Below are 115,343 nucleotides of genomic sequence, written 5' to 3'. Positions count from 1 at the left end.
CCGGGGAATTAGCATCAGGAATTAAAAAACAAGAATTCTGGTTCTGAAAATGGTATGCTCGACAGCGCGTGACGCCCGGCCATAACGGGCGCGTGCGGAAAAACTGTGCAAGAACAGCGCAAGAACAAGCGCAAGAACAGTGGAGACAACAGTGCCAACAACCGTAGCAGGCTTCCCCCTGCGCGCCGGTAGCGTCCGGCCGCACCATGCCATCCTTACTGCCTGCGCTGCCTGCGCCATGGCAGCCGGCGCTGCCGCCCAGGAAACCCCGGTGCCGGAAGGCCCGATCCAGGAAGTGATCGTCACGGCCCAGAAGACCGCGCAGCCGGCATCGAAAACGCCACTGGCACTGTCCGTGCTGGGCGGCGACGAACTGCGCCAGGCCGGCGCCACCAATGCGGTGGCGCTGGCGGAACTGGCGCCCAATGTGCAGATCACCACGGACACGGGAATGCTGCAGGTGGCGATCCGCGGCGTGGTCAGCCTGGACACCACCGAAAAGGGCGATTCGTCGACCGCCTTCAACGTCGACGGTGCCTACGTCGGCCGCAGCGAGGCGCAGCTGGGCAGCTTCCTCGACCTGGAACGCGTCGAAGTGCTGCGCGGCCCGCAAGGCACGCTGTATGGCCGCAACGCCACCGCCGGCGCCATCAACCTGATCACCAACAAGCCGACCGGCAAGCTGGAAGGCCGCGTGGACGTGGAGATCGGCGACTACAACGCCCGCCATGTCGAAGGCGTGATCAACATTCCCGTCAACGCCACGCTGTCGCTGCGCGCGGCGGCGGCGAAGATCAGCCGCGACACCTACCTGAAGCGCGGCCCCAACACCATCGGGCTGGACGACCGTGACGACAACGCGGCGCGGCTGCATGCGCTGTTCACGTTCGCACCCGCCACGTCGTGGCTGCTGACGGCGGAACGCAGCAGGAACGGCGGCAACGGCGCCAGCTCGGTACCGCTGGCGAATTTCTTCAGCGGCACGCCCATCCTGGGCGGCAACAACCTGGCCAATCCCGTGTATGTCGATCGCGGTGCCACCGCGCAAGCGACCGCCGCGGCCCGTTTCGCGGACGCCGGTTCGTACCGGAACAATACGGCGACGTCGCTGCGCTCCGAATTCAAGACCGGGCTGGGCGGAGTGGCCGACCTCACGTACCAGTTCGCCCGGCTGCATGCGCAAGTGGAGCAGCTGAACAATGGCACCTACTTCGGCTTCCCGATGTACAACCCGATCAGCGGCGAATCGACGCAGCGCACGCATGAGGTGCGCTTGGGCGCGCCGGCCGGCGCCGCGCTGAACTGGGTGGCCGGCGTCTATCACTTCACCGAAGACATCTTCCGCGCGTCGACCTACAACACCGTGACGCCGGGCCCGCTGATCTCGCTGCCGTTCTCGCCGACGATCGCCAGCCGCTCGAAAGCCGCGTTCGGCCAGCTGACGTGGCGCGCCGGCGACCGGCTGCGCCTGACGGTGGGCGCGCGCACCACGCGCGACGAAAAGTCCGGCCACGATCCGCTGAGCGGCAGCCTGGCGGGGCCCGGCTACAGCGCGCACGTGGAAAGCGCGAAATCGAACTTCCGGCTGGCGGCCGACTATGACCTGGCACCGGCGGTGATGGTGTATGGCAGCGTGTCGACCGGCTACAAGGCCGGCGGGTTCAACGACACCAGCGGCTCGCCGTACAAGCCGGAAAACATCACGTCCATCGAGGCCGGCATCAAGGGACGCTTCCTGCGCAACCGTCTGCGCCTCAGTGCGGCCGCTTTCCATTACGACTACAAGGACATGCAGCTGACTTCCGTCGTGTGTACCGGCGCGAGCGCCACGGACGGCTGCGGCGTGCTGACCACCAATGCATCGAACGCCGGCATCAAGGGTGTCGAGCTGGAAGGCAGCTGGCATCCGACGCCGGACGACCGCATCAACTTCTCGGTCGCCACCGCCGACGGCAAGTTCAAGGCCTACCGGCCGAACGCCACGGATGACTGGTCCGGCCAGCGGATCGACCGGGCGCCGGCCTACAACGCCACGCTCGGCTACGTGCATACGTTCGCCTTCGACGGCGGCGCCACGCTGCAGGCGCGCATCGGCACGCGGCTCAATGGCGCCTACTTCCTCAGCGATCCCTCGGCCGGCGTGCGCTACCGCCAGCCTTCCTACCGCAAGAGCGATATCGGCGCGACCTGGACGGCGCCGTCGCAGGCATATCACGTGCAGGCCTACGTGCGCAATCTCGAAAACGCCATCACGCTGGACAGCCTGGTACCGGGCGGCTTCGGGATCGGTGCGCCGCGCACCTACGGCCTGCGTGCAGGCATGCAGTTCTGACAGAAAGGTATTCCATGACGATCAGTAAAGTGCTGTTCTCCCGGCGCAGGCCGGCCACTGCTAACAATGCACATGAGCACCCACATGAACACGCACACCCGGGGGGCGTGTCGCGCCGCGACGTGCTGGCCGCACTGCTGGCCGGCGCCACGCTGGCTTCCACGTGGACCGGTTCGGCGGCGGCTGCCGCGCTGAAGGCCGCGGGTGCGGCCGCCACCGCGCGGCCCGCCCTGAGCGCCGGCGAAACCGCCATCCTCGCGGCCGCGGCGCAGGTAATCATTCCCGCCACCGACACGCCGGGCGCGAAGGAAGCGGGCGTGCCGCAGTTCATCGGCGCGCTCGTGGCGGGCTGGATGACGGACGACGAAGCGGCCCTGTTCCGCGCCGGCCTGGCAAGCCTGGACGACAGCGCGCGCCAGCGCTGGCAGCGCGGCTTCGCCGACTGCACGCCGGAGCAGGGCGCAGAGCTGATGCAGGCCCTGCGGGCCGCCAGCCCATACGGCGGGCGCACGTTCTCGCTGGCCGACCGCGTCCTCGACCCGAAAGCGCCGTTCTACCTGCGCCTGCGCGACCTGGCCGTGCTGGGTTACTTCACGTCCGAGGCGGGCAGCAACCAGGAACTGCGCTACCTGCCGGTGCCCGGCAAATTCGAATCGAACGTCGATATCAAGACCTGGCCCTACCAGGTCGTCATCTGAGGACCGCCATGAACAACAAGGGAAACAAAAGCGGGGGCAAGGGCGCGCAGTTCGACGCCATCGTCATCGGCTCCGGCATCACCGGCGGCTGGGCCGCGAAGGAACTGACCGAAAAAGGGTTGAAGGTGCTGGTGCTGGAACGGGGCGCGAAGGTCGAGCACCAGACCGGTTACGTGCACGAATTCACGCCGCCATGGCAGGCGCCCAACGGCGGCTTGCCGGAGCGCGAGCTGTATGCGCGCGACTATGAGATCCAGAGCAAGATCGAGCGGGGTGCGTTCAGCTGGGCCAACCGCCACTACTGGATCAACGACCGCGAAAATCCGTACGAACAGGTCAAGCCGTTCCGCTGGCACCGCACCAACGTGCTGGGCGGGCGGTCGCTGACATGGGGCCGGCAATCGTACCGCTGGGGCAACGACGACTTCCTGGCCAATGCCCGCGACGGCCACGGCAACGACTGGCCGATCCGCTACGCCGACCTGGCACCGTGGTACAGCCACGTGGAAAAATTCATCGGCGTCAGCGGCCAGCCGGAAGGCCTGGAGCACTTCCCCGACGGCGAATACCTGCCGCCGATGGAGATGACGGCGCTGGAGCGGGCCCTCAAGGAACGCATCGAGGCGAAGTGGAAGGAGCGCCGGGTCACCATCGGCCGCGTCGCCAACCTGACGGTCGAGCACAATGGCCGCGGGCAGTGCCAGAACCGCAATATCTGCAACCGCGGCTGCTCGTTCGGCGCCTATTTCAGCTCGCTCAGCTCGACCTTGCCGGCAGCGCAGAAAACCGGCCGGCTGACGATCCGCACCGACAGCGTGGTCGAATCGATCGACGTCGATCCGCGCACGAAACGGGCCACCGGCGTGCGCGTGATCGATGCGAAGAGCGGCGAGCGCATGACGTTCAAGGCGCGCGTGGTGTTCCTTTGCGCTTCCACCTACGGCACGCTGCAGGTGCTGCTGCAGTCGCGCGGCGCGGCCAATCCGAACGGTATCGGCAACCACAGCGACATGCTGGGGCGCTACCTGGTCGACCACCATGGCGTCGCGGCGTTCGGCGAGATCAAGGGTTTCGAAGACCGCAACTACAAGGGCCGCCGTGCCACCGGCATCCTGATTCCCCGTTTCCGCAACCTCGGCCGGCAGGACGACGATGCCGATTTCACGCGCGGCTACGGCTTCCAGGGCGGCGCCATGCGCGACGACTGGACCAATACGGCCGCGCTGACGGACGACTTCGGCGCCGGCATGAAGCACAACATCGCCCGCCCCGGCAAGTGGGTGGCGTTCCTCGGCGCGTTCGGCGAACAGCTGCCCCAGGCGCACAACCGCGTCACGCTGAACGACAGGAAGCCCGGCAACTTCGGCCTGCCGCAACTGAGCTTCGACGTGGCCTATGGCGAGAACGAGCGGAAAATGGCGGTCGATGCGGGAAAACAGGCCGAGCAGATGCTGAAGGCCGCCGGCGCCGAGCGCGTGCAGCTGATCCCGGTGCGCACCATGCCGGGCGTGTCCATCCACGAGATGGGCGGCGCGCGCATGGGGCACAACCCCGCGGACTCGGTGCTCAATGCGCACAACCAGGTGCATGGGGTGGACAACCTGTTCGTCACCGATGGCGCGGCCATGGCGTCGGCGGGGACGGTCAATCCGTCGCTGACGTACATGGCGCTGACGGCGCGCGCGGTCGATTACGCGGTCGCGCAGCTCAAGGCCGGCCGCATCTAGCCGCCGTGCGCGATATCCCATGCACGCCATCGACGGCCATGTCCGGCCACCGAAGCAGGGCCGCAGCCAGCGCTCGTTCGAGCGCATCGTCGAGGCCACCATCGGCCTGCTGCGCGAGCGCCCCTACGAGCAGGTGCGGCTGGCCGAAATCTGCGAACGCTCCGGCGTCTCCACGGGTTCGCTGTACGGGCGTGTCGGCGGCAAGGAAGACCTGCTGCGCGCCGTGCAGCAAGTTTTCCTGGAGCGGCTCGCCCTGCAGTTCGACGCCCATGCGGTGCGCATCGCCCGTGAAACGCATGGGCTGGCGCAGACCGTGCCTGCCGTGGTAACCGCGCTGGGCAAGCTGCTCGGCGAGAACGCCGGCGTGCTGCGCTCGTTCATGCAGGCCAGCGCGGCGGACGCGGCGATCGAGGAGCTCGGCAAGCGGTCGGCGCAGCAAAACCATGCGCGGTTCACGGCGCTGCTGATGCGGCATGCGGCGCAGATCAGGCACCCGCAGCCCGAACGTGCCGTGGCCAGCGGCATGCTGCTGATCTATTCCGCCCAGGCGCGTTCGCTGGGGCTGGACAGCTCCACCGGCGAGCTCGTCGCCAGCGAGTGGGACGCGCTGCTGCAGGACCTGAGCGACATGATGCTGGCATACCTGACGTTCTCGCCAGCCTCGCAACCGACGATCTTTCACCCGACAAATTTATAACCAGAATTCCAATTATTGAAAGGGCAGCAGATGACAACCCCGAAACTACGCTGGGCCTACATGGACCATTGGCGCATCGACACGCCGCAGGGCCAGCTGTCGCAATACACGTCGGTAAAACGTTTCGACGCGTTCCTGAAACAGGTGTCCGCCCTCGGCTTCGAGGCGATCGAGACGTTCGACTTCCACCTCGGCCCGCTGCGCGAGCTGTTCGGGTCGCTGGAGAACGCCCGTGCCTTCATGCAGGAGCGCGGCATCGACCGGGTGCTGAGCCTGTTCCATGCGGTGATGTACGACGAGCGCCAGAGCGCCCCGCACGTGCGGTCCACGCATGACCACATCTTCAACTATGCGCAGCACATCATGCGTTCCAGCGCCGGCCTGGGCGTCGAGAACTTCATCGTCATGCCGGCCGGCCTGTACTACGACGTCGAGCCGGTCACCGACGACAAGCTGCGCGCCTGCGCCGAACTGTGGAACCGCGTCGGCAAGATGACGCTGGAGTACGGCGTGAAGACCTGCTGCCACCACGAGTTCTTCTGCGGCATCCGCTCGGCCGAGCAGCTGCGCAAGTTCTACGAATGGACCGACCCGCGCTACGTGTTCCTGTGCCTGGACACGGCGCAGCACGTGATCGCCGGCGTCGACCCGGTCGACCTGTACCTGTCGCTGCACGAACGCTGCGGCGGCTTCCACATGAAGGACACGAAGCACGTCGACCTGACGGGCGACTACCGCCGCAAGCCCGACGCCGAGGTGATGGCGCCGACCACGCCGCGCTGGTTCCACGAGATGGGTACGCCGGGCGGCCTGGTGGATTTCCCCGCGCTGATGGCGGCGATGAAGGAGTGCGGCTACGAGGGCTGGGTCGGCGTCGAGCACGACAAGGCCGATGTCGGCGGCGGCAACTACCCGGAAAGCACGGCACTGTCGGCCTGGTATATCCAGCATGTGCTGAAAAAAATCTACGCATGAGGTGAATGGATGAACCAGCAGATCAAATGGGGTTATGGGGTCAACCAGTGGAAGGCCGGCTTCACGAGCTTCGCCCGCCTGGAAGAAATCGAGCGGGCGCTGAAGGTCACGGCCGCCTGCGGTTTCGATGCCGTGGAGCTGAATGCGGGGAGCGGGCGCTGGGATCCGATCGGGCGCCCGGAGAACGTCGCGATCAACTACGGTTCGGCGGCGCACTTCCGCCTCAAGCTGAAGGAACTCGGCATCAACCGCGTGCCCAGCACATTCTTCGATCCCACCGTGATGAGTTTCGAGGAACTGCATTTCGGCCTGATGAGCACGCAGCCGGGCGACCGGGACCGCATTGTGGCGCAGGCGCGCATCCATGCGCAGATGCTGGCCGAACTGGGCGGCGAGGTGCTCGTCGTGCGGCCTTTCCCGTCGTTCTGGAAGGAGGGCGCGCTCGACGATGCGCGCATAGCGGCCGCCGCCGCGTGCTGGAACGAGGTCGGCGCGATGGCGGCATCGCTGGGCCTGAAGACGGCGCTGCATGTCGATGCGCTGTCCGCACTGCGCTCGGTCGCGGAACTGGAACGCCTGCTGGAGCTGTGCGACAAAGACCATGTCGGCCTGGCGGTCGACACGGCGGAACTGACCATCGCCGGCCACGACGTGGTGGCGCTGTACCGCCGTTTCCACAGGAGGGTCGTGCACTTCCACTTCAAGGATGCGCTGGCCGTCGACACGCTGGGCGAATACCGGCTGCCGAACGCCGAGCGGGCAATGATCGCGGCGGGCGGCGAGCGCGAAGTACCGCGCTGGTTCGGCGAGATGGGCACCGGCCTGGTGGACTTCCCCGCGCTGCTGGCGGCGATGCGCGAACTGGGCTACGCCGGCTGGGTCGTCGTGGAAAGCGACAAGGGGCCGGAGCCGATCGCATCGGGCATGATGCTCAACGCCTGGTACCGGCAGAACGTGCTGGACCCGGTGCCCGCGCACGCTCATCGCTGACCGGAGCCGCCATGCATCCGCACCCAACTACCGAGGCGGCCGGCGCCGCCGCCGGCAGTGCGGCATCGCCGCGCCAGGCCGGCACGGCGCAGGGCATCGCGCTGATGGCGATCATGGCCATGCCCACGCTGGCGCTGGCCGCGCTGGTACCGGGCCTGCCGCAACTGTTCCAGCAGTTTTCCGCGGTGCCGAACTTCCAGCTGCTGGTGCCGATGATCATCACGATTCCCTCGCTGTGCGTGGCGCTGTTCTCCGGGTTCATGGGCGCCATCGCCGACCGCTGGGGGCGGCGCCGGCTGCTGCTGGTGTCGCTGTTCGCCTTCGCGCTGCTGGGCCTCGCGCCGATGCTGTTCGACAGCCTGCTGCTGATCGTCGCCAGCCGCGTGATCGTGGGGCTGGCCGAAGCGGCCATCCTCACCGTGGGCAATGCGCTGATGGGGGACTATTTCGAGGGCGAGCAGCGGCAGAAGTGGCTGGGCTACCAGAACATGTTCGCGCCGCTGATCGGCTCGGCCATCCTGCTGTCGGGCGGCTTCCTGGCCGGCATGCACTGGCGCTATCCGTTCCTGCTGTACCTGAGCGGCTTCGCCGTGTTCGCGCTGGCGTTCTTCGTGTGCGCGGAGCCCCGCAGGGCCGCAACCGGCGCGGCGCGGCCGGCCGCGACGCCGTTCCCGTGGCGCGTGTCGCTGCTGGTGTGCGGCGTGACGATCCTGTTCGCGCTGGTGTTCTTCGTGCAGGCGGTACAGCACGGGCGCATCTTCGCCGACATGGGCGTGTCCTCGCCGGAACGCATCAGCGTGCTGGCCACCGTCGCCAGCCTGGGCACCGTGCTGGGCGGCTACCTGTTCAAGCGCTGCGCCGGCATGACGGTGACGATGTGGATGGCCGTCGTGCTGGCCTTCTACGGCGTCAGCTACGTCGGCGTGGCCTGGGCGCCCAGCCTGTTCACCGGCCTGCCGCTCGATGCGCTGGGCCAGGTCGGCGGCGGCCTGATGCTGCCGGTGCTCGTTACGTGGGCGCTGCAGCACTACGGCTTCGAACACCGCGGCCGCGGCATGGGCCTGTGGGGCGGGGCGTTCTTCCTGGGCCAGTTCCTCAGCCCGCCATTGCTGACGCTGATCGGCAGCTTCGGCTTCACCTTCCTCGGCAGCGTGGCCGTGGTGGGCGCGCTGTGCGCCGCCGCCGCGCTGGCCATCGCCATCATTCACCTGAAAGAGAAATGACCATGCAACTGGCAGCCTGTATCGAATGGATGTTCGCCGACGCCGGCGCGGACCTGGCCTCGCGCATCCGAGCCGCCGGCGCGGCCGGCGTGACCTCCGTGGAATTCCACCTGTGGCGCGACAAGCCGCTCGACGCGATCGAAGCGGCGCTGCGCGAGGGCGGCGTGCGCCTGCGCAGCTTCTGCGTCGACCCGCGCCGCAGCCTCGCCGATCCCGCCGACCACGATGCCGTGCTGGCGGCCGTGGCCGACGCGATCCCGGTGGCCCGGCGTTTCGACGGCGCGGCGATGATCGTCGCTTCCGGCTTCACCCGGCCCGGCGTGCCGGAGCAGGAGCAGTTCGACGCCGTGGTCGCGGTGCTGAAGCGCGCCGCGGCACTGGCGGAGGAATCGGGCACCATGCTGTGGCTCGAACCCGTGTACATGATCGTCGGCGGCCAGCGCATGTTCGTCGACACGATCGGCCGCGGCCTCGATATCGTCGCCGCCGTCGACAGCCCGGCGCTGCGCCTGCTGGCCGACGCCTACCACTCCGCGCAGACGGGCGAGGCGTTCGGGCCGGCCATCAGGGGGCGCATCGCGCTGGTGGGCCACGTGCAGGTCGCCGATACCGAAGGCCGGCACGAGCCGGGCACCGGGAAGATCGACTGGGGGCAGTTAATGTCGGCCCTGCGCGACGAAGGCTACGGCGGCGAGATCGGGCTGGAATACTTCCCCACGCTGCCCGACGCCGCCTCGCTGGCCGCGGCGCGCAAGGCGCTGGGCCTGGCCGGCTGACACGCAAGTCCAAGCAACGAAAACCGGTGACAGACACCAGTTTCCAGGAAATATTGCAAAAAAACCGGTGACAGACACCAGTTTCCAGGAAATATTGCAAAAAAACCGGAGCCTGTCACCGGTTTCGGCGCGCTGGTGTCGGACACCGGTTCTTCGGTGTCGGACACCGGTTTTCTCCAGCGTGCCGGCAGCACTCATGCAAACACCGGTGTCCGACACCATGAAACCGGTGTCCGACACCAGGGACGCGAACGTCATCGGCGGTGATGAGAGCCTGTCACCGGTCCTGGCATACCTTCATTTTTACCTTCCGCCCCGGCGCACCGCAGGGCGGGGGCGCTTCTTCATAACCGGAGTTCTGGTTATAATCTCTCGCTGTCCCGCCTTCCCTCAACCGTCACCTTCCCGCGACTTCCATGCCACCCATCAGCGCCCATGCCCGCGTGCCCAAGCAGGGCCGCAGCCGCGAATCGTTCGAGCGCATCATCGTTGCCACGATCGAACTGCTGCGCGAACGCGCGTACGACCAGATCACGCTGGCGGAAATCTGCCAGCGCTCCGGCGTTTCCACCGGTTCGCTGTATGGCCGGGTCGACGGCAAGGACGAGCTGCTGCGCGTGGTGCAGGTGCGCTTCCTGGAAAACCTGGCCGAACAGTTCACCGTCGAAGCGGACCGCATCGCCGCCGAGGCGCGCGGCCTTGCGCAGGTGGTGCCGGCCGTTGTGGCGAGCCTCGGCAACCTCCTCAAGGAACACGCCAGCGTGCTGCGCTCGTTCATGCTGCGCGGTTCCACCGATCCCGTGATCGGCGCGGCGGGCAAGAAGGCGGCGTTTGACAATCATGCGATGTTCATCCGCCTGATTCTGGCGTGCCGCGACGAGATCCGCCATGCCCACCCGGAGCGCGCCGTCGAAACGGGCATGCTGCTCATCTATGCCACGCAGGCGCGCTTCCTTGGCCTGGACAGCATCGGCCGCAATGCGTTCGGCAGCAATTCGGCCACGCAGGACGAACTGTCGGACTGGCGGCAACTGCTGGGAGACCTTTCCGACATGCTGCTGGCGTTCCTGCTGTTCAAGCCCGGGCGCTAGCGATCGTCCGGCGGTCTAGACGTCGATGATCTCGATGCATTTTCGCAGGACCGTCAACTTGTCCATGCCTGCCGAGGGACTCCATTCATGGCTGACGAAACCGGTAAAGCCCTGCTCGGCAATGACGCGGGCAACGTGCCGGTAATTCAGTTCCTGCGTGTCGTCGATCTCGTTCCGCCCGGGCACGCCACCCGTATGGAAATGACCGATCCACTGCATATTGGCACGCAGGAAGTTCGTGATGTTTCCGTCCATGAGCTGGGCATGGTACAGGTCGACCAGCAATTTCACGTCTGGCGAGTTCACTTTGCTGACCACGTCCAGTCCCCAGGACAGGTGGTCGAACATGCTGCCGGGCGGAACAGGGGGGCCGCCGCTGTGGCCCGAGTTGATATTCTCGATCGTCAACGTGACGCCGCGCCGTTCCGCCTGTGCGCTGACCCGGCGCAGGAAGGCCAGTGCATTGCGTTTGCCCTCTTCATAGCCGATGGCGGCACGGTCGCCGCAGGTAAGGATGATGTTCGGGATGCCGTGCAGGGCCGCGGCATCGATCCGGTCGCGCAGCGCCGCCTCGAATGCGCCACCCTGGTCCGGCGTGCCGATCGCATTCCAGCCGGGCGGTCCCGCAGGCGCCCTGCCGGGGCGGGATAGCCCGCCGCCATGATCCACGCGCAGCATCGTCATGGTCAGCCCATGCCTTTTCAGCAGGGGCCAGTCGGCGGGGTCGCTGACGAAATCCAGCCCTTTGATTCCCAGTGCGACGGCCATCCTGCAGGTATCGTCGAGATCGGCATTGAAAAGGTGCGGTGTCAGGCCCTGGCGCAGCCTGCCGCGCAGTGGCGGAAAGGACGGGTAGGCGTGTGCCGGTCTTGCCGGCAGAAGCATGGCGGCACCGGACGCGCCGAGGAACGCCAGCAGTTGCCTGCGGTGGGAACTGACTGATTTCATGGTTTGCCTTTTGCAGGGTTATGGAAACGCCGGAGCCGCCTTCGCTGAGCGAGACCGGCCGCCATGCCAAGGAGAGCCTCAATGGCCATGCACCGGCCGCTGTCCCGTGGCCGGCATGACCCTCGCCAGCCGCGTCGTCAGGTACATCGCCATGGCCAGCAGCACCAGCAGTACCGGCAGTGCATGCAGGTAGGCCTCCGCATAGCGCGCGGCCGCGGCGCTGCCGATCCCCGCCGCATGGAAAAACACCCAGCCCGTCAGTGCCACGCCCACCGCGCCGGCAATCTGCTGCACGGCGGTGAACAGGCCGGCCGCCACGCCAGCATCGGCCATCGGCACATCCTGCAGGGTCGCGTTCGACAGCTGCGGCCCGCACAGCCCCATGCCCAGGCCCATGCCGAACTGCGCCAGCAGCAGGGGCACGTAGGCGAGCTGGCCGCCATGCACCGACCATGCCGCCAGCACCAGGCTGGCGCAGGACACGCCAGTGCCGATCAGCATCACGCGCACGCCGAGCCGGCGGAACAGCCAGGGGCCCAGCAGCACGATGCCGCCCATCGCGCCGGCGGCGATCGGTGCGCAGGCGTAGGCCATGTCGGCGGCGCTCATGCCGAGCCCGGTCTGCAGCACGAACGTCATCGCCAGCAGGTGGCCGGGCAGGACCGGATTGATGCACAGCGTGCACAGCAGGCCCATCGCCACCTTGCGGCGCTTCAGCAGTGCCGGGTCGACGAGGGCGTTGCCGCGCGTGGCCTGGCGCCAGCGCAGGTAGCGCACCGTGCCCCAGGCCAGCGGCACGGTGGCGCCCAGCAGCGCCACCAGGCCGGCCGGCCAGCCGCGTGTCGGGCCTTCGATCAGCGGCGCCAGCAGCGCGAACAGCACCAGCACGGACAGCGCGGCGCCGCCCAGGTCGATGCGCCCGGCGTTCACGCCACGGCCCGGCGGCAGCAGCAGCCAGCCGGCGGCCAGGCTGAACAGGCCGATCGGCAGGTTGATCAGGAAGGTCAGCCGCCAGCCCAGGCCGAACCAGTTGGCGTCGATCAGCAGGCCGCCCACGATCGGCCCCAGCGCGGCGGAAAAGCCGCCCAGGAAGCCGAACACGGTGTACACCTTGTAGCGCTGCTCGGGCGGGTACATGACCTGCACCAGCGCCATCACCTGGGGCACCATCAGCGCCGCGCTGACGCCCTGCAGCAGCCGGGCCACCTGCAGCGCCAGCGCATCCGGCGCCAGGCCGCACGCCACGGATGTCAGCGTGAACAGCGCGATCCCGGCCAGGAACATGCGGCGGTAGCCCAGGCTGTCGCCCAGGCGGCCGCCGACGATCAGCAGCACGGCGAACGCCATCGCATAGCCGGCGATGATCCATTCCAGTGCCGCCTTGCTGGCGCCGATGCCCGATTCGATCGACGGTATCGCCACGTTGATGATGGTGGTGTCGAGCAGGTCCATCACGAAGGCCAGCGCGACTGCCACGAGGGCCAGCGTGCGGCGGCGCGGGGTGAATGCCGCGGCGGCGGCAAAAGCGCTGCCCTCCGTGGCGGTAACGGTATCGTTCATTTCTGTATCCAGGTTGTTCAGGCGCCGTTTGCAACGTTTACAACGGCGCCGCGGTTGGTCAAACGGTGGCGGCGATGGCGATGACCTGTTCGCGGATCCAGCGGATCGCCGGGTCGTTGTTGCGGTGCTTGTGCCACTGCAGCATCTGCACCAGCCGCGGGATGCGCGGCGGCGGTTCCCACAGGCGGATCGGCAGCGTGCGCTGCGCCTGCAGCGCGATGCGCCGGTGCACGGTGGCGATGCGGTCGGTGCCGACCACCAGCGAGGGCAGGGCGGTCAGCGTCGGCGCCGTGACTTCGACGCGGCGCTTCACGTCGAAGCTCTCCATGAACCAGCCGTCGAACGTGGCCAGCGGATTGCCCGTCGTGAAGGCGGCCGTGACGTGGCCGCAGGCCAGGTAATCGTCGAACGTCAGGCGGTCGCGCACGCGGCTGTTGCCTTCCCACGTCACGCACAGGTAGTCGTCCTCGAACAGCGCGGCCGACGGATGGTCCTTCGACAGGTATTGCGACGGGATGACGAGGAAATCGGCCTCGCCCCGCTCCAGCAGGTCGGCCGGTTTTTCCTGCTGGTGGCGCAGGTGCACGCGCAGGCCGGGCGCCTCACGGTACAGCGTTTCCAGCAGCGGCGGCACCAGCACCGCCGTGGTGTAGTCGGACACCAGCAGGACCACGTCGCGCGACTCGCTGGCCGGGTCGAACACGGGCTGGGTGGCGATCGTGGTATCGATGCGCATCAGCACTTCGCGCACCGGTTCCACCAGGTCGCGCGCCCGCGGCGTGAGCATCATCTGGCGGCCCGCCGCCACCAGCAGCTCATCGTTGAAATAGGCCCGCAACCGTGCCAGCGCACTGCTGGTGGCCGACTGGCTGAGGAACACCTTTTCGGCCGCATGCGTGATGTTGCGCTCGGTGAGCAGCGCATTGAGGATCACCAGCAGGTTCAGGTCGAGCTTGTTGAAACGCATTGCATCTCCAGTACGCTCCAGTGCGTGGTCGGGTGAAAAAACGCTCCGAATATAGCCAAGAAACCGCCCGGCGACAGGGCCGGAGGGCTATTCAAGTTTTGGATATCAGCTATCCATACAATCCGGTAGCGTGGATAAATTTTTTGATGGGAAAACCCCAAGGAAAGCGATATCATAATTCGAATTCTGATTTTTAACCAGTTCGAACGGCCGCAGAGCCGTACAGGTAGAAACCTACAACCGACGGAGACAAAGATGCAGAACAACGGTCCTCAAGCAGTCCGCCAGGCCGACTGGCGCCAGGGCTGGATCCTGGTTTTTTCAGGCTTCCTGCCCGTGATGGCGATCATCGCGCTCGCCCCCACGCTGCCCACGCTGCTGGCGCATTTCCACGACGTTCCCAATGCCAAGCTGATGGTGCCGCTGCTGATCACGGCCCCCAGCGCCTGCATCGCGCTGTTCGCCCCGGCCGCCGGCGCGATCGCCGACCGCTTCGGCCGCCGCAAGCTGCTGCTGTGGGCGATGGCGTTCTACGGCTGCGGCGGCCTGATGCCGTTCTTCATCGACGACTTCTGGGCCGTGGTGGCGGGGCGCTTCGTGATCGGCATCGGCGAAGCCGGCGTGCTCACCGTCGTCAACACGCTGCTGGCCGACTATTTCGAAGAGCAGGCGCGCCACCGCTGGCTGATGATCCAGGGCGTGGTCGGCTCGATGCTCGGCACGCTGACGATCGCCGGTTCCGGCTTCCTGGCCGCGCAGGGCTGGCAATTCCCGTTCCTCGTGTATGGCGTGGCCATCCCGATCTTCCTGGCCAGCCTGGTCTACCTGTTCGAGCCGGGCACGCGCGGGCCGCGGCAGGCCAGGGCGCCGGGCGCCGCGCCGGCCACGCCGTTCCCCTACAGGGTGGCGCTGATGGTGTGCGGCGTGACGGTGGTGCTGTCGACGATCTACTACGTGCAGGTCATTAACTTCTCGCTGCTCCTCAAGGAGATGGGCGTGGGCGATCCGAAATCGATCGGCCTGTGGATGGCCATTCCCAGCATCGGCGTACCGATCGGCGCGGTGGTGTTCAAGCTGACCACGCGCTACGGCGCCGGCGCGCAGATCTTCCTGGTCTTCCTGTGCTACGCGATCGGCCTGGGCGGCATCGGCATCGCACCCGACTATAAAGTGGCGCTGGCCTTCGCCTTCGTGCAGCAGCTGGCCAACGGCATCATCGTGCCGGCGCTGATCGCCTGGACCCAGAGCAAGTTCTCGTTCGAGCATCGCGGCCAGGGCATGGGCTGGTGGGCCAGTTCCTTCTTCGTCGCCCAGTTCCTGTCGCCGGCCGCCGTGAACGCGATGCGCGGCCTGGTCGGCGACCTGCAGGCCGCGTTCCTGGCCTTCGGCATCGTCGCCGGCGTGTTCGCCATCGGCGCCTGCCTGCTGCGCCTGCGCCGGCCGCCCGCGCCTTCCGGCGCGTTCTCCTAGCGCCTCCCTCCACGGGCCGGAACGCTGCGGCGGACCGGCCGGTTTTCCAGCCCGAATCAACCATGGCCCGACCCGGCCAGGGACTTTTGCATCCCAAAACAAGCGAGGATCATATGAGCAAACCCCACGACATCAAGCGCGGCGTCTCCCTGTACAGCTACCAGTACGAGACGTTCCTGCGCAAGATGACACTCGACGACTGCATCGCCCACGCCGCCAGCCTCGGCGCGCGCGGCATCGAAGTCGTCAGCGAACAATCGTTCAGCGGCTTTCCCGACGTGCCGCAGCAGCAGATCGACGGCTGGTTCGCATCGCTGGAACGGCATGGCGCGTACCCCCAGTGCCACGACATGTTCCTCGACGTGAAGCTCTACAAGGACCGCAGGCTGAACTTCGACGAGATGGTGGCATCGCTGCAGCGCGACCTGCGCTTCGCCAAGCGCCTCGGCTGCCGCAACGTGCGCGTGATCGTCAACACGCCGCCCGAAGTGGTGGTGGCCTGCGTGCCGCTGGCCGAGGAGCTCGACGTGCGCATGGGCATCGAGGTGCATTCGCCGTTCCACTTCGACCACCCGTGGATCCTGCGCTACACGGAGCTCACGCGCGCCACCGGTTCCGACCACGTGGGCTACGTGCCGGACATGGGCATGTACACGAAACACTACCCGCCGGTATTCCGCGACCGCTTCCTGCGCATGGGCGCCACGCCGAAGATCGTCGAACACATCCTCGAAGCCCATGCGGCGCGCGTGCTGGCCGACTACGTGCTGATGGACGTGCGCAAGATGGGCGGCAATGCCGTCGACCTGCAGATGGCCGAGACGCTGCGCCACAACATCTGGAGCAATCCGCGCCGCATGCTCGAATTCATGCCGTGGATCTTCAACATCCACGCCAAGTTCTACGAGATCGACGACAGCGGCCGCGAACCGGCCATCCCTTACGACGAAATCGTCGCGGTGCTGATAGAAGGGGGCTACCAGGGCCACCTGTCCAGCGAATACGAGGGCCAGCGCCATATCGAGGACGCGTTCGAGGTCGATGGCCGCGAACAGGTACGGCGGCAGCAGGAAATGTTCAAGCGCCTGCTTGGCGAAGACTGAAGAATAAGGAGAAAACCATGTACGACCAGCACATCATCTATCCCGGCAGCGTGCGCAACGCGGACGACGGCTCCGGCTGGCAACTGGGCGCGCGCCTGCCGTACTACCGCGGCCAGATCCTGTCGGCCGTCGAGGATATCGCGCTGACCGTGGACGGCGCGAAGGTGCCGCGCGACCAGGTGCGCTTCACGGTGCGCGGCCGCACCTATACGCTCGACGAACTGGAAACCGAGTACGTGGAGCGGTGGGAATTCGGCGAAGTGGCGCAGGTATCGGTACTGCAGCCCGGCGGCCTGCCGGCCGGCGAACACCAGGTGACCGCAGCGGTGCAGCTGCGCATCTCTTACCTGCCATGGAGCCCGGTTACAAGCTGCACGATCGCTGCAAGCATCGGTGCAAGCGTCGGCGCCGCGCAGCCATGACCACCGCGGCCACGGGCGCAGCGGGCTCGTTCGCCGCCGCGCCATCGATGGCCGCGCACTGAAACTGTCCGGCACCGCCACGCAACGGCGGACCGGCAACGTATTCCACTTGACGGGCGCCAGCGCGCCTCACGCATGGCATGAAGCCGTGCGGGCGCGGCTTCGCCCGCGTGCGCCCGCCGCGCATGCCTGTGTATTCACCGTATCGATGCCTGCCATCCAAACAATCACACTGGAAGGCACACCGAAACGGGCAGTCCAGCAACTATCATTTTTCGCACAAACACAGAAACCAACGGCGGATTCCAAGCTGCCGGAAGACCAGGAGACGAAAATGAAACACCCCAAGCTCAGCTCGATCACCCAGGCCCTTTGCGCGGCAGGCTGCCTGTCGCTGGCCGGCGGCGCCGCCGCGCAGGCCGGTGACGCCAGCCAGGAAGCGCGGCCGGACCGCGGCGGCATCGCCGAGGTGATCATCACCGCGCAGAAGGTGGCGCAGCCGGCCAGCAAGACGCCGCTGGCCCTGTCCGTCATCTCCGGCGACGACCTGAAGAACGCCGGCACCAACGACCCCCGTGCGCTGGCCGAGTCGCTGCCCAACGTGGAAATCGCCCAGGAGAGCGGCATGCTGCAGGTCTCGATCCGCGGCGTGACGAGCCTGGACATGACGGAGAAGGGCGACCCGTCGGCCGCGTTCCACGTCGATGGCGCCTACATCCCGCGCTACGAAGCGCAGGCCGCCGCGTTCTTCGACCTGGACCGGATCGAAGTGCTGCGCGGCCCGCAGGGCACGCTGTATGGCCGCAACGCCACCGCCGGCGCGATCAACCTGATCACGAACAAGCCGAGCCGCAAGCTGGAAGGCAAGGTCGGTGTCGAACTGGGCAATTACAGCACGCGCCGCGTCGATGCGATGCTGAACGTGCCGATCGGCGACAACTGGGCGATGCGCGCGGCCATCAACACGAACCGGCACGACACGTACTACAACGCGGGCCCGAACAGGATCGAACTGGAAAGCCAGGACGACAAATCGGCGCGCCTGCACCTGCTGGGCAATTTCGGCAAGGACACCAGCCTGTTGCTGACGGCCGAGAAGAACAAGATCGGCGGCGGCGCCTCGTCGCCGGTGCCGATCACCAACTTCTTCGACGGCGAACTGATCGGCAAGCTGGGCTTCACGCCGGCCGGCCGGGGCAACCACATCAAGGACCCGGTCTATGTCGACCGCGGCAATGACGTGCAGCGCACCAACTTCTGGGAATTCAAGCAGGATGCCGGCTCGCACCGCGACAACGAGGCCACGTCGCTGCGCGGCGAGTTCAAGACGCGCCTGGGCGGCGTCGACCTGACGTACCAGCTGGCGAAGATGTCGCTGAACCTGGACCAGCTGAACAACGGCGTCTACTTCGGCTTCCCGTTCACCACGCTGAACGTGGGCGACAGCGATGCGGTCTCGCATGAGTTCCGCCTCAATTCCACCGGCACCGGGCCGCTGCGCTGGGTGGCCGGCGTCTACAAGTTCGACGAGGACATCTTCCGCCGCGCCGCCTACACCACCTACGTGACGGCGCCGTTCGGCCAGTTCAACATCGTGCTGCCGTTCCTGGCCACGCTGAACAACAAGTCGACGGCGGCGTTCGGGCAGGCCACCTATGCGGTGCGCGGCGATACCCGCGTCATCGTCGGCGTGCGCCGCACCCGCGACCGCAAGTCCGGCTACGATCCGCTGAGCGGCGAAGCGGCGGTGGCGCCGGCCACCGAAAGCTCGAAGGCCTATTCGGAAGACGTCCGCTTCAACAACACCAGCTGGAAGATCGGCCTCGATCACGACCTGCGTTCCAACGTGATGGTGTACGGCAGCGTCTCGACGGGCTACAAGGCCGGCGGCTTCAATGCCGAGCGCGATACCGGCGTGTACCGCCCGGAGACGCTGAAGGCATACGAAGCAGGCATCAAGGGCCGCTTCCTGGAGAACCGCCTGCAGCTGTCCGCCAACGTGTTCCACTATGCGTATGAAGACCAGCAGCTGACGACGACGACCTGCCGCACCAACGATCCGGCCTCGTGCCACTCGTTCACGGCGAACGCGGCCAACTCGGAAGTCGACGGCGCCGAGTTCGAGGGGCAGCTGCGGGTGTTCGGCGACGGCACGCTGCGCGCCAGCCTGGCCTTCACGGATGCGAAATACAAGCAATACCATCCGACCGCGACGATCGATTTTTCCGGCCAGAAGCTGGACCGGGCGCCGACGTCGACGGTCGGCCTGGGCTACACCCACCATTTCGCGGTGGCCAACGGCGGCGAGATCACCGCTTCCGTCAACACCCGGCACTCGACGTCGTACTACATCAGCGACCCGGTCGAAGGCATCCGCTACCGCCAGCCGTCGTACTGGAAGTCCGACGCGTCGATCGGCTATGCCAATCCGGACGGCACCTGGAATGTCCAGCTGTTCGTGAAGAACATCGAAGACACGGTCAAGATCGAAAGCCGCGTGCCGGGTTCGTTCTTCCTCAACGATCCGCGCACCTACGGCGTGCGTGCCGCGTACAACTTCTGACGGACACGCATCGTCCGTCAGTCAGCGTGGGGAACGGCGGGTACGCCCCACGCGTTGTCGTACAGGAGTTCGCCGATGTCGCGCCGGCTGTCCCAGCGCTCCGCCTGCAGCATCGGTTCAGGATAGAACGCATCGACATGCCCGACGCACAGCAGGGCGATGGGGCGGGCTCCTTCCGGCATGCCGCACAGCGCGCGCACATGCTCGGGATCGAACAGCGATACCCAGCCCACGCCGATGCCCTCGGCGCGCGCGGCCAGCCAGAAGTTCTGGATCGCGCACGAGGCCGACGCCAGGTCCATTTCCGGCATTGTGCGGCGGCCGAACACATAACGCTCGCGGCCCTCGACCAGGCCGACGACGAGCAGCTCGCCGCACGCCAGGATTCCCTCGACCTTCAGGCGCATGAACTCGCCGGACCGCTCGCCCAGCGCTTCGGCGGTGAGCGCGCGCTCCGCATCGACGTGGGCGTGCAGTGCACGGCGCAATGCGCCATCCGTGATCCGCAGGAAGCGCCACGGCTGCATGTAGCCGACGCTGGGCGCGGCATGGGCCGCGCCGATGAAGCGCGCCAGTTGCGCGGGATCGATGGGGTCGGGCAGGAAGTGCCGCATGTCGCGGCGCTCGCGGATCGCGCGGTACACCGCGTCGATCTCGTGCTGTTGGTACTGGTGGGGATTCGTCATGGGTCGCCAGGCTGGGCGTGGCCGGTTGCGGCCACGGGCGGACTGTATCATGAGCGGGCACCGGCCACTCACGAAAGGATCCGCCAGATGAATTTCCAGACCCTCGCAGCATTCGGCATTTCCGGGGTCTCCCTGGCGGCCTGCATAGGCTGGCCGGGTGCCAGGATCATCGAGGATACGCTTGGCACCAGCGTCACCGCGGAGGTGATCCGCACGCACTGGATGGCCGGACCGGAGCAGGCGGTGAAAACGGACCTGCCCCGGAAACTGCGCGAAAAATACGGGCCGGACATGGATATCGCCGAGGCGCAAGCAGCAGGCTTTGCATGCGGCGTCGATACCGCCGGTTGCGTGTTCGAAGGGACGATCGTCCGCGAACTGCTGAACCTTCCGGCGGCCAACCGCGCGCGGGCGAAAGAGCGGCTCAGGTTCCGCGTGGTTCTCCACCGCGCACAGCCGATCGACGTGACCGTGGCGGTGGCACACGAGCCGATGCCCTGAGCGGCCGCGCGCTCGGCTCGATCACTTCTTCGCGGCGGACTTCGGCAGCTCGCGCACCTGCGGCTTCTTCTCCGCCTCGGCAATCGCCGACTTGCAATCGGTATCCGGCACCTTGGTGACATTCACCAGCGGCAGCACGGCCGCCAGCGGCGACACGGCGGCCAGCGCGACGGCCGCGCCGGCCTTCATCGCCAGCGGGCCCTTGTACGGTCCCACGTCCGGATCGGCGAACGTGCCCTTCGCATACAGCGGCGTGCGCAGCGAGAAGATCCGGGTGCCCTTGGTTTTCGGGCGCACGTCCAGGTTCAGCTGCTCCTGCGCCAGGTCCACGTAGCCGGTCACGTCGACCACCGCTTCGTCCGTATCGAGCACGAAGCGCTGCACGTTGGCCCGGCCGTTGCGCACCGCCGCTTCGGCGGCCAGGCAGTTCATGTTGATCTGCTTGTCGCCGAACACCTTCACGAAGACCGCGTTGGCCACGTTCAGGCCGGCCAGTTCCAGCACGAACTGGCTGACCGAGCCCTGGGTCACCACGGCATTGAGTTCGCCGTTCGACGTGGCCAGCATCGATGCCACCGTATTGCCCTTGCCGGCCAGCGCCGCGTCGCCGTTGATCTCGCCGAAGCTGCCGCGCATCGATTCCAGTTTCGGGAACAGCTGGTTGATCTTCAGGTGCCGCGCGGCGACGCGGGCCTGCGCGTCGATGGCCTTGTCGCGGCCGTCGAGGGAGATATTGGAAATCACCTGGCCGCCCGCCATGCCGAACTGCAGCGGCGTGAGCTTCAGCACCTTGTCCTTCATGTGCAGGTCGGCCACCAGGTCGCGCAGCGGGATGTCGTTGGTGCGCACGATGCGCTTGCCGGTGAATTTCACGTCGGCATCGAGCGCGCCCCATTTCGACGTGTCGAATTCGCCGACCGGCAGTGCCTTGCCGGCCGCCGGTGCCTTCACCTTGCCGGCCGCTTTCGTGCCGGCGCCGGTGTCGGCGCCCACCGAAGGGCCCAGGTCGGCCAGGCGCAGCTGTTGCGACGTCAACTCGCCGCGCAGCAGCGCACGGGGCTTGCGCTGCGAATAGGACAGCGTGCCGGCGATGTCGCTGGCGCCGACCTTGCCGCTGAATTTCTGGTACGTGAACGTCCACGCGCCGGCGTCGTTCTTTTCGCCCAGCAGCCGGCCGTGGGTTTCGTACGGCGGCGTTACCGGAAGCAGCACGCCGGTCAGCGGATACAGCTCGCGCATGCTCGGTCCGGCCAGCTTCAGCTGCAGGTCCATGCCGGACAGCGATTTCGGATCGCTCAGCGTGCCTTTCACGCTGACCCGATTGCCGCCGAGATCGGCGTTTGCTTCGATCGGGAACGTGATGTCCGAACCGGTCAGCGTCAGCACCGCGCCGGCCTTGCCGCCGCCGGTAACCGGCGCCTTGTTGTACCGGCCGCCCAGCGTGAACGCCAGGCCGTAGGGCTGCGCGCCCGGCGCGGGGGGCGTGGAATTGCCGGAAGTATCGCCACTAAGCGATTTCGCGTCCGCGCGCAGGTCCAGGTTGATGGCTTCGTCCAGGTAGCGCAGCGTGCCGCTGGAGAACGCCAGGCGCTGGATGTCGACTTCCCATTCCGAAGGGCCGTTGTCCTTCAGCGTCCACGAATTGCTGCCGTCCTTGCGCCGCTGCAGCGCCACGTTCGGCTCGGCCAGCCGCAGGTCGGTGATGACGAATTCCTTGCCCAGCAGCGGCAGGATGCGGAAGCCCATGTCGACCCGTTTCGCCGTCGCCATCTGCTGGCCGACGGCACTCCACGCCGGGTTGCTCATGCGGATATTTTCCGCGCTGACATAGGGCCGCGGCACATAGCGGCGCCAGCCCGGCTCGCTGTCGAGGCCGCGGTGGAACTTCACGTCCAGGTTGCCCTGGATGGCGAATTCGCGCCCCGTGGTCTCGGAGACCTTGCGGTTGATGTACGGCCGCAGCATGTTCCAGTCGAACAGCGCGAACAGGATCAGTAATCCCACGATCGCCGCGAGAATGGCGCCCCCGATCTTGAGAGCCCTGGAATTTTTTTTCATAGCACTCGCCCACCTGGTTGTACGGCGCTCCACAGCCGAGACTGCTTTGTGCGCCAGAAAACATAAGGGTACCGCCGTTGCCGTGGCCCGTTTGTTAAACACACAACCATCTGTGCACATCGGCCATGACGGCCTGCCAACTGTGTGCGCCGCAGCCGACAAAATCCCGGCAAAGCGATAGCCAAAGGACATCGATTCGCTGGTTGTGCTGGACACGCTTTCAACATTAAAGCTACTGTTGCTGAAAGGTATTTCCTCTCCAGCGAGCCAGCCATGCGCCACTTATCCATCAAGCAAGCCTTCATTGCAACCTTCTTCCTCACCCTGTTGCTGGCGGCAGCGACGCTATGGGCAATGCTGCGCGTTTCCGACAAACAAGCGTCCGCCACGGCCGCCAGCCAGGCGCGCTACCAGTCCTACCTGCTGGCCGACGAATTGCGGCAGAGTTCCGACGACCTGACCCGGCTGGCCCGTACCTATGTGGTGTCCGGCGATGCGTCGTACGAGAGCCAGTACATGGACATCCTCGCCATCCGCAACGGCGCCAGGCCGCGCCCGGAGAACTACGGGCGCATCTACTGGGACTTCGTGGCCGGCGGCATGCCGGTGCCGCCGTCGTCCGGCCCGGCCGTCTCGCTGCAGGACCTGATGAAACAGGCCGGCTTCACGGAGCAGGAATTCGGCAAGCTGCAGGAAGCGCAGGCGAAATCGGATGGGCTGGTGAAAACCGAAGTGATCGCGATGCACGCCGTGAAAGGCCAGTTCGACGACGGCAAGGGCGGCTTCACGCGCCAGGGCGAGCCGGACCTGGAGATGGCGCGCCGCATCATGCACGATACCGCCTACCACCAGAACAAGGCGCGCATCATGCAGCCGCTGAACGAATTCCTGGCCATGCTCGATGCCCGCACGGCCGCCGCCGTGGCGCAGGCGGAAGGGGAAACGCGTACCGCGTTCGCGATGGCCGTGGTGCTGCTGGCCCTGTCGGTGGGCGGCACCGTGCTGTGCCTGCTGCTGGTGTACCGCTACATCGCGCGCAACCTGGCCAACGCCACCGCGACCGCCGCGCGGATCGCGCAAGGCGACCTGACCGAGGAGATCCGCGTCACCCATGACGACGAGGTGGGCATCCTGATGCGCGCCATCGCGACCATCAACGGCAACCTGGCCGGCATGATCGGCAAGATCCACGCCAGCACCGACGAGATGGCGGTGGCTACCGGCGAGATCGCACGCGGCAACGCCGACCTGTCGGCCCGCACCGAGTCGCAGGCCAGCTCGCTACAGCAGACCGCCAGCTCGATGGAATCGCTGACCCACGCGGTGCAGCGCAATGCCACCGATGCCGGCGAAGCGAACCGGCTGGCGGCCAACGCGTCGGCGATCGCCGCGCAGGGCGGCGACGTGGTGTCGAAGGTGGTCGGCACGATGGGCGCGATCCGCGACAGCTCGACCCGCATCGGCAACATTACCAGCGTGATCGACGGTATCGCCTTCCAGACCAACATCCTGGCGCTCAACGCCGCCGTGGAAGCGGCGCGCGCCGGCGAGCAGGGCCGTGGCTTCGCCGTGGTGGCAAGCGAGGTGCGCAACCTGGCCCAGCGCAGCGCCGCGGCGGCGCGCGAGATCAAGGAACTGATCGGCGATTCGGCCGGGACGGTGGAGCAGGGCGCGCGCATGGCCGACGAGGCGGGCAGGACGATGAGCCAGGTGGTGGAAGCCGTGCGCCAGCTGGAAGGCATCATGGCGGGCATCACCAGCGCCAGCGCCGAGCAGAGCACCGGCATCCAGGAAGTCAACCGCGCCGTCACGATGATGGACGACATCACCCAGCAGAACGCGGCGCTGGTCGAACAGGCCGCGGCCGCCGCGGAAAGCCTGCGCGAACAGGCGGCCGGCCTGTCGCAGGCCGTCGGCAGCTTCCGGCTGCGCGACTACACCGCGCAGGGGCATGTCGCAGCCACCCGTCGCGATCGGCTGCCGGCACACTGACCCCCTCCCGTCCGGCCGTCTCCGTACCGGCCGGGGGCCTTCGTTCAGCGCCCGATGCTGCGCCCGAGGAACTCCAGCATCGCCGCGGCGATCTCGCCGCCGTGGGTCTCGATGGCGAAGTGGCCCGAGTCGACGAAGCGCACCTCGGCCTTGCCGCTGTCGCGCCGGAATGCTTCGGCGCCGGCCGGCAGGAAGAACGGATCGTTCCTGCCCCAGATCGCCAGCGTGGGCGGCTGCCAGCGGCGCAGGAATGCGTGCAGCTGCGGGTAATGCGCGACGTTGCTGCCATAGTCGAGCAGCAGGTCCATCTGCGGCTCGACACCGATGCGTTCGATTGCCGCGTGCGCCAGTTGCCACGTCTCCGGCGCGATCAGCGACGCATCGGCGACCCCTTCCACGTACTGCCACCGCAGCATGTCCAGCGTATTGAAGGCGCGCAGCGCTTCGCGGTTGGCCGCGCTCGGCTCGGCCCAGGCGCGCCGCATCGGCGCCCACCCCTCGCTCAGCCCTTCCTCATACCCGTTGCCGTTCTGGCTGACGATCGCGGTGATCTTTTCCGGGTTGTTCACGGCCAGGCGCCAGCCGACCGGGGCGCCGTAATCGAACACGTAGATGGCGTAGCGTTCCAGCCCCTTGGCGCGGGTAAAGGCATCGATTACCGCGGCCAGGCTGTCGAAGGTCCACGCAAAGCCCGGCTTCACGCTGGTCTGCCCGAAGCCCGGCAGGTCGGGTGCGATCACGCGGTAGCTGCCCGCCAGTTGCGGGATCAGCTCGCGGAACATGTACGACGAGGCGCCGAAGCCGTGCAGCAGCAGCACGACCGGCGCTTCCGGCGCGCCCGCCTCGCGGTAGAACAGGTCGACGCCGTCGATGTCGATCGTGCGGTGGTGGACTTTGGCGGCATCTGCCGTGGCGCTGGCGGTGCGTGCGTTCATGACTTCTCCTCGGTATGCGGATCGGGTGGGTTGGATAACCTGTATAATTTAATTTAAATGGTTATGTGAGCTGGAGTGTGCGCCGCCTTTCGTAACCTGTCAATATGATTTTTAGAGGTTACTTGCATGTCGAACGCGGAACACCCGCCAGCCGAGGCCCCGCTGCTCGCCGACCACCTGGCCCTGGACCTGCTCAACACCGAAGCCCGCGACGATGGCACGGCCGTCGATTTCTGGCACAGCGGCGGCGATGTGCTGCGCTGGCTGGCGCGGCAGGGGATCGTTCCCCCCGCAGGCAGTGCGGAAATCGATCCGGCTGCGTTGCTGGCGCAGGCAGTGGCACTGCGCACGCTGGCGCGCGAACTGATCGGCCGGCGCAGCGCAGGGACGCCGACCGGCCTGGAACGATTGAACGCATACCTGCACACCCACGTCAGCGCGCCGCACCTGGCGCAGGGCGCCGACGGCAAGCCGGTACTGGTGCGTGTGCCGCGCGGCGGCGCGATCGCCGCATTGCTGGGCCCTGTCGCGGAGGCGGTTGCAGACTTGCTGGTGGCGGGCGATTTCGCGCTCGTCAGGCAGTGCGAGCACCCGGACTGCGTGCTGTGGTTCTACGACCGCACCAAGGCGCACAAGCGCCGCTGGTGCAGCATGGCGCTGTGCGGCAACCGCTACAAGGCGGCCCAGTTCAGGAAGAAGGCCGGCCAGGGAACGGCGGCATGAGCACCATCACGCTGGGCCCATTGGTGTTTCCGGTCCACGTGCTGCTGGCGCTGGTGGCCATCCTGCTCGCGACCGGGGTGGCCGACTGGTTCCACCGCCGGCGCGGCGCCGATGCCGGACCGCTGCTGTGGAAAATGATCGTCGCGGGCTTTGTCTGCGCGCGCCTGGTGTTCGTCTTCAAGCATCGCGACATCTATGCCGCGGCGCCGTGGACCGCGTTCGACATCCGCGACGGCGGCTTCGAACCTGCCATCGGCCTGGTCGCCGCGTGCGTGATCGGCGTGGAGCTGGTGCGGCGGCGCGAAGCGTTGCGCCGGCCGCTGCTGGTGTCGGTGCTGGCCGGTCTCGCGGCATGGGGCGGCGGCACGCTGGCGGTGCAATGGCTGGCACCGCCCGATGCGCCGATGCCGAACGTGACGGTGCGCCAGCTGGACGGCAGCGAGATCGCGCTGGCGCGCTTTGCCGGCAAGCCGCTGGTCGTCAACCTGTGGGCCACCTGGTGCCCGCCGTGCCGGCGCGAGATGCCGGTGCTGCACGCCGCGCAGGCCGCCAATGCGGACATCGGCTTCGTCTTCGTCAACCAGCGCGAATCGGCCGATACGGTGCGCCGCTTCCTGGCGGGGCAGGGGCTGCGGCTGCAGAACGTGGTCACCGATCCGGCCGGCCAGCTGGCGGCGGCGACCGGCTCGGCCGCCTACCCGACCACGCTGTTCTACGATGGCGACGGGCGGCTGGTGCTGCGGCACGTGGGCGAACTGTCGCAGGCCACGCTGCGCGACAAGCTGGAACGGATCCGCTGAAGCACGGGCAGCAGCGATGGCCGGCTGCCTCCGCAACAAGTGACCCGTCAGTGCGACGTCACGAGCTTCAGCCCGACGATGCCGCCGCCGATCATGGCAATGCACACCAGCCGCGCGGCGGAAGCGGATTCGCCGAACAGCACGATGCCCGCGATGGCCGTGCCGACGGCGCCGATGCCGGTCCAGATCGCGTACGCGGTGCCCACCGGCAGCGTGCGCAGCGCCCAGGACAGCAGGCCCACGCTGATCGCCATGGCCGCCAGCGTGCCCACGCTGGGCCACAGGCGGCTGAATCCTTCGGTGTATTTCAAGCCGACCGCCCAGCCGATTTCAAACAGTCCCGCAGCCACCAATATCAGCCAAACCATGATTTTCTTCCTCGATGAAAGGCCGAATGCCAGCCAGAGCGGGCATCCTATATAGTAAAAGCCGACGATAAAAGTCAGATACTATTAATTTTATTGACAGGTGGACCAATGGGCTTCGATGCCGACAATATCCGGCTGCTGCTGGCCGCCGTGGACAGGGGCTCGTTTTCGGCCGCCGCGCGGGCGTTGAACCGCGTGCCTTCGGCGGTGAGCATGGCGATCGCCAACCTGGAAGCGGAGCTGGGCGTGCAGTTGTTCGACCGCAGCGGCAGGGAGCCGAAGCCGACCGCCGCCGCGCTGGCGCTGCTGCCGCAGGCACGCCTGCTGGTCGAACAGATGCACCGGCTGGACATGCATGCGCGCGCCCTCACGCAGGGGCTGGAAACGGCGCTGGCGCTGGCCATTGTTCCCGAACTGGGCGCCGCGGCGCCCTGGAGCGACGCGCTGCGCCAGCTGGCCGCGGAGTTCCCGCTGCTGCAGGTGGAAGTGCTGACCGCGCCGCAGCAGGATGCGCTGGCCATGGTGCAAAGCGGGCGCGTGCACCTGGCGCTGGTGTTCGAGCGCTATGGCATGACGGCGGAGGAGAGCTTCCAGGAAATCGGCGAGGAAACGCTGGTTGCCGTGGTGGCGCCCCATCACCCGATGCTGGCCGGCGCGCGCGCCGGCGGCATCCGCGACGAGGACCTGCAATCGCAGCGCCAGGTCGTGGTGGCCGGGCGCGACTCGCAGCAGGTCGACAAGCGCTTCGCCATCTCGGCGATCCAGTGGCGCACCGACAGCCCGTCGGCGGCGCTGAGCCTCGTGGCGGCGGGGCTGGGCTGGGCGTGGCTGCCGTCGGGCTTCGTGCGCGATGCGGTGGCGGGCGGCAGCCTGGTACAGCTGCCGCTGCAGAACCTGACCAACGTGCTGCGGCTGTACGTCGACGTGGTCTGGGCGAGCCAGCGGCCGCTTGGGGTGGCGGCGCGCCGCTTCGTCGAGCTGCTCAACGCCCATCGGGCAGGGCAGGCCTGACCCGGCCGGGACCTCGCCCGGCCCTGGATGTCATCCGCCGGCCGGGCCGCCATGGCGCAGCGTGACGGGCCCCAGCAAGCCCGAGGGGAACAGCGCATCGCCCGCCTGGTAGGGATTGAACGTGGTCCAGGCAATGCGCCGTTCCGCGGGAAGGCCCGCATCCGCGATCAGCCGGTTCGCCCACAGGTTTGTCACCCGGATCTCCACGCGATTGCGGCCCCTGCGCAGGTGGCGGCTGACATCGCACGCGTACGGCGCCATCCACAGCGTTGCCGCTTCCGCGCCGTTGACGAACACGGTGGCCACCACCTCCACCTGGCCGAGATCGAGCCATGCCGTCCCTTGCGGCAGCCGCTGCAGGTCGAACTCCTTGCGGTACACCGCGGTGCCCGAGTAGTGGCGCACGCTGTCCAGCGCGTGCGTGGACCATGAGCCCAGTTCCGGCAGCACCAGCGCGGCGGGGCCGCCCCAGTCGGGATCGAAGCGCACCTGCCACGGCCCGCGCAGCGTGCGGCGCACGGGAACCTCGCCGATCAGCGGCAGGGGCGCCGGCAGTGGCGGCGCCGGCGGTACGGTGGGCGTGCCGAATACCACGAACACCGACGCATGCTGTTCCAGCCGCAGCGGTACCGACATGCCGGCCGGCGTGGTACGCGCACCGGGCAAGGCGAAGCGCCGGCCGCTGGCCGGGTCCCATGCCTGCGGCGCTCCGGCGCCGTCGCGGAACAGCGCTTCCACCGCGACGGGCCGCCCCCGGTGGTTGGCGACGAAATACAGGTCCATGCTGCCCACCTTGCGGTGCACGGCAAGCAGATCCAGCGGGTCGCGTCCGGGCGCATGGAAATCCCGGCCGATGCCCAGCCGCGCCAGGTGGACCGCCGGTTCCTCGCCCCACAGGACGAGGCCGGCGCCGACGCGGCGTTCGCCCCGCGCCGGCTGCGGTGCCGCGCCCCACAGTTCATCGGCGATGCGCAGCAGTTCCACGTCGCCGCCGCCGCCATCGGCGAAGGTGGGCGTGCGCCGTGGCCGCACCGGGCCGATGACGCGCGCGCCGCGGCGCACCAGGTCGAGCACGTGGCGCGCGGCGGCCAGCGTCATCGCGTCGCCGCCGGCCAGCACGAGCACCGGGTAGCGCATGCCACCCGGCATGACGAGGCAGCCGTCGTCGACATCGGCGCGCAGCAGTTCCCCGTCGCCGCATACATCGTAGTCGTGGCCGGGCGGCGGGGCCGGGCGCATGCGCGCGGTGGCGATCTTCAGCGGCGTGTCGCTGCCCAGGTGGTACAGCAGGTCCACCACCGGCCGGCCCAGCCCCAGCAGCCAGCAGGCGCGGCCCAGCATGTGCCAGAACGGCGCGCTTTGCGCCCACCAGGTGTTGTTGCGCTGGTAGGGCAGGAAGAATTTGTCCTCGGTGACGCCGGGCTTGCGCCGCCCTTCATACGGCTGGTGGTTGCCGGCCAGGACCACCATGCGGTTGATGCCGTTCGCTAAAGCGGCATCCGCGAACGGCTTCAGCACGGCGGGGTGGATGTGCGCCGGGCTGCCCGTGAAGGCCTCGGCGGCCGCGAACCGCTTGCCGTACAGGTGCGCCGCGCTGGCCGCTTCGCGGCAATCCATCGTGCCTTCCGGCTGGCTTTCGCCGCCGAACTGGTTGACCCAGAACTCGCCCATCGGGATGTCGACCCGGCCCTTGGCCTGGATATTATCGCCGGGCAGGCAGGTGGCGATGCCGGGCGCCTGCGCGGTAACCGTCATGCCGGCGGCGTGGGCGAGCGCCGTGAAGGTGCCGAAATATTCGTCGCTCATCAGGTCGGCGATCGTGCGGCGCACGTCGAACAGCACGCGGTCCGTCGTTTCCGCGCTGGCCACCGGGATGCCCGCCATCGCGGGCAGGTACCGCAGCAGGTCGTAGCCGCGCCGCTTGCGAAACTGCGCGACGAAATCCGGCGTCCAGTTCTGCGAGCCGTGTTCGGCGCTGTCGATGCCGATGCCCTCGATGCGCGCACCCGGCACGGCGCGCACCGCGGCCAGGATCGGGCCGATGTAGTGCTCGAACTGCACGCGCGTGGCGTGCGCGCTCAGCTTGTCGCATTCGAGTCCCAGCGCGCCCGGGTAGCCATGCTTGGTGCGTGCGCCGGTCGGCGTGTGGCCCAGCCGCAGGATCGTCCAGTCGCCGGGCGGTGCCTGCCAGTCCAGCGAACCGTCCGGCGCCAGGCGCGCCGTCAGGTCCACCACGGCGGCGGGATCGACGATTTCTCCGGGGCCGTAGCGCGGCGTGCGATCGGCCTCGGCAAAGTCCGCCAGGTTGCCGGCCTTGCTTTCCCAGCGGTCCACGCGGGCCGCGCCGCGCAGTACCAGGCCGCCGATCAGCAGGTCGCCGTCGTTGGCCGGGATATTGTGGCCCCAGCCGTGCAGGCGCAGGCGGAAGTGGCGCGCCGTCGTTGCCGCGAAAGATATGGTGAGCCGGTCCCACGATCCATGCTGGTAGCCCATGGCCGGCAGTTCCGCGACCGCCGTCCACCGCTCGCCATCGATGCTCGCTTCCAGCCTGCCGAGGGGAGGATTGCGGCGCATGCCCTGGCCCAGCGCATCGGGCCCCCAGCGGCCGGGCACCTGCGTGGCGATGACGGGCGCCTTGGAATTCTTGCGCTGCGTGAACGTCAGGCTGCGCAGCGTGACCGCGCTCCCGTAATCGAACGCGATCAGCACCGGCTGGCCGTCGGCGCGGGGGCGGATGCGCGCCTTGCGCCGGCCCGCTTCGGCTTCGCCCGCGGCGGGCACGCCGGCGAACAGCGCATCGAGATCGATGTCCGGATCGTTGCTGGTCGTTTTCGGCGCCGGCAGCGGCGCGGCACCGGCCGCGGCGGGCCAGGCAAGGCAGGCCACGTCGCGGTAGTACGCCAGGCCGGTTTCCGGCTGCCGCAGCTTCAGCGGCCGCCGCGTGCCTGCCGTCACGTGCGTTTCGCTGGCCACCAGCCGCTGCATGCCCAGCGCCGGCGTGATCCACGGTCCACCCGCCACGTAGCCGTTGCTCGCATTGATCTCCAGCGCAAGGCCGAGCCGCGCGCATTCGGCGGCGGCAAAGCGCACGCGCGCCAGCCATTCGGGCGACAGGCTCGCCAGCGAATCGGGCGCCGCCTTGAACACCTGCTCGTACAGCACCACGCCGCCGAAGCCGGCCTGGCGATACGCTTCCAGGTCGCCCGTGATGCCTTCGTCGGTGGTCACGGACTCGCCCCAGAACCACCAGATGCGCGGCCGGGCATGCATCGGCGGATCGGTGAAGGGCAGATAGAGATCGTTGCGCCCGGCCGCCGGCGCGGCGCCGGAAATGCGCGGCGCGAGCGTCAATGCCAGCGATGTGCCGGCCGTCGCCAGGAAGGCGCGCCGGGTCCAGAATGTCGGGTTGTCCATGCCTCTCCACCGGAGCGTTGTATGGCGCAGGGCTGCGCCGGATGTCCATAATATATTTAATACCACATGCCTTGCGCAGGGCCGGGTAATTCTCAGCTTCCTGATCGGGAGCCGGCAGGCCATCCAGCCTAACGCCCAGATTGCTTGCAGCTTGCAAGGCGGACGCGTATCCTTGATCCGTCCACGGTTGAGATTCCAATAACTCAACGGGGCGGGACACCGGGGCGGAATACAGGCCACGGATACACGCAGGAGTACGCAGGAGTCACACTGCAGGAGTCACACGAAACAATGGACAGGCCGAAGAGCATTACGCTGGCATCGCGCGCCTTGCGCACGACGCGGGCGACGGCGCTGCCGGTTTTCGCCTGGCCGTTCTTCGGCCTGGTCGTTGCCTGCACGTGCTGGGTGTACCTGATCCAGGTTCTCGACGCGGAGCGCCTGCAGTTCGAGCGCAGCGCCTATGAAGCGGCGGCGCGGGTCGCCGAAAGCCAGGCCACGCAGCTGTCGCGCGACCTGACGATGATCGACCAGATCCTCGTGCTGGTCGGCTCGCACTGGCAGGCCGTCGGCGGCAGGCCCGAGCAGCGCACGCTCGACGAGGTGATCGGGCCGGACAAGGCCATCCTCAACATTGCCGTCTTCAGCCCCGACGGCGCCATGCTGTTCACGAACAGTCCGGCCACCTGGCCGAAGCAGGAGCTCGACAGTGTCCTCCGCCTGCCTTTTTTCGCCGAACAGAAGCGCAATCCCGCGGATACGATGTTCATCGGCCCGCCAAGGAAGGTACCGGGGCTGGAACAGTACTTCATCCGGTTCTCGCGCAAGATCCTCGACGTCAGCGGCAACCTCGCCGGCATCGTCGTCATTGCCTTCGACAGCGAAGAGATGATCGCGCCGTACGACAGCGCCGTGCTCGGCAGGCACGGCTTCGTCACGTCGGTCGGGTTCGACGGCACGGCGAGGGCGTTCCGGGCGGTCGGCGAGCAGCGCAAGCTGCCCCCGTTGCCGTCATCGCTGCGGTTCGCGCTGGATAGCGCGGCCGGCAACATCTATGTCGCGGGCAGGGATTTCGGCGATGCCTTCAGCCGTTTCATCTCATGGAAGCGGGTGGACGGCTACCCGATCGTGGTGGTGGCCGCCGCCGACCAGGCGGACGCGCAGGCCGCCCTGAACGAACGGCGCCTCGCGTCGATCCGCGTCGCCGCCGGGGCCAACCTGGTGCTGATCGTGTTCGTGTTCATCGCCACGATGATGTCGATGCGCTTCCACCGCGAGCGGCGCGAGCTCGAACTGTCCCAGGCTGCCTATCGCAAGGCGACCGAGGGGGGCACGGAGGGGTTTTTCATCTGCAAGCCGGTACACGGCGGCGACAGCGCCATCGCCGATTACTGCGTGGTCGATTGCAACGAGCGGGGCGCCGGCTTCCTCGGCTCGTCGCGCCAGGCGGTTACCGGCGTGAACCTCGGCGAGCTGCGCGGCGGCCTGGCCGCCGCGTCGTTCAAGCCATTGCTGGACACGGCGCTCCGGCAGGGATCGGCCGCCGACGATTTCCAGCTCGATGCCGGCAGGGAGCGCGAGCCGCAGCATCTGCGGGTGGGCGCCGTCGAATCGCAGGGCGTGCTGGCCGTCACGGTGCGCGACGTCACGCTGGAAAAGTCGCACATGGCGGACCTGGAACGGCGCGGCAACGAAGACCTGCTGACCGGCCTGCCCAACCGGGCGTGGATCCGCGGGTACCTGCCGGGCATGCTGGAGCGGGCGGACGGGGCCGGCACGAAAGTGGCCGTGCTGTTCGTCGACCTGGACGGCTTCAAGCTCGTCAACGACACCTTCGGCCACGGCGCCGGCGACGAAGTGCTGCAGCACGTGGCCAAGCGGCTGAAGGTGGCGGTGCGGCCGAACGACCACGTGGTGCGCCTCGGCGGCGACGAGTTCGTCGTCGTGCTCGAACTGGTCGGCAACCAGTCGGAGGCCGAGCACGTGGCCGAACGCATCCTGCATGCGTTCCATGCGCCATTCTCCACGTCGAAGGGCACCGCGTCGGTCGGCACGTCGATCGGCATCAGCCTGTATCCGCTCGATGCCAGGGACATGGAGGCGCTGTACCAGCATGCCGACCTGGCGATGTACCAGGCCAAGACGTCGGGCAAGAACCGCTACCACCTGTTCAACCCGGCGTTCCACGAGGCGATGCACCAGCGTACCCGGCGCGAAAAGGAGCTGCGCGCGGCCATCGCGGAAAACCAGTTCGTGCTGCATTACCAGTCGCGGGTCGACTGCAAGAGCAGCAAGGTGACGAGCCTGGAAGCGCTGGTGCGGTGGAACCACCCCACCGAAGGACTGCTGGGGCCGGACGAATTCATCGGCCTGGCCGAGGAGACGGGGCTGATCCTGAACCTGGGCGAGCTGGTGATCGACCTGGTGTGCGCCCAGATCGCGCAATGGGCGCAGGGCGTGTACGGCCGCGTGCCGGTGTCGATCAACGTGTCGAGCCGGCAGTTCAACGAGCGCGACATCCGCGAAAGCATCGCCGGTGCGCTGGCCCGCCACGGCATCGAAGGGTCGAGCGTGGAGATCGAACTGACCGAGTCGTCGATGGTCGTCGACCCGCGCCGCACGGCCGACAACCTGCAGGCCATCCACGCGCTCGGCGTGAAGCTGCTGGTGGACGATTTCGGCACCGGCTATTCGTCGCTGTCGATGCTGCACAATATGTCGTTCGACGTGCTGAAAGTCGACAAGTCGTTCACCAGCCGCCTGGGCGTGGACGCGAACGGCGAGGTGTTCTTCCGGGCCATCATCACGATGGCCCATTCGCTGGGCATGCGCGTGGTGGCCGAGGGTGTCGAGACGGCCGAACAGGTGCGCATCCTCGAAGCGCTGCAGTGCGACGAATTGCAGGGCTTTTATCTGTTCCGGCCCGTACCGGCGGACGAATTGCCGCAATCCCTGGAGCTGCCGGTCACCGAGCTGGCGGCACGCTGAACGCGGGCACCCCTCGCGGTGCCCTCGCAATCCGATTCTTCGCGATCCCCCGCAGGCCGCGACGTGGCTCCCTGTGCGTCGGAATTCGTCCGGCAGTCCCCTGAAAATGTCGCCATTTGTCAGCAAATGTTTTCGTTTGTATTAGAAATTTATTAATGATGTGTCCGCTGTTGACGGTCGTATATTGCATCGGATTTAATCGGATTCACGCTGCTTTCATGCTCGCCAGATGTCGGCGGGAAAATACCTTTGACCGGAAATTCGGGCGCACCGCGCCCGGTGGAATCGCTACGCCCGCGCAAATGCAAACGAACGCGGCCGCTGGATTCACGCGATCGAAGACGCTTGAATTTTTTCAGCTCGATTTTCAGCTGCAACCGGCCGGCGGACGATGACTGGACATCGTCCCGGCCGTACCGACAACACATCATCAGGAGATGCACCAATGGCTTCAATCATCGGCACGACCGGTAACGACTCGATCACCGGCTACGCCAGCGCGGACAGCCTGTCCGGCCTGGACGGCAACGACACCATCCATGGCCAGGACGGCAGCGATACGGTATCGGGCGGCACCGGCGTGGATGCGCTGTACGGCGACAATGGCAACGACACGCTCAGCGGCGACGGCGGCAACGACCGCGCCGTCGGCGGCCTGGGCGACGACGTCCTGTCCGGCGGCACCGGCAACGATGACCTGTATGGCGAAGCGGGCGCGGACCGGCTCGACGGCGGCGCGGGCAAGGATTACCTGGCCGGTGCCGCCGGGGCCGACGTGTACCTGTTCGGCAAGGGCAGCGGCCAGGATACCGTCTATAACTACGACAGCGATGCGGTCGGCGCGAATGCCGACAAGGTGCTGCTCGGTGCCGGCATCGCCACCACCGGCATCACGCTGCTGCGCTCGTACAACGACCTGGTGCTGAAGATCAACGGGACGGACGACCAGCTGACGGTGCAGGGATATTTCAGCAGCGACGCTACCACCGCTTCGGTGGTGGAGACGATCCAGTTCGCCGACGGCACCATCTGGAACGTGGCGACAGTGAAGAGCAAGGTGCTGGCCGCCACGGCCAGCAACGATACGATCACCGGCTATGCCAGCGCCGACAGCCTGTCCGGCCTGGACGGCAACGATACCGTCCAGGGCAACGGCGGCAACGACACCATGGCGGGCGGCACGGGTGCCGACACCCTGTACGGCGACGATGGCAACGACAGCGTCAACGGTGACGCGGGCAACGACCGTGGCCACGGTGGCGCCGGCGACGACTCTCTGGCCGGCGGCACCGGCGACGACGAACTGTACGGCGACGCCGGCGCGGACCGGTTCGATGGCGGCGCGGGCAAGGACTACCTGTCCGGCGGCGCCGGCGCGGACGTGTACCTGTTCGGCAAGGGCAGCGGCATCGATACCGTCTACAACTACGACGGCGATGCGGTGGGCGCGCTGGCCGACAAGGTGCTGCTCGGCACCGGCATCACCACGGCCGGCGTGACGCTGCAGCGCTACTACAACGACCTGATCCTGAAACTGAACGGCACCAGCGACCGGCTGACGATCCAGGGGTACTTCACCACCGACGCTTCCACCAGCTCGGCGGTGGAAACCATCGAGTTCGCCGACGGCACGGTCTGGAACGTGGCGGCGGTGAAGAGCAAGGTCCTGGCCGGCACGGCCAACTACGATGCGATCACCGGCTACGGCACCGCGGACAGCCTGTCCGGGCTGGACGGCAACGATACCGTCAACGGCAACGGCGGCAATGACACCGTGGCCGGCGGCACCGGCGCCGACACGCTGTACGGCGACGAAGGCAACGACAGCGTGTCCGGCGATGCGGGCAGCGACCGCGCCTGGGGTGGCGCCGGCAATGACTCGCTGGCGGGCGGCAGCGGCGACGACGACCTGTACGGCGAAGCGGGCACCGACCGCCTCGACGGCGGTACCGGCAGGGATTACCTGGCCGGCGGCACGGGGGCGGACGTGTACGTGTTCGGCAAGGGCAGTGGCCAGGATACCGTCTACAACTACGACAGCGATGCGCTGGGCACGGATGCCGACAAGGTACTGCTCGGCAGCGGCATCGCGCCGGCCGGCGTCACGCTGCTGCGCTCGTACAACGACCTGATACTGAACATCAACGGCACGGACGACCAGCTGACCATCCAGGGCTATTTCACCGGCGAGGGCACCACCGCGTCGGCGGTCGAAACGCTCCAGTTCGCCGACGGCACGGTGTGGAATGTGGCCGCCGTCAAGGCCAGGCTGTCGAATCCGCCCGTTCTCCCGTCGAAAACGATCTATGGCACGGCGCTGGGGGAAAACCTGACGGGCGATGCCGGCAACGACTACCTGTACGGCTATGCCGGCAATGACCGCCTCGATGGCGGTGCGGGCAACGATTACCTGGATGGCGGCGCGGGCAACGATACCTACCTGTTCGGCGTGGGCTCGGGCCGGGATACCATCAGTGCTTACGACAGCACGGCAGGCAAGGTGGATGCGATCGTGCTGGGCGCGGGCGTGACGGCCGCGAACCTGACGGTCACGCGCGACAGCTCCACGCTGGTATTGAAGATCAACGGCACGCCCGACGAGCTGCGCGTCAGTAACTACTTCTACAACGACGCGGCGGGCAGCTACCAGCTCGAGCAGATCCGGTTCGCCGACGGGACCACGTGGAACGTGGCGGCGGTCAAGGCAAAGGCGCAGGTGGCCACGGCCGGGAACGACGTGCTGTATGGCTATGCCACGGCGGATGCGCTGGCTGGCCTGGGCGGCAACGACACGCTGTACGGCGCCGCCGGCAACGACACGCTCGATGGCGGCGCGGATGCCGACACCCTGTATGGCGAGGACGGCGACGACAGCCTGGTGGGCGGCGCCCACGACGACCGCGTCGACGGTGGCAACGGCCACGACACGGTTCTGGGCGGCACCGGCAGCGACGCGCTGTATGGCAACGCCGGCAATGACCGGCTCGACGGCGGCGCCGGCAACGACACGCTGGACGGCGGCGCGGGCAACGACGTCTACCTGTTCGGCTGGGGCGCGGGCAACGACACGATCAGCGCCTACGACGCCACGGCCGGCAAGGTCGACGCGATCCAGCTGGGCGCGGGCATCCTGCCGACCAGCGTGACGGCGACGCGCGATGGCTCGTCCCTGGTGCTGAAGCTGAGCGGCACCGGCGAAGAGCTGCGCGTTGCCAGCTACTTCAGCGGCGACGGCACGGGCGGCTACCAGGTAGAGCAAGTCAGGTTCGCCGACGGCACGATCTGGGACGTGGCCACGGTGAAAGCGAAGGTGCGGGCCGGCACGGCCGAGAACGACGTGCTGTCCGGCTATGCCACGGCGGATGCGCTGGCCGGCCTGGGCGGCAGCGACACCCTGTACGGCGCCGCCGGCAACGACACGCTCGATGGCGGCACGGATGCCGACACCCTGTATGGCGAAGACGGCGACGACAGCCTGGTGGGCGGCGCGCACGACGACCGGCTCGACGGCGGCAACGGACACGACACGCTGCTGGGCGGCACCGGCCGCGACGCGCTGAACGGCTACGCCGGCAACGACCGGCTCGACGGCGGCGCCGGCGACGACACGCTGGACGGCGGCACGGGCAACGATGTCTACCTGTTCGGCTGGGGTGCGGGCAACGATACGATCAGTTCCTACGACAGCACGGCAGGCAAGGTGGACGCGATCCAGCTGGCCGCGGGCATCCTGCCGACCAGCGTGACGGCGACGCGCGACGGCTCGACCCTGGTGCTGAAGCTGAGCGGCACCGGCGAAGAGCTGCGCGTTGCCAGCTACTTCAGCGGCGACGGCACGGGCGGCTACCAGGTCGAGCAGGTCAGGTTCGCCGACGGCACGATCTGGGACGTGGCCACGGTGAAGGCAAAGGCGCTGGCCGCCACCGCCGAGAACGACGTGCGCACCGGTTATGCGACGGCCGATACGATATCGGGGCTGGGCGGCGAGGACACGCTGTACGGCGCTTCCGGCAACGACAGGCTGAACGGCGGAGCGGACAACGATACGCTGTACGGCGACGAGGGCGACGACACCATGGATGGCGGCGCGCATGCCGACTACCTGGCCGGCGGCGCGGGCAACGACGTCTACATCGTCGACAACAGCAGCGACCGGGCGATCGAGTACTCCGCCAGCGGCAACGACACGGTGCAGAGCACCGCCAGCTTCGTGCTCGAAGCGAACGTGGAGACCCTGGCGCTGCTCGGCAACGCCGCGATCAACGGCACGGGCAACGCCCAGGCCAACACGATCACCGGCAATGCGGCCGCCAACATCATTGCCGGCGGCGGCGGCGCCGATGCGCTGACGGGCGGGGGCGGCAACGACATCTTCGACTTCAATGCCCTGGCCGACTCGGGCGTGACGGCCGGCACCTGGGACGTGATTGCCGACTTCGTGCGCGGGGCCGACAAGCTCGACCTCGCCACGCTCGACGCCAATACGGCGACGGCGGCGAACGATACGTTCACCGGCTTCATTGCCAGCGGTGCCGCCTTCACCCAGGCCGGCCAGCTGCGCTTCGCGGACGGTGTCCTGTACGGCAACACCAACGCGGACGCCGCGGCGGAGTTCGCGATCAAGCTGACCGGTATCGCGGCGCTCAATGCGGCCGATGTGGTGATGTAACGGCGGCCGTTGCGGCGGGCCGCTTGCGCGGCCGCTCGCCGCGTTCAAACATGCCTTGACTTCGAGTGCGCTCTAACCCGTAGCCTGTGTTCGTGCATGACCCCATGCACCCGCGCGATGGCGCGGCCCCATCACGGCAATCATGGAGGCAACGAGCAATGGCGAACAAGACATCGGCGGTTCCAACGGGTATCTCGGCGGGTATTTCGGCCGGCATTTCGGCCAGCCTGTTACTGGCGGGCGCACTGGCCGATACCTCGGCCCTGGCGGCTGAGCCGGCGGCAGGGCAGGAGACACGGCGCGCGTGCGGCGAAGCCGCCCTGGCAAAGATTACCGGGTCCGAAGGGCGCTCTGTCGTGGAAGGCATCCGGCGCACGTCGCCGGAACTGGGCGACTGGATCGTCGACTTCGCCTATGGCGACGTGTTCTCCCGCCCCGGCGTCTCGCTGTGCACGCGGGAACTGGCGACCGTGGCGGCCCTGACCGCCCTCGGCAATGCCCAGCCGCAGTTGAAGGTGCATGTCGAGGGCGCGCTGAACGTGGGCTGCAAGCCCGACGAGATCGTGGAGATCATCATGCAGATGGCCGTCTACGCCGGGTTTCCCAGCGCTTTGAACGGCATTGCCGCGGCGAGGGAGGTGTTCGAGAAGAAGGGCGTGCAGACTTCCGCGATGAAAGCGGCGGCGGAAGCCGCAGCACCTGCGCCCGGCCCGTAACGCCTGTGCCGACCGTGTCACCTGTATCGCTTGTGCCGCGGCGCCAGTGGCCCTACAGTTGCAGGGCCATCCACCTCTTCCCATCGACATGGAACCACACCTGAGCATCGACGAGGTTGCCCGGCGCACCGGCCTGACGGCGCATACGCTGCGCTACTACGAGCGCATCGGCCTGATCGCCCCGGTCGGCCGCGCCGGCGGCGGCCAGCGGCGCTACGCGGCCGCCGACCTCGCCTGGATCGAATTCCTGCTGCGCCTGCGGACCACGCGCATGCCGATCAATAAAATGCGTGCGTTTGCCCGGCTGCGGGCGGCCGGCGACGCCACCATCCCGGAGCGGCGCGTGCTGCTCGAAGAGCATCTTGCCGACGTGCTTGCGGAGATCGAAGCGATGCGCGGCGCCGCCGGTGTGCTGCAGGAAAAGATCGGGTACTACCGCGCCGCCGAAGGCGAATCGGCGCTGGATGCCGCTTGCCGCGCGTCCGCCCGGACGCGCGCGGCTTAGAACCCAACCTGGTACCGGGCGATGCGCCGACGCCGGACGAACCTGCCATCCGGATTGGCAGCAGGAAGTCCTGAAGCTTCACCGGCGGCAAGGGCGTGGACGTGACGATCGACGTCGCCGGCGGAGATGGCCCGCCTGCAGGTATGGAACTTACCGGGCCTTGGCAAGCTGGCTGGCGTCCGCCGGCCCTTCGATACCTGCGGCCTGGCTGCGTTCACCGCTGACGATACGGTATGCAACACCCGCCAGCGCGGCGCCCAGCAGTGGCGCAATCCAGAACAGCCACAGCTGCGATATCGCCCAACCGCCCACGAATAGCGCCGGCCCGGTGCTGCGTGCGGGATTGACCGATGTGTTGGTCACCGGAATACTAATCAGGTGAATCAAGGTGAGAGCCAGGCCGATGGCAATCGGTGCAAAACCTGTCGGCGCCCGCTCGTCCGTCGCGCCAAGGATGATCATCAGGAAAAAGAACGTCATCACGAACTCGCATACCAGGGCGGCGGTAAGCGAATAGCCGCCAGGGGAATGCTCGCCATAGCCGTTCGAGGCAAAGCCAGCCGAGACGTCGAATCCCGCCTTGCCCGAAGCAATCAGATACAGCACGCCGGCTGCAACGATTGCGCCGGCCACCTGGGCGACGATGTATGGCAGCAGGTCTTTCGCCTTGAAGCGCCCGCCGATCACCAGTCCCACCGAGACGGCAGGATTGAGGTGGCAGCCGGAGACATGGCCGATCGCATAGGCCATCGTGAGAACGGTGAGACCGAAGGCGAGCGACACACCGGCAAAGCCGATGCCCAGTTCCGGGAAGGCAGCTGCCAGGACGGCGCTGCCGCACCCTCCCAGAACAAGCCACATGGTGCCGAAAAACTCGGCGGCGAGACGGTTTGTCAATGGCATTTCAGCTCCGATACAGTTGGTGGATAGCAGGATGAAACTGATCGTTTGTCGAAATCTGTTTGATACGGAAAGTTTCAGCAATAGTGCAGGAGTAGGCAACCTATGTCTATAACAATGACAATTCATTGTCGTACCCGCGCACTGGAGTGCAGCAACGCGGACAGGGCCGTTGCACGCATTTGCGGCAGCGCCATTTTTTCGCTATAATGAGTGCTCACTCATTAATTGCACCCACTGTCCACCATGGCCCGCCCCAAGAGCGAAGAGAAACGCCAGCACCTGCTGCATGCCGCCGCCGAAGCGATCGCGCAGCGCGGCGTCGGTGCGCCGACGGCGATGATTTCCAGCATGGCCGGGGTGGCGGAAGGTACGCTTTTCCGTTACTTCCCGAACAAGGAAGCGCTGTTCAACGAGCTGTATCTGTACCTGTTCGAGAACATGTGCGCTTCGCTTGCCGAAGCACTGGACCTGTCGCAGCCGCTGGCCCAGCGTGCACAGGGGCAGTGGAACGCCTACATCGACTGGGGCATCGCGCATCCAGTCTGGTACAAGGCGATCAACCAGCTTGCCGTGACAGACATCCTGACAGCGCAAACGCGCGAAAAGGAGCTGTCGCTGTTTCCGGACGTGGCGCTGGTGGAAGCAGGCACGAAAGGCGAATTGTTCGGACACCTGAATCCGGACTTCAGCGATGCCGTGTTCCTGGCCATTGCCGCTGCCACGCTGGCATTCGTCGCGCGCGAACCCGCGCGTGCCGAGGAATACAAGCTCAGCGGTTTCAAGGCGTACGCGCGCGTTTTCCTGCCCAATGCATGAAGCTCCACAAAAAATTTCTCCAATAAATGAGTGAGTAGTCGCTAATAAACGATCACCAGTCACCGATAAAAACAGTCACGACCAGTCCAGACGGAATCTCCCATGAAACCAATAACCAGTCACCGGCCTGCCGCCGGCATCCTTTTCCTCGCATGCGCGGCGGCGCTGACCGCCGGCTGCGACTCCGACAAGCAGCAACAGGCCGGCGCGCCGGGCGGCAAGATGCCGCCGCCGCAGGTGGCCGTATATACCGTGAAGCAGGAAGCGCTGCCGGTGGTGACGGAGCTGCCGGGCCGCACGTCCGCGTTCCAGATCGCCGAGGTGCGCCCGCAGGTGGCCGGCATCGTGCAGAAGCGCCTGTTCACCGAAGGCGCCGACGTGAAGGCCGGCACCCAGCTGTACCAGATCGACCCGGCCACGTACCAGGCCACGTTCAGCGCCGCGAAGGCCGCGCTGGCGCGCGCCGAAGCAAACCTGCTGACGGCCGGTCCGAAAGTGAAGCGCTACAGGGAACTGGTGGAGATCGAGGGCGTGAGCCGCCAGGATTACGACGACGCGGTAGCTGCCGAAGCCCAGGCGCGCGCGGATGTGGAATCGGCCAGGGCGCAACTGCAGACGGCCCGCATCAATGTCGAGTACACCAGGGTGCAGGCGCCGATCTCGGGCCGCATCGGCCGCTCGAATGTGACGCCGGGCGCGCTGGTGACGGCCGGCCAGGAAACCGCGCTGACCACCGTGCAGCAGCTGGACCCGATCTATGTCGACGTGACCCAGTCGAGCGAAGACTTGCTGCGCCTGAAGAAATCGCTGGAAGGCGGCGGCGTGAAGAAAGCCGAAGGCAAGGTCACTTTGCGGCTGGCCGACGGTTCGACGTATGCGCAGGCAGGCAAGCTGCAGTTCGCCGACGTGGCAGTGGACCCGGGCACCGGCAACGTCACGCTGCGCGCGCTGTTCCCGAACCCGAAGCATGACCTGCTGCCGGGCATGTTCGTGCGCGCCGTCGTCGAAAACGGCGTGAACGAGCAAGCCATCGCCGTGCCGCAGCAGGGTGTGACGCGCAACCAGAAAGGCGAAGCGACCGCGCTGGTGCTGAACCAGCAGGGCATCGTCGAGCAGCGCGTGATCGCCACCACCGGCACGCTGGGCGACAGGTGGCTGGTGAAATTCGGCCTGGCCGCCGGCGACCGCGTGATCGTCGAGGGCATCCAGAAGGTGAAGCCGGGCGCGCCGGCCGTCGCCGCCGCCAATCCCGCGGCGCCTGCCACCGCCGCCAACAAGCCGGCCGCGGTGCAATAAGGAGTACATCACATGGCAAGATTTTTCATCGATCGCCCCATCTTCGCGTGGGTGATCGCCATCGTCATCATGCTGGCCGGCGTGCTCGCGATCCGCGGGCTGCCGATCGCGCAGTACCCGAGCATCGCGCCGCCGACGATCCAGATTGCCGGTGCCTACCCTGGTGCGTCCGCGAAAACCGTGGAAGATGCCGTGACCCAGGTCATCGAGCAGAAGATGAAGGGCATCGACGGCCTGCGCTACATGTCGTCGAATTCCGATACCACGGGCGCCGTCAGCATCACGCTCACGTTCGCCAACGGCACCGATCCCGACATTGCCCAGGTGCAGGTGCAGAACAAGCTGCAGCTGGCCACGCCGCTGCTGCCCGCCGAGGTGACGCAGCAGGGCCTGGTGGTCTCGAAGGCCACCGTGAACTTCCTGCTGGTGCTGGGCTTCGTATCCGAGGACGGCAGCATGAACAATGCCGACATCGACGACTACGTGGCATCGAGCGTGCTCGAACCGCTGTCGCGCGTGCAGGGCGTGGGCGAGATCACCCACTTCGGTTCGCAGTACGCGATGCGCATCTGGCTCGACCCGGCGAAGCTGACCAGCTACCAGCTGACCCCGAGCGACGTGATCGCGGCCGTGCAGGCGCAGAACGCCGAAGTCTCGGCCGGTGAACTGGGCGGCGCGCCGTCCGTGCCCGGCCAGCAGCTGAATGCCACGATCACCGCGCAAAGCCGCCTGCAGACCGCCGAACAGTTCGGCGCGATCCTGCTGAAGACGCAGGCGAGCGGCGCCACCGTGCACCTGCGCGACGTGGCAACGATGGAACTGGGCAGCGAGAACTACAACAGCGTGGTGCGCTTCAACGGCAAGCCGGCCGCCGGCCTGGCGATCAAGCTGGCCACCGGCGCCAATGCGCTCGATACCGCCGAAGCCGTGAAGGCGCGGGTCGACGAGATGGGCAAGCTGTTCCCGCAAGGGATGAAGGCGGTGGTTGCCTTCGACACCACGCCGTTCGTCAAGCTGTCCATCGAGGAAGTGGTGAAGACGCTGGTCGAAGCGGTGGTGCTGGTGTTCCTGGTGATGTACCTGTTCCTGCAGAACTTCCGCGCCACGCTGATTCCGACGATGGCGGTGCCGGTGGTGCTGCTGGGTACCTTCGCCGTGCTGTCGGCGCTGGGTTACTCGATCAATACGCTGACGATGTTCGCCATGGTCCTGGCCATCGGCCTGCTGGTCGACGATGCGATCGTGGTGGTGGAAAACGTCGAGCGCGTGATGACGGAAGAGGGCCTGTCGCCGAAGGAGGCGACCAAGAAATCGATGGGCCAGATCACCGGAGCGCTGGTCGGCATCGCACTGGTGCTGTCCGCCGTGTTCGTGCCGATGGCGTTCTTCGGCGGTTCCACCGGCGTCATCTATCGCCAGTTCTCGATCACGATCGTGTCGTCGATGGTGCTGTCGGTGATCGTCGCGATGGTGTTCACGCCGGCGCTGTGCGCCACGTTCCTGAAACCGGTGGAGAAGGGCCATCACCTGACCAACCGCGGCTTCTTCGGCTGGTTCAACCGCAGCTTCGAAAAGAGCACGAACAAATACCAGGGCGTGGTCGCCACGATGATCCGCCGCCGCGTGCCGTCGCTGCTGCTGTACGGCGCGCTGCTGGCGGTGCTGGCGGTGGTGTTCATGCGCCTGCCGACGTCGTTCCTGCCGGAAGAAGACCAGGGCGTGCTGTTCACGCAGGTGCAGCTGCCGTCCGGCGCCACGCAGGAGCGCACCCTGAAAACCATCCAGGAAGTCGAGAAGCATTTCCTCGTCAACGAGAAGAACAATGTCGAATCCGTGTTCTCCGTGGCGGGCTTCTCGTTCGGCGGCAATGGCCAGAACAACGGCATGGCCTTCGTCAAGCTGAAGGACTGGGCCGAACGGCCGGGCGACGAAAACACCGGCGCCGCCGTGGCGGGCCGCGCGATGGGCGCGCTGCTGCAGTTGCGCGATGCGATGGTGTTCACGTTCTCGCCGCCGGCGGTCATGGAGCTGGGCAATGCGGGCGGTTTCGACCTGCACCTGACCGACACCGCCGGCATCGGCCACAAGGCCCTGATGGCGGCGCGCGACCAGCTGCTCGGCATGGCCGCGCAGAATCCGAAGGTGGTTGGTGTGCGTCCTAACGGACAGGAAGACACGCCGCAGTACAAGATCACCATCGATCACCAGAAGGCCACCGCGCTGGGGCTGACGGTGGCCGACGTGAACCGCGTGCTGTCGGTGGGCTGGGGTTCGTCGTACGTGAACGACTTCGTCGACCGCGGCCGCGTGAAGAAGGTCTACATGCAGGGCACCGCCGAATCGCGCATGCTGCCGGAAGACCTGGACAAGTGGTTCGTGCGTAACGCGAGCGGCGAAATGGTGCCGTTCTCCGCCTTCGCCAGCGGCGAGTGGATCTATGCTTCGCCGCGCCTGGAGCGCTACAACGGCATCTCGTCGATGAACATCCAGGGCAGCCCGGCACCGGGCGTGAGCTCGGGCGTGGCGATGGCCGAGATGGAAAAGATGATTGCCCAGCTGCCGCCGGGCGTCGGCTACGAATGGACCGGCCTGTCGATCGAGGAACGCGACTCCGGCGCGCAAACGCCGATGCTGTACTCGATCTCGATCCTGATCGTGTTCCTGTGCCTGGCCGCGCTGTATGAAAGCTGGTCGGTGCCGTTCTCGGTGCTGCTGATCATCCCGCTGGGCATCATCGGCACCGTGATCGCGACATGGGGCTTCCACTTGGCTAACGACGTGTACTTCCAGGTCGGCCTGCTGACCGTGGTGGGCCTGTCGGCAAAGAACGCGATCCTGATTGTGGAATTCGCCAAGGAGTTGCAGGAATCGGGCATGGCGCTGCGCGAGGCCACGCTGGAAGCCGTGAAGATCCGCCTGCGCCCGATCCTGATGACGTCGATCGCCTTCGGCCTGGGCGTACTGCCGCTGGCGATCGCAAGCGGTGCGGGTTCCGGCAGCCAGAACGCGATCGGCATCGGCGTTCTGGGCGGCATGCTGTCGGCGACGTTCCTCGGCATCTTCTTCGTGCCGGTGTTCTTCGTGCTGGTGCGCAGCATGTTTACGCCGAAAGACGTGAAAAATCCGGAACCGCCCGCAAGTACCATTGCCAATGAAACGAACTGACATGAACAAGACTTTGATGACCCTGGCCGCGGCGGCACTGCTGTCCGGCTGCAGCCTGGCACCCGTGTATGAACGCCCCGCGGCGCCCGTGGCACCCGACTGGCCGCAAGGCGAAGCGTACCGCCCGGCCGAGCAGGCCGGCGCCAACGCGGCGCACGATATCGCCTGGCGCGATTTCATCGCCGACGAGCAGCTGGAAAAGCTGGTCGAGCTGGCGCTGGCCAATAACCGCGACCTGCGCGTGTCGATCCTCAACATCGAAGCCGCGCGCGCCCAGTACGGCGTGCGGCGCGCCGACCGCGTGCCGGGCCTGAACGCCAGCGTGGGCCAGACGGCCCAGCGCGTGCCGGACAACCTGTCCGCCACCGGCGACGGCTACATCACGCGCCAGTACACGGCAGGCCTGGGCATCCCGGCCTTCGAGCTGGACTTCTTCGGCCGGGTGAAAAACCTGTCCGAAGCGGCGCTGCAGCAATACCTGGGCACCGAAGAGGCGCGCCGTTCGCAGCAGATCAGCCTGGTGGCCGAAGTGGCCAACGCCTGGCTGACGCTGGCGGCCGACCAGGAGCGCCTGCGCCTGGCGCAGGACACGCTGAAGAGCCAGCAGATCAGTTATGAGCTCAGCAAGCGCCGCTTCGAAGCAGGAGCCACGTCCGGCCTGGACATGTACGAAGCGCAGACCAGCGTGGAAACGGCGCGCAGCGACGTGGCCGTGTACACCGCCCAGGTGGCGGCCGACCAGAACGCGCTGGCCTTGCTGGCCGGCGCGCCGGTGCCTGCCGGGCTGCTGCCGGGCACGCTACAACCGGGCACGCTGCAACCGGTCACCCAGCTGGCGGACCTGCCGGCAGGCCTGCCTTCGGACGTGCTGCAGCGCCGGCCGGACGTGCTGGCTGCCGAGCGCACGCTGCAGGCGAACAACGCCAACATCGGCGTGGCCCGGGCCGCGTTCTTCCCGAGTATCTCGCTGACGGCATCGGCCGGCGCGATGAGTTCGGACCTGTCGAACCTGTTCAAGGCGGGCGCCGGCACGTGGTCGTTCATGCCGCAACTGAACCTGCCGATCTTCGCGGGCGGCCGCAACCAGGCCAACCTCGACCTGGCGAAAGCCAACCGCGACATCGCCGTGGCGCAGTATGAAAAGGCGATCCAGTCGGCGTTCCGCGAAGTGTCGGACGCGCTGGCCCAGCGGGGCACGCTGGACGAGCGCGTGGCATCGCAGGCGGCGCTGGTGGAAGCTTCCGGCAAGAGCTACCGGATCCACGAGCAGCGTTACCAGAAGGGCGCGGAGTCGTACCTGAACGCGCTGGTCTCGCAGCGCAACCTGTACGTGGCGCAGCAGACGTATATCAGCGCGCGGCTGGCGAAGGCCAGCAACCAGGTGACGCTCTATAAAGTGCTGGGCGGCGGCTGGCAGTAAAGCCCGCACTCCGCCGGCGGCTTGGTACCCAGTAACGGCGGATCAGCTGGTGTCGGACACCCGAAGCGGTGTCGGACACCGGTTTTCAGCTTGCGATGAATGATGCCCGTCAGTTGCTTGCCGGGATCTGGAATAGAGGGAACGAGCAGATGAACGAACGATCGATCAATGCAGGCGAAGCGGTATCGCGCGACGTGGAAGTAACCGGCGCGGCCGGTCCGCTGCCGGCCCGGCTCCACATGGCCGGCCCGGCGGCGGGAAAGCGCGACACGCTGGTGGTGTTCTTCCATGGCGGCGGCTTCGTCGGCGGCTCGGTCGCGGAAGCCGACGAATTCCTGCGCCAGCTGGTCGGCACCGATCCCGGGCAGGTGGCGCTGTCCGCCGGCTACACGCTGGCCTGCCAGCAACCGTTCCCCGCCGCGGTGGAGGATGCCCACGCGATACTGCTGTGGGCAAAGAAGAACAAGGCGAAGCTGGCGTGGAACGGCAAGCGGCTCATCGTGGCCGGCATCGAGGCGGGGGCCAACCTGGCCGCGGTGGTGTCGCTGGTAGCGCGCGACCGTGGCGGACCGGCGCTGGCCGGCCAGGTGCTGATCATGCCGATGCTCGACCCGGGCCTGTCCACCTGTTCGATGCGCACGATGCCGGCCTGCGTGGACAAGGCCGCCGTCGTCGACGACGTTGCCCGTACCTGCGCGGAAGGCTACCGCGCCTACCTGCCGAACGCCGCCGACCGCACGCACCCGTATGCGTCGCCGCTGCAGTCGTCGCGGCTGAAGAACCTGCCGCCGGCGCTGATCCTGTCGGCGGACGACGATCCCCTTCGGGACGAAGCCGAACAATACGGCGCCCGGCTGATCGGCGCCGGCATTCCCACGGCGGTGAAACGCCTGCCGCCGCCGCCGCTCGAAGAACCGGGCGGCCGCGCCGACTGCGTCTGCACGTTCGCGCTGGAAGAGATCGCCGCGTTCATCGAATTGCAGCATTGAGACCCTGCCCGATCCCCGATCCCTCGTAAGTGCGCGGTACCCGCGCCCGGTTCCTGCCGCCTGCTCCGACGCCTGCTTATAGGCCGCCTTGACCGTACAGCAGCACGGTCCTGATGCATCCGCGGCCACACCGTCCGATAATGGTCGTCACGTTCAGAAACGCATCGCCAGCTTCAGCAGCACGCTGCGGCTGAACACGCTTCGCCCTGGATACGCGGCAAATTCGGGGTGGGAACGATGCAGCAGGTTGCGCCCGACCAGCGCCACGTCGATGTTCGGGCGCGGGCTCCACGTCCATTGGCCATCGAGCTCGTAATACGATGGCACGGCCGGAGCCGGCAGCGCTCCCACGTAGCGCAGCGTCAGGTCCAGCGCGCTGTCGTCGGTCAGGTCGTGCGAGGTGCGCAGCAGCCAGTTGCGCTTCGGGTCGTTGGTGGACAGACCGCTGCTGGCGCTGGCGTCCTGGCTGCCCGGCAGCAGGGTGGTGCGCACGCGCTGCAGCACCAGGCCGGCATTGATCCGCCAGGTCGGCGTGGCCTGCCATTGGCCCCACATTTCGATGCCCCGCGTGGTGCCTTCGCTCCGGTTCTCGAACGCGAGCAGCGACGTCGCCGCTGGACCGGTTTGCGGCTCGAGGGTGCGCAACCTGTCGTAGCGGCTGTAGAACGCCGTCGCCGACCAGGAGAGCGTGGCAACGGGTTGCGCGCGGTAGCCCAGTTCGATGACGCGGGCTACCTCGGACTGGAAGTCCGGACCGCCGCCAATCACATGGACCATACGCCCGCCGGCATTCATCGGTGCGCTCGGCGAATGCAGGTCGCGGTCGAAGCGCGACGGCGCGCGCACGGTGCGGGCCACGCTGCTCCAGACCAGCTGGTCGAGGCCCGGCGTCCACGCCAGGCGCAGGCTGGGCAGGTATTCGGCGCCCGTGTAGATGTTGTGCTCGACCTTTGCGCCGGCGGTCAGTTTCAGCGACGGCGTCACGGCGTATTCATCCTGCACGAACAGGTTCGACCAGCGCAGGTTCAGGTCGCCGGGCAGGAAGCCGAGTCCCTGCGAATTCGCCACCCTGTCCCAGCTCTGGCGGAAACCGCCGCCCCATGTCAGCAGATTGCGCTCGCCGAGGCGCACGTCGTGCTGGGCCTCCAGGTCCAGCGTGGACAGGCGCTCGACGAAGGCTCCCGGCTGGTCGCGCTCGGTGTGATCGACGATGACCTGCAGGCGCAGGTTGGCGTCGGGCGACAGCTTGCGTGTCACCCGGCCCAGCAGGTTGCCGCCCGAGATCTGCACAGGCAGGGCGAATGCCTGGCCCAGCTTGCCCTGGTAGGCGTCGCCGGACACGGTCACCACGCTGTCGTGCAGGCGCCAGTCGGCACGAAAGCCCGCCTGGCTGCGGTGCATGCCCGTATTGGTATCGAGTCCGGTTTCAGTAAAGGTATTGTTCAGCTGCCGGTATTTTCCGTACACGCGATAGGTGCCGCCGTTGGCCAGCGTGCCGCCATAGCGCAGCGAGGCGTGCTTGTCGTGCTCGCCGCCGGCGGCGGAAAATTGCCCGCCCTGGGTGTCCGCCGACGAACGCGTGATGACGTTGATGACACCGTTGACCGCATTCGCACCCCAGATCGTGGCACCGGGCCCGCTGATCACTTCGATGCGTTCGATGTCTTCCATCACCACGTCCTGGGCATCCCAGAACACGCCGGAGAACAGCGGGCTGTAGATGCTGCGGCCGTCGATCAGCACCAGCAGTTTGTTCTCGAACGGGGTATTGAAGCCGCGCGCGGTGACGGCCCAGTTGCGCGCATCGACCTGGGCCACCTGAAGGTTGGGCGCCAGCCGCAGCGCCTCCGGCAGCGACTGCGCGCCGCTGCGCCGGATGTCGCCACCGCTGATGATGAAGACGGAGGCCGCTGTATTGCTGAGCCGTTCCTCCTGCCGCGACACGGATGTGACGACGACATCGCTGAGCTGTTCGAGCGACATGTCGGCGAAGCGGTTGCCATCCGACTCCATGGCGTAGGCTGGCGCCGCACCCACGATCGCTGCGACAAGTCCTGCGCGTGAAAAGCTGGCTCTTCTGGTCATGACGTCCCTGCGGTTGCCGTCTTCTCCGCCACCTGCCACCAAGGCGGCGACAGTCCGAAAAACACGGGCTGATGCGCGTGTAACGAAATTATAGAGCACCCGACACATTTGCCATCCGATATTTTGCTTGTGCGCAACACCATCGGGATGTCATACCAGCGAAAAGGGTCTTGACGGTACGCAAGAGGGTCACTACAATCATGCCTCTTTCAGGGAGGTTAGCTCAGGGGTAGAGCACTGCATTCACACTGCAGGGGTCGCAAGTTCGAAACTTGCACTTCCCACCAGGATTCGTAGTAATAGAAAAGGCCTGCAACGTTGCGTTGCGGGCCTTTTTTGCGTGATGGGTGCGGGGCATGCCGCGTCTTGGGACGATCAATGATCCACGCGGATCGCCTGTTCTTTCTTATCTGCGTACATGGCATTGTCCGCAGCCTGGATCCAGCGTTGCCAGCTGGATCGACTTGATTTCCTGTTCGATCATTTCGCCCAGGTCTTGAAGAAGCTGACGGTCCTCTTCATCCAGCTCCCTCGGCTTTGTGTCGGATCGCACGCATGGCGGGACGGATCTGCGATTCGACAAACATAAAAGGCCTGCAACGTGTGTTACAGACCTTGTGGGCTGACCTCAGGCACGCGCGGAAAGCGGGCCGCAATGCCATGGCGGCCATCAGCGTGCAACTGGAAAAGTTTTCCCGCTCAGTTCCACCCGCCGGCATTGAGCCGGTAATCCAGCTGGCGAGGTTGGGCGATTTCGGCCTGCTTGCGCAGTGCCAGCATGGCGCGCGCCTGGGCCGCGGACAGCAGCGTGCGGACGGTGGCAGCGATAACGTGTTTCATGATGGACTCCCGGATAACGATTGCAGTGGGGATCGCAACGCGACCCGATGCTACCGTTATATAGGCGAGCCACCCGGAATTCCAATTCTCAAATGCAATACCAGATATACCGATCGTGAATGCTAGTCGAGCTGTCTCCCCAGCCAGCTGCGTATCCCGTCCAGGGAACGAAACTCCGTGACGGAGCGGCAGGCGATGCCGGGGTGGCGGGCCTGCAACATGCGCGACAGCGCGGCGCCCGGGCCCAGTTCCAGCGCGACGGTGGCGCCGGCTTCCGCGCAGGCGTCCATGCAGTCCTGCCAGCGGATCGGTTCGGCGATCTGGCGCGACAGGTCGCCCACGGCGCGCGTGGCGTCCCATGCCGGTTCGGCGCAAATGCCGGACAGAACAGGGAAGGCGGGTGTGCTCCAGTACTGGCGTGCCAGCAGCGCGGCGAATGGCGCGACGGCGCCCGCCAGCAGTGGCGTGTGCGACGCCACTTCGACCGGCAGCACGGTAGCCCGGCCGCCGGCCGCCACGGCCGCCTCGGCCAGGGCGTCGCGTTGCGCGGCGGGGCCGCCGGCCACCAGCGTGTCTTCGCCGGTGACGATGGCGGCATGAAAGCCAAAGCGCTGCAAGAGGGCGGCGGTACTGCCGTCGGGCATGGCGGAGAGTGCCACCATGGCCTGGGGCACGCCGTTCGACACGCATGCATCCATCAACGTTGCACGCTCGAGCGCCAGTTGCACGGCAGCGGTGGGCGCCAGCGCGCCCGCGACGGCATGGGCCGACAGCTCGCCGATGCTGTAGCCGGCGACCAGCGCCGGCTGTGGCAGCGAATCGGCGAGCGCCGTCCACATCGCCAGCGTCGCGGCGACGATCGACGGCTGCGCGATCCGGTTGGCGAAACGCGCGCTACCCTCGACGGCCGCCTGCAGCGGTTCGGCCAGCAACGGGTCGCCGAACCATGCGTCGAGCAGGCGGCCGGCGGCGGGATCGGTGCGTGCCATGTCGAACATGGCGGGGTGCTGGGCGCCCTGGCCCGGACACAGCACGACGAGCCCCGTCGCCATGTCAGTCGTACCCGCCGCGGGCCGCCTGGGTCATGCAGGCCTCATGCACGAAGCAGACGGCGCCGAGCAGGTCGGCCGCGCCGCCGGGCGACAAGCGCGAGGCGACGAAGCTGCGATGGCACGCCAGTGCGCGCGCTTCCCAGTCCGGCGCGGCGGTGCCGCCACGGGCGACGAAGGCGCGCGCCTGGCGCCGCACCGCCAGCGCGCCGTCCGGACCGCCGCGATGATAGACGTTGGTGTCGCTGACATGCGCCATCAGGGCAAACAGCGCATCGACCCGCGCGCACCGCGTGCCGCGGCCGGCGGCCAGCGTCCGGCGCAAGGCGGGCAGGCCGACGGCAAACACGGAAGGAAAGCCGCGCGCGCCTTCCTCGCGTGCGCCGCTGGCGGCATAGCGCAGCAGTGCCGCCGTGCCATGCGAGGGTGTGGCCAGGTCGGCGCTGTGGGCCCCCAGTGCCGGGCCCCAGTGCCGCAGCAGCGCGCCCTGGATCGCGGCCGGTGCCAGCGCATTGCCGCTCGCCCGGCAACGCCCGATGGCGGCGCACAGCAGGCCGAGGCAGAAGATGGCGCCGCGGTGGGTGTTGATCCCGCCGGTGGCGCGCAGCATGCGCGCCTCGGCCTCGATGCCCAGGCGTTTCAGTTCATGGAAGGGCGCATCGGCGATGCCCGCTTCGGCGATGCGCAGAAAATAGCGGCGCAGCGCGAACAGGCTGCGCACGAAGGTGGCTGCCGTCATGTCCTCGTGGCTGCCGTTGTCGACCAGCGAGACCAGGCCGGGCTTCGGATACAGGGCCAGTTCCGCATACAGGCTGCGCACGGCCAGGCGCGCCACCCATTGGCAAAACGCGCGGTCCGTGGCAACGCCGAAGGCCGGCGGCATGCGGGCAGGGAGCAGCAGCGCCCCGTTCAGCTCAGGCATGGCGCATCCTCCAGCGTCGCCAGCAGGTCGTCCGGTACCGCCAGTGCCACGCGCTCCAGGCTTTTCGCCAGCACGCGCGTGCCTGGCGTGGTGTCGAGCACCATGCGCAGCTCCTTCCATGCCACTGCGCGCCCATCGGGAAACACCACTTCGCCGTCGAGCGGCAGCAGCGCCGCATGCCGGGCCACCAGCGCCAGGCCGGCCGCCAGCTGCTCGCGGTCCAGGGGACGCAGCAGCAGGTCGATGTCCGAAGCCGGCGTCACATAGCGCTGCCCCGTGATAGCGGCCAGGGCCACCGAGCCGTACACGGCCAGGTCGAGTCCTGCGTCGGCGGCCTCGCGCGACAGTGCCGCCAGCGCCGTGCGCCAGCCGTCGGGCACCGCGCCGAGGGCGCCCGCGAGCGGCAGGGCAGGGGTGTGGCGGACGATCTCGGCCACGTCGACCCGGCTGCCGATACGTACCTTGCGGCCATCGCCGGGGCGCGGGGGCAGGGCGAAGCCGATGGCCACTTCTTCCGGTGCCGGATCGGCCTCCGCGCGCCGTACCACGGCGGGCCAGCCGGCGCCGCGCCATGCGTCCAAGGCTGTGATCAGCTCCTGCTCCGCCTCCGGCGCCATGCCGGCGCGCACCTGCCGCCAGCCCTGAGCCGTCAGCCACACGAGATCATGCCGGGCGAGCATGGCCACCCGTCCTGACTGCCTCGGCGACGGGCTGCGCCAGCAGGCGGCCGCCCCGGTCCTGGCCCAGCGCCATGCGGCCATCGGCCGGGTCGGTGCCGGCCAGCGCCTCGACCAGCCGGTTGGCCAGGTCGTCCGCCCAGATGGCGTGCAGGCCGCCCATGCGCAGGTAGTTCTCCGGCCCCGGCGCGAACACCGGGTTGTCGCGCGCCAGCTCGGTCAGCCGCTCTTCCGGTACCTTGGTGATGCGTGCCATGGCCGGCAATCCCATCACGCGGATGGTGGCCTGCGGCAGCGCGTAGCAGGCGCTGGCGATCAGGCCGCTGGTGATGAAGCCGCCGGACAGGGCCTGGTCGTACACCAGGCCGATCACGGCGTGGCCGCGCCGCCGCGCCAGGTCGACGCACTTGCCCAGGTGGGCCATGTAGCTGTTGATGCCCAACATCTCGTCGCGGTGGCGCAGGCGCTGGCCCTGCGTGTCGACCAGGATCAGGATCGGCCGGCCGGGATGCCGCTGCACCGTCCGCAGGATCGCCTGGGCCTGGGCCAGCGCGATCTCGATGCCGATCGGGACGTGCTCGGTGGTGCCGATCACGGCCACGGTCCTGCCGTCCACCTGGCCGGTGCCGGACAGGAAATTGTCGTGTTCGGCGATGTCGTGCCCGCCGGGGAACAGCTGGGTTGCCAGGGTTTGCCAGGTCATCGTGGTCCTCCCGCGCGGTGCGGTGCCGCCAGTTGCATGAAAGCGTCCGTGTCGAGCATCGGCACGCCGGCCGGATCCGGTACGCCCAGCTGCCGCCACACGTCGACCGGGTCGGGCAGCCCGGCGGTGTCGCGCAGGCGGCGCGCCAGCAGGTCCTGTTCTTCCAGCAGGCCTTCCAGGCTCAGGCTGGCGCTGCCGGCGCGGATCTCCGCGATGGCCTGCAGCGCGGCGGCGCGGAAGGCGGCGGTGTCGTCCGGCACCAGCACCTGGCAGTCGCCCAGCAGGTAGCGATGCTTGCCGCCGGTGGTGCGCCACACCAGCGCGCGGTCGCGCGAGTCGAACTCCTCCACGCCATTGGCGGTCTCGATCACTTCCGGGCCGGACATCGCCAGCCGGCCTTCTTCCGACATGATCACCGTGTTGGCGCAGCGCGCCGAGATGCCCATGCCGCCGAAGCAGCCGTTGGCGCCGCCCACCAGGGCCACCACGGGGATATTCGCGGCGCGCGCATCGAGCATGGCGCGCATCACTTCCGATACCGCGATCAGGCCGGCATTGGCCTCGTGCAGGCGCACGCCGCCCGATTCGAGCAGCAGCAGCACCGCGTGGGCCTGCTCGTCGATGGCACGGCGCAGCATGCCGACCAGCTTGGCGCCGTGCACCTCGCCGACCGAGCCGCCCATGAAGCCGCCTTCCTGGGCCGCGCCAAACACCACGTGGCCGCCCAGCAGGCCGCGCCCGACCACGACGCCGTCGTCGAACGACACGGGCGCGTCGAGCTGCGCCAGGTGGGGGCTGACGATGCGTGCCGAGGGCGGCAGGAATTCCTCGAAGCTGCCCGCATCGAAGATGGCGGGAATGCGCTGGCGCGCGGTCAGTTCCAGGTAGCTGCTCATGGCGTGCCTCCTGCCACCGATTGCGCCGCCTGGTCCAGCCGCAGGCTGACCACGGCCGGCGTGGCGCCCATGTCGTTGATGCAGATGCGCGCGTCGGCCAGGCTCCAGCGTTCGTGGAAGTCCGTCATCACGGCCTGCCACGTCGCGCCGAAGCCGACGGCCGCGGTGCGCACCTCGATTTCACAGGCGCCGGCCAGCGTCGCCGGCTCGATCAGCACTTCGAGATTGCCCGAGCCGACCACGCCGACCAGCTGGGCCGCGCCGGCCAGCGGGCGGGTGCCCTGTTCGAACCTGAATTGAAGGGTTTCCATGGTGTGTCCTTACCAGTTCCTGAAACGTTTCGGCGGATCGTACAGGCCGCCCGACGCGCGCACCAGGTCTTTCATGTTCCTGGCTGCCAGCAGGTCGCGCGTTGCCAGGCGCTTGTCGATGCCCAGGTCTTCCGGGCGGCGGATGATGCCGCGGTCGCGCAGGTTCTCCACCATGCGCTTGTCGCGGCCCAGGCCCACCGGCGTATAGCCGGCCACGCCGCGGATGGCCTGCTCGCGTTCCTCGTCGCCACGGCACAGCAGCAGGTTGGCGATGCCTTCCTCGGTCAGGATGTGCGTGACGTCGTCGCCGTAGATCATCACCGGCGGTATCGCCATGCCGGCCTGCTCGGCCAGCTGCCAGGCGTCGAGCCGCTCGACGAAGGCCGGTGCCATGTGCTCGCGGAAGGTCTCCACCATCTGCACCACGAGCTTCTGCCCGCGCGGGATCGTGTTGCGGCCGGCGCGGGCCTGTTCGCCTGCCTTCAGCCAGGCCGCGCTGGGGTGCCGGCGCCCGCGCGCGTCGGCACCCATGTTCGGCGCGCCGCCGAAGCCGGCGATGCGGCCCAGCGTCGCCGTGGACGAGTTGCCCTGCAGGTCGATCTGCAGCGTGGAGCCGATGAACATGTCGCAGGCGTAGTGACCGGCAGCCTGGGAGAAGGCGCGGTTGCTGCGCATCGAGCCGTCGGGACCGGTGAAGAACACGTCGGGCCGGGCCCGGATGTAGTTTTCCATGCCCAGTTCGGAGCCGAACGAATGCACCGATTCGACGAAGCCCGCCTCGATCGCCGGAATCAGCGCCGGGTGGGGATTGAGCGCCCAGTGGCGGGCGATCCTGCCTTTCAGCCCCAGGCTGGCCGCATACGTCGGCAGCAGCAGTTCGATGGCGGCGGTGTCGAAGCCGATGCCGTGGTTCAGGCGCTCGACGTCGTATTCGGCATAGATGCCCTTGATGGCCATCATCGCCATCAGCACCTGGATCTCGGAAATCAGCGCCGGGTCGCGTGTAAACAACGGCTCGATGTAGTAGGGCGTCGGCGACTGCACCACGTAGCCGACCCAGTCGGCGGGAATGTCCACGCGCGGCAGCTTGTCGACGATGCGGTTGACCTGGGCGATCACGATGCCGCTCTTGAAGGCGGTGGCCTCGGCGATGGCCGGCGTATCCTCGGTATTCGGCCCCGTGTACAGGTTGCCTTCGCGGTCGGCCATCTCGGCCGCCACCAGCGCCACCCGCGGCGTCAGGTCGACGAAGTAGCGTGCGAACAGTTCCAGGTAGGTGTGGATGGCGCCGATATTGAGCTTGCCCGACTGCGCCAGCCGGGCCAGGCGGCCGGCCTGCGGTCCCGAGAACGAGAAGTCCAGGCGGGCGCCGATGCCCTTCTCGAACACGTCGAGATGTTCCGGCAGCGACAGCACCGACAGCAGCATGTGCAGGTTGTTGACGCGCGCCGGATCGAGCCTGGCCAGCGCCTTGCCGAGGAAATCGGCCTGCTTCTGGTTGTTCCCTTCCAGGCAGACCCGGTCGCCGGGCTCCAGCACCTGGTGCAGCAGCTCGGCGATATGCGATGCCGCGACGATCTTGCCGTCCAGCGCATCGCCCAGTGCGGCGCCGGCGCGCGCCAGGCGGGCGTCGCGATTGCGTTGCTGGGTAGTCCAGCGGCCTTCAGGTGAATTCATGGATTATCCTTAATGTGGTGGTCGCGGCAGCGGTGGTCACAGCACCACGAACAGCAGCCAGACCACGACCGGTGCGACCAGCGTGACGATACCGCCATAGATCATCAGCTGGCGCAGGAATACGTCGCGGTCGATGTGCTGGGCGCTGGCCAGCACCAGCGCGCCGTTGGTCGAGAACGGGCTGACGTCGACGATGGTGGACGCCACCGCCATGGCGGCGATGAAGCCGATCGGATCGACGCCGGTGCCGGCCTGCAGGAACGGCACGGCCAGCGGAATCAGCGATCCCAGCACGGCCGTCGACGACGCGAACGCCGACACGATGGCGCCGACGAACAGCAGCAGCAGCGCCACCACCAGCGGCGAGGTCAGGCTGGCGACGCTGTCGCCGACCCAGGTAATGGTGCCCATCTTCTGCATCACGCCCACATAGGTGCTCACGCCGACGATCAGCATGATCTCCGGCCACGATACCTGGCCGATGGCGCGTTTCTGTACCTGCGGCGACATCAGCGAGATCAGCAGGCCGATCGAGATGGCGACAAAGCCGATATCGAGCTTGTACAGCAGCGTCAGCACGGCCAGCGCGACCAGCCCGGCCACGGTGACGATCTGCTGGATGGTCGCGCCTTCGTTCAGCGCCACGCCGGCGGCCGCGCCGGCACCCGCACCACCTGGTGTGCCGATCGCGCCGACGGCCGCGCTGGAGCGCTCCCGCGTCAGCCGTTCCTCGCTGGCCGCCTCGTTCTCGGCATCGCCGTAGATCTGCGGACCCTGCGCCGCCACCGCGACGGTTGCGCCGAACGGCCCGATGGGGTCGCTGCGGCCGGCTGCCGCCTTGGGCACCTGCTGGCGCATCAGCTTCATGCCGCCGAACACGAAGAACAGTAGCAGCGAGACGGCGAAGTTGAAGCCCAGGCTGACGAACGCGGTGGTCAATTCCGAGATCGGCAGCCCCGCTTCGTTGACGACTTTATTGGTGATGCCGCCGTAGATGCTGATCGGCGAGAAGCCGCCGCCCTGGGCGCCGTGGATCACCATCAGGCCCATCATCAGCGGATTGATGTGGTACTTGGCGGCGAAGCCCAGCGCGATCGGCGCGATGATCGCCACCGCCGCTGGACTGACGGCGCCGACCGAGGTGAGCAGGGCCGTGACGGCGAACATCACCCACGGAATGGCGGCGATGCGCCCGCCGACCGCGCGCACGGCAAGCCGCACCAGCCAGTCGATGGTGCCGTTGTTCTGGGCCTGGGCGAACAGGAACGTGATGCCGACGAGGGTGAGGAACAGTTCGGCCGGAAAACCGGCCATGATGCCCTTGGCCTGCATGCCGGCGACCAGCGTACCGACCAGGAAGGCACCGACAAAGGCGATGACGCCCATGTTGATGGGCAGCGCGGTGGCGATGACGAACATCAGCGCCAGCACGCAAATGGCAATCAGGTGAGTGGACACGGCATTACTCCTGGGCTTGCGGTGCCGGCTGCGGCCGGACCGCGGGTGATACGTCTCCATGCATTCCCCGGCCGGCAAAGCTGTGGCGCGGACATGCTCTTTTTATATCGTGTAGTCCAAGGTAACGCGGAATGGCGCCCGGATCAATTACTGCCGCAGGCCGATGTTTACTCTGAGCGGAAATATCGCCGGTCGCCTGCCAGCGTAAAGAGGCGGATTTTATTCTGCAATCATGTCAGAATGCCTACATGGATAATTCCCCAGCATTCCGACCCCTGTTTGCCGGCGAGGGCGTGGTTCGCGCTTTGCTGCGCGCCCGTGACTGGAGCGACTTCCCCTTCGGCGCTCCTGAAGCGTGGCCTGCCGAGATCCGCCGTACCATCGACATGGTGCTGGACGCGCCCGCGCCGATCAGCTTCTACTGGGGCCCGGACTGCCTGTACTTCTACAACGACGCATACCTCCAGGTCCTCGGCGACAAGCATCCAGCCGCGCTGGCCAGCCCGTTCTGGGGCAGCTGGGAAGAGCTGCGCGAGGGCTTCACCCCGATCCTGGCCGAAGCACTGGCCGGCAGGGCATGCAACCTGAGCGACATACGGTTCACCGTGGTGCGCGACGGCGTGCCCGAGACGGCCTACTTCAGCTATGCGCTGTTCCCGGTCTTCGATGCCGCCGGCAACGTCGCCGGCATCCTCAATCCCGCAGCCGACACCACCGCCACCTTCATTTCAAACCGCCGCCGCGAATTCCAGCTGCGGCTCGGCGACCTGCTGCGCGCGCTGACCGATCCCGCCGAAGTGGTCGCCGAAGCCAGCGCGCTGCTCGGCGAATACCTCGGGGTGGGGCGCGTGGCGTACCTGACGGTCGACGACGGGGGCGCGGCCGGCAGTGTCGGGCGGGACTGGACCAACGGCAGCCTGCCATCTGTGGCCGGCACCGCGGTGAACCTGGACGATTTCGGCATCTTCGCGGCCGAGGGGGCGCGGGCGGGCCGGCCGCTGATCGTCGGCGATGCCTCGACCGACAAGCGTTGCGCACCTTATGCGCACGCCTACGCGGCCCTCGGCGTGCGCGCCGTGCTGGCGATACCGCTGCTGAAGAACGGCCGCCTGCGCGTGATCCTCAATGCCCACGACGCGGCACCGCACCGCTGGACGAAGGCGCAGGTCGGCATGGCCGAGGACATGCTGGAGCGTACCTGGGCCGCCGTGGAGACCGCCTCGGCGCAGGCCGCACTGCGCCGCGAGCGCGACGAGAGCGAATACATCTTCGATAACATGGCCGAAGGCTTCGCGCTGCTCGATCCCGACTGGCGCATCGTGCGGATGAACGCGGAAGGCCTGCGGCTGACGCACCAGACCACGGCGGGTGTCATCGGGCGCAGCCACTGGGAGCTGTGGCCGGACCTGCTGGGAACGCCGGTCGAGGCGCTGTACCGGCAGGTCAGGGATCAGCGCACGTCCGGCACCATCGACATTCCCTATACACTGCCGGGCGGCGATGTCTGGATGGAAGTGCGTGCCTATCCGGCCCTCGAAGGCGGCCTGGCGCTGTTCTTCCGCGACGTTTCCGCCCGCAAGCAGGCCGAGACGCAGCTGCGCGAGGCGGACCGCCGCAAGGACGAGTTCCTGGCCATGCTGGCCCATGAGCTGCGCAACCCGCTGGCGCCCATCAGCGCCGCGGCCGACCTGCTGCAGCTGGGCAAGGTCGACGAGGCGCGGGTCCGGCAGACCAGCCAGATCATCGGCCGGCAGGTACGCCACATGACCAGCCTGGTGGACGACCTGCTCGACGTGTCGCGGGTCACGCGTGGCCTTGCCGAACTCGACATGCAGGGCCTGGACCTGCACCGGATCGTGACCGACGCCATCGAACAGGTCACGCCGCTGATCCGCATGCGCGGCCACCACCTGGCACTGGAACTCACGCCGGCGGCACCGCTGGTGATGGGCGACCGGAACAGGCTCGTGCAAGTGTTTGCCAACCTGCTCAACAATGCCGCCAAGTACACGCCCGAAGGCGGCCACATCGGCCTGCGCACCGAGGTGCGCCCCGGCAACGTGCTGTTCCACGTGACCGATACCGGTATCGGCATGGCACCCGAACTCGCGGCGCGGGCGTTCGACCTGTTCTCGCAGGCCGAGCGCTCCTCCGACCGCTCGCTGGGCGGTCTCGGGCTCGGGCTGGCGCTGGTGAAAAGCCTGGTGCAGCTGCATGGCGGCACGGTCACCTGCGCCAGTGGCGGCCTGGGGCAGGGCAGCAGGTTTACCGTTTGCCTGCCGCGTCTGGCCGCGCAGGAAGACGATGGCGCGGGCGTGCTGGCCGTGGAGCCGGCGCTGCACGATGGCGGCGGTCCACTGCGCATCATGGTGGTCGACGATAACGTGGATGCGGCGTCGATCCTGGCGCTGCTGCTCGAATCGGCGGGACACCAGGTCGTCGTCGAATACGATGCACGCGATGCATTAGCATTGAGCACCGCCGGAAGCTGGGACGTGTTCCTGCTCGATATCGGCCTGCCGGGAATGGACGGGAACGAACTGGCCCAGCGCCTGCGCGCGCAAACGGGAACGGCGGGAGCGACCCTCATCGCCGTCACCGGATATGGCCAGGAGAGCGACCGCGCGCAGACGGCCGCCGCGGGCTTCGACCATCACCTCGTGAAACCGGTCGACATCGACGAACTGTTCGCGATCCTGGCCACGGTCACCCGGGCAGGTGCCTGAATGTCCACCCGTTACAACGTGGCCTTCGTGACAGGTTGCCGGCCTACAAATAGTCACTTTTACCTTGTGAAATGCGCGTACACTGAGGCACAGCCGTTCCTGCGAGCGGCACCGCGGGCAACAAGCCCCGCCGGCGCCGTTCAGCGGCCGTGCCCGGCCCCGATGCGGCCAGCCGCATCCTGCATTCGTCGATGTAGTCGTCGATCTGGTTGTCGATGTAGTTGTCGATCTGGTCGTCGATCTAGTCGTCGATCTGGTCGTCGATCTGGTCGTCCATGCAGTCGTCCATTTTCGCCGGTCATCCGGTGGTCCTTCCATTCAAAGGGGTACAACATGCGTTGCAGTCATCTGGTGGCCAGCCGGAGGACGCCGTGAGCAGGTCCATGCTGGGGCTGTTCGCGGTGGCCGCCGCGGTGGCGTGGTTCCTGTGGCCGCAGAACGCCGCGTCCGACCAGCAGGCATCCAGCCATGCCACGAGCGTGATCAAGGTCGCCGAAACGCGCCCGAGGTAACGGCCGGCCGGCACCGCGTCCAGGGTGCCGGCCGGTCACGCGCATCGCGCCGGCCGCAGGAAAGCCGCTTCGAAGGCACCTGCCTCCAGCGCCTTGCCGTAGTAATACCCCTGTCCCTGCGCGCAGCCGGCCAGCGACAGGAACCCCGCTTCCAGCTCCGTTTCGATGCCTTCCGCCACGGTGGGCAGTTGCAGGCTGCCGGCCAGCGCGATCACCGCGTGCAGCAAGGCTTGCCTGCGCGGCACGGCATGGTCGATGCCGTGGACGAAGCTGCGGTCGACCTTCAGCACGTCGATCGGCAGCTCGGCAAGGTAGCCGAGGCTCGAATAGCCGGTGCCGAAATCGTCGATGGCCAGCGACAGGCCGAGGTTCTTCAGGCGCCGCAGGATGCTGATCGCGCTGTCCATGTCCTGCATCAGCGCCGATTCCGTCAGTTCCAGCTGCAGGCTCGCCGGATCCAGCCGCGCGTCGGCGATGTGCCGTTCGACATGATCGGCAAAGCCGGCATGGCGCAGTTCGCGCGCGGAAACATTGATGGCGATCGCGCCGGGAGCGAAGCCGCCGGCCTGCCATGCGCCGGCCTGGCGGACCGCCTCGGCCAGCACCCACCTGCCCAGCGGCACGATCAGTCCCGATTCCTCGGCACTGCGGATGAACCTGTCCGGCGTGACCCAGCCCCATTCCGGATGATGCCAGCGCAGCAGGGCTTCGCAGCCGCACAGGCCGCCATCGGACAGGCGGATCTTCGGCTGGTAGAACAGTACGAATTCGGCCGCGGCCAGCCCGGAGCGCACGCCGTCCTCCAGCTGCTTGCGCCGGACCGCGCTGGCCAGCATGGCCGGCATGAAGAAGCGGTAGCCGTTGCGGCCGGCGACCTTCGCCGCATGTAGTGCGGTGTCGGCGTGGTGCAGCAGGGCCTCGCCGGTGCTGCCGTGCTCGGGGAACATGGCGATGCCGATACTGCAGCCGATATCCGCCTTGGCCGATTCCAGCTCGTACGGCGGCGCCACGGCGGCAAGGATCCGTTCGGCGGCGCGCGTGGCGTCCGCGCGGCCGGCGCCGGGCGCCATCAGCACCACGAACTCGTCGCCACCCTGGCGGCTGACCAGATCGTCCGCGCGGAAGCAGCCGCGCAGCCGCGCCGCGACGGCCACCAGCAGGGCGTCGCCGGCGGCGTGGCCCATCGTGTCGTTGACCGACTTGAACTTGTCCAGGTCCAGGAACATCACCGCCAGCGGCACGTCGCCGTCCTGGGCGTCGCGCAGGATGCGCTTGAGGTGCCGCTGCGCCGCGAACCGGTTCGGCAGGCCCGTCAGGGAATCGTGCCATGCCAGGTAGTCGACCTGGGTCCGCAGCTGGTGGGCATCCGTGATGTCGTGGAAAACCATGATGCCGCCGCCGACCGCGCCGGCGGCATCGAGGATCGGCGCGGTGGAATCCTCGATGACGATTTCCGTGCCGTCGCTGCGTGCCAGGATCGCGCCCTTGGGAAGGCGCCGGATTTCGCCTGAGCGCAGCGTTTCCAGCAGCGGATGGGGGATCGGCGCGAGCGACGCGGCATCGTGCAGGCTCATCAGTTCCGTGATCGGCATGCCGATCGCCCGGTCTGGCGCCATCAGGGTGAGCCGCGCGGCCGCCGCGTTGACGTAGCGGACAATGCCGGCGCTATCCGTACCGACGACGGCATCGGCGATGGCTTCGAGCATGGCGCCGCGCTCGCCGCTGCCGGCCGTGGCCAGCCGCACCCGGCGCGCCGCGCTGACGATGCAGCCGAACATCTCGCACAGCAGGCCGGCCGGCGCGGTCTCCAGCACAATCCGGGCAACGACGGGGGCGGCGGCGGAGCCGTCGGGAACGGGGGCGTGTCCGGCATCCACGGTAGCCGTGTCGCACAGCAGGATCACCGGCGTGGCCCCGTAATGCAGCGCGATGGCCGCCGTCAGCGGGCCATCGCCCCGGCTGCGCTGCCCCAGCAGGTTCAGCAGGATGAGGTCGGGGCCGGGCGGGCGCGCGACGCGCAGTGCCTCGGCGAGGCTGCCGGCATAGATGAAGGACATGCCGGGTCCGGGGCCACCGGGACGGTCATGCTCACAGCCGAGCGGCTCGAGCAGTTCCCGGTCGTGCAGATGGGAAGTGACGACGAGAATCAGCATGTCCATCGATCTTCCTTTCCGCGGCGCGGAGCATTCCACTACCTTGGACTACCTTAGCACATGCAAGCCGACGGTGCCGTGGCCAGGTACGGCAATCGTCCGCCCCGGTCGCGCCGCGCATTCTGTCGTAATGGGAAGTGATTTCTCGCTATCGCGCGCTCCTCGCCCGATACATATCGCTATGGTGCCGAAGAGAATATCGTGGGTGGCATCTCCCTGGAGAACATGATGAAACCTAAAAGCAACCCGACAGGCCATCCGGCAGGCAACCCGACAGGCAACCCGACAGGCAACCCGACAGGCAACCCGACAGTCCCGGCCCGGCCGCATGCGTCGCTGCCGGGCCGGCTGGCCGACGTGATCGACGCCAGCTTTGCCGAAGAGTCGGCGGATGTGCATTGCCTGGACCGGCTGGCGGCCGATGCCGAGCGCTCCGCGCAGGTCGTCGACGATGGCATGAACGCCACCGAGGCCAGCGAGGACCGGCATGCGGCGGCGGAAGCGAACGCGATGCGCTAGTGGCGTTGGCCGTCAGTCCCGGGCCGCCCGGTCCCCGGGCGGCAGGTAGGGCGCGATGGCGGGTACCGCCCGCTTCAGCTCGTTCCCGACCATCGCCCCGAACAGCGCCGAGCCCTTCGGCCCCAGATGCGTCCAGTCGAACTTGCTCTTGACCTTCTTCCCGTCCGGCGACGGCGGTGGCGCCGGCGCCTCGGCCAGCGTATCCGCTTCGGCCTGGCCCATGGCCTGCACCGCGGCGGCGCTGTCCGTATTCAGGTCGATTACCGCAACGTTTTCCGCCGCCGCGGCCCGGCGCGTCGCCGCGGCCCACGGCGCCAGCGTGTCGCGCAGGTAGGCGCCCTTGAATGTGCGGCGCGTGAGCGGCGTCACCAGCACCGGCACGCCGCCCAGCGCGCGCACATCGGCGGCATAGCGCGCCATGTTGGCCGGGAACTCGGCGACCAGGTCCGTCGCGTGGCGCTTGCCCGGCTGGTCGTTGTGCCCGAACTGCACCAGCACGTACCGGGCGGCGAATTTTCCACCCTCGTTGCCACCGCTCTTGCCACCGCTCTTGCCACTGATCTTGCCATCGTCTTGCAGCAGCTCCAGCACCTTGTCCCAGCGCCCCTCGGCGCGAAAACTTTTCGAGCTGCGCCCGTTCGCACCCAGGTTCACGCAATCCACTTCCGGCGAAAAGCGGGCGCATAGCGCGTCGCCGTAGCCGTTATTGCTGGCGACGGTGGAGTCGCCGACGAGGATCACGCGGACCGGGGGCAGGGGGGCGGCACCGGCACTGGCCGACAGTGCCAGTGCCGCCAGTATCGACAGGCGCCGCATCGTCAGCCTGCCAGTTTCCGGTTGACGACCTGCCCGGCGATCGTCACGTTCTTCAGCACCACGTCTTTCGCGTTGTGCAGGTAGACCGGCTCCTTGCCGTTGCGCGGCGTACCGAAGTCGCAATCGCTGATCGTCACGTTCGACACCGGCAAGACCGGCGTGCCCGCCGGCCCGTTGAAGCTCGATGCCACCGGGCCGAGGATCAGCACCGCCTGCCAGCACGAAAACGCGCCGTCGGCCATCTTCGCGTTCCCGGCGCGCAGGTTCGAGATGTGGATGTCCGATACCGCCGGCGGCCGGGTGCGCACGCCATCGTCGCCGGCAGCGTAGTTGCAGTCGATGGTGACGATGGCGCCGCTGCCCGTCGCCAGCCCCTTGAAGGCATTGTTCGCGTCCGGCGGCGCCGCCTTGCGGGCGCGCGCGTCCACGCCGTTCGGCACGGTTACGTCGCGCACATACAGGTGGCGCAGGAAGCCGCCACGGTTCATGTTGGTCTTCAGGCGGATGGCGCTGCGCAGCGGGTCGGTGGCCCAGTGCGCGTTGCGGAACTCGATGCGCTGCGCGTACACGTGTTCGATGCCGCCCGCCATCTCGCTGCCCAAGGTCACGCCGCCATGGCCGCTGTTCATCACGCAGTCCTGGATCACCACGTTGCGCGTGGGGCCCAGCTGCGTGTCGCGGTTCTTGCCCGACTTGATCGCGATGCAGTCGTCGCCGGTGTTGAAGGTGCTGTGCTCCACCAGCACGGTGTCGCAGGATTCGGGATCGAAGCCGTCGTTGTTCGGCCCCGTGCTTTCCATGTTGACCTTGCTGAAGCGCAGGTTGCGGCAGTTCACCGGGTGGTGCAGCCAGAACGGCGACGCCACCACGTGGTAGTTCTCCAGCAGCACGTCGGAACAGCCGATCAGTTCGATCATGCACGGGCGCAGGTAATGGCCGGTGCCGAAGATGCGCTTCGATACCGGCACGCCGGCCTCGGACAGCGCGGGCAGGTAGCGCGTGTCGCCGTTCCAGCGGGGATGCGTGCCCTGGATCAGCGCGCGCTGCCCGGCCGGCAGTTCCGGCGCCACCGTCTCCAGCGGCAGGTTCAGCGGATTGACGCTGCCGGCATTGACCTTGCCTTCCTTGCGGTCGATCCAGTCCCACCATGGGCCTTCGCCGGCATCGACGTGCACGCCGGCCTGGCCATTGAGCACGCTGGTCCAGTCCTCGCCCGTCAGCGCGATGTTGGCCTGGTTGCAGGCGTAGACCAGTGGCGAGTAGTTCAGCACGTCGTTGCCCTGCCAGCGCGACAGCACCAGCTTGCCGGCCTTGCCGCAGTCGATGTCGCCGTACTTCGCGTAATCGGCCGGGTCGGCGCTGAAGTAGACCTGCGCGTTGGCCGCCAGGTGCACGTGCACGTTGGAGCGCAGCACGATCGGGCCCTTGCAGTACCAGTTGCCGGCCGGGATCAGCACGCGGCCGCCGCCGGCCTTGCTGGCCGCGGCGATGGCGGCGGCGATGGCCGGATAGCAGTCGGGGGAGCCCGGGGCGGGCGTCTTCACGTCCAGGATCTCGGTGCGCCAGACGGACTTCGCCGGCACCAGGGCGCTGCTCTTCGCACCGAACGCGGTGATCGGGAAGTCCTCGTTGCGGAAGAGCAGGGGGCGCGAGCAGCGCTCGACGATGCCTTGCGCGCGCTGCCAGGGATCGGCTGCGGTGGCGGCAGCGGCAGCAGCGGTGAAGTGCATGCCGCCGGCAGCCAGCAGGGCGCCGGCCGCGGAGGTGCCGCGCAGGAAGCGGCGGCGGGAGGTACCCGTCGTATGGCTGAAAATTTCCGTCATCTGGTCCATCCAGTCAAGGCAGTTTGTTGAATCCCTCGGCCTTCACGACCCAGCTGCCGTCGGTCGGGAAGCCCGGTGTCGTGCGCGTGGCGCCATCCCAGCCGCCGGCCATCAGCGCCACCGCCGCCAGCAGCGAGCCGTTGCCGGGCAGGTAGACCGGCAGCCGCTTGTTCGGGTTGTGGCCGGCCTTCGTGTAGCCGTTGTTCGGGCCGTCCGATTTCAGCAGCACGCCCACCGCCAGGTCGGGCGCGTCCAGCCGCGCGGCCGTCATCGCGATCATCGGGTAATCCCAGCCCCAGATCTTGGTCTGCCAGTCCCAGCTCGCCAGCACCGCGTCGAGCGTGCTGCGCATGACCTTGCGGTCCACGCCGTCGCCCGGCAGCTGGCCCAGCGCCATCAGGAACGACGGGTGGTCGTGGCGGCTGTCGACATTGTCCCAGGTGTCCGGGTTCGATTCGATCGCCACGTACTTGCCGTCCTTCTGGGGCAGCTTCGACAGCCTGGTGCGCCGCTCCTCCCAGCCGGCGTCGCGCGGCATGCCGAGCCGTTCGCGCCACTGCTGGGCGATCTCCAGGCCGCGCGCCCAGTAGCTCAGCTCATAGGTCGGATTCATGCTGGTGGCCTGGTCGTAGATCTCCTGGGCGATCCACAGCGGCGGGCCGAGCACGTAGCGCTGGCCCTTGTCGTCCCAGTTGAGCATCGATGCCATGCCGTCGGCCGTGTCGAACACCAGTTCGCGGTAGCGCTCCAGGGTTTCCTTCGTCGGGTTGGCGCGGTACAGCAGCTCGGCCAGGTGGATCGGGTGCGGCTGGTTCCAGATGATCAGCGGGTTGCCGCCCGGGCTTTCGCGGCCCCCCGGCCCGGTCATCTTCATCCAGCGCGCGCCTTTCAGGCCCCGTTCGGCCGCCACGGCGCGGGCCACCGGCAAGGTGCGCTGGAACCACGTCAGCGTGCGTGCCGTGAACTCGGGGCGGCCCCACAGCGTGAAGTGAGCGGTGTGCCACCACACCATCTCGGTGTGGTGCTTGCCATACCAGGTGGACGTCGTCAGTCCGCTTTCCGACGCCGGCATCTCGTCGCCCAGCTGGATCGCGGTCAGGTATTGCGACAGCACGACGCGCCGTTCCAGCTCGGCCGCGCGCGGATCGGTGCTGCCCTGGAAGTCGATGGCGGCGCCGCTGCGCCAGAAGCGGTCCCAGTGTGCGCGGCTGGCCGCGAACACGCCGGCCACGTCCTGCGCGGCCGGCGTGCCGTCCTTTGCGAACGACACCGTCAGTTCCAGCGTTTCGCCCGATTGCGGAGCGATCTCGAACACGTGGGCAGCCGGCTGCGTGATCGTCAACGGCGCGGCACTGGCCACCGTCATCGCGTAGCGGGCGGTGTCGCGCGTGTGCTCCACCAACAGCGTGCGGCCGCTCCGTTCCAGCACCTTCGACACGTGGCCGTCCGGCTGCGACCAGTCGAGCGGCGGGTTATGGTGGGCGCCCGGCCTGTAGCCATAGGGGAGGGCGATGCGCACCGCCACGCGCTTGCCTGCCAGCAGCGGCGAACGGATGCGCAGCGCGAGCGTGTCGCTGCCGGGGCTGACGGTGCTGCTCACGCTGACCGGCTGGCCCAGCAGCTGCACGCGGCTGTCCAGCCGGCCCTGCCACATGTCCAGGCGCTGGTCGACCTGCGTCACGTCGGCCGGCACGATGGTGCGCGCACCGGCGCCGGTCATGACAAAACCGATCTGCGGCAGCGGGTGGATGTGCGGGTTCTCGCGCAGCCACTGGCCGGCGGGAATCTTCGTGTTCATCGGGTAGCCCACGGTGCGGCCCCAGGCCGTGTACTCGCGGTTCACGTCCGACAGCTTGTAGCCCTGCGGATTGGCGTGCTCGTGCCAGGACCAGCGCGCGCCCGTCTCGGTCGGCGTGCCGTGGGTGTGGTAATGGTCCGGCAGCGTCTGCAGCCCGGTCACGTCGGCCGTGAACGCGAAGCGGCCGTTGCCCACGCTGAGCGGCGACATCGGGTCGATGGCCGTCAGCTGCGGATTGTGGCGCGCAACGACGGCCTGGCGGTCGATCGGCGCCGCGTGCGCGCCCGCCATGACCGCCAGCAGGGGCACGCAGGCAAGGTAAAGTCGTTTCGTCATCGCTGGTTCAGCCTTCTTTTTTCGCTGGATCGCGGACCACGAAGGTGCCCGCCGGCAGCCCGTTCACACGGCTGTCCTTGCCCACTTCCACCGGCGCCTCGGCGGGGATGGCCAGCTTCGTGTTGGTGAAGCGCCAGTCCCGCGCTTCGCGGATGTAGCCGCCGCTCTTCGCCTCGATGTCGATGCCGTCGAACACGAAGCGCTGCAGCGGCGCCTCGGCGATGCCGGCCACCTCGAACGCGCTTCTCGCGCCCGTGGCCTTGATGTTCCAGATCTTCACGTCGCGGAAGTGCGCCAGGCCCTTGTCCTTCGGCACCGGCGTGGCCATCACCTTCCAGTGCGCCGGCACGTTCTTCTCGCCGGCGGGAATGGCGGCGTAGCTGTAGTTCGGATTCCAGTTCATGTTGATGCGCATGACGATCGGCGTGCCCTTCATCGTGATGTCGTGCAGGCGCAGGTTCTCGCCGAAGCCGCCGCGCGTGTGGGCGGACTTGAACAGGATGCCGACCGGCGTGTTCTCGTCGAACGTCATGTTGTAGGCTTCGATATTGCGGAACCCGCCCGAGGTCTCGCTGCCGAACGTGATGCCGCCCTTCGAGGCGCGCACGATGACGTCGCGGATCACCACGTCCTCGGTCGGCCGGTTGACGCGCAGGCCATCGGCGTCGCGGCCCGCCTTCAGCACCACCGCGTCGTCGTTGACGGAAATGTCCGCATTCGCCACCAGTACCTTGCGCGACGAATCGATGTCGATACCGTCCGTCGACGGACCCTTGCCGTCCTCGTTGTTGCGGATGGTCACGCCATCGACCGTCACGTCGGACGAGTAGCACACGTGCACCGTCCAGAAGCCGGCGCGGCGCATCAGCAGGCCGCCGCCCACTGTCACGCCGGTCGAATCGAATACCTGCACCAGGCGCGGCCGGCGCGCGTCGTAGTCGGACGCCCAGCGCAGGCCGCGCGGCTGGTAATCCTTGCGCAGCGCCCAGTAGTAATCCCAGAACGGCTTGCCGTCGCCATCGATCGTGCCTTCGCCAACGATGGCGGCCTTTTCCTGCCGGTACACATTGACCAGCGCCGCCGGCCACGTCATCTCGATGCCGGCGATCCGGGTCGGCATCATCGGGTAATCGTCGATGTTGCGCGAACCGAGCAGGGTCACGCCCTTGTCGATTTTCAGTGTCACGCCGGATTTCACGAAGACCGAGCCGGTCAGGTAAGTCCCGGCCGGGAAGACCACCGTGCCGGCATCCTTGGCGGCCGCGTCGATGGTCTTCTGGATCGCGGCGGTATTCATCGTCACGCCGTCGCCCTTGCCGCCGTAGTCGCGCACGTTGAAGTCGGCCGCGAAGCCTTGGGCCGCGGCGAGCAGGAGGGAGGCGGCGAGTAGGGAGAGTCGCATGGATGATCCTGTCCGTTCAGTAAAAATGGTGTCCTGCACCGCAGTACTTAATAAATAACGGACCTTAGTGTAGCGATGTTTCCCTGGTCTGCAAGCCATCCGCGCACTTGCTCAAGAAGGTGACCAATTGGGCGGCCATTCAGTGACGGATGCGGCGGCGCGCGGTTTTTGCCAGCGGTGCGGGTTCCGCGGCTATAATTTATTGAATACCAAGTTCGAGACCCCATGGCCCGACCACCCCTCGTCTTCAAGCGCAGCACGAACGTGCTGCTCCAGCACATTGCCGACCACGTGGCGATCGGCGAACCGCTGCCGACCGAGCAGCACATGGCCGAACTGGTCGAGGGCAGCCGCACCGCGGTGCGCAGCGTGCTCGCGCACCTGCACGCCCAGGGCCTGATCGGCGACCTGAAGGAACGCCGGCTGCTGCGCAAGCCGCGGCGCAAGGATTATTTCGATATCGCCGAATTGCAGCCGGGCTCGGACCGCATCCGCGAAGTGCTGATGGAGCGCATCTACCAGCGCGACATGCCGCCGGGCGCCGAGTTCTCGGAGGCCGAGCTGGCCCGCGCTTCGGGCACCGGCACCATCAGCGTGCGCGAATTCCTGATCGAGTTTTCCCGGTCCGGCCTGATCGAGAAGAAGCCGCGCGGCGGCTGGCGCCTGTGCGCATTCGACCGCTCGTTCGCGATGGAGCTGGCCGACGTGCGGCAGATGTTCGAGTTCGCCGCGATCGACCAGTTCGCACAACTGCCGCCGGACGATGCCGCCTTCACGCAGCTGGCCGACCTGATCGCCCGCCACGAGCAGCTGGGCTCCGTGATGCCGGCCCGGCACAAGGATTTCCCCGCCCTGGACCGCGACTTCCACACCTTCCTCATCGGCCTGCTGCACAACCGCTTCGCGAAGAGCCTGTACGACGTGGTGTCGCTGGTATTCCACTACCACTACCAGTGGGACAAGGACGAGGAACTGGCCCGCAACCAGTACGCGGCGCACGAGCACCTGGACATCCTGCGCGCACTGGCGCGGCACGATTTCTCCGGCGCCCGCGAAGCGATGCGCATCCACCTGAACTCGTCGCGCAGCACGTTGCTGCAGGGCATACGGGCCAGGGAACAGAAGGCGCGTCCGGCGTAAGGCCGTTCAGTCAGCGCCGTCCGATGCAGTCAGCGGCAGCAGCGTTCTGGTGTCGGACACCGGTTTCAAGGTGTCGGACACCGGTTTTCTTGCGTGGAGATCGTGGTTCGTCTCCGAAAACCAGTGTCCGACACCAAGGGACCGGTGTCCGACACTGAAACGCTCACCACCGGGACAGTCCCCTCAGGAGGGACAGTCCCCTCAGGAGGGACAGTCCCCTCAGGAGGGACAGTCCCCCGGGTTTTTACAACAGTTCGCGAGAACGATAACGAGACAAGGCACCCATGACCGACTTCGACCAGCGCCGCCGTACCCTCTGCATGCAACTTCTCGGCGGCCTCGCCGGGGCCGCCCTCGGCGGTTCCGCGTGGGCCCGGCCGTCCGTGGACGATACCGGCAAAGTGTTCCGGCTCGATGGCGCCGGCGTCACCTATGCCTTCGGTGTCAACACGGATGGACAGTTGCAGACGCTGTACTGGGGCAGTGCGCTGGCGCCGGACGACAGGCTGGCGGCGCCGGTGCCGGTGCCGGAAAACTCGTCCAACGAAATGCCCGTCGTGCTCACGCCGTTCGAATTCCCCGGCTTCGGCGGCGGGCTGACCGTGGAGCCGGCGCTGAAGGTGACGTTCCCCGACGGCGTGCGCGATCTCGTGCTGCGCCACGTCGATCACCGGGTGGACGGCGACCGGATCGTGATCCGGCTGAAGGACGTCAGCCGCGCGGTGCACGTCACGCTGACGTATGCGATGGACGCGGCGACCGGCATCCTGGCCCGTTCGGCCGTGGTGGAAAACCGCACGCCGGGCTGGATCCAGGTCGACCAGCTGGCCGCCGCCAGCGTCAACCTGCCGTACGCGGACGATTACCGCATGTCCTACCTCACCGGGCGCTGGGCCGGCGAGTTCGCGTTGCAGACGCGCCCGATCGTGCCCGGCTCCATCGTCATCGAGAGCCGCAAGGGCGCCACGTCGCACCAGGCCAATCCGTGGCTCGCGATCAGCCGCGGCGCGACGGAGGAGGAATCCGGCCCCGTGTGGTTCGGCGCGCTGGGCTGGAGCGGCTCGTGGCGCATCCACGTCGACATGGACGGGCTGGGCGGCCTGCGCACCACCGCGGGCTACAACCCGTTCGACTTCGCCTACCGACTGAAACCGGGGGAAAGCCTGGCCTCGCCCGTCTTCCACGCCGGCTTTTCCAGCGAAGGCTTCGGCGGCGCATCGCGCGTGTTCCACCGCTACCAGCGCAGCAATATCCTGCCGGTCCCACCCGGCGCATCGGCACCGCGCCTGCGGCCCGTGCTCTACAACTCGTGGGAAGCCACGCTGTTCGCCGTCGACGAAGCGGGGCAGACGGCACTGGCGGAAAAGGCCGCCAGCATCGGCGTCGAGCGCTTCGTGATGGACGACGGCTGGTTCGGCGCGCGCAGCAGCGACAAGGCCGGCCTGGGCGACTGGGTCGTCAACAGGAAAAAATTCCCGAACGGACTGGCGCCGCTGATCAAGCGCGTCAACGCGCTCGGCATGGAGTTCGGCCTGTGGGTGGAGCCGGAAATGGTCAATCCGGACAGCGACCTGTATCGCGCCCACCCGGACTGGGTGATCCACTTCCAGGGCAGGCCGCGCTCGGAGGCACGCAACCAGCTGGTGCTGAACCTGGCCCGCAAGGATGTGTACGAGCACCTGCTGAAGATGCTGGACCGCCTGCTCGCCGACCACGCGATCGGCTTCCTCAAGTGGGACCACAACCGCGCCTGGTCGGAGCCGGGCTGGCCGGAAGTGGCGGCGGCCGACCAGCAGCGCCTGTACGTGGCCTACGTCGACAACCTGTACAAGCTGCTGGCCGAACTGCGCCGGCGCCACCCGAAGGTGGAAATCGAATCGTGCGCCAGCGGCGGCGGGCGCGTCGACCTGGGCATCATGGCGCTGACCGACCAGGTGTGGACGTCCGACAATACCGATCCGTTCGACCGCCTGCTGATCCAGGATGGCTTCAGCCGCGCCTACACGCCGGCGATCATGATGGCCTGGGTGACCGATGCGCCGAACTTCGTCAACCGGCGCGTCACGTCGCTGGAATACCGCTTCCTGTCGGCCATGCAGGGCGGCCTGGGCATCGGCGCCAACCTGAATCACTGGAAGGCCGAAGACTTTGCGCTGGCCAAGCGGCTGGTCGCCGGGTACAAGGCCATCCGCAAGACGGTCCAGCAGGGCGACCTGTACCGCCTCGTCTCGCCGCAGGGCGGCTCGAACCGCTCGGCGACGCTGTCGGTGGCGCAGGACGGCCGCCAGGCCGTGCTCTTCGCGTTCCTGCATTCGAGCGGCCTGCGCGAGGCCCAGCCGCGCATCCAGCTGCGCGGGCTCGATCCGAAGAAGGAGTATGCATTGCGGGCGATCGCCGGCAAGGCGGTGCCGCGGACGCCGCAGCGCGCCAGCGGCGCCTACTGGATGGGGCATGGGCTGGTGGTGGAGATGGTCGGCGACTTCCAGGCGGCGGCGTTCGTGCTGGAGGGCTGAAGGCTTTTTACTGCAGGTTTTCCGTTGCGGCAGCGGGATCCGCTCGATAAAATGCAGGGTCGTTATGAATAAAACAACTTGCCGATTGAAAGTCGATGCAGTTGCAAGCGGCAGGCCCTTCATGTACCTACTATCGAAAGTAAGCAGATGAAAAAGATATCCAGTCTGACGCTGGCGGCTTTCCTGGCACTTTCCTTCGGCGGCGCGCAGGCCACGTCGTCCAGCACCGTACGCGGCGGACCGCTGAGTTACCAGGTCATCGATTATCGCGACGACGGCATCGCCGCCGGCTATACGCTTCATAACAGTTACCTGACCACCAGCACAGGTACGGGAACGGCAGTCAGGGATACCGAAGATACCGTCAATGCACCATCCTATTCGTCGGTCGCCTCGCCGTATATCAGTGGCAGTGCCGCGATCGACACGAGCGGTGCGTTCTCGCTGGACCTGAGCACCAACAACGCATACGGACAGTTGATCGAGTGGACCAGCTCCTCGTCATGGGTGGATTTCGTGCAGTCGATCACGCTGGCGCCGCACACCGGTGTCATCGTGACGGGCCACTTCGACTTCGACCTGACGCAGGCGGCCCAGCCCAGGCCGGACGGCAGGCTCCTCAACACGGAATTCGAATTCTGGACACAGCGCTGGAGCCCACCGATCAATTGGGGTGACCTCGACTATCACGTCTGGAATTCGATGTCGCCGGGTACCGAGGAAGGCGGCTTCGACTTCACGATCCGCCTCGGCAATTTCACTGACGCCTACCAGACCGGTAACCTGGAGTTGACCGCGCAGCTGATCACCGATTTCCAGAGGCCCACTTACGAGCCACTCCTCCCGACGCTGGTCCCGGAACCCGCTACCTGGCTCCTGTTCGCCGCAGGTGTACCGGTAGCCGCCCTGTTTGCCCGCCGCCGGCGGGCGTAAGACAGCCGGGCCGGCTGCCCGATAGCCACCTTGGTTCCGGTTCAGCGCGAACCGGAACCTTGCTGCGCTGTCTTTGTCTTTGCATCGCCGCCTTCCGTCATTCCACGGGCGCAGCCATGTCATTGCCGTGCCTTCAGTCGAACAGCGTCAACCCGTCATATGGCGCGACACGCAGCGATGCCAGCCGCGATTCGAGGCTGCCGGCGTGGATCTCCAGCTTGTGCCCATCGGGATCGAGGAAGTACAGCGAATCGCCTTCGCTGCTGTTCTGCTGCCATTGCATGACGCCGCGGGCTTCCAGTGCCGCGGCACGGGCTGCGAACTGCGCCGCTTCGACCGTGAAGGCGATGTGCGTGTATTCGGGCAGCGGCCCTTGCCGGCAATGCCGGTCCAGCGACAGGCAAAGCCATAGTCCGTCGATGGAGAGATAGGCGCCCCGTGCCCATCTTGCGCGAGGCCGGAAGCCCAAGGTATCCACGTAGAAGGAAAACGATGCGTCCAGGTCGGACACGGATAGCGTGATGTGGTTCAACGAGGAGATCATTGGCGGTGGATGCAGGACCGGGAAGCATATTGTAGCGATGCAGAGTCTCGTGATGTCTCTTGATGCATGCAGTCACGCGCACGATTCTCAGCCGATTGATCGGCCGGCGGCAGTTTTGCCGACCGTGAGCTGATAGAGTTCACGCAGTCCCAACGATGCTTCCCGCCTTCGCATGATAATAATCGCTGCCAGATCGTTCGTCCTCGGCCTGTTCGCCGCCATCGCCTGCACCGCCGCCGCCCAGGAAGACCGCGGCTACAAGGTGTACCAGTTCCCCGCCAACAGAATCCCCGTCATCGACGGCAAGGCCGACGACTGGCGCGATTTTCCGGATGCGTGGAGCGTCGGCACCGACCAGTTGCGCGACGATTCGGGGAAGGGCCGCAAGGTCGATCCGAAAAGCCTCGACATCAAGGTGCGCGTGGCGTGGGTGGCGGGCCTGAACCGGCTGTACTTCCTCTACGAGGCGTGGGACGACCATTGGGACTTCGCCGATCCCGGCCTGCACAACGACACGTTCGAGATCGTCGTCGATGGCGATCTTTCCGGCGGGCCGCTGATCGACACGCTGCACCCGAACCAGTCGCTGCCCTGGCCGCAGCGCTATTTCGCGTACCACGGCGTGCACGCGCAGAACTATCACATCTTCACGCCGGCGGACGGCAAGGACTGGGCGCTGCTGTGGGGGCCGCAGGCATGGCTGAAGAAGCTGCCGTATTCGAACATCGCGTATTCGTACGATGCCAGGCCGGGCCAGCCCGGCAAGCTGACCGCCGAGTTCTGGATCACGCCGTTCGACTACGCCGGTGCCGATCCGGCCCGCGCCGTGGAAACGCAACTAACCGAAAACGCGAAGATCGGGCTGACCTGGGCCGTGATCGACTATGACGGTGCCGGCGAAGGCGGGCAGAAGGCGTTCTGGAATCTGTCGGCGCATCGCAAGATGTATGGCAATTCGAGCCTGGGCACCGTGTTCACGCTGATGCCGCTGGAGGCAAAGTACCGCAAATCGTTCGAGGCCCGCTGGTCGTTCGCGGTGACCGACATGGCGCGGCGCAGCGTCACGTTCCGGGACGAGAGCGTGGGGCCCGTCACGCGATGGCACTGGGACTTCGGCGATGGCGCCACGTCCGGCGAACGGCATCCGGTGCACCGCTACCGGGAGGCCGGGAAGTATCTGGTGGTGCTGACGGTGGAGGGGCCGCAGGGGACGTCGAGGATGGCGAAGCTGTGGGACGTGGCGGTGGAGTGACATCGCCCCGGCACGCGCTGGAGCGCTGCGGAACTTCTTACCGCTGAGCTGGTCCAAGCAAGGCATGTTTCAGCCAACCTGCCGCGAAAGGACGAACCGTGGACAAGACCAATGACAGTACCAATGACAGTACCAATGATAGTGCCGACGACAGCGCCAACGACAGCGCCAACGGCCACCCGGCCGCCGATCAATCCGGAGCCACGACTGGCGCCGCAACTGGAGCCATACCTGGAGCCATACCTGGAGCCAAGCCTGGTTCCGTGCACGGATTCAGGGTCCGGCCCAAGCCCATGTTCAAGCCCCGGCGCGTTCCCAAGACCAGGTTGACTTTCCGGCGCAAGTTGCGCGACTGCGAGGCAGCGGAACACCAGATGTGCAAGGCCATCGCCGCCCTCGGCACGCTGGCCGGCGTCGACGTCGGCATGGGGAGCGGCCCGGCGGACATGGACGACTTGCTGATCCTGGCCGCACACCAGTGCAATTTCGACGATGCCGAATTCATGGACGGACCGTGCTGCTTCGAATTCGTCAGGAATGTCGTCGATGCCGACATCCTCAAGCTGCAGGCCGACGCGGTGGCGCAAGGCCTGGCCAGCTACATCCGCCAGCACGGCGACGACGCGTCGATCGCTGCCGCCGGCCGGCAGCTTGCGCTGGTCGACGGCGCTTTCTCATGGTTGAAGAAATCGGTGGCGGGCAGGTGAGGCTACCCGGCATGCACCGCGCGGCGCGCGTCAGCCGCGCCGGGCGGCTTCGATCGCGGCGATGTCGATCTTGCGCATCCCCATCATCGCCTGGAAGGCACGCTGCGCCGCCGCCCGGTCGGAACCGGTGAAAGCATCGGTCAGCACGCGCGGCGTGATCTGCCAGGACAGACCCCATTGATCCTTGCACCAGCCGCACTGGCTTTCCTGGCCGCCGTTGCCGACGATCGCATTCCACAGGCGGTCGGTTTCTTCCTGGTCGTCGGTGGCGATCTGGAACGAGAACGCTTCGCTGTGCTTGAAATCCGGCCCGCCGTTCAGGCCGAGGCAGGGAAGGCCGGCCACCGTGAATTCGACGGTCAGCACGTCGCCTTCCTTGCCGGCGGGGTAGTCGCCCGGCGCCCGGTGCACGGCGCCCACCGCGCTGTCCGGGAAGGTCGCCGCATAAAACTGCGCGGCGTCCAGTGCCGTACCGTCGAACCAGAGACAGATGGTGTTCTTCGCAACCATGGCGTTCCTCCAATCGTTTGGTGAGCGGACAGCTTAGACCACGCCGGCCGCCCGGTCCACCCCGATCGGATGCCCACCGGGAGGCGTGGAGCGCTACAGGTGGTGAATCTGCAGCGGCGGCGTGTCCCAGTTGTCGTTCCTGCCGTCGAGGTAGGTGATGGGAGCATTGGCCAGCTCCTCGGCGGTGGCGTCGTCCAGGCACGCGACATTCACGGCAACGAACTCGCCCCACCGTGGCGAATGGCCGTTGACGAAGGGCCGCACGCCGCAATGCCGGCAAAACAGGTGCTGGTCCCGCTTCGTGTGAAACCGGTATTCCGTAAGCGCGGCCGCGCCGGCAAGCAGCCTGAAAGCATGCGGCTGGACGATGGCCGGCCAGAAGCGCGCCTTCGCGCAGATCGAACAGTTGCAGCGCAGCGTGCCCTGGCCCAGGTCGATGTCGGCCTCGAAACGGACCACGCCGCAATGGCAGCTGCCGTGGTAGGTTTTCATTGCTGAACTCCCGCAGCATCGGCTTCCCCAGGCTTCAGGTGACGCGCGCAAGCCATCCTCACGTATTCGACGTCCCTGTCGCCATACTGCTTGACCAGGGTCCCGGCGACATCGAAACCATGCCTCTCATAGAATCGCCGGGCCATGGCGTTCGATTTCGCCACGTTCAGCATCAGGTCGGGAGAGTGGTCGAGAACGCGGCGCAACAAGGCTGTGCCGACGCCCGTTCCGCGCGCATCGCTCCGTACGAACAGCGCTCGCAACTGCGTCTCATGCAGCGCGGCGAAGCCGACGACGTCCGTGTTTTCAAACACGAATACGGTCGACTCTTCGAACGCGGCCCTGAGCACGGGGTCCTGGTCCAGCGGCGTGATGTCGAAGCTGCCGTCCTCGAACTGCAGCTCCGCACGTCTGGCGTCCGCGTAAATGCGGCAGACGGCCGGGAAGTCGCTGCTGGCGTAACGTCGCACGGTCATCGCTGTTCCCGGGGAGGCAGTTGCAGCCTGCAGGTATCGCCGGTATCCGGTTTCGTCATGTTCCCGCCACCCGTGCATCCCCATCCTTGCCCGCGAAGTGCTGCCTGAGCGGATCGCTGAACATCAGGTAGACGATCCAGGCGCACAGCGCGACTTCGACGGTCGTCAGGAACAGCGCAGGTCCGGCCAGCGTGTCCCAGTCGGTGATCGGCGGCAACCAGGTGATCATGCATACCGTATAGAAGATGCGTGCCCAGTTGCGTCCCTTCAGCAGCAGGAGGTTGATCCAGGCGGCGAAGATGAACAGCAGCGCGGCGAAAGCCACCACGAGTTCCCACACGGGCGATTCGAGCCCGCTGACTTCCGGCGACACCAGGACATCGACGATGCTGAGCGCGAAGGCGGCCCAGATCAGGAAGCGGAAGCGTGCAAAGGCCGTGTCGAAGAGGGCCGTATCGGTGGTAGTCATCTTGCGTCGTGATGGAGAGGGGAAATGCGAGCGGCCATCCGCCGGACCGTGCCGCGTACGGGCGGTCCGGCAGGTGTTGCCAGGACAGCAGAGCATAGCAAATTGCAAATCTGCAAAACTCACCCTTTGTCACGGTATGCAAATTTTTCGCACGGCGACGGCCCGGAGGTCCCGGGCCTAACGCGTGGTCATCCATCCACGGGAACCGTTACAGTGTCGGCTTGTACCTGTTGAGTGACGGGGAGTAACGTGGAAGACCTGACCGGCATTACCGACAACCCGCAGCCGCGGCGCCTGCTGCTGGCCACGGACATGACCGCGCGCTGCGATCGCGCGCTGGACCGCGCCAGGCAGCTGGCCCTCGAGTGGCGCGCCGATCTCACCGTGCTGGTGGTGCAGGAGGGGCCGGGCACGCCCGAGGAAGTCTCGGCGTGGCTCGACGGCGGCAGCATCGGCCACGCGTTCGCGCCGGCCGCGCGCGCCGAACTCGCCGAGGAATTCGCCGGTACCGGCCTGGAGCCGGCGCTGCAGGTGCTGGAAGGCGACGTGACCGACGGCATCCTTGGTGCCGCCGCCACGTTCGCCGATGCGCTCGTCGTCATCGGCGCCTCGACCAATGCGCGCGTGCAGCATCTCATCCTCGGTTCCACCGCGGCGCGCCTGGCGCAGGAACTCGCGCACCCGCTGCTCGTGGTGCGGCAGCGCACCCGCGGCAGCTATGGCCGCATCCTGGTGGCGAACGACTTTTCGGATGCGTCGCGCCGTGCGCTCGGCACGGCCCTGCGCCTGTTCCCGGGCCGCCCGGTGACGCTGCTGCACGTACTGCAGGACGGCGCGAACGCCCCGGCCGGCGCACTGCGCGAAGCGCAGGAAAAATGCGAACGCTTCCTGGAAGGCTGCGCGCTGGAGGCCGGCGTGCGACAACGCATCCGCGCGGTGGTGGGCCACGGCCTGGTTACCGAAGCGATCACGCGCCATGTCGTGGAGGAGGCGGCGGGACTGGTGGTGCTGGGCGTGCACCGGCAGTCGGCCGTGGCGCGTGTATTCATGGGCAGCACCAGCGAAGACCTGATGCAGCAGGTGCCATGCGATACGCTGCTGGTGCGGGCGCCGGAAGGCGGTGACGATGGCTGACCGGCTTGCGCGGGCGGACCAACGCCCGCCCGGCGGGAGCTGACGATGCTCCTGCTGCTGCTCCTGCTGCCGTTCGGCGCGGCCCTGGTCACCGCCTGCATGCCAAGCGGCTCGCGCGACCGTCCCGCCGCCGTGGCGGGCGTCGCCAGCCTGGTGGCGCTGGTGCTTGCGGCCAGCCAGTTCGGCGCCATCGCCGACGGTGCCGTGCCGACAATGCGTTTTGCCTGGCTGCCCGCGTTCGGACTCGAGATCATCCTGCGCATGGATGGCCTGGCCTGGGTGTTCACCGTGCTGGTGCTGGGCATCGGCCTGCTCGTGCTGCTGTATGCGCGCTACTACCTGTCGCGGCGCGATCCGGCGCACCGCTTTTATGCCTGCGTGATGGCGTTCATGGGCGCGATGCTGGGCGTGGTCCTGTCCGGCAACCTGATCCAGCTGGTGGTGTTCTGGGAATTGACGAGCGCCACCTCGTTCCTGCTGATCGGCTACTGGCAGGAGCGCAACGACGCGCGGCGCGGCGCCCGCATGGCGTTCACCGTGACGACCGCCGGCGGCCTGTGCCTGCTGGCCGGCGTGCTGCTGCTGGGCCATATCGCCGGCAGCTACGAGCTGGAAAAGGTGCTGGCGGCCGGTAACACGATCCGCGCGCACGGCTGGTACGTGCCGGCCCTGGTGCTGGTCGCACTGGGCGCGCTGACGAAGAGCGCGCAGTTCCCCTTCCACTTCTGGCTGCCGCATGCGATGGCGGCACCGACGCCCGTGTCGAGCTACCTGCACTCGGCCACGATGGTCAAGGCCGGGATCTTCCTGCTGATCCGGCTGTGGCCCGCGCTGGCCGGCACGGAGGAGTGGACATGGATCCTCGGCAGCGCCGGCGTGTGTACGCTGCTGCTGGGCTCCTGGTTCGCCATCTTCCAGTGGGACATGAAGGGACTGCTGGCGTATTCGACGATCAGCCACCTCGGCCTGATCACGGTGCTGCTCAGCATCGGCACGCCCCTGTCGGTGGTTGCCGCCGTCTTCCACACGATGAACCACGCGGTGTTCAAGGCTTCGCTGTTCATGGCCGTCGGCATCGTCGACCATGAAACCGGCACGCGCGACATGCGGCTGCTGCGCGGCCTGCGGCAGGCGATGCCGCATACCGCCGCGCTGGCGGTGGTGGCCAGCGCCGCCATGGCCGGGGTGCCGCTGATGAACGGTTTCCTGTCCAAGGAAATGTTCTTTGCCGAGACGATGATCGTCGGCGGCAGCGACAACTGGTGGATGTCGGTGGCCGCCGTCATGATGGGCCTGTTCAGCGTGGTGTATTCGCTGCGCTTCATCAGCGTGTTCTTCGGCCCGCCGGCGCAGGGCCTGCCGTTCGAACCGCACGAGCCGGACCGGTGGATGCGTGCGCCCATCGAGCTGCTGGTGCTGCTGTGCATCGCCGTCGGCGTGATGCCGGAACGGGTGGTCGGCGACATCCTCGCGGTGGCGGCGCGCTCGGTGCTGGGCCCCACGGTGCCCGACTACGATCTCGCCATCTGGCATGGCGTCAACCTGCCGCTGCTGATGAGCCTCGTGGCGCTGGGCGGCGGCGTCGCCGTCTACCTGCTGCTGCGCAAGCGCTTCGGGCTGGCCGAACGCGACCGCGTACCGGTGCTGCACCGCCTGAAAGGCGCGCAACTGTACGAGAACGTGATGCTGGCGTTGTCCCAGGGCGCGGCGCGGCTGGTGGGCCTGGCCGGAACGCGCCGCCTGCAGCCCCAGCTGCGCGTGCTGCTGATCGCTTTCGTGGCCGTGCCGCTGCTGCTGGCCTGGCCGATGGACGACTTGCCGCTGCCGGCGCCCGGCACCGCCGATCCGCTGCTGTCGCTGCTCTGGCTGATCGGCGCCGGCTGTGCGCTGGCCGCCGCCTGGCAGGCCAAGTATCACCGGCTGGCGGCGCTGGCGCTGGTGGGCGGCACTGGACTGGTGACGAGCGTGACGTTCCTGTGGCTGTCGGCGCCCGACCTGGCGCTGACCCAGCTGATGGTGGAAACCGTGACCACCGTGCTGATCCTGCTCGGCCTGCGCTGGCTGCCGCCGCGCCGCCAGCCGGCCCACCTGGCCGGCAGTGCGCCGCGCAGTACGCAATGGCGGCGCGCGCGCGACGCAGCCGTCGCCGTGACCGGTGGCCTGGCGCTCGCCGCGGTCAGCTACGCGGTGCTGACCCGGCCCGGCGTGCCGAGCATCCGCGACTTCTTCGTGCTGCGCGCGTTGCCCGAAGGCGGCGGCGCCAACGTCGTCAACGTGCTGCTGGTCGACTTCCGGGGCTTCGACACGATGGGCGAGATCACCGTGCTGTCGGCGGTGGCGCTGACGGTATATGCGCTGCTGCGCCGCTTCCGTCCGGCGCCGGAAAGCATCGCCATCCCGATGCAGCAGGCCAGCGACGTCGATCCGGCGATCGCCCAGAAACCGGCGCGGCAGGCGGGCGACGGCTACCTGATGGTGCAGGCGGTCTACCTGCGCTTCCTGCTGCCGGTGATGGGTGTGATCGCCGTCTATTTCTTCATGCGCGGCCACAACCTGCCGGGCGGCGGCTTCGTGGCCGGCCTGATCTTCGCCACCACGCTGATCGTGCAGTACATGGTGGCCGGCACCGACTGGGTGGAGTCGCGGCTGCGCCTGCGGCCGCACCGCTGGATCGGCTGGGGCCTGGTGTGCGCGTGCGGCACCGGGCTGGGCGCGTGGCTGTTCGGCTATCCGTTCCTGACCAGCCATACCGCGCACGTCGCACTGCCGCTGCTGGGCGAGCTGCACGTGCCGTCGGCCTTCCTGTTCGACATGGGTGTGTTCCTCGTGGTGGTCGGCACCACCATGCTGATCCTGGTGGCGCTGGCCCACCAGTCGCTGCGCAGCCGCCGCGCGCCGCACGAGGCGGCGCGCAGTGCCGGCGTTTCCACCGCGGCCAGCGCCATTCCGCCACCCAAGGAGATCCAGTAATGGAAACCGTACTTGCCCTCGGCATCGGCATCGTCTTCGGCGCGGGCATCTGGCTGGTGCTGCGGCCGCGCACCTTCCAGGTGCTGATCGGGCTGATGCTGATGTCGTATGCCGTCAACCTGTTCATCTTCGCGATGGGGCGCCTGGCCGTCGACCGGCCGCCGCTGACGCCGGCCGGTGCCGGCGTCAGCGCCGCGAATTTGCCCGCTTCCTTGCCCGCTCCTTTGCCCGACCCCGCGGCGCTGGCCGACCCGGTGCCCCAGGCGCTGGTGCTGACGGCGATCGTGATCGGCTTCGCCACCACCGCGCTGTACCTGGTGGTGATGATCGGCGCGCGCGGCCTGGCCGGCACCGACCATGTCGACGGCGAGGAGCCGGACGAATGAGCGTGGCCTGGACCCAGCACCTGGTCGTGGTGCCGATCGTGCTGCCGCTGCTGTGCGGCGCCGCGCTGGCGCCGCTCACGCAGGGCTGGCACCGGCTCAAGTTTGCCGTGGCCTATGGCTGCGTGCTGGCACTGCTGGCCAACGCGCTGGCGCTGGCGGCGCTGGCCGATGGCGGCTGGCCCGATGGCATCGGCGTCTACCTGGCCGCCAACTGGGCGGCGCCGTTCGGCATCGCGCTGGTGGCCGACCGGCTGTCGGCCTGCATGCTGGTACTGGCGGCGGTGCTGGCGCTGGCCGCGCTGCATTACGCCCAGCCGCGCTGGAGCCGCATCGGCGTGCATTTCCATTCGCTGTTCCAGTTCCTGCTGATGGGGATCAACGGCGCGTTCCTGACGCACGACCTGTTCAACCTGTTCGTGTTCTTCGAAGTGATGCTGGCCGCGTCGTACGGGCTGGTGCTGCACGGGTATAACGTGGAACGGCTGCGCGCCAGCCTGCAGTACATCGCCGTGAACCTGGTCGCCGCGCTGTTCTTCCTGGTCGGCACGGCGCTGGTCTATGCCACCACCGGCACGCTGAACATGGCCGACATCGCCGGGCGGGTGGCGGCGCTGGCCGCCACCGACATCGGCCTGCTGAAGACCGGCGTGGCCGTGCTGGCGCTGGCGTTCCTCGTCAAGGCGGCCATGTGGCCGCTGGGCTTCTGGCTGCCCACCACGTATGCGGCGGCGTCGCCGCCGGTTGCCGTGATGCTGGTGCTGATGACCAAGGTGGGGGCGTACGTGATCCTGCGCATCTGGCTGCTCGCGTTCGGCGAAGGCGCCGGCGCGGCGGCGCGCTATGGCTACGATGCGCTGCTGTGGGGCGGCATGGCAACGCTGGTGTTCGGCGCCGCCGGCATGCTGGCTACCGACACGGCCGGGCGGATGGCGGGCTACGCGGCGATCGTGTCGTCCGGCACGCTGCTGGCCGTGATCGGCTACGGGCAGCCGTCGCTCGTCACGGCCGGGCTGTTCTATTTCATCGCTTCCACGATCGCGATTGCCGCGTTCGTGCTGCTGATCGAACTGGTCGACCGCATCCGCACGCCCGGCGCGGCGATGCTGGCGCTGACGGCCGAGGCGTTCGCCGTCGAGGACACGCCCGCCGAGCCGAAGGGCCGGGGCGTGCCGGCGGCGATGGCCTTCCTGTCGCTGGCGTTCGCGGCCTGCGCGCTGACCATCGCCGGGCTGCCGCCGCTGTCCGGCTTCGTCGCCAAGTTCGGCATGTTCCACGCGCTGATCAACCCCGGCCCCGATGCGCCGGCGATCGGCGCCACCGGCTGGACGCTGATGGCGCTGGTGTTCGTCTCCGGCCTGGTTGCCATCGTCTCGCTGATGCGCTTCGGCGTGCGCACGTTCTGGGCCGCGGAAACGGTGGGGCAGCCGACGCTGCATGCCGCGGAAGTGGTGCCGGTGGCGGCACTGCTGCTGGTGTCGGCGGTGCTGACCTTGCAGGCGCAGCCGGTGTTCGACTACCTGGCGCGCGCCGGCGACGGCATCCACCAGCCCAGGCTGTACATCGACCGCGTACTGGGCACGTTGCCTGTGCCGGCGCCGGTCCGTTCATCCGCACCCGCCGCGGAGGCGCCATGACCCGCTGGCTGCCGTTTCCCATCGTGTCGCTGGCGCTGTGCGCGCTGTGGCTGCTGCTCAACCAGGCGCTCGACCCGGCCAACGTGCTGTTCGGCGCGGCGCTCGGCGTCGCGGTGCCGCTGCTGACGCGGCGGCTGCAGCCGCTGGGCTACCCGCGGCTGCGCAAGCCGGCGGTGTTCGCCCGGCTGATCGCGATGGCGGCGGTGGAGATCGTCCGCTCGTGCTTCGGCGTATGCCGCGTCATCCTGTTCAAGGATTACGCCCGCGTGAACTCGCAGTTCATCCGCGTGCCGCTGGCGATGCGCGATCCCTACGGGCTGGCGATGCTGTCCTGCCTGATCAACATGACGCCCGGCACGGTGTGGGTGGAAATCCTGCCGGAGCGGCACGAACTGGCGCTGCACGTGTTCGACCTGAACGACGAAGCGTGGTGGGTTGACACGATCAGGACCCGCTACGAGCAGCCGCTGATGCAGATCTTTGACACGGAGAACGACGATGGAAACCCTGCTTGAACTGGCGATCGCCTACGCGCTGATCTGCGTGCTGGTGGCGATGGTGCTGTGCGCCATCCGGCTGCTGGCCGGTCCCGCCGCGCACGACCGCGTGCTGGCGCTCGACACGCTGTGGATGTGCGGCATGCTGCTGGCGATCGTGCTGGGCATCCGTTTCGGCACGCAGGTGTACTTCGAGGTGGCGATCCTGATCGCACTGGTGGGCTTCGTGTCGACCATCGCCATGGCCAAGTTCCTGATGCGCGGGGAGATCATCGAATGAGCGGCATCGAACACCTGCCCGGATGGGCTGCGTTGCCGGTGGCGCTGCTGCTGGTGCTGGGCGCCACCATCATCCTGATCGGCGCCCTCGGCCTGCTGCGCCTGCGCACTTTCTACCAGCGCATGCACGGTCCCGCCATCACCGTCACGCTGGGGGCGGGCTGCCTGCTGCTGGCGTCGATGCTGTATTTCACCGTGGCGCAATCGCGGCTGGTGATCCACGAGATCATCATCTCCGTGTTCCTGCTGCTGACGGCGCCCGTGGTGGCGATGACGATCATGCGCGCCGCCGTCTATCGCGACCTGCGCGCCAGAAAGCGGGAGTCGGGCGTGACGGCGGGGGAGGTGTACATCCTTTCCGACAGCGGCAAGGAAGTCCCGCCGGAGCCGCGCTAGCTCCTCCCGGCACGTGCGCGGTGTCGCTTTCATCGGCGGGGTGCAGTCCTACGTGAGCACAGGCAATCGGCGCTGCCATCCCGGCCGGGGGCACGGTAGAGTCATAAAAAACATGCAGGAGACCCAACATCAACCACGGAGTCTTCAATGATACAAACTTTCTGCGAACAATGGACGCGCCTGGCGTTCCTGCCCCTTAACCTGCACAGCGCCACGAACGATCCGGTCACCCGGCCGGATCCGGTCACTCAACCGGGCGTATCCGGCAACATATCCGGCACGGACGGCAACTCAACCGGCAATGCATCCGGCAACGCATCCGCCACTCCGGCCGGCAGCCTGTCCGCCGCTTTGTCCGGCAAGCCCCGCTTCATCAGCCGCACCTTCGACTCCGGCCACGGATCGCTGGCCTACAAGCTGTACGTGCCCGCCAGCTTCACCGGCCATGAGCCGACGCTGGTGGTGATGCTGCACGGCTACGGCCAGAGTGCCGAGGATTTCGCCAACGGTACCGACATGAACCGGCATGCGGAGGAAGCGGGCTGCCTGGTCATGTATCCCGAACAAACCTGCTTCGGCATGGTGGGCGGCTGCTGGAACTGGTTCGACAGGGCCCACCAGCAGCGCGACCATGGCGATGCCGCGCTGATCGCCGGCGCCACGCGGGAAGTCGCCGCGGAATTCCTCGTACCGTCGGGTAAGGTCTTCGTTGCCGGGTTGTCCGCCGGTGCCGCGATGGCCGTGGTGCTGGGGTGTACGTACCCCGACCTTTATTCGGCGGTCGGCTGCCATTCCGGCCTGCCGCACGGCTGTGCGGGCGATACCGCCAGCGCGATGCAGGCCATGCGCAACGGCGCCACGATCGAGGATGCCGCCGTGCTCACGCAAAACGCCGTGCCGGTGATCGTCTTCCACGGCGATAACGACCAGACCGTCCACAGCACCAACGGCCGCACCGTCATCGAGCATTCGCTGAGCGCTGTGCGCCTGAACGATGCTGCGCGGCCGCAGGTGGTGGAGGAAAGCGGCGTTGCCCGGGACCGCGGCTATACCAGGGTGGTCCACCGCGGCGCCGATGGCGCGATACTCGCCGAGCACTGGGTCATCCACGGCGCGGGTCACGCCTGGTCCGGCGGCAGCCTGCGCGGCAGCTATGCCGACGACAAGGGGCCGTCGGCCAGCGGCGAGATGCTGCGCTTCTTCCGCGACGTGCAATACCCGGTGGCGGCTTAGGTAAGCGCCAAGCCCGATGCGCCCGAGCAACGCCCGCGCGGTTCGGCGTGCTGCTGCCTCATGCGCCGCCGCTGTCGTGCGGCTGCGCCACGGGCGTGGCGCATTGCACGGCGCGCTTGACGAACGGACGGCAATCGACCGGAATGTCGATCGTGAAGGTAGTGCCGGTTTCCTCCGCGCTGTCGACCGAGACGCTGCCGCCGTGCGCTTCGGCGACGTCGCGCACGAAGGGCAGGCCGATACCCCATCCCACCGTGCCCGGGCCGCCATAGCGGAACAGGTAGCCGAAGATGCGTTCGCGCTGCTCCGCCGGAATGGCCGGCCCGCGGTTATGGACCGACAGCGACAGCCGGCCACGGCCCGTTGCGATGTCGATCCGGACCTCGCCGGCAGCGCCGTACTTCACGGCGTTCGAGACGAGGTTTTCCAGCGCCCGGCGCATGGCCGGGGCGCACCAGTGACCGCCGGCACTGTCGCCGGAAACCGTGAACGGGCCGCCGCCGTGCTCGCCGAATTGCCGGGCGACGTCCTGCGCCAGCTCGCGCATGTCGAAGGGCGACAGCACCAGCGGCGGCAATTCCTCGCGCAGCACCGTCAGCGCATCGAGCAGTTCGCCCATCATCGATTCGAGCCGCGCGGCATGGCGCAGGATCTTGTCGGCGGAACGTTTTGCCACATCGATGTCCTTGCTGTGGGCGATCAGCTGCGCGCCGGTGGCGATGACCGACAGCGGGGCGCGCATGTCGTGCGACAGCGCGGCCGCCATGCGCCGCCGCAGCGCCTCATGCGTGGCGGCGAACTCGCGCAGCGATTCGCAAGCGGCGATCTCGATGGACCGGCTGATCGCGGCCCACACGTCCGGCGTCCAGCGGATGCCATGCGCCTGGGCAACGTCGCGGATGGCATCGCGGAACAGCTGGTATTCGCGCAGTACCTCGTCGGGGCCGAAGCACGTCAGGCGCGCACGCTCGCTGCCGTGCGACATGGCCGCCGTAGTGTGCTGCGTGGCGGTCGCCCTGGCCCGGCCGGGGCTGACCGCCTCGGCGAGGTTATCGTAGAGACTGGGCAGGTTGTCCGTCAGTGCCGGACCGAGCAGCTCTGCCGCGCCCTTGATCTGTGCCCGGACGCTGGCTTCCCAATGGTCGAACACGGCGTCGCGTATCGACAACAGTTCCATTGCTCCAGCGGACAAGCCGCTGCCATTGCCGTTCCCATCGTCATCGTCATCGTCATCCCGGTCTGTAGCCAGATTCATCGCGCGCGCCCGTGTTCGGCCTGTTGGGCCGTGATCGACCGGCGCTTTTTCTCGCCGGCAGGTTGGTAGCGAATATTAACCTGAAATCACTGACGAGCGGTGTCCGGGCGCTGGGAGCCTGGGGCCGGCGTGGCGACGGCGGGGAAGTGCAGCGTGAACCGGGTGCGCGCCGCATCGGTGTGCACGGCCGCCGAGCCGCCGTGCAGCGCCATGATGGCGCGCACGATCGACAGGCCAAGGCCCGTCGATCCCCCGGCATGGTTCCGCGCGGCGTCGGCCCGGTAGAACCGCTCGAACAGGTAGGGCAGGTGTTCCGGCCCGATCGGCGTGCCGGTGTTTTCGACGCTCAGCGCGGTCGATCCGCCGTCCGCCTCCGCCCGCAGGTGGATCGTGCTGCCCGCGTCGGCGTGCCGTACCGCGTTCGACAGCAGGTTGGCCAGCGCGCGCCGCAGCAGGGCCGGATCGGCCAGCACCTCGCCGCCGCCCGCGCATGCCAGCCGCAGCCCGCGCTCCTCGGCCATCCCTTCGAAGAAGCCGGCCACCTTCGACAGTTCGTCCAGCGCCTGCAACGGCCGGCTGGCGGGTGCCACTTCGTCCTGCTCGGCGCGGGCCAGGAACAGCATGCTCTCGATCATCCGCGCCAGCCGCTCCAGTTCCTCGATGTTCGATGCGACCAGGGACTCGTACTCCGCGGCGCTGCGCGGCTGGGCCAGCATGACCTGGCTCTGTCCGAGCAGGTTGGCGACCGGCGTGCGGAATTCGTGCGCCAGGTCGGCGGAAAACCCCGACAGCCGCGCATAGCCTTCCTGCAAGCGCGCCAGCATCGCGTTCAGCGCGCCGATCAGGGGCTGCAGCTCCGACGGTGCGCCGGCTGCCGCGATCCGGCGGTCCAGGGTGCCGGGCCGCACCAGTGCCGCGTGCTCGGCCAGCACCCGCAGGGGCCGCAGCCCGCGATGCAGCATCCATGCCCCGCACAGTGCCGCCACCAGTGCGGCGATGGCCGCGGCGCCGGCGATGCGGCGGCGGTATTCGGCGAACATGGCCGTGCGGTCCGCATAGACGCGGGCGACGATGACCGTGACGGTGGAAGCGCCTCGCCCTGTGCCGGTGCCGCTGCCCAGCCGGGCGGTGCCGGCCACCACCCGGCCCGGGTCGCCCCGGCGGCTGGTCCAGCTCGCGATGGCGGCGCGGTCCGGCGCAGGTGACGCGGCGGCGGGCGGTACCGGATAGCGCTCGCCGGCGGCGTTGATGTCGGCCAGCACGGTACCGTCCGCACCCACGAAGCGCACCAGCGAATTCTCCTGGCCGCTCATAGTGTCGCGGAACAGGTCGGGCTGGGTGCGCAGCAGGGCGGGCGCGCCGGGGCGGCCGAGCAGCAGCTGGATCTGCCGCAGCTTGCCCAGCAGCGCGATATCGTCGCGCCGTTCGATCTCAGCCACGAACGACAGGTACAGCCAGGTGCCGAGTCCCGCCGCGGCCAGCGCGGCGACCAGCACGAACGTGGCGGTCACGCGCGCCGCCAGCGAATCGCGCAGCCGGGCCATCACGGGGCGGCCGCCGGTTCCACCTCGCAGACATAGCCCATGCCGCGCCGCGTGTGGATGAGTTTTTGCGGGAACGGGTCGTCGATCTTGCGCCGCAGCCGGCGCACGGCGGCGTCGATCACATTGGTGTCGCTGTCGAAGTTCATGTCCCACACCTGCGAGGCGATCAGGGCGCGCGACAGCACCTGGCCCTCGCGCCGCGCCAGCAGGTGCAGCAGGGCGAATTCCTGGGCCGTCAGCACGACCGGCGTGCCGTCGCGGCGCACCCGGCGCCGGATCACGTCGATCTCCAGGCCGCCGATGCGGATCAGTTCTTCCTCGCGCACCGGGCCGCGCCGCAGCAGCGTGCGGATGCGCGCCACCAGCTCCACGAAGGCGAACGGCTTGACCAGGTAGTCGTCGGCGCCCAGTTCCAGGCCGCGCACGCGGTCATGCACTTCGTCGCGCGCGGTCAGGAACAGCACCGGGATCTGCTCGGTCGCCGGTGCGCCGCGCAGCGTTTCGAGAACCTGCCAGCCATCCATGCCGGGCAACATCACATCGAGCACGACGAGGTCGATGCCGCCTTCGGCGGCGATGGCCAGGCCGTCGCGCCCGTTGCGCGCGAGCCGTACGGCGAAGCCGGATTCGGCCAGGCCGCGCTGCAGGTAGTCGCCGGTCTTCGGCTCGTCTTCGATTACCAGGATGGTCATGGCGTCGCGCGCAAAGCGTCCATTGTATGCCCGCGCGGCCGCGCGCTGGATGACGAAATTGTCATCTTGCCGTCACGCGGGCGTGGCCGGCCGCGCGCCACAATGGCGCCTCGAATCGACCGAAAGGAACCCACGGTGAAACCGACCGCTCCATTATCCGCCTTGCTTGCCCTGCTGGCCGCGCTGGCCGCCTTGCCCGCCACCGCCCAGGTGCGCCAGCAGGCCGACCTCACACTGGACACCGCCAACCGCCTGGTGGCCGGCGCCCTCGACGCCTGCCGGCGCCAGGATCGCGCAATCGTCGCCGCGGTACTGGACCGCGGCGGCAACCTGCTGGCGCTGCAGCGCACCGAATCGGTCGGCCCGCACAACATCGAGGCGAGCCGGCGCAAGGCCTACACGGCGCTGTCGACCCGCACCGCCACGCTGGATCTCGCCCGCGGTGCCGCGGCCAATGCGGACGCCCGCAACCTTGCCACGCTGCCCGAGCTGCTGCTGCTCGGCGGCGGCGTGCCGGTCGCCGCGGCAGGGCAGGTGGTCGGCGCGATCGGCGTCGCCGGCGGCGGCGGCGCGGCCAACGACCATGCCTGCGCGCTGGCGGCGATCCGCGCCATCCCGGGGCTCGACCAGCCCGCTAATTGAACTCAACCAGACAGGAAAAAATCCATGAACTTCATCAAGCACACCATCCTTGCCTGCACGCTGGCCACGGCCTCCTTGGTTGCCTCTGCCGCGCCGAACCCGCTCAGCGTCCACGTGCTCGACCTGCAAAGCGGCCAGCCGACAGCCGGCGTGCGCGTCACGCTGGAGCAGCGCGCGGGAGAGGGCTGGCGCGCGCTCGCCGCCGGCGTCACCAATGCGCAGGGCCGTATTCCCGCCCTGTACCCGGAAGACAAGGCGATGGCGCCGGGCGATTACCGGATCGTGTTTGAAACGGGCGAGCATTACGCACGGCTGAAGCAGGACACCTTCTTCCCCCGCATCCCGGTGGAATTCCGGGTGGGCACGGGCGCGCAGCACTACCATGTACCGTTGCTGCTGAGCCCTTTCGGTTATTCGACGTATCGCGGCAACTGACGACGGCCGGCACGGGTACCGCCCGTGCGCCGGGCGATCGCAGGCTTTCCTATACTCGCCGTTCGCCATGAACGTCGAGAAAACGGAGCCCGCCAATGCTGAAATCGCCCTGGATGAAATGGAGTGTCGTGCTGGGAGTCGCCCTGGGCGGATTCTTCGACGGGATCCTGCTGCACCAGGTGCTGCAGTGGCATCACCTATTGAGCCTGGTGCCCGGCATGGACGACCTGCGGCTGCAGGTGATGTGGGACGGCTACTTCCACGTGCTGATGTACGCGATCGCGCTGGCCGGCCTGTGGGGGATGTGGCGCGCCCACCGCCGCGGCATTGCCGCGCCCGGTGCGACGGCGCTGGCAGGCGCCGTGCTGCTGGGATTCGGCGCCTGGAACCTGTTCGACATCGGCCTGGCGCACTGGCTGCTGCAGATCCACCGCGTGCGCCTCGATACACCCGACCCGCTGCTGTGGGACCTGCTGTGGCTGGCCGCGTTCGGACTGCTGCCGCTGGCGCTCGGATGGTGGCTGCGCGGCCGTCCGTCGCTACCGGGCAGCGCGGCCGCCGCGCTTCTGGTGTTCGGGATCGGCACCGCCCTGGCCGGCGGCTGGGCCTTGCGCGAGCCGCCGGGCCAGGGTTTCACGGCCGTCGTGTTCGCGCCCGGCACCACGCCGGCCCAGGTATTCGATGCGCTCGACGCCAGCGACGCGCGCCTGGTCTGGACCGATCGGCCGATGGGCGTGGTGCTGGTGGCGGTACCGAAGGAAAAGCGCTGGCGCTTCTACCGCCACGGCGCCGTGCTGGTCAGCGGGACCGGCGTGCCGGCCGGGTGCATCGGCTGGAGCAAGGTGTGACCGTCCCGGCGATCAGGAAAGCTTCGGGCGCCTGGCGTCGGGCCACCTGGGCATCGTCACGGTGAACGTCGTGCCGTCGGCCTCGTTGGAGGCCACGTCGATCCGCCCGCCATGCGCGTGGGCGATCTCGCGCGCGATGAACAGGCCGATGCCGAGGCTGGTGCGTTCGGTATAGTCGGTGCCGACGCTGGCGCGGATACGTACCAGCGGATCGAAAATGCTGGCGATCTTGTCCGGCGGGATAACCGGTCCCCGGTTGTTGACGACCACGGACACGCTGTCGCCGGCGGTAATGCGGACATTGACCGGACCTTCCGCACTGCCGTGCTGGAGCGCATTGCCGATCAGGTTGGACAGCATCTGGGCGATGCGGCCGTCATCGAAGAAGGCGTCGATCGTGCGCGGCTCGCTCAGTTCGATGTGCCGGTCCGGGTGGCAGGTGCGCAACTCGTTGACCACCTGGCCGCAGACGGCCGCCAGGTCGCCCTGCCTGCCGCGGATCGGGATGCCGGGGCCCAGGTGCGTGCGCGTGAAGTCGATCAGGTCGTTGATCAGGCTGCTCATGCGCTTGGCGCTGTTGAACATGCGCGTGGCCACCAGTACATGCTTGGGCGGCATGTCGGCGGCCTGCAGCAGGAAGCTGGAACCGGTGATCAGGGTGCCGAGCGGGTTGCGCAGGTCATGGCCGAGGATGGCCAGGAACATGTTCTGCGACTGCTTCACCAGGCGCTCGTACCGGGCCACCGACTCGGCAAGCGCCTGGTCGACCGCCTCGTTGAAACGGGTCATGTCCGTCATCGCCGTGTGCGGACTGGCATCCTCGTCGGCCGCCCACAGGGCCAGCACGCTGGCGCGCAATGCACGGTACTCGGATACCAGCTGCACGACGGTATAGCCGGACAGCAGGCGCGCCTCGGCATGGACCTCGGCCGCCGTATCGCCGTCGCCGCGCGCGCCCTGGCCGATGGCCTTCGCGGCGCTTTCCTCGTGCGACTGTTTCGTGTCGAGGTCGTCCGCAAATACGAGCAGCATCTGGCGCGCATGGTCGCGCAGGTCGGTGTCGCTCATGGTCAGCGCGGGCGGCTCGATGGTGCGCGCGAAATCTTCCCATGCCTGCAGGATACGTTCCATATTGTCGCGAATAAAACTCGCGAGGGGGGAATTCTTCATAATGGTCGAGCCTATGTTATTTCCGGCTTTGCAACAGCCGCATCGCTCAGGGGCCGATAATATCAGCTGCCTGTCTGGTTGCGTGCCGAAAAGACCCGCTGAAACAGGCCGGGTAGGCTCGTGAAAATAAATCCGAAATAATTAGGCGTTTCCCCGAATGTGCTGTATCTTTTGTCTGGCACTACATCAAGTCGTTGTTATTGTTGGTCTTTCTCTCCCGCCTTGCCATTTGTCCCTGGGTCCTCGACTCGAATCATCTGGCGGTCCTGTTTGATTTCCTCCGTTATCCCTCTTGGTCGACCGTGCATTCCGGGCGTCTTTGCCCATGCAATATTTAAAGGACTGAATAAATGACTACTCAAACCGGCACCGTAAAATGGTTCAATGACGCCAAGGGCTTCGGCTTCATTACGCCTGACGCAGGCGGCGGCGATCTGTTTGCCCATTTCCAGGATATTCAATCGGAAGGTTTCAAGAGCCTGTCCGAAAACCAGCGCGTATCGTTCGAACGCTCGACTGGTCCCAAAGGCGAAAAAGCCGGCAATATCCGCGCGATCTGACCGGCCGGCCTGCTTGACAGGCTGCCCAGGCTGACCCGCCAGGCTGCATGCCGGCCCGCACCACGCAGATAGCGTGGGCGGCGCCACGGCGTGCACCACGCAAGACAAAAGCCCACCCGCAGCTTGCCTGCCGGTGGGCTTTTGCATGGGCATCGCCGATTCACTGCGTCGTCATTCACTGCATCGTCATTCACTGCATCGTCATCGCGCCGGCAGACTGCGCCGGCATCTGCATCAGCGCGTTCTTCATTTCCGCCGCTTCGTGGGCAGGGGTGCGGCCGAAGAAGCGCTTGAATTCGCGGCTGAACTGCGAGCTGCTTTCGTAACCCACGCGATGGCAGGCGGTCGCCGCGTTCAGGCCGTCCTGCACCATCAGCAGCCGCGCCTTGTGCAGGCGCGTCGTCTTCAGGTACTGGATCGGCGTGGTCTGCGTGACCGCCTTGAAGTGCGCATGGAATGCCGCCACGCTCATGCCGGCTTCGCTGGCCAGCGTGCCCACGTCGATCGGGCGGTCGTAGTTCGCATGGATGCGCCGCAGCGCCTTGCCGATCTTGCCGAAGTGGCTTTGCTGCGTCAGCGCGGCGTGGATGGCGCCGCCCTGCGGGCCGATCAGCGCCCGGTACACCAGCTCGCGCACGATGGCCGGGCCGAGGATGGCGGTGTCGGTCTCGGACTGCAGCGCCTCCAGCAGCCGCAGCAGCGTGTCGCTCATCGCATCGTCGAGCGGCGTCGACACGATGCCGACCGGCTGCGCGGCGCGCTGCCGATGTTTCTGCTCCAGCGCCAGCACCAGTTCGGCCGCCACCTTCAGGTCGATGGGCACGGAGACCGCCAGCATCGGTTCCGCGGGACTGGCCTCGGTCTCGGATTCGAACGGCAGCGGCACCGACAGCACCAGGTAGTGGTGGGCATCGTAGACATAGGCGGTGTCGAACAGGAAGCCGCGCTTGCGGCCCTGGCACACGATGACGATGCAGGGCTCGTACATGACCGGCGTGCGCGGGATGCCGCCGTTGGCGCGCATGAATTTCAGGCCGGGCAGGGCCGACAGGGTATAGCCTTCGTGCGGCGCCAGCCGCTCCAGCAGGCCGACGATGCGGCGTTGACGCGAGTCGTTCATGGGTGGAGTCACGGTGCATCCAGGGACGGAACGGGATTGGAGAATCAGGCAACCGGCAAATATTAATGGATATTTTCCGGCCGTGTGCGAACGACGATACTGCCTCCATCGCAACCAGTCACGGAGAACACCATGAACGCAGCAGAACGGAAAGTCGTCCTGATCACCGGTGCCAGCAGCGGCATCGGCGAAGCCACCGCCACCCATCTCGCCGCGCGCGGCATGCACGTGATCCTGGGCGCGCGCCGCACCGAACGCCTCGAGGAACTGGCCGCCCGCATCACGGCCGAAGGCGGGTCGGCGGCGGTGCGCAGGCTCGACGTGACCAGCCTGGAGAGCATGCGGGAATTCGTCGATTTCGCCCTCGGCCTGCATGGCCGCGTGGACGTCATCGTCAACAATGCCGGCGTGATGCCGCTGTCGAAACTGGAAGCCCTGAAGATCGACGAGTGGAATCGCATGATCGACGTGAACGTGCGCGGCGTATTGCACGGCATTGCCGCCACGCTGCCCGTGATGCAGCGGCAGAAGAGCGGGCAGATCATCAACCTGGCCTCGATCGGCGCCTATACCGTCAGCCCGACCGCCGCCGTGTATTGCGCCACCAAGTTCGCCGTCGCGGCGATTTCGGAAGGGCTGCGCCAGGAAGTGGGCGGCGACATCCGCGTCACCGTCGTCTCGCCCGGCGTGGTCGAATCGGAACTGGCCGAGTCGATCTCCGACCCGGGCGGCCGCGAGGAAATGCGCGGCTTCCGCAAGATCGCCATCAAGCCGGACGCGATCGCCCGCACCATCCACTTCGCGATCGAGCAGCCGGCCGACGTGGATGTCAGCGAGATCATCGTGCGGCCGACGGCCAGCCCGTATTGACGGAGGGCCGCGAGGGGGGAGGGTCTGGAAGTGCCAGGGAGTGTCCGGGAGCGTCCGGCTGTGCTGAAGAGCAGCCGGCCTTCCGCTACACTGCCATTGTTCCAGCCCGCACTCGGCCCACCCTCAGTCCACATAGCGATCCAACATGGCGAACCCGCAGACCCATTCCCCGCAATTCGACCCCGAAGCAAGCCGCGACGAGCAGGTGCCGGCCATCGCGGCCTCGATCGAACAGCGCCGGCACCAGATCTTCCCGGTGCTGGCCGAGCATGAAGTGAAGCGCCTGATGCGCTTCGGTACCGTACGCACCTATGCCGACGGCGTGCGCATCCTGGAGGCGGGCTTCACGCCGTTCGGCATGGTGCTGGTGCTGTCCGGCCGCATGGCGGTGTACCGCTACGACGGGCTGGGCAACTCGGCCCTCGTCGTCGAACACGGCCCGGGCGAGTTCACGGCGGAGGTGTCGCAGCTGGCGGGCCGGCCGTCGCTGGTCAACGTGACGGCTGCCGGCACGGTGGAAGCGCTCGTCATTCCCGCCGAGCAGTTGCGCGCCATGGTGATCGCGGAGGCGGAGCTGGGCGAGCGCATCGTGCGCGCGCTGATCCTGCGCCGCGTAAACCTGATCGAATCCGGTTCCGGCGGCCCGGTGCTGGTCGGACCGCCCGGCCACCCGAACGTGTTCCACCTGCAAAGCTTCCTGACGGCGAACGGCCACCCGCACACGGTCCTGGAACCGGGCGAGGACGATAACGCCAGGGCGCTGTGCGAGCATTACCAGCCCACTGCCGACGAATGGCCGCTGGTGGTCTGCCCGGACGGCAGCGTGAAGAAGAATCCGACGTTTGCCGACATGGGCCGCTGCCTGGGCATGCTGCCGGAGCTCCCGGCGGACAAGGTGTGGGACGTGATCGTGGTCGGTGCCGGGCCCGCCGGGCTGGCGACCGCCGTGTATGCGGCCTCCGAGGGCCTGTCCGTGCTGGCGCTGGAGCAGCGCGCATTCGGCGGCCAGGCCGCGGCCAGCGCGCGCATCGAGAACTACCTGGGCTTCCCCACCGGGATATCGGGCGGCGCGCTGGCCGGCCGCGCCTACGTGCAGGCGATGAAATTCGGCGTCGAGGTGGCCATTCCGATGAGCGCCGCGCGGCTGGCTTGCGATGCCTCTCCCCTGGCGATCGAGCTCGATGACGGCCGGCGGGTACTGGGCCGTACCGTCGTGCTGTCCTGCGGTGCCCGTTACAGGCGGCCTTCACTGGCCAATATCAAGCAGTTCGAAGGCCGCGGCATCTATTACTGGGCCTCGCGCATCGAGGCCAATCTGTGTGCCGGCGCCGAAGTGATCCTGGTCGGCGGCGGCAATTCGGCGGGGCAGGCGGCGGTGTTCCTGTCCGCCCATGCCGCCAAGGTCCACATGCTGGTGCGCGGCGACGGCCTGAAAGCCACCATGTCCACCTACCTGATCGAGCGCATCCGCGCCACGCCGAACATCGAACTGCACCCGCACACCGAGATCGTGGCGCTGGAGGGCGACGACGAAGGCTTGCAGGCGGTTCGCTGGCGTAACAGCCGCACGCTCGGCGAGAAGGAGTGCGCCGTCTGCAGGGTATTCCTGTTCATCGGCGCCGAGCCGAACACGGACTGGCTGGGCGACTGCGGCGTGGAGGTCGATGCGCAGGGCTTCATCCGCACCGGCGACGCGGTCACCGCGCCTGCCGAAGCGCCACGCTCGGCGCTGGAGACCAGCGTGCCCGGCGTGTTCGCGATCGGCGATGTGCGGGCCGGGTCGACGAAGCGGGTGGCTGCCGGCGTGGGCGAGGGGGCCCAGGTGGTGTCGCAGATCCACGAGTACCTGGCCGGCGTGCCGGCGGCAGGCCAGCGCACCGCCGGCCGCGCCACCCGGTAGCGCACGGGCAACTGTCCCGATGCCGGCATTGCTCATGAAGTGCTGCCGGCCTCCGGGAAATGCGTCGCCACGAACAGCGTCACCGCGGCGCGCACCAGCTTTTCCTGCTGCTCGGGCGAGACCTGGTCCGCCGTGTAGCCGGCGATCAGGTAGAAGTGGCCCAGCACGCACAGGTTGATGAACTGGATCGCGGCCAGCGTGGGGTCGTCGAACTTGCCGTGGCCGCGCCGCTTGAGCTCCTCCAGGCAGGCCCTGACCGGCTCGCGGAAACGGTCGCCTTCCTCCTTCATCATCTCCGCAAGCCCCTCCACGCGGCTCATTTCCGCCACCACCAGCCGGATGAGTTTCAGGTTGTCCGGCTTGAAGAAGAACGCGGCGATGCCCAGTCCCAGCCGGTACAGCACCTGTTCGGGATGCTGCGTGACATCGACGTGGAAGCGTTGCCCGTAGTCGGGCGAGCGCGCTTTTATCAGTGCCTTGAACAGTTCCTGCTTGGTGCCGAAGCGCCGGTACAGCGTCAGTTTCGAGCAGCCCGCGGCGGTCGCGATGCCTTCCATGCTGGCGCCTTCGATGCCCCTGGCGAGGAACTCGACGCGGGCCGCCTCGTGGATCCTGGCGAGAAGCTGTTCGGCGGCATCGCGGGTGGGACGCCCGGCGGCGGCAACGGGTGGGGAAGGCATGTGGCAGGCAACTGGAATCGATGGTGTGCGATTGTCGCATCATCGGCGCCCTTTGTGCGGCGCACCGCCCGGAAGGACGTAGTCTTGCAAAAACGTCATAAGCAATGGCGTTTTAATTCCTTTACGCCCACCCGACCGCCAAATTAATGTAACGGCACCGTTACATTAATTTGAAGGCTAACATGACCCGCAACACCCGTCTGGCCAGGAGTGCCCTGGTCCTGGCGCTGATGTCCGCGTTCGGCCCCGCGTTCGGGGCGGAAGAGCCGGTGCCCGCGCCGGCCGACGCTCCTGCCGACGCACCTGCCGACGCACCTGCCAATACCCTTGCCGATGCTCCTGCGGATGCCCCGCCGCGGGCGGAAGGCGAGCCGCCGATGGTGGAAGTGACCGTCACCGCGCGGCGCCGCACCGAACGCGCGCAGGAAGTGCCGGCGCCGATGTCCGTCGTGCGCGGCGACGACCTGAAGGCCAGCCTGATCTCGCAGGTGCAGGACCTGCAGCAGGCGCTGCCCAGTACCAATGCGGCGTTCTCGCAGCCGCGCGTGTCCAGCGTGGCGGTGCGCGGCATCGGCAGCAATCCCGCCAACGAAGGCCTGGAAGGCAGCGTGGGCCTGGTCGTCGACAACGTCTACCAGGGCCGCCCCGGCATGCTGGCGATCGACCTCGTCGACCTGGAACAGGTGGAGCTGCTGCGCGGCCCGCAGGGCACGCTGTTCGGCAAGAACACCACGGCCGGCGTGCTCAATCTCACCACGAGGAAGCCGACGTTCGCGCCGGAGCACAGTATCGAGCTGTCCGGCGGCCAGCGCGGCTATTACCAGGCGCTGGCGTCGCTGTCCGGGCCATTGAGCACGACGCTGGCCGGACGGCTGTCGGTGTCGAAGACGCACGACGACGGCTGGCTGCGCAACCGCCATGACGGCCGGCGCTACAACAGCGTGGACCGCGAGGGCATCCGCGGCCAGCTGCTGTACCGGCCGGACGCGTCGTTCGACCTGCGGCTCATCGCCGACTACCATCGCGAAGACGATACGCAGGGCACGCTGGTTCCCTACGGCTTCGGCCCCGCCGCACCGGGCAAGCTGGACTGGCAGGCCGCCGCGGCCGCCGCCCTGGGCCTGCCCGCGGGCAGCCGGCCGATCGACACCGATCCGCGCAGCCACCAGGTGGACTTCGACAGCGCGCAGCGCATGACCGCCTACCTGGGCGGCGTGTCGGCCGAAGCGAACTGGCGCCTGGCCAGCGGCTTCCAGGTCACGTCGGTCACCGCATCGCGCTTCTGGACGTTCCGGCCCCGTAACGACAACGACCTGACCCCCGCGCCCGGCCTGACCGACGGCGGCTTCAGCGTGAAGCACCGGCAGTTCTCGCAGGAGCTCAGGCTGGCGTCGCCCTCCGGCGGCAGGTTCGACTATGTGCTGGGTGCCTATTACTACCACCAGAACATCGGCGACGATTTCACCACCGCGATGGGGCCGAAGGCGGACATCCTGGTGCTGAACAATACCGCCGGCCTGGGCATCGTCGACAACACCTTCGGCAGGTCGCACGGCCAGGGCACCACCGACAGCTACGCGCTGTTCGGGCAGGGCAACTGGCACGTGAACGACCGCCTCGATGTGACGGTTGGACTGCGCGGCACGCATGAAAGCAAGGATGGGCGGGTCTACCGGGAAGCACTGGCCGGCGGCCGGGCGCTGTCCACGTATCCCGCCGCCGCGCGGGCCGTCGTTGCCGCCACGCGCGGTGCCATCGGCGGCGCGTACGACTCCGGCGACCTGCACGTGTCGGGCAACGCGCCATCGGGACTGGCCACCGCCAGCTACAAGGTCACGCCGGCGCTGCTGGCCTATGCCACGCTGTCGCACGGCGAGAAGTCGGGCGGCATCAGCATCAGCGGGGTCGGTTCGGCGCCCACGCTGGGGGCGCAGTCGCTGAAGATCGAACCCGAGAAAGCGGACAACCTCGAACTGGGCGTCAAGAGCGGCTGGTGGAACAACCGCCTGCTGGTGAACGTCAACTACTTCCGCACGCGCATCCAGGACTACCAGACCAATGCCTTCGTGCAGGGCCCGGTGACGAAGGTGCTGATTCTCACCAATGCCGGCGACGTGCAGAGCGATGGCGTGGAATTCGACGTGAAGGCGCGACCCGCGCGCGGCCTGAGCCTCACGTTCACCGGTTCGTACAACGATGCGCACTACACCCGCTTCGCCGACGCGCCGGCGGCGGCCGAGCTGGCGGCCACCGGCGCGACCAGGGCGGACCTGGCCGGCCGGCCGGTGGTCGGCGCGCCGAAGTGGATCCTCAATCCCGGCGGGCGCTACGAATGGCGGCTCGGCGACGACGTGCGCCAGTACCTGATTGCCAATTTCGCGTGGCGCTCGCGGGCGGAAGGCTATATCGACAACTCGAGGTTCGCCCGCATCGGCGCCTACGGGCTGCTGAACGTGGCGACCGGCTGGCGCTTCGGCGCGGGCGACCGGCAGTGGGACGTGTCGCTGTGGGCCCGCAATGCGCTGGACAGGCGCTACTTCCTCGCCGCGCAGGCCAGCCAGCTGACGGGTGGCGGCGGTTACTCCGCCGCGGCAGGCGCGCCGCGCACCGTGGGCGCCACCGGCCGCCTGGAATTCTGACTGACTAAGACACTGGAAAAACATGAGTAAAGACGAGAACACAGGCATGGGCACAGGCATGAGCACGGGTATGAGCTTAAGCGCCCGCCATGGCCTGCTGGCGGCCGGCGCGCTGGCCACGGTCCTGGCGCCGCTGGCCGATGCCGCCACGCCGCGCCCTGAGCCGGCCCAGCCACTCGCCGGCACGGGGGCGAATGCGGCCGGCAAGGCCGCGCCGAACGTCATCTGGATCCTGCTCGACGACGTGGGCTATGGCGCCGCTTCCGCGTTCGGCGGCCTGGTCGAGACGCCCAACCTGGACGCGCTGGCCGCGCAGGGCCTGCGCTACACGAATTTCCACACCACCGCGATCAGCTCGCCCACCCGTGCCGCGCTGCTGACAGGGCGCAACCACCACAGCGTGGAGATGGGCCTGTTCCCCGAAACCGCCACCGAGCGGCCCGGCTATACCGCCCGCATCCCGGCCAGCAAGGGCACCGCGGCCGAGATCCTGCGCGCGAACGGCTATGGCACCTTTGCGGTCGGCAAGTGGCACCTCACGCCGGTGGAAGAGGCGGGGCCGTCCGGTCCGTTCGAGCGCTGGCCCACCGGCAAGGGCTTCGGCCAGTACTACGGCTTCCTGTACGGCAGCACGGACCAGTGGCATCCGAACCTGGTCGAGGGCACCCGGCCGGTCGACGACGAGCCACGGGGCCGGCACCTGAACGAACTGCTGACGGACAAGGCGATCCATTACATCGACCGGCACAGGATCGACGATCCCGCGCGTCCGTTTTTCCTGTATTTCGCGCCGGGCGCCATGCATTCGCCGCACCAGGTGGCGCAGCAATGGATCGACAAGTACAAGGGCCGCTTCGACGCGGGCTGGGACCGTTACCGCGAGCAGGTGTTCGCCAACCAGCAACGGCTCGGCGTGGTGCCGCGCGATGCCGTGCTGCCGCCGCGCGATGCGTCCGTCAAGGCATGGGACGGGTTGAGCGCCGACGAGAAGCGGCTGTACGCACGCTACTTCGAAACATTCGCCGGCTTCCTCAGCTACACGGACGCGGAGATCGGCCGTCTGGTCGCGCACCTGAAGGAGACGGGCCAGTTCGACGACACCATCATCGCCGTGATGATCGGCGATAACGGCGCCAGCAAGGAAGGTTCCGGGCACGGCTCCCTGAACGGGCTGGGCGTGGTGCTGAACCCGGAGGCGGGCATATCCCGCGCGCTGTCCGCCATCGACCGGATCGGCGGCGAATACTCGAAGCCGAACTACCCGCTGGGCTGGGCCCAGGCGACCAACGTGCCGTTCAAGCGCTGGAAGCAGGATGCCAACTCGGAAGGGGGCACGCGCAACCCGATGATCCTGTCGTATCCGGCCGGGATCCGCGACAAGGGAGGCATCCGCGGCCAGTATGCGCACGTGATCGACATGCTGCCGACCACGCTGGAACTGGCGCGCCAGCCGGCTCCGGAACGCATTGGCGGCGTGCGGCAGGAAGGTTTCGAAGGCACCAGCCTGGCCTATTCGGTCGCCGATGCGAAGGCGCCGTCACGGCACGTTACGCAGTATTACGAGATCAACGGCAGCCGCGCGATCTACCACGACGGCTGGAAGGCGGCCACGCTGCACAAGGCCGGCACGCCGTTCGAGAGCGACGTGTGGGAACTGTACAACCTGGCCGAAGACCCGACCGAAGCGCGCGACCTGGCCGCCCGCCATCCGGACAAGCTGAAGGAGCTGCAGGCCCTGTTCGAGCGCGAAGCGAAGAAGTACAACGTGTTCCCGCTGAAGGATACGCTGTACCAGGAATACGCCCGCAACCGCAGCTACTGGCGCGGGCAGCAGGTCGTCGAACTGGCGCCGGACGTTGGCCGCATCAATGCTCAGACGGCGCCGCCGATCAACGGGCCTTACTACCGGCTCACCGTCCCCGTGGAGCTTCCGGAGCAGGGCGCAGAGGGCGTGCTGGTATCGAGCGGCGGCCGTTTCGGCGGTTCCAGCATCTTCGTGCAGGACGGCAGGCTGCACTACGCGCAGACCAACGGCGCCCAGCCGGCGCTGGTGTCGTCGAACCGGGTGCTGAGGCGCGGCAAGTCGCAGGTGACCGTCGAGTTCGATCCCGCCGCCAGCGGCGGCGCGCAGGTAAGGCTCTACCAGGATGGCGAACTGCTGGGGGAGGGCGCGGTGCCGGTGCGTAACGGCTTCGCCTACCTGCCGTTCGGCGAGAGTTTCGACCTGGGCCAGGACCCGCACACCCCCGTCAGCGAACGCTACAAGGTGCCGTTCCGCTTCACGGGCACGCTGGGCAAGGTGACGATCGACTATCGCCGGCGCGCGGCGCCACCGCCCGCCGCCAATTTCAACGCCGCACAACAAGGAAAATCATGAGTACCGATTCGCACACGAGCGCCCGGCATGGGCTGCTGGCCGCCGGCGCGCTGGCCACCGCATTGACACCGCTGGCCGATGCCGCCACCCCGCGCCCCGCGCCGGCGCAGCCAGCCGGCGGCAAGGCGGCGAACGGGCCAGGCAAGGCGCCCAACGTCATCTGGATCCTGCTCGACGACGTGGGCTATGGCGCCGCTTCCGCGTTCGGCGGCCTGGTCGAGACGCCGAACATCGACGCGCTGGCCGCGCAAGGCCTGCGCTACACGAACTTCCACACCACGGCGATCAGCTCGCCCACCCGCGCCGCGCTGCTGACGGGGCGCAACCACCACAGCGTGGAGATGGGGCTGTTCCCCGAAACCGCCGTCGAGCGGCCCGGCTATACCGCCCGCATCCCGGCCAGCAAGGGCACCGCGGCCGAGATCCTGCGCGCCAACGGCTACAGCACCTTCGCCGTCGGCAAATGGCACCTGGCGCCGATCAGCGAGTCCGGCCCCGCGGGTCCGTTCGCCCGCTGGCCTACCGGCAAGGGCTTCGACCGGTACTACGGTTTCCTGTCCGGCGAAACGGACCAGTGGTACCCGCAGCTGGTCGAGGGCACGAAGCCGCTCGACGACGATCCGCAAGGCCGCCACCTGAACGAGCTGCTGACCGACAAGGCGATCCAGTACGTGACGCGCCAGAAGCTCGACAACCCCACGCGGCCGTTCTTCCTGTACTTCGCGCCGGGCGCCACCCATGCGCCGCACCAGGTGGCGCGCGAATGGATCGACAAGTACAAGGGCCGCTTCGACGCGGGCTGGGACAGTTACCGCGAACAGGTGTTCGCCAACCAGAAGAAGCTGGGCGTGATCCCGCCGGACACGGTGCTGCCGCCGCGCGATGCGTCCGTCAAGGCATGGGACGGGCTGAGTGCCGACGAGAAGCGGCTGTACGTGCGCTACTTCGAAACCTTCGCCGGCTTCCTCAGCTACACCGACGCGGAAATCGGCCGCCTGGTCGAGCACCTGAAGAAGACCGGCCAGTTCGACGACACGATCATCGCCGTCGTCATCGGCGACAACGGCGCCAGCAAGGAAGGCAGCGAGCATGGCACGACCAACGGCCTTGGCGTGGTGCTTTATCCGGAAGCCGACATCGGCCGCGAGCTGGCCAACATCGACAGGATCGGCACCGCCTATGCGAACGCGAACTATCCGCTGGGCTGGGCGCAGGCCAGCAATGCGCCGTTCAAGCGCTGGAAGCAGGACGCCAACTCGGAAGGGGGCACGCGCAACCCGATGATCCTGTCGTATCCGAAGGGGATCCGGGACAAGGGCGGCATCCGCAACCAGTATGCGCACGTGATCGACGTGCTGCCGACGACGCTGGAACTGGCGCGCCAGCGCGCACCGGCGCGGATCGGCGGCGTGAAGCAGGATGCCTTCGAGGGGACCAGCCTGGCGTATTCGGTCGCCGACGCGAAGGCGCCGTCGCGGCACGTCACCCAGTACTATGAAATCAATGGCTCCCGGGCGATCTACCACGACGGCTGGAAGGCCGCCACGCTGCACCGGCCCGGCACGCCGTTCGAGAACGATGTGTGGGAGCTGTATCACGTGGCGCAGGACCCGACCGAAACGCGCGACGTGGCCGCGCAGTATCCGGACAGGCTGAAGGCGCTGCAGGCGCTGTTCGAGAGCGAAGGGAACAGGTACAAGGTATTCCCGCTGAAGGACACGCTGTACAAGGATTTCGCCCGCAACCGCGGCGCCTACCAGGGCCGGGACGTGGTCGAGCTGGAACCGGACGTCGGCCACATGTTCTCGCTGACCGCACCGACCGTGAACGGCCCCTACTACCGGCTGACCGTGGCCGTGGACATCCCGGCGGCAGGCGCCGACGGCGTGCTGGTGGCCAATGGCGGACGCTTCGGCGGTTCCAGTATTTTCCTCCAGGACGGCAGGCTGCATTACGCACAGACCAATGGCGTGCAGCCGGCTGTCGTATCGTCCGATGCCGCCGTCAAGCCCGGCAAGTCGCAGCTGACGGTGGAATTCCGCCCGGAGGCTGGTACCAACCCGCCGAACGGCGCGCAGGTCACGCTGTTCCAGGATGGCACGCCGCTCGGCAGGGGACGCGTGCCGCTGCGGGCGGGCGTTGCCTACTTCTCGTATGACGAAGGGTTCGACCTGGGCCGCGACCTGCAGACACCCGTCAGCGAACGCTACAAGGCGCCGTTCGCGTTCACCGGCACGCTGGGCAAGGTGACGATCGACTACCGCAAGCCGGCAGTGGAGAGCGCCGCGCGATGACGATGCAGACACCCGGCCTGCACCTGATGGCCAAGCCCACCGGGCCGTTGTGCAACCTCGATTGCAGCTACTGCTTCTACCTGGAGAAGGAGCAGCTGTACCCGGAGCGCCAGCGCTTCCTGATGAACGACGAGGTGCTGCGCGCCTACGTGGCGCAAAGCATCGCCGGCGAATCGGGCCCCGAGGTGCTGTTCACGTGGCAGGGCGGCGAGCCGATGCTGCGCGGCCTGCGCTTCTTCCGGCAGGCGGTGGCGCTGCAGCGCGAAATGGCCGGCGGCAAGACCATCCGCAACGCACTGCAGACCAACGGCACGCTGCTCGACGACGAATGGTGCGCATTCCTGGCCGAAGCCGGCTTCACGGTCGGCATCAGCCTGGACGGGCCGCGCGCGCTGCACGACCGCGATCGCGTCGACAAGGCGGGGCGCGGCACGTTCGACGCCGTCATGCGCGGCATCGCGCTGCTGAAACGGTACCGCATCGACTTCAACGTGCTGGTCACCGTGACGGCCGAAGTGGCGAAGCATCCGCTGGCGGTCTATCGCTTCCTGAAGGAGCAGGGCGTACGGCACATCCAGTTCAACCCCGTCGTCGAACGCATGCCGGCGGCGGACGAGCATGCGGTGAAGCTGACGTTCGCGAAGCCGGGACTGGCCAGCGTCTCCACGCCGAAGCTGGCGCTGGCGCCGCAAACGGTGAACCCCGGCGACTATGGCGATTTCCTCGTCGGCGTGTTCGACGAATGGATACGGCACGATGTCGGCCAGGTCTACGTGATGAACTTCGAATGGGCGCTGGCCTCGTGGCTGGGATTGCCGTCGACGGTTTGCCTGTTCGCGGAAAACTGCGGCCGCGCGCTGATCGTCGAACACGATGGCGACGTGTACTCGTGCGACCACTTCATGTATCCGGAACACCGGCTGGGCAATATCCGGCAGGCCGGCGTGGCGGAGCTGGCGGCCTCGCCGCAGCAGGTGGCGTTCGGCCAGGCGAAATCGGCGTCGCTGCCGGCGTTCTGCCGGCAATGCCCGTACCTGTTCGCCTGCCACGGCGAATGCCCGAAGAACCGCTTCGCCACCGCGCCGGACGGGGCACCCGGCTTGAATTACCTGTGCCCCGCGTATAAAAAATACTTCCGGCACATTACGCAGTACATGAACGCGATGGCGAAGCTGATCGGGGCCGGGCAACCCGCGGCGCTGGTCATGGAGGCGTTCAAGGGGCCGCTGGCGGTGCGGGTCGATCCGGCGCCGGCCTGACCGTGCCCGCAGCGCGGCTTTCCAGTGCTTTTAGTGCTTGGAGGCGGGTATCCGTTACCGACGCGGATAACGTTCTGCCGGGCGCTGTGCCGGAGGCATGACCTGTCCGGGCTCGCGGTCTAAACCGGCCTAAACCGATCTAAATACGGCCAGAATGGTCTAAAAGGGTCGCGAACCTACACTGCGTGCGGAGTTTTAGATCGAAATCGACTTTTCCCGGCCAGGGAGAGACCGGATTAGACTCTCCGGCTTGTAAATTCGAGACCGTTTTAGACCGATCCGCTTTTCGTTAGACCGTTTTCGCGGCAGGCCTCTTGTCAGGTCAGCCGCTTGCCCGCCGCGCACGCCTGCATCAGCTGCTCCAGCCGCTTGCTGCGCGTTTCCTCCCGCTTCGCGTTCGTGATCCAGTGCAGGATGGTCTTGCGGTAGCCGGGCGGCGCCGCCTGGAAGTACTCCCACGCTGCCGCATCCTGCTGGAAGCGTTCTCGTTCGGCATCGGCCAGCTCCGGCACATCGCTGCGCTCGTGGGCGTAGATACCGGACTTGGCCTCGACGCGCAGCGCGAAGGCCGTTTCTCCCGCCGGTGTCATCTTTCCCTCGGCGCGCAGCTTGTCCATCTTGGCGATGTTCACCACGCTCCAGATCGAGGATGCCTTGCGCGGTGTGAAGCGGATCGAATAGCTAACGTCGTCGATGCCTGTACGGCGACCGTCGATCCAGCCGAAGCACAGCGCTTCGTCGACCGACTCCGACCAGCTCATGCAGGGCTGGCCCGAAGCGACCTTGTGGAAGCCGACCAGCAGCTCGGTGGCGCTGGCGGCGTGCGTTGCTAGCCAGGCGCGGAAGGCCTGGGCATCGGGGAAGAAGAGGGGAGTCATGACGGCCATTATGCATTCTGATAGCGCGTTAAGGATGTAGCGGCATGAACTGTCATGTGGATTCCGTCGAACATGACTCGGGACACACCGGCCCCAGCTGCGCGTCGCGCGCATACAACGGCAACATTGGCCGACGCACAACAAAGTGCCTGAATGTTAGCTTGAGCCAGCGCAAAGTGTTAAATCAGCATTGATTCTTTTTTGCCGTACGTCAATAATTTCGTCTCATCGGTACATTCCCTCGCCCCTGCAGTGTCCCGTCGCCGTTTTGCCATCCAGGCAACCTCGTTACTCATCTCTTTTTGTGATTATCATGATCGATCAAACGTTCGACGACGCCCAGCCCGTAAACCTCTCCATTGCCGCCGCAGCGGGGCGCACCGAAATTGTATTTATTGAAGATAACGTCCCGGACCTGCCATCGGTCCTGGCTGGGCTGCGCCCCGGCATTGAATTCGTCGTGCTCGACAGCAAGGCGAACGGCCTGGAACAGATCGCCGCCCACCTGCAAGGGCGCAGCGGCATCGACGCCGTGCACATCGTTTCGCACGGCAGCGAAGGCATCGCCCAACTGGGTACGGCAAGCCTGAGCAATGCCAGCGTCGCCACCCACGCCGGCGCGCTGGACGCGCTCGGCGCGGCGCTGTCGGACGACGGCGATATCCTGTTCTACGGCTGCGATACCGGCGCGGGGGAAACGGGCCAGGCGCTGCTGCAGTCGCTGTCGACGCTGACCCGCGCCGACGTGGCCGCGTCGAACGACGCCACCGGCGCCGCCGCACTGGGCGGCGACTGGCTGCTGGAGTCCCAGGTGGGCACCATCGGCAGCGTCAACCCGTTCGCGGGCGCCTTCGCCGATGCCTACGCCGGCGTGTTTTCCGGCACCTACGGCGATTCGGTGGTAACCACCGGTAATTTCATGATCGCCGCGGCCCGTCCCGGCCAGTCCGGCACGCTGTGGGTCAACGATGGCGGCGTCGCCAACTACCCGTGGGCCGGCAGCGGCGCGGGGCGCGAACTGTCGTTCATGATCAATAAATCTGCCTACCCGGCTACTTACGCCGACGGCCTGCGCGGCCGCTTCGAATACGATACCGGCGATGGCCACTGGCACACGCTGCTGGTGGAGTACCAGGACACCACGGTACAGCCGATGGTCACCCAGGACAACGGCGGCACGCCCGCGCCCTATGGCGCAACGATCCGCTACGTCGACGAGCGTCCGAACGACGCTACCGTGCAGGAAATGCACATCCGCTTCTGGAACCCCGTCAGCAACGACGGCTTCACCAGCTCCAGCTTCAAGGTTGCCGGCGATCTTGCGCCGACCGGTATCGGCGCAAATACCCTGAACCTGTGGAGCAGCACCGCCCCCGGCGACAATGTCGCGACCCTGAAGGCGATCGACACCGGCACCACTGCGGGCGGCCTGTACGAACTGGTCGGCCAGTCGGAAGCGGACCTCTTCGCGCTGAACGGCAACATGCTGGTGAAGGGCAGCGGCCAGCTGGCCGCCGGCCAGACCGCCACCGTCACGCTGCGCTATTACGACGCCTTCGGCCGCAATCCGGACGGCACGCCGATCCCAGGCCAGGGCGTGGAGCAGATGCTGACCTTCACGGGCCGCGCCAACCCGTCCGGCTTCGGCACGGAAGTGCACGTCAACGCGACCACCGGCGGCACGCAGTACACGCCGCAGGTGGCCACTCAGCCCGACGGCAGCCACATGATCACCTGGTCCTCGGCCTCGACCGTCATGGCGCAGAAATTCGACGCGGCCGGCGCCAAGGTCGGCGCGGAGTTCACCATCTCGTCCGGCGCCAGTCCTTCGGCCGTCGTGGCCCTGGACAACGGCCGCTATGCGGTCGCCTATGTGCAGAACAGCGACAACGTGAACTTCCGCATCGTTGCCGCCGACGGGACGGTCGGCGCCGCGATCAGTGGTCCTTCCAACGCAGCGAACTATCAATGGTATCCCGTCATGACGAAGCTGGACAACGGCGGCTTCGCACTCGCCTGGTCCAACAGCGATAACAGCTGGGACATCATGTCGCGCGAATTCGACGCCGATGGCGTGGCAGTGCCGGGCAGCGAATCCATCGTCCACACTACCTCCGAGGGCCGGCAATGGAGCGCCAGCATCGGCACGCTCAGCAACGGAAACTACGTGGTGACCTGGGAAGCCAAGGACCAGGGCATGGACAACTCCGGCTCGGTGATGCTGCGCGTGATGGGAGCGAGCGGCCCGGTGGGCGGCATCGTCACGGTGGCCGAGAATATCGCGCCATCGACCTATGCCAAGGTGGCCGGGCTGACGGGCGGCGGCTTCGTGGTGGTCTACGAGGCCGAGGGCACGACCGAGGGGGGCGTGACGGACGGTGTCTACGTGCACAACGTCTATGCGCGCATCTACGATAATGCCGGCAATGTGGCCAGTCCGGCCTTCCTGGTCAATGGCGACGTGATCGGCAACCAGCTGCAGGCCGCGGTCACCGGCCTGAACGACGGCGGCTTCGCCATCGCATGGACTTCGGACACCGACCCGGAAAGCAATTGGGACGTGTTCGGCCGTACCTACGACGCCGACGGCACGCCGCGCCAGGACTACGACATGCTCGTCAACGAGAGCGGCCGTGGCAACTACCAGAACCAGGTCCTCATCGCCCCGCACGGCGGCAGCGGCTTCGTCGCCACCTGGGCCGACGCCAATGCGGACGGCGTCGATAACCTCGGCGTCATCACGCGCATCGTCGACCCGGCCAGCGCCAACCACAGCCCGGTGCTGGCCGGCGACGCGGCCCTCGATCCGATCCTGGAGGACGTCGTCAGCCTGGACGTCGAAGATGTCTCCGACTTGAATAATCCGCCACCCAACTGGGGCATGGACATGGCCGAACTGATCGACGACTCCGGCTTCAGCGATGCCGACGGCGACGTCTTCATCGGCGTGGCCATCAGCGGCAACGCGGCCGACCCGCTCACCGAAGGACGCTGGCAATATTCGAACGACCAGGAAACGCAGTTCTGGAAGGACATCGGTGCGGTCTCGGCGTCGTCCGCGCTGCTGCTGCCGGTCGGCTCGACCACCACCTACATCCGTTTCGTGCCTGCCGCCGACTTCAAGGGAACCCCGGGCGGACTGACCGTGCATGCCATCGACGAGACCGGTGTCACGCTGCCATATTCCCTGTGGGACGGCAACACTGAAACCGGCCAGCGCCTGGACCTCACCGCCCTCGACGGCACCTCGCCGGTGTCCAACGGCGTCACCTGGGGCGCCCAGGTCGCCTCCGTCAACGATGCGCCGGTGATCGCCAACCTGGGCAGCGCCGACAACCAGCAGGTCGCCGCCTCGGCGGGCGCGGTGCATGTGGACCTGGGCACGGCCGCTGTCGTGACCGACGTCGACAGCGCCGACTTCGTGGGCGGCGCCCTGTCCGTCGTGCTGGGCGGGCGCCAGGCGGGCGATGTCTTCGCCATCGAGACCGGTGGCGCGGTCGGCCTGTCGGCCGGGATGACGGCCGGCAGCGTCGTCACGGTGGACAATGTCTCCATCGGCACCATCGGCCAGGCGGACGGCAATGAGAAGGATCTCGTCGTGCTGTTCAACAGCGGCGCCAACGCAGCGGCGCTCACCAAGCTGATCCATGCGCTGACCTTCGACGCGGGCCCCACCGCTGGCAATCGCCACGTCAACGTGTTCGTCGGCGACGGCGACGGCGGCAACTCAACCTCGAGCGCGGCGACCGCGGTGTTCACGGTGACGGTCAACCCGACTGTCACCATCGGCACCGACCGCGCGGTGTTCACGGCCGGCGAGCACGCCAACCTGACGTTCACGTTCAGCGACGTGCCGAGCGGCTTCGTCGAGGGCGACATCAGCGTCAGCGGTGGCACGCTGGGCGATTTCACGGTCACCGCCAACCCGAAGGTGTACACCGCGACCTTTACGCCGAACGCCGGGGTAAACACCCTGGCCGGCAGCGTTTCCATCGACGCCGGCAAGTTCACCGATGCCGCCAACAATAGCGGCCTGGCTTCCAACCTGCTGTCGTTTACCGGCGATACCGCCGCCCCTGTCGTGCTTGATGCCAACCTGTCGATCACCGGCGGCACCGGCACCGGCGGCGCATTCAAGATCGGTGATGTGCTTTCGGCCACCTGGAACAATGGCGCCAGTGGCGACAACAACCTCGACCTGGCGGGCGTAACGTTCGACCTCAGCCAGTTCGGCGGCAGCGCAACCGCCGCCGCCACCCAGGTCAATGGGGTCTGGACCGCCACACACGCGATCACGGCCGGCGCCATCGATGCCGCCGGCCGCAACGCCAGCGTGCGCGCCGAAGACACGGCCGGCAACGCCACCGTACGCGCGGACAGCGGCAATGCGGTGCTCGACAACGTGGCGCCGGGCG

The 115,343-nt window shown here is 67.5% G+C and carries 92 protein-coding genes and 1 tRNA gene (1 of these 93 only partly in view); 56 read left to right on the top strand and 37 right to left on the bottom strand.

From position 1 onward, the window contains the following. From FHS02_RS13875 to FHS02_RS13830, 10 genes are all read left to right on the top strand, one after another. Window positions 1-12, top strand: the final stretch of a protein-coding gene (locus FHS02_RS13875) for an NADPH-dependent FMN reductase (RefSeq protein ID WP_137316989.1). The gene continues 594 nt to the left of window position 1, outside the view; only the last 12 of its 606 coding nucleotides appear in the window; the start codon falls outside the window, past its left edge; it ends in the stop codon at window positions 10-12. Between the two features lie 139 nt (window positions 13-151). After that, window positions 152-2,332 carry a TonB-dependent receptor gene (locus tag FHS02_RS13870; RefSeq protein ID WP_229422433.1) on the top strand — a complete coding sequence of 727 codons (2,181 nt, stop codon included), beginning with the start codon at window positions 152-154 and terminating at the stop codon, window positions 2,330-2,332. A 14-nt stretch (window positions 2,333-2,346) separates the two neighbouring features. After that, window positions 2,347-3,030 (top strand): gluconate 2-dehydrogenase subunit 3 family protein, encoded by a 684-nt coding sequence (locus tag FHS02_RS13865; protein ID WP_137316990.1) that lies wholly within the window; start codon window positions 2,347-2,349, stop codon window positions 3,028-3,030. Window positions 3,031-3,038: 8 nt separating this feature from the next. Continuing rightward, the gene (locus FHS02_RS13860; protein ID WP_137316991.1) at window positions 3,039-4,757 is read left to right on the top strand and encodes an FAD-dependent oxidoreductase; all 1,719 of its coding nucleotides are present in this window, start codon (window positions 3,039-3,041) and stop codon (window positions 4,755-4,757) included. A 19-nt stretch (window positions 4,758-4,776) separates the two neighbouring features. Further along, window positions 4,777-5,454: a TetR/AcrR family transcriptional regulator gene (locus tag FHS02_RS13855; RefSeq protein WP_137316992.1), complete on the top strand. Its 678-nt coding sequence runs from the start codon at window positions 4,777-4,779 to the stop codon at window positions 5,452-5,454. Between the two features lie 30 nt (window positions 5,455-5,484). Further along, a complete protein-coding gene (locus FHS02_RS13850; protein WP_229422434.1) occupies window positions 5,485-6,429 on the top strand; it encodes a sugar phosphate isomerase/epimerase family protein in 945 nt (314 codons plus the stop codon). A 9-nt stretch (window positions 6,430-6,438) separates the two neighbouring features. Further along, a complete protein-coding gene (locus FHS02_RS13845) occupies window positions 6,439-7,419 on the top strand; it encodes a sugar phosphate isomerase/epimerase family protein (protein ID WP_137316993.1) in 981 nt (326 codons plus the stop codon). A gap of 11 nt (window positions 7,420-7,430) precedes the next feature. Beyond that, window positions 7,431-8,642 carry an MFS transporter gene (locus tag FHS02_RS13840; RefSeq protein WP_137316994.1) on the top strand — a complete coding sequence of 404 codons (1,212 nt, stop codon included), beginning with the start codon at window positions 7,431-7,433 and terminating at the stop codon, window positions 8,640-8,642. Then, window positions 8,639-9,418 carry a TIM barrel protein gene (locus FHS02_RS13835; protein WP_217496871.1) on the top strand — a complete coding sequence of 260 codons (780 nt, stop codon included), beginning with the start codon at window positions 8,639-8,641 and terminating at the stop codon, window positions 9,416-9,418. The genes FHS02_RS13840 and FHS02_RS13835 overlap by 4 nt, the downstream gene beginning before the upstream one ends. A 416-nt stretch (window positions 9,419-9,834) precedes the next feature. Beyond that, window positions 9,835-10,509, top strand: a complete 675-nt coding sequence (locus FHS02_RS13830; protein WP_137316995.1) for a TetR/AcrR family transcriptional regulator — start codon at window positions 9,835-9,837, stop codon at window positions 10,507-10,509. Between the two features lie 15 nt (window positions 10,510-10,524). Here FHS02_RS13830 and FHS02_RS13825 read toward each other — a convergent pair whose 3' ends face one another. The 3 genes from FHS02_RS13825 to FHS02_RS13815 form a co-directional block, all read right to left on the bottom strand. Continuing rightward, window positions 10,525-11,457 (bottom strand): TIM barrel protein, encoded by a 933-nt coding sequence (locus tag FHS02_RS13825; protein ID WP_137316996.1) that lies wholly within the window; start codon window positions 11,455-11,457, stop codon window positions 10,525-10,527. A gap of 78 nt (window positions 11,458-11,535) precedes the next feature. After that, the gene (locus FHS02_RS13820; RefSeq protein ID WP_137316997.1) at window positions 11,536-13,017 is read right to left on the bottom strand and encodes an MFS transporter; all 1,482 of its coding nucleotides are present in this window, start codon (window positions 13,015-13,017) and stop codon (window positions 11,536-11,538) included. A 58-nt stretch (window positions 13,018-13,075) separates the two neighbouring features. Then, complete coding sequence (locus FHS02_RS13815; RefSeq protein ID WP_137316998.1) at window positions 13,076-13,984, bottom strand: LysR family transcriptional regulator; 909 nt, start codon at window positions 13,982-13,984, stop codon at window positions 13,076-13,078. Between the two features lie 255 nt (window positions 13,985-14,239). Between FHS02_RS13815 and FHS02_RS13810 the strand changes: the two genes are divergently transcribed. The 4 genes from FHS02_RS13810 to FHS02_RS13795 all read left to right on the top strand — a co-directional run bounded on the left by FHS02_RS13810 (window position 14,240) and on the right by FHS02_RS13795 (window position 19,542). Continuing rightward, window positions 14,240-15,454 carry an MFS transporter gene (locus FHS02_RS13810; RefSeq protein WP_137316999.1) on the top strand — a complete coding sequence of 405 codons (1,215 nt, stop codon included), beginning with the start codon at window positions 14,240-14,242 and terminating at the stop codon, window positions 15,452-15,454. A 113-nt stretch (window positions 15,455-15,567) separates the two neighbouring features. Next, window positions 15,568-16,557 (top strand): sugar phosphate isomerase/epimerase family protein, encoded by a 990-nt coding sequence (locus tag FHS02_RS13805; RefSeq protein ID WP_137317000.1) that lies wholly within the window; start codon window positions 15,568-15,570, stop codon window positions 16,555-16,557. A gap of 17 nt (window positions 16,558-16,574) precedes the next feature. Next, the gene (locus FHS02_RS13800; RefSeq protein WP_137317001.1) at window positions 16,575-16,979 is read left to right on the top strand and encodes a C-glycoside deglycosidase beta subunit domain-containing protein; all 405 of its coding nucleotides are present in this window, start codon (window positions 16,575-16,577) and stop codon (window positions 16,977-16,979) included. Window positions 16,980-17,313: 334 nt separating this feature from the next. Beyond that, window positions 17,314-19,542 carry a TonB-dependent receptor gene (locus FHS02_RS13795; RefSeq protein WP_137317002.1) on the top strand — a complete coding sequence of 743 codons (2,229 nt, stop codon included), beginning with the start codon at window positions 17,314-17,316 and terminating at the stop codon, window positions 19,540-19,542. A 17-nt stretch (window positions 19,543-19,559) separates the two neighbouring features. Here FHS02_RS13795 and bluB read toward each other — a convergent pair whose 3' ends face one another. After that, complete coding sequence (bluB, locus tag FHS02_RS13790; protein ID WP_137317003.1) at window positions 19,560-20,228, bottom strand: 5,6-dimethylbenzimidazole synthase; 669 nt, start codon at window positions 20,226-20,228, stop codon at window positions 19,560-19,562. 87 nt (window positions 20,229-20,315) lie between these two features. On the opposite strand from bluB, the gene FHS02_RS13785 reads away from it, so the two are divergent. Beyond that, a complete protein-coding gene (locus FHS02_RS13785) occupies window positions 20,316-20,729 on the top strand; it encodes a hypothetical protein (RefSeq protein WP_137317004.1) in 414 nt (137 codons plus the stop codon). A 21-nt stretch (window positions 20,730-20,750) separates the two neighbouring features. Here the strand turns inward: FHS02_RS13785 and FHS02_RS13780 are convergent, their stop codons facing one another. Continuing rightward, the gene (locus tag FHS02_RS13780; RefSeq protein WP_137317005.1) at window positions 20,751-22,787 is read right to left on the bottom strand and encodes an AsmA family protein; all 2,037 of its coding nucleotides are present in this window, start codon (window positions 22,785-22,787) and stop codon (window positions 20,751-20,753) included. Between the two features lie 273 nt (window positions 22,788-23,060). Here FHS02_RS13780 and FHS02_RS13775 point away from each other — a divergent pair, with 273 nt between their 5' ends. Beyond that, complete coding sequence (locus FHS02_RS13775; RefSeq protein WP_137317006.1) at window positions 23,061-24,779, top strand: methyl-accepting chemotaxis protein; 1,719 nt, start codon at window positions 23,061-23,063, stop codon at window positions 24,777-24,779. Between the two features lie 44 nt (window positions 24,780-24,823). Here FHS02_RS13775 and FHS02_RS13770 read toward each other — a convergent pair whose 3' ends face one another. Further along, window positions 24,824-25,714, bottom strand: coding sequence for an alpha/beta fold hydrolase (locus FHS02_RS13770; protein WP_137317007.1), 891 nt, complete (start codon window positions 25,712-25,714; stop codon window positions 24,824-24,826). A gap of 126 nt (window positions 25,715-25,840) precedes the next feature. Between FHS02_RS13770 and FHS02_RS13765 the strand changes: the two genes are divergently transcribed. Then, the gene (locus FHS02_RS13765; protein WP_137317008.1) at window positions 25,841-26,437 is read left to right on the top strand and encodes a CGNR zinc finger domain-containing protein; all 597 of its coding nucleotides are present in this window, start codon (window positions 25,841-25,843) and stop codon (window positions 26,435-26,437) included. Continuing rightward, complete coding sequence (locus tag FHS02_RS13760) at window positions 26,434-27,237, top strand: TlpA disulfide reductase family protein (protein ID WP_137317009.1); 804 nt, start codon at window positions 26,434-26,436, stop codon at window positions 27,235-27,237. The genes FHS02_RS13765 and FHS02_RS13760 overlap by 4 nt, the downstream gene beginning before the upstream one ends. Before the next feature lie 47 nt (window positions 27,238-27,284). On the opposite strand, the gene sugE is transcribed toward FHS02_RS13760, so the two are convergent. Next, entirely contained in the window at window positions 27,285-27,605 is a 321-nt protein-coding gene (sugE, locus tag FHS02_RS13755; RefSeq protein WP_137317010.1) for a quaternary ammonium compound efflux SMR transporter SugE, read from the bottom strand. Between the two features lie 108 nt (window positions 27,606-27,713). Here sugE and FHS02_RS13750 point away from each other — a divergent pair, with 108 nt between their 5' ends. Then, window positions 27,714-28,616 carry a LysR family transcriptional regulator gene (locus tag FHS02_RS13750; RefSeq protein ID WP_137317011.1) on the top strand — a complete coding sequence of 301 codons (903 nt, stop codon included), beginning with the start codon at window positions 27,714-27,716 and terminating at the stop codon, window positions 28,614-28,616. Between the two features lie 30 nt (window positions 28,617-28,646). Here the strand turns inward: FHS02_RS13750 and FHS02_RS13745 are convergent, their stop codons facing one another. Next, a complete protein-coding gene (locus FHS02_RS13745; protein ID WP_175424947.1) occupies window positions 28,647-32,030 on the bottom strand; it encodes a glycosyl hydrolase in 3,384 nt (1,127 codons plus the stop codon). 291 nt (window positions 32,031-32,321) lie between these two features. Here FHS02_RS13745 and FHS02_RS13740 point away from each other — a divergent pair, with 291 nt between their 5' ends. Further along, window positions 32,322-35,018: a bifunctional diguanylate cyclase/phosphodiesterase gene (locus FHS02_RS13740; RefSeq protein WP_137317013.1), complete on the top strand. Its 2,697-nt coding sequence runs from the start codon at window positions 32,322-32,324 to the stop codon at window positions 35,016-35,018. A 152-nt stretch (window positions 35,019-35,170) separates the two neighbouring features. Here FHS02_RS13740 and FHS02_RS13735 read toward each other — a convergent pair whose 3' ends face one another. Further along, complete coding sequence (locus tag FHS02_RS13735; protein ID WP_175424948.1) at window positions 35,171-35,461, bottom strand: hypothetical protein; 291 nt, start codon at window positions 35,459-35,461, stop codon at window positions 35,171-35,173. A gap of 2 nt (window positions 35,462-35,463) precedes the next feature. On the opposite strand from FHS02_RS13735, the gene FHS02_RS13730 reads away from it, so the two are divergent. From FHS02_RS13730 to FHS02_RS13720, 3 genes are all read left to right on the top strand, one after another. Beyond that, window positions 35,464-39,687: a beta strand repeat-containing protein gene (locus tag FHS02_RS13730; protein WP_175424949.1), complete on the top strand. Its 4,224-nt coding sequence runs from the start codon at window positions 35,464-35,466 to the stop codon at window positions 39,685-39,687. Between the two features lie 158 nt (window positions 39,688-39,845). Beyond that, on the top strand, window positions 39,846-40,403 hold the full coding sequence (locus FHS02_RS13725; RefSeq protein ID WP_137317015.1) for a carboxymuconolactone decarboxylase family protein: 558 nt from the start codon (window positions 39,846-39,848) through the stop codon (window positions 40,401-40,403). 88 nt (window positions 40,404-40,491) lie between these two features. Next, complete coding sequence (locus tag FHS02_RS13720) at window positions 40,492-40,908, top strand: MerR family transcriptional regulator (RefSeq protein ID WP_137317016.1); 417 nt, start codon at window positions 40,492-40,494, stop codon at window positions 40,906-40,908. Window positions 40,909-41,058: 150 nt separating this feature from the next. Here the strand turns inward: FHS02_RS13720 and aqpZ are convergent, their stop codons facing one another. Further along, window positions 41,059-41,811 carry an aquaporin Z gene (aqpZ, locus tag FHS02_RS13715; RefSeq protein WP_137317017.1) on the bottom strand — a complete coding sequence of 251 codons (753 nt, stop codon included), beginning with the start codon at window positions 41,809-41,811 and terminating at the stop codon, window positions 41,059-41,061. A 225-nt stretch (window positions 41,812-42,036) separates the two neighbouring features. On the opposite strand from aqpZ, the gene FHS02_RS13710 reads away from it, so the two are divergent. The 5 genes from FHS02_RS13710 to FHS02_RS13690 all read left to right on the top strand — a co-directional run bounded on the left by FHS02_RS13710 (window position 42,037) and on the right by FHS02_RS13690 (window position 49,497). Beyond that, on the top strand, window positions 42,037-42,627 hold the full coding sequence (locus FHS02_RS13710; protein ID WP_221403850.1) for a TetR/AcrR family transcriptional regulator: 591 nt from the start codon (window positions 42,037-42,039) through the stop codon (window positions 42,625-42,627). 102 nt (window positions 42,628-42,729) lie between these two features. Next, entirely contained in the window at window positions 42,730-43,923 is a 1,194-nt protein-coding gene (locus FHS02_RS13705) for an efflux RND transporter periplasmic adaptor subunit (RefSeq protein WP_137317019.1), read from the top strand. A 12-nt stretch (window positions 43,924-43,935) separates the two neighbouring features. After that, window positions 43,936-47,088, top strand: coding sequence for an efflux RND transporter permease subunit (locus tag FHS02_RS13700; protein WP_137317020.1), 3,153 nt, complete (start codon window positions 43,936-43,938; stop codon window positions 47,086-47,088). 1 nt (window position 47,089) lies between these two features. After that, window positions 47,090-48,508, top strand: coding sequence for an efflux transporter outer membrane subunit (locus FHS02_RS13695; RefSeq protein ID WP_137317021.1), 1,419 nt, complete (start codon window positions 47,090-47,092; stop codon window positions 48,506-48,508). Between the two features lie 149 nt (window positions 48,509-48,657). Further along, window positions 48,658-49,497, top strand: coding sequence for an alpha/beta hydrolase (locus FHS02_RS13690; RefSeq protein ID WP_137317022.1), 840 nt, complete (start codon window positions 48,658-48,660; stop codon window positions 49,495-49,497). Between the two features lie 153 nt (window positions 49,498-49,650). On the opposite strand, the gene FHS02_RS13685 is transcribed toward FHS02_RS13690, so the two are convergent. Further along, window positions 49,651-51,582: a TOL_0244 family TonB-dependent receptor gene (locus FHS02_RS13685; RefSeq protein ID WP_175424950.1), complete on the bottom strand. Its 1,932-nt coding sequence runs from the start codon at window positions 51,580-51,582 to the stop codon at window positions 49,651-49,653. A gap of 212 nt (window positions 51,583-51,794) precedes the next feature. Here FHS02_RS13685 and FHS02_RS13680 point away from each other — a divergent pair. Then, window positions 51,795-51,869, top strand: a tRNA-Val gene (locus FHS02_RS13680). A gap of 412 nt (window positions 51,870-52,281) precedes the next feature. Here FHS02_RS13680 and FHS02_RS13675 read toward each other — a convergent pair. From FHS02_RS13675 to FHS02_RS13635, 9 genes are all read right to left on the bottom strand, one after another. After that, window positions 52,282-52,422, bottom strand: a complete 141-nt coding sequence (locus tag FHS02_RS13675; RefSeq protein ID WP_175424951.1) for a hypothetical protein — start codon at window positions 52,420-52,422, stop codon at window positions 52,282-52,284. Between the two features lie 122 nt (window positions 52,423-52,544). Beyond that, on the bottom strand, window positions 52,545-53,474 hold the full coding sequence (locus tag FHS02_RS13670) for an ACP S-malonyltransferase (protein WP_137317024.1): 930 nt from the start codon (window positions 53,472-53,474) through the stop codon (window positions 52,545-52,547). Window position 53,475: 1 nt separating this feature from the next. Next, the gene (gene mdcB, locus FHS02_RS13665; protein WP_137317025.1) at window positions 53,476-54,393 is read right to left on the bottom strand and encodes a triphosphoribosyl-dephospho-CoA synthase MdcB; all 918 of its coding nucleotides are present in this window, start codon (window positions 54,391-54,393) and stop codon (window positions 53,476-53,478) included. After that, window positions 54,381-55,073 (bottom strand): malonate decarboxylase holo-[acyl-carrier-protein] synthase, encoded by a 693-nt coding sequence (gene mdcG, locus FHS02_RS13660; RefSeq protein ID WP_137317026.1) that lies wholly within the window; start codon window positions 55,071-55,073, stop codon window positions 54,381-54,383. The genes mdcB and mdcG overlap by 13 nt, the downstream gene beginning before the upstream one ends. Further along, window positions 55,057-55,773 carry a biotin-independent malonate decarboxylase subunit gamma gene (locus FHS02_RS13655; RefSeq protein WP_137317027.1) on the bottom strand — a complete coding sequence of 239 codons (717 nt, stop codon included), beginning with the start codon at window positions 55,771-55,773 and terminating at the stop codon, window positions 55,057-55,059. The genes mdcG and FHS02_RS13655 overlap by 17 nt, the downstream gene beginning before the upstream one ends. After that, window positions 55,770-56,669 (bottom strand): biotin-independent malonate decarboxylase subunit beta, encoded by a 900-nt coding sequence (locus FHS02_RS13650; RefSeq protein WP_137317028.1) that lies wholly within the window; start codon window positions 56,667-56,669, stop codon window positions 55,770-55,772. The genes FHS02_RS13655 and FHS02_RS13650 overlap by 4 nt, the downstream gene beginning before the upstream one ends. Continuing rightward, window positions 56,666-56,980: a malonate decarboxylase acyl carrier protein gene (gene mdcC, locus FHS02_RS13645; protein WP_137317029.1), complete on the bottom strand. Its 315-nt coding sequence runs from the start codon at window positions 56,978-56,980 to the stop codon at window positions 56,666-56,668. The genes FHS02_RS13650 and mdcC overlap by 4 nt, the downstream gene beginning before the upstream one ends. A 9-nt stretch (window positions 56,981-56,989) precedes the next feature. Continuing rightward, on the bottom strand, window positions 56,990-58,657 hold the full coding sequence (gene mdcA / locus FHS02_RS13640) for a malonate decarboxylase subunit alpha (RefSeq protein WP_137317030.1): 1,668 nt from the start codon (window positions 58,655-58,657) through the stop codon (window positions 56,990-56,992). Window positions 58,658-58,693: 36 nt separating this feature from the next. Further along, window positions 58,694-60,115: an SLC13 family permease gene (locus FHS02_RS13635; RefSeq protein WP_137317031.1), complete on the bottom strand. Its 1,422-nt coding sequence runs from the start codon at window positions 60,113-60,115 to the stop codon at window positions 58,694-58,696. A 248-nt stretch (window positions 60,116-60,363) separates the two neighbouring features. On the opposite strand from FHS02_RS13635, the gene FHS02_RS13630 reads away from it, so the two are divergent. Continuing rightward, a complete protein-coding gene (locus tag FHS02_RS13630; protein WP_175424952.1) occupies window positions 60,364-62,841 on the top strand; it encodes an ATP-binding protein in 2,478 nt (825 codons plus the stop codon). Window positions 62,842-63,212: 371 nt separating this feature from the next. Beyond that, window positions 63,213-63,353, top strand: a complete 141-nt coding sequence (locus FHS02_RS13625; RefSeq protein ID WP_175424953.1) for a hypothetical protein — start codon at window positions 63,213-63,215, stop codon at window positions 63,351-63,353. Window positions 63,354-63,388: 35 nt separating this feature from the next. Here the strand turns inward: FHS02_RS13625 and FHS02_RS13620 are convergent, their stop codons facing one another. Further along, window positions 63,389-65,512 (bottom strand): putative bifunctional diguanylate cyclase/phosphodiesterase, encoded by a 2,124-nt coding sequence (locus FHS02_RS13620; RefSeq protein ID WP_137317032.1) that lies wholly within the window; start codon window positions 65,510-65,512, stop codon window positions 63,389-63,391. A 219-nt stretch (window positions 65,513-65,731) separates the two neighbouring features. Between FHS02_RS13620 and FHS02_RS13615 the strand changes: the two genes are divergently transcribed. After that, on the top strand, window positions 65,732-66,025 hold the full coding sequence (locus tag FHS02_RS13615; protein WP_137317033.1) for a hypothetical protein: 294 nt from the start codon (window positions 65,732-65,734) through the stop codon (window positions 66,023-66,025). A gap of 12 nt (window positions 66,026-66,037) precedes the next feature. Here the strand turns inward: FHS02_RS13615 and FHS02_RS13610 are convergent, their stop codons facing one another. From FHS02_RS13610 to FHS02_RS13595, 4 genes are read right to left on the bottom strand one after another with little or no spacing between them, the layout of a single operon-like run. Then, window positions 66,038-66,841: a rhamnogalacturonan acetylesterase gene (locus FHS02_RS13610; RefSeq protein WP_137317034.1), complete on the bottom strand. Its 804-nt coding sequence runs from the start codon at window positions 66,839-66,841 to the stop codon at window positions 66,038-66,040. Between the two features lie 2 nt (window positions 66,842-66,843). Next, window positions 66,844-68,664 carry a glycoside hydrolase family 28 protein gene (locus FHS02_RS13605; protein ID WP_137317035.1) on the bottom strand — a complete coding sequence of 607 codons (1,821 nt, stop codon included), beginning with the start codon at window positions 68,662-68,664 and terminating at the stop codon, window positions 66,844-66,846. A 13-nt stretch (window positions 68,665-68,677) separates the two neighbouring features. Continuing rightward, entirely contained in the window at window positions 68,678-70,798 is a 2,121-nt protein-coding gene (locus FHS02_RS13600) for a glycoside hydrolase family 65 protein (protein WP_137317036.1), read from the bottom strand. Window positions 70,799-70,805: 7 nt separating this feature from the next. Next, complete coding sequence (locus tag FHS02_RS13595) at window positions 70,806-72,200, bottom strand: glycoside hydrolase family 28 protein (RefSeq protein WP_137317037.1); 1,395 nt, start codon at window positions 72,198-72,200, stop codon at window positions 70,806-70,808. Between the two features lie 225 nt (window positions 72,201-72,425). Here FHS02_RS13595 and FHS02_RS13590 point away from each other — a divergent pair, with 225 nt between their 5' ends. The 3 genes from FHS02_RS13590 to FHS02_RS13580 all read left to right on the top strand — a co-directional run bounded on the left by FHS02_RS13590 (window position 72,426) and on the right by FHS02_RS13580 (window position 76,786). Continuing rightward, a complete protein-coding gene (locus FHS02_RS13590) occupies window positions 72,426-73,340 on the top strand; it encodes a GntR family transcriptional regulator (RefSeq protein ID WP_137317038.1) in 915 nt (304 codons plus the stop codon). A gap of 284 nt (window positions 73,341-73,624) precedes the next feature. After that, window positions 73,625-75,853 (top strand): alpha-galactosidase, encoded by a 2,229-nt coding sequence (locus tag FHS02_RS13585; protein WP_137317039.1) that lies wholly within the window; start codon window positions 73,625-73,627, stop codon window positions 75,851-75,853. Between the two features lie 147 nt (window positions 75,854-76,000). Beyond that, window positions 76,001-76,786, top strand: coding sequence for a PEP-CTERM sorting domain-containing protein (locus tag FHS02_RS13580; protein WP_137317040.1), 786 nt, complete (start codon window positions 76,001-76,003; stop codon window positions 76,784-76,786). Window positions 76,787-76,919: 133 nt separating this feature from the next. Here the strand turns inward: FHS02_RS13580 and fos are convergent, their stop codons facing one another. Next, window positions 76,920-77,330: a fosfomycin resistance glutathione transferase gene (gene fos, locus FHS02_RS13575; RefSeq protein ID WP_137317041.1), complete on the bottom strand. Its 411-nt coding sequence runs from the start codon at window positions 77,328-77,330 to the stop codon at window positions 76,920-76,922. A gap of 172 nt (window positions 77,331-77,502) precedes the next feature. Between fos and FHS02_RS13570 the strand changes: the two genes are divergently transcribed. Continuing rightward, complete coding sequence (locus tag FHS02_RS13570; RefSeq protein WP_137317042.1) at window positions 77,503-78,582, top strand: PKD domain-containing protein; 1,080 nt, start codon at window positions 77,503-77,505, stop codon at window positions 78,580-78,582. Window positions 78,583-78,875: 293 nt separating this feature from the next. After that, window positions 78,876-79,289, top strand: coding sequence for a hypothetical protein (locus FHS02_RS13565; RefSeq protein WP_221403848.1), 414 nt, complete (start codon window positions 78,876-78,878; stop codon window positions 79,287-79,289). A 30-nt stretch (window positions 79,290-79,319) separates the two neighbouring features. On the opposite strand, the gene FHS02_RS13560 is transcribed toward FHS02_RS13565, so the two are convergent. The 4 genes from FHS02_RS13560 to FHS02_RS13545 all read right to left on the bottom strand — a co-directional run bounded on the left by FHS02_RS13560 (window position 79,320) and on the right by FHS02_RS13545 (window position 81,236). Continuing rightward, window positions 79,320-79,799, bottom strand: a complete 480-nt coding sequence (locus FHS02_RS13560; protein ID WP_137317044.1) for a VOC family protein — start codon at window positions 79,797-79,799, stop codon at window positions 79,320-79,322. Window positions 79,800-79,892: 93 nt separating this feature from the next. Continuing rightward, window positions 79,893-80,291 carry a GFA family protein gene (locus tag FHS02_RS13555; protein WP_137317045.1) on the bottom strand — a complete coding sequence of 133 codons (399 nt, stop codon included), beginning with the start codon at window positions 80,289-80,291 and terminating at the stop codon, window positions 79,893-79,895. Next, window positions 80,288-80,767, bottom strand: coding sequence for a GNAT family N-acetyltransferase (locus FHS02_RS13550; protein WP_175424954.1), 480 nt, complete (start codon window positions 80,765-80,767; stop codon window positions 80,288-80,290). Before FHS02_RS13550 ends, FHS02_RS13555 begins: the two co-directional genes overlap by 4 nt. Before the next feature lie 55 nt (window positions 80,768-80,822). Next, window positions 80,823-81,236: a hypothetical protein gene (locus FHS02_RS13545; RefSeq protein ID WP_137317047.1), complete on the bottom strand. Its 414-nt coding sequence runs from the start codon at window positions 81,234-81,236 to the stop codon at window positions 80,823-80,825. Window positions 81,237-81,485: 249 nt separating this feature from the next. On the opposite strand from FHS02_RS13545, the gene FHS02_RS13540 reads away from it, so the two are divergent. The 8 genes from FHS02_RS13540 to FHS02_RS13505 all read left to right on the top strand — a co-directional run bounded on the left by FHS02_RS13540 (window position 81,486) and on the right by FHS02_RS13505 (window position 89,765). Beyond that, on the top strand, window positions 81,486-82,370 hold the full coding sequence (locus FHS02_RS13540) for a universal stress protein (protein ID WP_137317048.1): 885 nt from the start codon (window positions 81,486-81,488) through the stop codon (window positions 82,368-82,370). Between the two features lie 45 nt (window positions 82,371-82,415). Beyond that, the gene (locus FHS02_RS13535) at window positions 82,416-85,340 is read left to right on the top strand and encodes a monovalent cation/H+ antiporter subunit A (RefSeq protein WP_137317049.1); all 2,925 of its coding nucleotides are present in this window, start codon (window positions 82,416-82,418) and stop codon (window positions 85,338-85,340) included. After that, the gene (locus tag FHS02_RS13530) at window positions 85,340-85,726 is read left to right on the top strand and encodes a Na+/H+ antiporter subunit C (RefSeq protein ID WP_137317050.1); all 387 of its coding nucleotides are present in this window, start codon (window positions 85,340-85,342) and stop codon (window positions 85,724-85,726) included. Before FHS02_RS13535 ends, FHS02_RS13530 begins: the two co-directional genes overlap by 1 nt. Next, a complete protein-coding gene (locus FHS02_RS13525) occupies window positions 85,723-87,360 on the top strand; it encodes a monovalent cation/H+ antiporter subunit D (RefSeq protein ID WP_137317051.1) in 1,638 nt (545 codons plus the stop codon). Before FHS02_RS13530 ends, FHS02_RS13525 begins: the two co-directional genes overlap by 4 nt. Next, entirely contained in the window at window positions 87,357-87,875 is a 519-nt protein-coding gene (locus FHS02_RS13520) for a Na+/H+ antiporter subunit E (RefSeq protein ID WP_137317052.1), read from the top strand. Before FHS02_RS13525 ends, FHS02_RS13520 begins: the two co-directional genes overlap by 4 nt. After that, window positions 87,859-88,137, top strand: coding sequence for a K+/H+ antiporter subunit F (locus tag FHS02_RS13515; protein WP_137317053.1), 279 nt, complete (start codon window positions 87,859-87,861; stop codon window positions 88,135-88,137). The genes FHS02_RS13520 and FHS02_RS13515 overlap by 17 nt, the downstream gene beginning before the upstream one ends. Next, window positions 88,134-88,532 (top strand): monovalent cation/H(+) antiporter subunit G, encoded by a 399-nt coding sequence (gene mnhG / locus FHS02_RS13510; protein WP_137317054.1) that lies wholly within the window; start codon window positions 88,134-88,136, stop codon window positions 88,530-88,532. Before FHS02_RS13515 ends, mnhG begins: the two co-directional genes overlap by 4 nt. A gap of 147 nt (window positions 88,533-88,679) precedes the next feature. Beyond that, window positions 88,680-89,765 (top strand): extracellular catalytic domain type 1 short-chain-length polyhydroxyalkanoate depolymerase, encoded by a 1,086-nt coding sequence (locus FHS02_RS13505; protein WP_137317055.1) that lies wholly within the window; start codon window positions 88,680-88,682, stop codon window positions 89,763-89,765. A gap of 58 nt (window positions 89,766-89,823) precedes the next feature. Here the strand turns inward: FHS02_RS13505 and FHS02_RS13500 are convergent, their stop codons facing one another. The 3 genes from FHS02_RS13500 to FHS02_RS13490 form a co-directional block, all read right to left on the bottom strand. Beyond that, on the bottom strand, window positions 89,824-91,020 hold the full coding sequence (locus FHS02_RS13500) for a sensor histidine kinase (protein WP_137317056.1): 1,197 nt from the start codon (window positions 91,018-91,020) through the stop codon (window positions 89,824-89,826). Window positions 91,021-91,106: 86 nt separating this feature from the next. Further along, on the bottom strand, window positions 91,107-92,564 hold the full coding sequence (locus tag FHS02_RS13495; protein ID WP_137317783.1) for a heavy metal sensor histidine kinase: 1,458 nt from the start codon (window positions 92,562-92,564) through the stop codon (window positions 91,107-91,109). Beyond that, window positions 92,564-93,256, bottom strand: a complete 693-nt coding sequence (locus FHS02_RS13490; protein ID WP_137317057.1) for a heavy metal response regulator transcription factor — start codon at window positions 93,254-93,256, stop codon at window positions 92,564-92,566. Before FHS02_RS13490 ends, FHS02_RS13495 begins: the two co-directional genes overlap by 1 nt. 135 nt (window positions 93,257-93,391) lie before the next feature. Between FHS02_RS13490 and FHS02_RS13485 the strand changes: the two genes are divergently transcribed. From FHS02_RS13485 to FHS02_RS13475, 3 genes are all read left to right on the top strand, one after another. Further along, a complete protein-coding gene (locus tag FHS02_RS13485) occupies window positions 93,392-93,898 on the top strand; it encodes a GlcG/HbpS family heme-binding protein (RefSeq protein ID WP_229422436.1) in 507 nt (168 codons plus the stop codon). A gap of 24 nt (window positions 93,899-93,922) precedes the next feature. Next, window positions 93,923-94,333 carry a hydroxyisourate hydrolase gene (gene uraH / locus FHS02_RS13480; protein ID WP_137317059.1) on the top strand — a complete coding sequence of 137 codons (411 nt, stop codon included), beginning with the start codon at window positions 93,923-93,925 and terminating at the stop codon, window positions 94,331-94,333. Between the two features lie 95 nt (window positions 94,334-94,428). Further along, on the top strand, window positions 94,429-95,181 hold the full coding sequence (locus FHS02_RS13475; protein ID WP_137317060.1) for a DUF2243 domain-containing protein: 753 nt from the start codon (window positions 94,429-94,431) through the stop codon (window positions 95,179-95,181). A 12-nt stretch (window positions 95,182-95,193) separates the two neighbouring features. On the opposite strand, the gene FHS02_RS13470 is transcribed toward FHS02_RS13475, so the two are convergent. Further along, window positions 95,194-96,312: a sensor histidine kinase gene (locus FHS02_RS13470; protein ID WP_229422437.1), complete on the bottom strand. Its 1,119-nt coding sequence runs from the start codon at window positions 96,310-96,312 to the stop codon at window positions 95,194-95,196. Window positions 96,313-96,701: 389 nt separating this feature from the next. On the opposite strand from FHS02_RS13470, the gene FHS02_RS13465 reads away from it, so the two are divergent. Further along, window positions 96,702-96,911: a cold-shock protein gene (locus tag FHS02_RS13465; RefSeq protein WP_137317062.1), complete on the top strand. Its 210-nt coding sequence runs from the start codon at window positions 96,702-96,704 to the stop codon at window positions 96,909-96,911. Window positions 96,912-97,101: 190 nt separating this feature from the next. On the opposite strand, the gene FHS02_RS13460 is transcribed toward FHS02_RS13465, so the two are convergent. Then, window positions 97,102-98,031 carry an AraC family transcriptional regulator gene (locus FHS02_RS13460; RefSeq protein WP_137317784.1) on the bottom strand — a complete coding sequence of 310 codons (930 nt, stop codon included), beginning with the start codon at window positions 98,029-98,031 and terminating at the stop codon, window positions 97,102-97,104. 132 nt (window positions 98,032-98,163) lie between these two features. On the opposite strand from FHS02_RS13460, the gene FHS02_RS13455 reads away from it, so the two are divergent. Beyond that, entirely contained in the window at window positions 98,164-98,901 is a 738-nt protein-coding gene (locus FHS02_RS13455) for an SDR family oxidoreductase (RefSeq protein ID WP_137317063.1), read from the top strand. A gap of 145 nt (window positions 98,902-99,046) precedes the next feature. Next, on the top strand, window positions 99,047-100,801 hold the full coding sequence (locus FHS02_RS13450) for an FAD-dependent oxidoreductase (RefSeq protein WP_137317064.1): 1,755 nt from the start codon (window positions 99,047-99,049) through the stop codon (window positions 100,799-100,801). A gap of 32 nt (window positions 100,802-100,833) precedes the next feature. Here the strand turns inward: FHS02_RS13450 and FHS02_RS13445 are convergent, their stop codons facing one another. Continuing rightward, complete coding sequence (locus FHS02_RS13445) at window positions 100,834-101,481, bottom strand: TetR/AcrR family transcriptional regulator (protein WP_137317065.1); 648 nt, start codon at window positions 101,479-101,481, stop codon at window positions 100,834-100,836. Between the two features lie 182 nt (window positions 101,482-101,663). On the opposite strand from FHS02_RS13445, the gene FHS02_RS13440 reads away from it, so the two are divergent. The 4 genes from FHS02_RS13440 to FHS02_RS13425 all read left to right on the top strand — a co-directional run bounded on the left by FHS02_RS13440 (window position 101,664) and on the right by FHS02_RS13425 (window position 110,050). Beyond that, a complete protein-coding gene (locus tag FHS02_RS13440) occupies window positions 101,664-104,120 on the top strand; it encodes a TonB-dependent receptor (RefSeq protein ID WP_175424955.1) in 2,457 nt (818 codons plus the stop codon). 70 nt (window positions 104,121-104,190) lie between these two features. Beyond that, window positions 104,191-106,497, top strand: coding sequence for an arylsulfatase (locus FHS02_RS13435; protein WP_137317068.1), 2,307 nt, complete (start codon window positions 104,191-104,193; stop codon window positions 106,495-106,497). Then, window positions 106,494-108,791, top strand: coding sequence for an arylsulfatase (locus tag FHS02_RS13430; RefSeq protein WP_137317069.1), 2,298 nt, complete (start codon window positions 106,494-106,496; stop codon window positions 108,789-108,791). Before FHS02_RS13435 ends, FHS02_RS13430 begins: the two co-directional genes overlap by 4 nt. Beyond that, window positions 108,788-110,050 carry an anaerobic sulfatase maturase gene (locus FHS02_RS13425; protein WP_137317070.1) on the top strand — a complete coding sequence of 421 codons (1,263 nt, stop codon included), beginning with the start codon at window positions 108,788-108,790 and terminating at the stop codon, window positions 110,048-110,050. The genes FHS02_RS13430 and FHS02_RS13425 overlap by 4 nt, the downstream gene beginning before the upstream one ends. A gap of 317 nt (window positions 110,051-110,367) precedes the next feature. Here FHS02_RS13425 and FHS02_RS13420 read toward each other — a convergent pair whose 3' ends face one another. After that, entirely contained in the window at window positions 110,368-110,928 is a 561-nt protein-coding gene (locus FHS02_RS13420; protein ID WP_137317071.1) for a YdeI/OmpD-associated family protein, read from the bottom strand. A 313-nt stretch (window positions 110,929-111,241) separates the two neighbouring features. On the opposite strand from FHS02_RS13420, the gene FHS02_RS13415 reads away from it, so the two are divergent. Further along, window positions 111,242-115,343 (top strand): DUF4347 domain-containing protein (locus tag FHS02_RS13415; protein WP_183444257.1); only part of this gene is annotated, 4,102 nt, incomplete at its 3' end.

Source organism: Pseudoduganella umbonata (assembly GCF_014192225.1).
Classification (GTDB): Bacteria; Pseudomonadota; Gammaproteobacteria; order Burkholderiales; family Burkholderiaceae_D; genus Rugamonas; species Rugamonas umbonata.
Note: the sequence above shows the minus strand (reverse complement) of the source record. Positions and strands in the feature narration are given on the sequence as shown.

Bases quoted from the DNA above. Each gene is read 5' to 3' on its own strand.
- FHS02_RS13695 (WP_137317021.1), top strand. From the start codon at position 47,090: ATGAACAAGACTTTGATGACCCTGGCCGCGGCGGCACTGCTGTCCGGC.
- bluB (WP_137317003.1), bottom strand. From the start codon at position 20,228: ATGACGAATCCCCACCAGTACCAACAGCACGAGATCGACGCGGTGTAC.
- FHS02_RS13560 (WP_137317044.1), bottom strand. From the start codon at position 79,799: ATGGTTGCGAAGAACACCATCTGTCTCTGGTTCGACGGTACGGCACTG.
- FHS02_RS13605 (WP_137317035.1), bottom strand. From the start codon at position 68,664: ATGACGGAAATTTTCAGCCATACGACGGGTACCTCCCGCCGCCGCTTC.
- FHS02_RS13515 (WP_137317053.1), top strand. From the start codon at position 87,859: ATGGAAACCCTGCTTGAACTGGCGATCGCCTACGCGCTGATCTGCGTG.
- FHS02_RS13730 (WP_175424949.1), top strand. From the start codon at position 35,464: ATGGCTTCAATCATCGGCACGACCGGTAACGACTCGATCACCGGCTAC.
- FHS02_RS13570 (WP_137317042.1), top strand. From the start codon at position 77,503: ATGATAATAATCGCTGCCAGATCGTTCGTCCTCGGCCTGTTCGCCGCC.
- FHS02_RS13815 (WP_137316998.1), bottom strand. From the start codon at position 13,984: ATGCGTTTCAACAAGCTCGACCTGAACCTGCTGGTGATCCTCAATGCG.
- FHS02_RS13550 (WP_175424954.1), bottom strand. From the start codon at position 80,767: ATGACCGTGCGACGTTACGCCAGCAGCGACTTCCCGGCCGTCTGCCGC.
- fos (WP_137317041.1), bottom strand. From the start codon at position 77,330: ATGATCTCCTCGTTGAACCACATCACGCTATCCGTGTCCGACCTGGAC.
- FHS02_RS13690 (WP_137317022.1), top strand. From the start codon at position 48,658: ATGAACGAACGATCGATCAATGCAGGCGAAGCGGTATCGCGCGACGTG.
- FHS02_RS13555 (WP_137317045.1), bottom strand. From the start codon at position 80,291: ATGAAAACCTACCACGGCAGCTGCCATTGCGGCGTGGTCCGTTTCGAG.
- FHS02_RS13600 (WP_137317036.1), bottom strand. From the start codon at position 70,798: ATGACGAAACGACTTTACCTTGCCTGCGTGCCCCTGCTGGCGGTCATG.
- FHS02_RS13580 (WP_137317040.1), top strand. From the start codon at position 76,001: ATGAAAAAGATATCCAGTCTGACGCTGGCGGCTTTCCTGGCACTTTCC.
- FHS02_RS13800 (WP_137317001.1), top strand. From the start codon at position 16,575: ATGTACGACCAGCACATCATCTATCCCGGCAGCGTGCGCAACGCGGAC.
- FHS02_RS13655 (WP_137317027.1), bottom strand. From the start codon at position 55,773: ATGACCTGGCAAACCCTGGCAACCCAGCTGTTCCCCGGCGGGCACGAC.
- FHS02_RS13745 (WP_175424947.1), bottom strand. From the start codon at position 32,030: ATGGACAACCCGACATTCTGGACCCGGCGCGCCTTCCTGGCGACGGCC.
- FHS02_RS13850 (WP_229422434.1), top strand. From the start codon at position 5,485: ATGACAACCCCGAAACTACGCTGGGCCTACATGGACCATTGGCGCATC.
- FHS02_RS13475 (WP_137317060.1), top strand. From the start codon at position 94,429: ATGCTGAAATCGCCCTGGATGAAATGGAGTGTCGTGCTGGGAGTCGCC.
- FHS02_RS13805 (WP_137317000.1), top strand. From the start codon at position 15,568: ATGAGCAAACCCCACGACATCAAGCGCGGCGTCTCCCTGTACAGCTAC.
- aqpZ (WP_137317017.1), bottom strand. From the start codon at position 41,811: ATGCCATTGACAAACCGTCTCGCCGCCGAGTTTTTCGGCACCATGTGG.
- FHS02_RS13865 (WP_137316990.1), top strand. From the start codon at position 2,347: ATGACGATCAGTAAAGTGCTGTTCTCCCGGCGCAGGCCGGCCACTGCT.
- FHS02_RS13630 (WP_175424952.1), top strand. From the start codon at position 60,364: ATGGATAATTCCCCAGCATTCCGACCCCTGTTTGCCGGCGAGGGCGTG.
- mdcG (WP_137317026.1), bottom strand. From the start codon at position 55,073: ATGCTCGCCCGGCATGATCTCGTGTGGCTGACGGCTCAGGGCTGGCGG.
- FHS02_RS13610 (WP_137317034.1), bottom strand. From the start codon at position 66,841: ATGCGGCGCCTGTCGATACTGGCGGCACTGGCACTGTCGGCCAGTGCC.
- FHS02_RS13450 (WP_137317064.1), top strand. From the start codon at position 99,047: ATGGCGAACCCGCAGACCCATTCCCCGCAATTCGACCCCGAAGCAAGC.
- FHS02_RS13765 (WP_137317008.1), top strand. From the start codon at position 25,841: ATGTCGAACGCGGAACACCCGCCAGCCGAGGCCCCGCTGCTCGCCGAC.
- mnhG (WP_137317054.1), top strand. From the start codon at position 88,134: ATGAGCGGCATCGAACACCTGCCCGGATGGGCTGCGTTGCCGGTGGCG.
- FHS02_RS13720 (WP_137317016.1), top strand. From the start codon at position 40,492: ATGGAACCACACCTGAGCATCGACGAGGTTGCCCGGCGCACCGGCCTG.
- FHS02_RS13675 (WP_175424951.1), bottom strand. From the start codon at position 52,422: ATGAAACACGTTATCGCTGCCACCGTCCGCACGCTGCTGTCCGCGGCC.
- FHS02_RS13670 (WP_137317024.1), bottom strand. From the start codon at position 53,474: ATGGCGACGGGGCTCGTCGTGCTGTGTCCGGGCCAGGGCGCCCAGCAC.
- FHS02_RS13595 (WP_137317037.1), bottom strand. From the start codon at position 72,200: ATGCGACTCTCCCTACTCGCCGCCTCCCTCCTGCTCGCCGCGGCCCAA.
- FHS02_RS13425 (WP_137317070.1), top strand. From the start codon at position 108,788: ATGACGATGCAGACACCCGGCCTGCACCTGATGGCCAAGCCCACCGGG.
- mdcB (WP_137317025.1), bottom strand. From the start codon at position 54,393: ATGCCTGAGCTGAACGGGGCGCTGCTGCTCCCTGCCCGCATGCCGCCG.
- FHS02_RS13620 (WP_137317032.1), bottom strand. From the start codon at position 65,512: ATGGACATGCTGATTCTCGTCGTCACTTCCCATCTGCACGACCGGGAA.
- mdcA (WP_137317030.1), bottom strand. From the start codon at position 58,657: ATGAATTCACCTGAAGGCCGCTGGACTACCCAGCAACGCAATCGCGAC.
- FHS02_RS13650 (WP_137317028.1), bottom strand. From the start codon at position 56,669: ATGAGCAGCTACCTGGAACTGACCGCGCGCCAGCGCATTCCCGCCATC.
- FHS02_RS13835 (WP_217496871.1), top strand. From the start codon at position 8,639: ATGACCATGCAACTGGCAGCCTGTATCGAATGGATGTTCGCCGACGCC.
- FHS02_RS13590 (WP_137317038.1), top strand. From the start codon at position 72,426: ATGGCCCGACCACCCCTCGTCTTCAAGCGCAGCACGAACGTGCTGCTC.
- FHS02_RS13525 (WP_137317051.1), top strand. From the start codon at position 85,723: ATGAGCGTGGCCTGGACCCAGCACCTGGTCGTGGTGCCGATCGTGCTG.
- FHS02_RS13455 (WP_137317063.1), top strand. From the start codon at position 98,164: ATGAACGCAGCAGAACGGAAAGTCGTCCTGATCACCGGTGCCAGCAGC.
- uraH (WP_137317059.1), top strand. From the start codon at position 93,923: ATGAACTTCATCAAGCACACCATCCTTGCCTGCACGCTGGCCACGGCC.
- FHS02_RS13760 (WP_137317009.1), top strand. From the start codon at position 26,434: ATGAGCACCATCACGCTGGGCCCATTGGTGTTTCCGGTCCACGTGCTG.
- FHS02_RS13685 (WP_175424950.1), bottom strand. From the start codon at position 51,582: ATGACCAGAAGAGCCAGCTTTTCACGCGCAGGACTTGTCGCAGCGATC.
- FHS02_RS13830 (WP_137316995.1), top strand. From the start codon at position 9,835: ATGCCACCCATCAGCGCCCATGCCCGCGTGCCCAAGCAGGGCCGCAGC.
- FHS02_RS13780 (WP_137317005.1), bottom strand. From the start codon at position 22,787: ATGAAAAAAAATTCCAGGGCTCTCAAGATCGGGGGCGCCATTCTCGCG.
- FHS02_RS13750 (WP_137317011.1), top strand. From the start codon at position 27,714: ATGGGCTTCGATGCCGACAATATCCGGCTGCTGCTGGCCGCCGTGGAC.
- FHS02_RS13740 (WP_137317013.1), top strand. From the start codon at position 32,322: ATGGACAGGCCGAAGAGCATTACGCTGGCATCGCGCGCCTTGCGCACG.
- FHS02_RS13770 (WP_137317007.1), bottom strand. From the start codon at position 25,714: ATGAACGCACGCACCGCCAGCGCCACGGCAGATGCCGCCAAAGTCCAC.
- sugE (WP_137317010.1), bottom strand. From the start codon at position 27,605: ATGGTTTGGCTGATATTGGTGGCTGCGGGACTGTTTGAAATCGGCTGG.
- FHS02_RS13545 (WP_137317047.1), bottom strand. From the start codon at position 81,236: ATGACTACCACCGATACGGCCCTCTTCGACACGGCCTTTGCACGCTTC.
- FHS02_RS13420 (WP_137317071.1), bottom strand. From the start codon at position 110,928: ATGACTCCCCTCTTCTTCCCCGATGCCCAGGCCTTCCGCGCCTGGCTA.
- FHS02_RS13775 (WP_137317006.1), top strand. From the start codon at position 23,061: ATGCGCCACTTATCCATCAAGCAAGCCTTCATTGCAACCTTCTTCCTC.
- FHS02_RS13615 (WP_137317033.1), top strand. From the start codon at position 65,732: ATGATGAAACCTAAAAGCAACCCGACAGGCCATCCGGCAGGCAACCCG.
- FHS02_RS13700 (WP_137317020.1), top strand. From the start codon at position 43,936: ATGGCAAGATTTTTCATCGATCGCCCCATCTTCGCGTGGGTGATCGCC.
- FHS02_RS13500 (WP_137317056.1), bottom strand. From the start codon at position 91,020: ATGAATCTGGCTACAGACCGGGATGACGATGACGATGACGATGGGAAC.
- FHS02_RS13470 (WP_229422437.1), bottom strand. From the start codon at position 96,312: ATGGAACGTATCCTGCAGGCATGGGAAGATTTCGCGCGCACCATCGAG.
- FHS02_RS13530 (WP_137317050.1), top strand. From the start codon at position 85,340: ATGGAAACCGTACTTGCCCTCGGCATCGGCATCGTCTTCGGCGCGGGC.
- FHS02_RS13430 (WP_137317069.1), top strand. From the start codon at position 106,494: ATGAGTACCGATTCGCACACGAGCGCCCGGCATGGGCTGCTGGCCGCC.
- FHS02_RS13795 (WP_137317002.1), top strand. From the start codon at position 17,314: ATGAAACACCCCAAGCTCAGCTCGATCACCCAGGCCCTTTGCGCGGCA.
- FHS02_RS13440 (WP_175424955.1), top strand. From the start codon at position 101,664: ATGACCCGCAACACCCGTCTGGCCAGGAGTGCCCTGGTCCTGGCGCTG.
- FHS02_RS13810 (WP_137316999.1), top strand. From the start codon at position 14,240: ATGCAGAACAACGGTCCTCAAGCAGTCCGCCAGGCCGACTGGCGCCAG.
- FHS02_RS13490 (WP_137317057.1), bottom strand. From the start codon at position 93,256: ATGACCATCCTGGTAATCGAAGACGAGCCGAAGACCGGCGACTACCTG.
- FHS02_RS13495 (WP_137317783.1), bottom strand. From the start codon at position 92,564: ATGGCCCGGCTGCGCGATTCGCTGGCGGCGCGCGTGACCGCCACGTTC.
- FHS02_RS13460 (WP_137317784.1), bottom strand. From the start codon at position 98,031: ATGAACGACTCGCGTCAACGCCGCATCGTCGGCCTGCTGGAGCGGCTG.
- FHS02_RS13825 (WP_137316996.1), bottom strand. From the start codon at position 11,457: ATGAAATCAGTCAGTTCCCACCGCAGGCAACTGCTGGCGTTCCTCGGC.
- mdcC (WP_137317029.1), bottom strand. From the start codon at position 56,980: ATGGAAACCCTTCAATTCAGGTTCGAACAGGGCACCCGCCCGCTGGCC.
- FHS02_RS13820 (WP_137316997.1), bottom strand. From the start codon at position 13,017: ATGAACGATACCGTTACCGCCACGGAGGGCAGCGCTTTTGCCGCCGCC.
- FHS02_RS13845 (WP_137316993.1), top strand. From the start codon at position 6,439: ATGAACCAGCAGATCAAATGGGGTTATGGGGTCAACCAGTGGAAGGCC.
- FHS02_RS13725 (WP_137317015.1), top strand. From the start codon at position 39,846: ATGGCGAACAAGACATCGGCGGTTCCAACGGGTATCTCGGCGGGTATT.
- FHS02_RS13535 (WP_137317049.1), top strand. From the start codon at position 82,416: ATGCTCCTGCTGCTGCTCCTGCTGCCGTTCGGCGCGGCCCTGGTCACC.
- FHS02_RS13435 (WP_137317068.1), top strand. From the start codon at position 104,191: ATGAGCTTAAGCGCCCGCCATGGCCTGCTGGCGGCCGGCGCGCTGGCC.
- FHS02_RS13565 (WP_221403848.1), top strand. From the start codon at position 78,876: ATGTTCAAGCCCCGGCGCGTTCCCAAGACCAGGTTGACTTTCCGGCGC.
- FHS02_RS13465 (WP_137317062.1), top strand. From the start codon at position 96,702: ATGACTACTCAAACCGGCACCGTAAAATGGTTCAATGACGCCAAGGGC.
- FHS02_RS13785 (WP_137317004.1), top strand. From the start codon at position 20,316: ATGAATTTCCAGACCCTCGCAGCATTCGGCATTTCCGGGGTCTCCCTG.
- FHS02_RS13585 (WP_137317039.1), top strand. From the start codon at position 73,625: ATGACCGACTTCGACCAGCGCCGCCGTACCCTCTGCATGCAACTTCTC.
- FHS02_RS13520 (WP_137317052.1), top strand. From the start codon at position 87,357: ATGACCCGCTGGCTGCCGTTTCCCATCGTGTCGCTGGCGCTGTGCGCG.
- FHS02_RS13445 (WP_137317065.1), bottom strand. From the start codon at position 101,481: ATGCCTTCCCCACCCGTTGCCGCCGCCGGGCGTCCCACCCGCGATGCC.
- FHS02_RS13705 (WP_137317019.1), top strand. From the start codon at position 42,730: ATGAAACCAATAACCAGTCACCGGCCTGCCGCCGGCATCCTTTTCCTC.
- FHS02_RS13855 (WP_137316992.1), top strand. From the start codon at position 4,777: ATGCACGCCATCGACGGCCATGTCCGGCCACCGAAGCAGGGCCGCAGC.
- FHS02_RS13840 (WP_137316994.1), top strand. From the start codon at position 7,431: ATGCATCCGCACCCAACTACCGAGGCGGCCGGCGCCGCCGCCGGCAGT.
- FHS02_RS13505 (WP_137317055.1), top strand. From the start codon at position 88,680: ATGATACAAACTTTCTGCGAACAATGGACGCGCCTGGCGTTCCTGCCC.
- FHS02_RS13860 (WP_137316991.1), top strand. From the start codon at position 3,039: ATGAACAACAAGGGAAACAAAAGCGGGGGCAAGGGCGCGCAGTTCGAC.